Origin of the sequence: Sphingopyxis sp. C-1, assembly GCF_001047015.1 — a bacterium.
Taxonomy (GTDB): Bacteria; Pseudomonadota; Alphaproteobacteria; order Sphingomonadales; family Sphingomonadaceae; genus Sphingopyxis.
Map to the genome: position 1 here is coordinate 848,268 of NZ_BBRO01000002.1, position 114,584 is coordinate 962,851.

Annotated in this window: 105 protein-coding genes and 1 pseudogene (2 of these 106 cut by a window edge); 43 read left to right on the forward strand and 63 right to left on the reverse strand. The window is 64.4% G+C overall.

Annotated features, from left to right (window positions below):
• A protein-coding gene (locus SC1_RS18660) for a ThuA domain-containing protein (RefSeq protein WP_193749225.1) crosses the window boundary here: on the forward strand, window positions 1–183 show its 3' end. The gene continues 660 nt to the left of window position 1, outside the view; the window shows 183 of its 843 coding nt (coding positions 661–843); its start codon lies beyond the left edge, outside the window; the stop codon is at window positions 181–183.
• 92 nt (window positions 184–275) lie between these two features.
• On the forward strand, window positions 276–815 hold the full coding sequence (locus SC1_RS18665) for a 2'-5' RNA ligase family protein (RefSeq protein WP_083435997.1): 540 nt from the start codon (window positions 276–278) through the stop codon (window positions 813–815).
• Window positions 816–882: 67 nt separating this feature from the next.
• On the opposite strand, the gene SC1_RS18670 is transcribed toward SC1_RS18665, so the two are convergent.
• The 4 genes from SC1_RS18670 to SC1_RS18685 form a co-directional block, all read right to left on the reverse strand.
• Window positions 883–1,278 carry a DUF1801 domain-containing protein gene (locus tag SC1_RS18670; protein ID WP_062185894.1) on the reverse strand — a complete coding sequence of 132 codons (396 nt, stop codon included), beginning with the start codon at window positions 1,276–1,278 and terminating at the stop codon, window positions 883–885.
• Between the two features lie 9 nt (window positions 1,279–1,287).
• On the reverse strand, window positions 1,288–1,716 hold the full coding sequence (locus SC1_RS18675) for a DUF1801 domain-containing protein (protein ID WP_062185896.1): 429 nt from the start codon (window positions 1,714–1,716) through the stop codon (window positions 1,288–1,290).
• Between the two features lie 7 nt (window positions 1,717–1,723).
• Complete coding sequence (locus SC1_RS18680; protein WP_062185898.1) at window positions 1,724–2,599, reverse strand: TauD/TfdA family dioxygenase; 876 nt, start codon at window positions 2,597–2,599, stop codon at window positions 1,724–1,726.
• 72 nt (window positions 2,600–2,671) lie between these two features.
• Entirely contained in the window at window positions 2,672–3,550 is an 879-nt protein-coding gene (locus SC1_RS18685; RefSeq protein ID WP_083435998.1) for an arylamine N-acetyltransferase, read from the reverse strand.
• Window positions 3,551–3,752: 202 nt separating this feature from the next.
• Between SC1_RS18685 and SC1_RS18690 the strand changes: the two genes are divergently transcribed.
• The 3 genes from SC1_RS18690 (at window position 3,753) to SC1_RS18700 (ending at window position 5,743) form a co-directional block, all read left to right on the forward strand.
• Complete coding sequence (locus tag SC1_RS18690; protein WP_062185900.1) at window positions 3,753–4,607, forward strand: hypothetical protein; 855 nt, start codon at window positions 3,753–3,755, stop codon at window positions 4,605–4,607.
• Between the two features lie 29 nt (window positions 4,608–4,636).
• Complete coding sequence (locus SC1_RS18695; RefSeq protein WP_193749226.1) at window positions 4,637–5,089, forward strand: nuclear transport factor 2 family protein; 453 nt, start codon at window positions 4,637–4,639, stop codon at window positions 5,087–5,089.
• A gap of 69 nt (window positions 5,090–5,158) precedes the next feature.
• Window positions 5,159–5,743, forward strand: a complete 585-nt coding sequence (locus tag SC1_RS18700; protein ID WP_152682496.1) for a 2'-5' RNA ligase family protein — start codon at window positions 5,159–5,161, stop codon at window positions 5,741–5,743.
• Here the strand turns inward: SC1_RS18700 and SC1_RS18705 are convergent.
• From SC1_RS18705 to SC1_RS18720, 4 genes are all read right to left on the reverse strand, one after another.
• On the reverse strand, window positions 5,740–6,168 hold the full coding sequence (locus tag SC1_RS18705; protein ID WP_062185906.1) for an OsmC family protein: 429 nt from the start codon (window positions 6,166–6,168) through the stop codon (window positions 5,740–5,742). The genes SC1_RS18700 and SC1_RS18705 overlap by 4 nt on opposite strands.
• A gap of 98 nt (window positions 6,169–6,266) precedes the next feature.
• Window positions 6,267–6,464: a DUF2061 domain-containing protein gene (locus SC1_RS18710; RefSeq protein ID WP_062185907.1), complete on the reverse strand. Its 198-nt coding sequence runs from the start codon at window positions 6,462–6,464 to the stop codon at window positions 6,267–6,269.
• A 70-nt stretch (window positions 6,465–6,534) separates the two neighbouring features.
• Window positions 6,535–6,882 carry a DUF962 domain-containing protein gene (locus SC1_RS18715; RefSeq protein WP_062185909.1) on the reverse strand — a complete coding sequence of 116 codons (348 nt, stop codon included), beginning with the start codon at window positions 6,880–6,882 and terminating at the stop codon, window positions 6,535–6,537.
• 35 nt (window positions 6,883–6,917) lie between these two features.
• Window positions 6,918–7,607, reverse strand: a complete 690-nt coding sequence (locus SC1_RS18720; RefSeq protein ID WP_062185911.1) for an alpha/beta hydrolase — start codon at window positions 7,605–7,607, stop codon at window positions 6,918–6,920.
• 100 nt (window positions 7,608–7,707) lie between these two features.
• On the opposite strand from SC1_RS18720, the gene SC1_RS18725 reads away from it, so the two are divergent.
• The gene (locus tag SC1_RS18725) at window positions 7,708–7,929 is read left to right on the forward strand and encodes a hypothetical protein (RefSeq protein WP_062185913.1); all 222 of its coding nucleotides are present in this window, start codon (window positions 7,708–7,710) and stop codon (window positions 7,927–7,929) included.
• 29 nt (window positions 7,930–7,958) lie between these two features.
• Here SC1_RS18725 and SC1_RS18730 read toward each other — a convergent pair whose 3' ends face one another.
• The 11 genes from SC1_RS18730 to SC1_RS18775 form a co-directional block, all read right to left on the reverse strand.
• Window positions 7,959–8,411 (reverse strand): hypothetical protein, encoded by a 453-nt coding sequence (locus SC1_RS18730; protein WP_062185915.1) that lies wholly within the window; start codon window positions 8,409–8,411, stop codon window positions 7,959–7,961.
• Between the two features lie 154 nt (window positions 8,412–8,565).
• The gene (locus SC1_RS18735) at window positions 8,566–8,751 is read right to left on the reverse strand and encodes a hypothetical protein (RefSeq protein WP_062185917.1); all 186 of its coding nucleotides are present in this window, start codon (window positions 8,749–8,751) and stop codon (window positions 8,566–8,568) included.
• A 147-nt stretch (window positions 8,752–8,898) separates the two neighbouring features.
• On the reverse strand, window positions 8,899–9,363 hold the full coding sequence (locus SC1_RS18740) for a YaiI/YqxD family protein (RefSeq protein ID WP_062185919.1): 465 nt from the start codon (window positions 9,361–9,363) through the stop codon (window positions 8,899–8,901).
• 10 nt (window positions 9,364–9,373) lie between these two features.
• On the reverse strand, window positions 9,374–9,655 hold the full coding sequence (locus SC1_RS18745; RefSeq protein ID WP_062185921.1) for a DUF427 domain-containing protein: 282 nt from the start codon (window positions 9,653–9,655) through the stop codon (window positions 9,374–9,376).
• A 26-nt stretch (window positions 9,656–9,681) separates the two neighbouring features.
• Entirely contained in the window at window positions 9,682–9,813 is a 132-nt protein-coding gene (locus SC1_RS22600; RefSeq protein ID WP_274520282.1) for a hypothetical protein, read from the reverse strand.
• A gap of 77 nt (window positions 9,814–9,890) precedes the next feature.
• Window positions 9,891–10,649, reverse strand: a complete 759-nt coding sequence (locus tag SC1_RS18750) for a sulfite exporter TauE/SafE family protein (protein ID WP_062185923.1) — start codon at window positions 10,647–10,649, stop codon at window positions 9,891–9,893.
• Window positions 10,646–11,359, reverse strand: coding sequence for a uracil-DNA glycosylase (ung, locus tag SC1_RS18755; protein ID WP_062185925.1), 714 nt, complete (start codon window positions 11,357–11,359; stop codon window positions 10,646–10,648). The genes SC1_RS18750 and ung overlap by 4 nt, the downstream gene beginning before the upstream one ends.
• A 246-nt stretch (window positions 11,360–11,605) precedes the next feature.
• Window positions 11,606–12,799, reverse strand: a complete 1,194-nt coding sequence (locus SC1_RS18760; RefSeq protein WP_238586780.1) for a multidrug effflux MFS transporter — start codon at window positions 12,797–12,799, stop codon at window positions 11,606–11,608.
• A 181-nt stretch (window positions 12,800–12,980) separates the two neighbouring features.
• On the reverse strand, window positions 12,981–13,283 hold the full coding sequence (locus tag SC1_RS18765) for a hypothetical protein (RefSeq protein WP_062185929.1): 303 nt from the start codon (window positions 13,281–13,283) through the stop codon (window positions 12,981–12,983).
• 26 nt (window positions 13,284–13,309) lie between these two features.
• Window positions 13,310–16,189: a pitrilysin family protein gene (locus SC1_RS18770; protein ID WP_062185931.1), complete on the reverse strand. Its 2,880-nt coding sequence runs from the start codon at window positions 16,187–16,189 to the stop codon at window positions 13,310–13,312.
• Between the two features lie 95 nt (window positions 16,190–16,284).
• Window positions 16,285–18,441 (reverse strand): acylase, encoded by a 2,157-nt coding sequence (locus SC1_RS18775; protein ID WP_193749227.1) that lies wholly within the window; start codon window positions 18,439–18,441, stop codon window positions 16,285–16,287.
• A gap of 156 nt (window positions 18,442–18,597) precedes the next feature.
• Between SC1_RS18775 and SC1_RS18780 the strand changes: the two genes are divergently transcribed.
• From SC1_RS18780 to SC1_RS18790, 3 genes are all read left to right on the forward strand, one after another.
• The gene (locus tag SC1_RS18780; RefSeq protein WP_062186995.1) at window positions 18,598–20,166 is read left to right on the forward strand and encodes a leucyl aminopeptidase; all 1,569 of its coding nucleotides are present in this window, start codon (window positions 18,598–18,600) and stop codon (window positions 20,164–20,166) included.
• Between the two features lie 223 nt (window positions 20,167–20,389).
• On the forward strand, window positions 20,390–22,969 hold the full coding sequence (gene clpB, locus SC1_RS18785; RefSeq protein ID WP_062185933.1) for an ATP-dependent chaperone ClpB: 2,580 nt from the start codon (window positions 20,390–20,392) through the stop codon (window positions 22,967–22,969).
• Between the two features lie 11 nt (window positions 22,970–22,980).
• Window positions 22,981–24,459, forward strand: a complete 1,479-nt coding sequence (locus SC1_RS18790) for a sulfotransferase (RefSeq protein WP_062185936.1) — start codon at window positions 22,981–22,983, stop codon at window positions 24,457–24,459.
• A gap of 18 nt (window positions 24,460–24,477) precedes the next feature.
• Here SC1_RS18790 and SC1_RS18795 read toward each other — a convergent pair whose 3' ends face one another.
• Entirely contained in the window at window positions 24,478–25,740 is a 1,263-nt protein-coding gene (locus SC1_RS18795; protein WP_062185938.1) for an aspartyl/asparaginyl beta-hydroxylase domain-containing protein, read from the reverse strand.
• Window positions 25,741–25,857: 117 nt separating this feature from the next.
• On the opposite strand from SC1_RS18795, the gene SC1_RS18800 reads away from it, so the two are divergent.
• Window positions 25,858–26,850: a hypothetical protein gene (locus SC1_RS18800; protein ID WP_238586781.1), complete on the forward strand. Its 993-nt coding sequence runs from the start codon at window positions 25,858–25,860 to the stop codon at window positions 26,848–26,850.
• 91 nt (window positions 26,851–26,941) lie between these two features.
• Here the strand turns inward: SC1_RS18800 and SC1_RS18805 are convergent, their stop codons facing one another.
• From SC1_RS18805 to xseA, 4 genes are all read right to left on the reverse strand, one after another.
• The gene (locus SC1_RS18805) at window positions 26,942–29,872 is read right to left on the reverse strand and encodes a TonB-dependent receptor domain-containing protein (protein WP_062186998.1); all 2,931 of its coding nucleotides are present in this window, start codon (window positions 29,870–29,872) and stop codon (window positions 26,942–26,944) included.
• Window positions 29,873–30,188: 316 nt separating this feature from the next.
• The gene (locus SC1_RS18810; protein ID WP_062185942.1) at window positions 30,189–31,121 is read right to left on the reverse strand and encodes a M23 family metallopeptidase; all 933 of its coding nucleotides are present in this window, start codon (window positions 31,119–31,121) and stop codon (window positions 30,189–30,191) included.
• Entirely contained in the window at window positions 31,118–31,330 is a 213-nt protein-coding gene (locus SC1_RS18815) for a DUF2093 domain-containing protein (RefSeq protein ID WP_039576993.1), read from the reverse strand. Before SC1_RS18815 ends, SC1_RS18810 begins: the two co-directional genes overlap by 4 nt.
• A gap of 75 nt (window positions 31,331–31,405) precedes the next feature.
• Entirely contained in the window at window positions 31,406–32,839 is a 1,434-nt protein-coding gene (gene xseA / locus SC1_RS18820; RefSeq protein WP_062185944.1) for an exodeoxyribonuclease VII large subunit, read from the reverse strand.
• Between xseA and purD the strand changes: the two genes are divergently transcribed.
• From purD to SC1_RS18835, 3 genes are all read left to right on the forward strand, one after another.
• Window positions 32,838–34,115: a phosphoribosylamine--glycine ligase gene (gene purD, locus SC1_RS18825; RefSeq protein ID WP_062185946.1), complete on the forward strand. Its 1,278-nt coding sequence runs from the start codon at window positions 32,838–32,840 to the stop codon at window positions 34,113–34,115. The two genes, xseA and purD, sit on opposite strands and share 2 nt — an antisense overlap.
• 99 nt (window positions 34,116–34,214) lie before the next feature.
• The gene (locus SC1_RS22510; RefSeq protein ID WP_062185948.1) at window positions 34,215–35,060 is read left to right on the forward strand and encodes a hypothetical protein; all 846 of its coding nucleotides are present in this window, start codon (window positions 34,215–34,217) and stop codon (window positions 35,058–35,060) included.
• A gap of 224 nt (window positions 35,061–35,284) precedes the next feature.
• Window positions 35,285–35,722, forward strand: coding sequence for a hypothetical protein (locus SC1_RS18835; RefSeq protein WP_062185950.1), 438 nt, complete (start codon window positions 35,285–35,287; stop codon window positions 35,720–35,722).
• Window positions 35,723–35,772: 50 nt separating this feature from the next.
• Here SC1_RS18835 and SC1_RS18840 read toward each other — a convergent pair whose 3' ends face one another.
• Window positions 35,773–37,095, reverse strand: a complete 1,323-nt coding sequence (locus SC1_RS18840) for a hemolysin family protein (protein WP_062185951.1) — start codon at window positions 37,093–37,095, stop codon at window positions 35,773–35,775.
• Window positions 37,096–37,316: 221 nt separating this feature from the next.
• Here SC1_RS18840 and SC1_RS18845 point away from each other — a divergent pair, with 221 nt between their 5' ends.
• Complete coding sequence (locus SC1_RS18845) at window positions 37,317–38,006, forward strand: OmpA family protein (protein ID WP_062185953.1); 690 nt, start codon at window positions 37,317–37,319, stop codon at window positions 38,004–38,006.
• A gap of 54 nt (window positions 38,007–38,060) precedes the next feature.
• Here SC1_RS18845 and SC1_RS18850 read toward each other — a convergent pair whose 3' ends face one another.
• The 6 genes from SC1_RS18850 to SC1_RS18875 are packed head-to-tail and all read right to left on the reverse strand — an operon-like array spanning window position 38,061 to window position 42,147.
• A complete protein-coding gene (locus SC1_RS18850; protein ID WP_056367581.1) occupies window positions 38,061–38,690 on the reverse strand; it encodes a MarC family protein in 630 nt (209 codons plus the stop codon).
• Window positions 38,687–39,355 (reverse strand): hypothetical protein, encoded by a 669-nt coding sequence (locus SC1_RS18855; RefSeq protein WP_062185955.1) that lies wholly within the window; start codon window positions 39,353–39,355, stop codon window positions 38,687–38,689. Before SC1_RS18855 ends, SC1_RS18850 begins: the two co-directional genes overlap by 4 nt.
• The gene (folD, locus tag SC1_RS18860; protein ID WP_062185957.1) at window positions 39,355–40,251 is read right to left on the reverse strand and encodes a bifunctional methylenetetrahydrofolate dehydrogenase/methenyltetrahydrofolate cyclohydrolase FolD; all 897 of its coding nucleotides are present in this window, start codon (window positions 40,249–40,251) and stop codon (window positions 39,355–39,357) included. Before folD ends, SC1_RS18855 begins: the two co-directional genes overlap by 1 nt.
• Window positions 40,251–40,550 carry a YggT family protein gene (locus SC1_RS18865; RefSeq protein ID WP_062185958.1) on the reverse strand — a complete coding sequence of 100 codons (300 nt, stop codon included), beginning with the start codon at window positions 40,548–40,550 and terminating at the stop codon, window positions 40,251–40,253. Before SC1_RS18865 ends, folD begins: the two co-directional genes overlap by 1 nt.
• 44 nt (window positions 40,551–40,594) lie before the next feature.
• On the reverse strand, window positions 40,595–41,503 hold the full coding sequence (gene argB / locus SC1_RS18870; RefSeq protein WP_370568759.1) for an acetylglutamate kinase: 909 nt from the start codon (window positions 41,501–41,503) through the stop codon (window positions 40,595–40,597).
• Entirely contained in the window at window positions 41,500–42,147 is a 648-nt protein-coding gene (locus tag SC1_RS18875) for a queuosine precursor transporter (RefSeq protein ID WP_062185960.1), read from the reverse strand. Before SC1_RS18875 ends, argB begins: the two co-directional genes overlap by 4 nt.
• A 116-nt stretch (window positions 42,148–42,263) precedes the next feature.
• Here SC1_RS18875 and SC1_RS18880 point away from each other — a divergent pair, with 116 nt between their 5' ends.
• The 3 genes from SC1_RS18880 (at window position 42,264) to SC1_RS18890 (ending at window position 44,688) form a co-directional block, all read left to right on the forward strand.
• Window positions 42,264–43,604 carry a NupC/NupG family nucleoside CNT transporter gene (locus SC1_RS18880; RefSeq protein WP_062185962.1) on the forward strand — a complete coding sequence of 447 codons (1,341 nt, stop codon included), beginning with the start codon at window positions 42,264–42,266 and terminating at the stop codon, window positions 43,602–43,604.
• Window positions 43,605–43,726: 122 nt separating this feature from the next.
• Entirely contained in the window at window positions 43,727–44,353 is a 627-nt protein-coding gene (locus SC1_RS18885) for a beta/gamma crystallin-related protein (RefSeq protein WP_062185964.1), read from the forward strand.
• Window positions 44,354–44,367: 14 nt separating this feature from the next.
• On the forward strand, window positions 44,368–44,688 hold the full coding sequence (locus SC1_RS18890; RefSeq protein WP_062185966.1) for an MliC family protein: 321 nt from the start codon (window positions 44,368–44,370) through the stop codon (window positions 44,686–44,688).
• Window positions 44,689–44,706: 18 nt separating this feature from the next.
• Here SC1_RS18890 and SC1_RS18895 read toward each other — a convergent pair whose 3' ends face one another.
• From SC1_RS18895 to gluQRS, 8 genes are all read right to left on the reverse strand, one after another.
• A complete protein-coding gene (locus SC1_RS18895; RefSeq protein ID WP_062185968.1) occupies window positions 44,707–45,849 on the reverse strand; it encodes an epoxide hydrolase family protein in 1,143 nt (380 codons plus the stop codon).
• Between the two features lie 27 nt (window positions 45,850–45,876).
• Window positions 45,877–46,365 carry a hypothetical protein gene (locus SC1_RS18900; protein WP_238586782.1) on the reverse strand — a complete coding sequence of 163 codons (489 nt, stop codon included), beginning with the start codon at window positions 46,363–46,365 and terminating at the stop codon, window positions 45,877–45,879.
• 117 nt (window positions 46,366–46,482) lie between these two features.
• Window positions 46,483–47,349: a 3-hydroxyacyl-CoA dehydrogenase NAD-binding domain-containing protein gene (locus SC1_RS18905; protein WP_062185972.1), complete on the reverse strand. Its 867-nt coding sequence runs from the start codon at window positions 47,347–47,349 to the stop codon at window positions 46,483–46,485.
• Window positions 47,350–47,417: 68 nt separating this feature from the next.
• Window positions 47,418–48,404: an L-histidine N(alpha)-methyltransferase gene (gene egtD / locus SC1_RS18910; protein ID WP_062185974.1), complete on the reverse strand. Its 987-nt coding sequence runs from the start codon at window positions 48,402–48,404 to the stop codon at window positions 47,418–47,420.
• A 1-nt stretch (window position 48,405) separates the two neighbouring features.
• Window positions 48,406–49,671 (reverse strand): ergothioneine biosynthesis protein EgtB, encoded by a 1,266-nt coding sequence (gene egtB / locus SC1_RS18915; RefSeq protein WP_083436001.1) that lies wholly within the window; start codon window positions 49,669–49,671, stop codon window positions 48,406–48,408.
• A gap of 182 nt (window positions 49,672–49,853) precedes the next feature.
• Window positions 49,854–50,435, reverse strand: coding sequence for a cob(I)yrinic acid a,c-diamide adenosyltransferase (locus SC1_RS18920; protein ID WP_062185976.1), 582 nt, complete (start codon window positions 50,433–50,435; stop codon window positions 49,854–49,856).
• A 35-nt stretch (window positions 50,436–50,470) separates the two neighbouring features.
• The gene (locus tag SC1_RS18925) at window positions 50,471–50,695 is read right to left on the reverse strand and encodes an HIG1 domain-containing protein (protein ID WP_062185978.1); all 225 of its coding nucleotides are present in this window, start codon (window positions 50,693–50,695) and stop codon (window positions 50,471–50,473) included.
• 9 nt (window positions 50,696–50,704) lie between these two features.
• Window positions 50,705–51,556 carry a tRNA glutamyl-Q(34) synthetase GluQRS gene (gene gluQRS / locus SC1_RS18930; RefSeq protein ID WP_062185980.1) on the reverse strand — a complete coding sequence of 284 codons (852 nt, stop codon included), beginning with the start codon at window positions 51,554–51,556 and terminating at the stop codon, window positions 50,705–50,707.
• 171 nt (window positions 51,557–51,727) lie between these two features.
• Between gluQRS and SC1_RS18935 the strand changes: the two genes are divergently transcribed.
• The 3 genes from SC1_RS18935 to ppc all read left to right on the forward strand — a co-directional run bounded on the left by SC1_RS18935 (window position 51,728) and on the right by ppc (window position 55,669).
• Window positions 51,728–52,294, forward strand: a complete 567-nt coding sequence (locus SC1_RS18935; RefSeq protein ID WP_062185982.1) for an HNH endonuclease — start codon at window positions 51,728–51,730, stop codon at window positions 52,292–52,294.
• A gap of 82 nt (window positions 52,295–52,376) precedes the next feature.
• Window positions 52,377–52,802, forward strand: coding sequence for a YbaY family lipoprotein (locus SC1_RS18940; RefSeq protein ID WP_062185983.1), 426 nt, complete (start codon window positions 52,377–52,379; stop codon window positions 52,800–52,802).
• Window positions 52,803–52,990: 188 nt separating this feature from the next.
• Window positions 52,991–55,669 (forward strand): phosphoenolpyruvate carboxylase, encoded by a 2,679-nt coding sequence (gene ppc / locus SC1_RS18945; protein WP_062185985.1) that lies wholly within the window; start codon window positions 52,991–52,993, stop codon window positions 55,667–55,669.
• A 108-nt stretch (window positions 55,670–55,777) separates the two neighbouring features.
• On the opposite strand, the gene SC1_RS18950 is transcribed toward ppc, so the two are convergent.
• The 4 genes from SC1_RS18950 to SC1_RS18965 form a co-directional block, all read right to left on the reverse strand.
• Window positions 55,778–56,296, reverse strand: a complete 519-nt coding sequence (locus SC1_RS18950) for a hypothetical protein (RefSeq protein WP_062185987.1) — start codon at window positions 56,294–56,296, stop codon at window positions 55,778–55,780.
• A gap of 156 nt (window positions 56,297–56,452) precedes the next feature.
• Complete coding sequence (locus SC1_RS18955) at window positions 56,453–57,256, reverse strand: SDR family oxidoreductase (protein WP_062185989.1); 804 nt, start codon at window positions 57,254–57,256, stop codon at window positions 56,453–56,455.
• Window positions 57,257–57,272: 16 nt separating this feature from the next.
• A complete protein-coding gene (locus SC1_RS18960; protein WP_062185991.1) occupies window positions 57,273–58,391 on the reverse strand; it encodes an acyl-CoA dehydrogenase family protein in 1,119 nt (372 codons plus the stop codon).
• Between the two features lie 3 nt (window positions 58,392–58,394).
• On the reverse strand, window positions 58,395–59,576 hold the full coding sequence (locus tag SC1_RS18965; protein WP_062185993.1) for an acyl-CoA dehydrogenase family protein: 1,182 nt from the start codon (window positions 59,574–59,576) through the stop codon (window positions 58,395–58,397).
• A gap of 172 nt (window positions 59,577–59,748) precedes the next feature.
• Here SC1_RS18965 and SC1_RS18970 point away from each other — a divergent pair, with 172 nt between their 5' ends.
• The 11 genes from SC1_RS18970 (at window position 59,749) to SC1_RS19020 (ending at window position 71,849) form a co-directional block, all read left to right on the forward strand.
• Window positions 59,749–60,606, forward strand: a complete 858-nt coding sequence (locus tag SC1_RS18970; RefSeq protein ID WP_062185995.1) for an SDR family NAD(P)-dependent oxidoreductase — start codon at window positions 59,749–59,751, stop codon at window positions 60,604–60,606.
• Window positions 60,603–62,063, forward strand: a complete 1,461-nt coding sequence (locus SC1_RS18975) for an MFS transporter (RefSeq protein ID WP_062185997.1) — start codon at window positions 60,603–60,605, stop codon at window positions 62,061–62,063. Before SC1_RS18970 ends, SC1_RS18975 begins: the two co-directional genes overlap by 4 nt.
• 111 nt (window positions 62,064–62,174) lie before the next feature.
• A complete protein-coding gene (locus tag SC1_RS18980; protein ID WP_062185999.1) occupies window positions 62,175–63,464 on the forward strand; it encodes an acyl-CoA dehydrogenase family protein in 1,290 nt (429 codons plus the stop codon).
• Between the two features lie 21 nt (window positions 63,465–63,485).
• Window positions 63,486–64,577: a Zn-dependent alcohol dehydrogenase gene (locus SC1_RS18985; RefSeq protein ID WP_062186002.1), complete on the forward strand. Its 1,092-nt coding sequence runs from the start codon at window positions 63,486–63,488 to the stop codon at window positions 64,575–64,577.
• Window positions 64,574–65,641, forward strand: a complete 1,068-nt coding sequence (locus tag SC1_RS18990) for a phosphotransferase family protein (protein ID WP_062186004.1) — start codon at window positions 64,574–64,576, stop codon at window positions 65,639–65,641. The genes SC1_RS18985 and SC1_RS18990 overlap by 4 nt, the downstream gene beginning before the upstream one ends.
• Window positions 65,638–66,414, forward strand: coding sequence for an SDR family NAD(P)-dependent oxidoreductase (locus tag SC1_RS18995; RefSeq protein ID WP_062186006.1), 777 nt, complete (start codon window positions 65,638–65,640; stop codon window positions 66,412–66,414). The genes SC1_RS18990 and SC1_RS18995 overlap by 4 nt, the downstream gene beginning before the upstream one ends.
• Window positions 66,414–67,217, forward strand: a complete 804-nt coding sequence (locus SC1_RS19000; protein WP_062187004.1) for an SDR family NAD(P)-dependent oxidoreductase — start codon at window positions 66,414–66,416, stop codon at window positions 67,215–67,217. Before SC1_RS18995 ends, SC1_RS19000 begins: the two co-directional genes overlap by 1 nt.
• A gap of 12 nt (window positions 67,218–67,229) precedes the next feature.
• Window positions 67,230–68,177: an aldo/keto reductase family protein gene (locus SC1_RS19005; protein WP_062186009.1), complete on the forward strand. Its 948-nt coding sequence runs from the start codon at window positions 67,230–67,232 to the stop codon at window positions 68,175–68,177.
• Window positions 68,171–69,376, forward strand: coding sequence for a serine hydrolase (locus SC1_RS19010; RefSeq protein ID WP_062186011.1), 1,206 nt, complete (start codon window positions 68,171–68,173; stop codon window positions 69,374–69,376). The genes SC1_RS19005 and SC1_RS19010 overlap by 7 nt, the downstream gene beginning before the upstream one ends.
• Before the next feature lie 61 nt (window positions 69,377–69,437).
• Window positions 69,438–71,471, forward strand: a complete 2,034-nt coding sequence (locus tag SC1_RS19015) for a 3-hydroxyacyl-CoA dehydrogenase NAD-binding domain-containing protein (RefSeq protein ID WP_062186013.1) — start codon at window positions 69,438–69,440, stop codon at window positions 71,469–71,471.
• A gap of 153 nt (window positions 71,472–71,624) precedes the next feature.
• Entirely contained in the window at window positions 71,625–71,849 is a 225-nt protein-coding gene (locus tag SC1_RS19020; protein ID WP_238586783.1) for a hypothetical protein, read from the forward strand.
• Between the two features lie 155 nt (window positions 71,850–72,004).
• On the opposite strand, the pseudogene mmsB reads toward SC1_RS19020, so the two are convergent.
• The 8 genes and pseudogenes from mmsB to SC1_RS19060 form a co-directional block, all read right to left on the reverse strand.
• A pseudogene (mmsB, locus tag SC1_RS19025) lies at window positions 72,005–72,886 on the reverse strand (3-hydroxyisobutyrate dehydrogenase); the annotation flags it as partial.
• Window positions 72,882–73,664, reverse strand: coding sequence for an enoyl-CoA hydratase-related protein (locus tag SC1_RS19030; protein WP_062186019.1), 783 nt, complete (start codon window positions 73,662–73,664; stop codon window positions 72,882–72,884). The pseudogene mmsB and the gene SC1_RS19030, both read right to left, overlap by 5 nt.
• 114 nt (window positions 73,665–73,778) lie before the next feature.
• Window positions 73,779–74,837 (reverse strand): enoyl-CoA hydratase/isomerase family protein, encoded by a 1,059-nt coding sequence (locus tag SC1_RS19035; RefSeq protein ID WP_062186021.1) that lies wholly within the window; start codon window positions 74,835–74,837, stop codon window positions 73,779–73,781.
• Window positions 74,834–75,979 carry an acyl-CoA dehydrogenase family protein gene (locus SC1_RS19040; protein WP_062186023.1) on the reverse strand — a complete coding sequence of 382 codons (1,146 nt, stop codon included), beginning with the start codon at window positions 75,977–75,979 and terminating at the stop codon, window positions 74,834–74,836. The genes SC1_RS19035 and SC1_RS19040 overlap by 4 nt, the downstream gene beginning before the upstream one ends.
• Before the next feature lie 2 nt (window positions 75,980–75,981).
• Window positions 75,982–76,377, reverse strand: a complete 396-nt coding sequence (locus SC1_RS19045) for a RidA family protein (protein ID WP_062186026.1) — start codon at window positions 76,375–76,377, stop codon at window positions 75,982–75,984.
• Window positions 76,370–76,675, reverse strand: a complete 306-nt coding sequence (locus tag SC1_RS19050; RefSeq protein WP_062186028.1) for an I78 family peptidase inhibitor — start codon at window positions 76,673–76,675, stop codon at window positions 76,370–76,372. Before SC1_RS19050 ends, SC1_RS19045 begins: the two co-directional genes overlap by 8 nt.
• A gap of 26 nt (window positions 76,676–76,701) precedes the next feature.
• Entirely contained in the window at window positions 76,702–77,241 is a 540-nt protein-coding gene (locus SC1_RS19055; protein ID WP_062186030.1) for a hypothetical protein, read from the reverse strand.
• 88 nt (window positions 77,242–77,329) lie between these two features.
• Window positions 77,330–78,823, reverse strand: a complete 1,494-nt coding sequence (locus SC1_RS19060) for a CoA-acylating methylmalonate-semialdehyde dehydrogenase (protein WP_062186032.1) — start codon at window positions 78,821–78,823, stop codon at window positions 77,330–77,332.
• Window positions 78,824–78,920: 97 nt separating this feature from the next.
• Between SC1_RS19060 and SC1_RS19065 the strand changes: the two genes are divergently transcribed.
• Entirely contained in the window at window positions 78,921–79,808 is an 888-nt protein-coding gene (locus SC1_RS19065) for a LysR family transcriptional regulator (protein ID WP_062186034.1), read from the forward strand.
• Here the strand turns inward: SC1_RS19065 and SC1_RS19070 are convergent.
• From SC1_RS19070 to SC1_RS19085, 4 genes are read right to left on the reverse strand one after another with little or no spacing between them, the layout of a single operon-like run.
• Complete coding sequence (locus SC1_RS19070; protein WP_062186036.1) at window positions 79,805–81,124, reverse strand: mannitol dehydrogenase family protein; 1,320 nt, start codon at window positions 81,122–81,124, stop codon at window positions 79,805–79,807. The genes SC1_RS19065 and SC1_RS19070 overlap by 4 nt on opposite strands.
• Window positions 81,121–82,533, reverse strand: coding sequence for a glucuronate isomerase (gene uxaC / locus SC1_RS19075; protein ID WP_062186038.1), 1,413 nt, complete (start codon window positions 82,531–82,533; stop codon window positions 81,121–81,123). The genes SC1_RS19070 and uxaC overlap by 4 nt, the downstream gene beginning before the upstream one ends.
• Before the next feature lie 3 nt (window positions 82,534–82,536).
• On the reverse strand, window positions 82,537–83,844 hold the full coding sequence (locus SC1_RS19080) for an MFS transporter (protein ID WP_062186040.1): 1,308 nt from the start codon (window positions 83,842–83,844) through the stop codon (window positions 82,537–82,539).
• Window positions 83,845–83,866: 22 nt separating this feature from the next.
• Window positions 83,867–84,658, reverse strand: coding sequence for a 2-keto-4-pentenoate hydratase (locus SC1_RS19085; RefSeq protein ID WP_238586784.1), 792 nt, complete (start codon window positions 84,656–84,658; stop codon window positions 83,867–83,869).
• Window positions 84,659–84,757: 99 nt separating this feature from the next.
• Here SC1_RS19085 and SC1_RS19090 point away from each other — a divergent pair, with 99 nt between their 5' ends.
• On the forward strand, window positions 84,758–86,254 hold the full coding sequence (locus SC1_RS19090) for a UxaA family hydrolase (RefSeq protein WP_062186044.1): 1,497 nt from the start codon (window positions 84,758–84,760) through the stop codon (window positions 86,252–86,254).
• Here SC1_RS19090 and SC1_RS19095 read toward each other — a convergent pair.
• Together SC1_RS19095 and SC1_RS19100 are read right to left on the reverse strand one after the other, a co-directional pair.
• Entirely contained in the window at window positions 86,251–87,846 is a 1,596-nt protein-coding gene (locus tag SC1_RS19095) for a family 43 glycosylhydrolase (protein ID WP_062187006.1), read from the reverse strand. The two genes, SC1_RS19090 and SC1_RS19095, sit on opposite strands and share 4 nt — an antisense overlap.
• Before the next feature lie 96 nt (window positions 87,847–87,942).
• A complete protein-coding gene (locus SC1_RS19100) occupies window positions 87,943–90,768 on the reverse strand; it encodes a TonB-dependent receptor (protein ID WP_370568760.1) in 2,826 nt (941 codons plus the stop codon).
• Window positions 90,769–91,027: 259 nt separating this feature from the next.
• Here SC1_RS19100 and SC1_RS19105 point away from each other — a divergent pair, with 259 nt between their 5' ends.
• From SC1_RS19105 to SC1_RS19115, 3 genes are read left to right on the forward strand one after another with little or no spacing between them, the layout of a single operon-like run.
• On the forward strand, window positions 91,028–92,401 hold the full coding sequence (locus tag SC1_RS19105) for a polysaccharide lyase family 1 protein (RefSeq protein WP_062186048.1): 1,374 nt from the start codon (window positions 91,028–91,030) through the stop codon (window positions 92,399–92,401).
• 2 nt (window positions 92,402–92,403) lie between these two features.
• On the forward strand, window positions 92,404–92,805 hold the full coding sequence (locus SC1_RS19110; RefSeq protein ID WP_062186050.1) for a cupin domain-containing protein: 402 nt from the start codon (window positions 92,404–92,406) through the stop codon (window positions 92,803–92,805).
• On the forward strand, window positions 92,802–93,776 hold the full coding sequence (locus SC1_RS19115) for an alpha/beta hydrolase (protein ID WP_062186051.1): 975 nt from the start codon (window positions 92,802–92,804) through the stop codon (window positions 93,774–93,776). Before SC1_RS19110 ends, SC1_RS19115 begins: the two co-directional genes overlap by 4 nt.
• On the opposite strand, the gene SC1_RS19120 is transcribed toward SC1_RS19115, so the two are convergent.
• The 4 genes from SC1_RS19120 to kduI are packed head-to-tail and all read right to left on the reverse strand — an operon-like array spanning window position 93,773 to window position 97,970.
• Window positions 93,773–95,326, reverse strand: coding sequence for a carboxylesterase/lipase family protein (locus SC1_RS19120; protein WP_062186053.1), 1,554 nt, complete (start codon window positions 95,324–95,326; stop codon window positions 93,773–93,775). The genes SC1_RS19115 and SC1_RS19120 overlap by 4 nt on opposite strands.
• Complete coding sequence (locus SC1_RS19125) at window positions 95,313–96,326, reverse strand: sugar kinase (protein WP_062186055.1); 1,014 nt, start codon at window positions 96,324–96,326, stop codon at window positions 95,313–95,315. The genes SC1_RS19120 and SC1_RS19125 overlap by 14 nt, the downstream gene beginning before the upstream one ends.
• Window positions 96,327–96,372: 46 nt before the next feature.
• A complete protein-coding gene (gene kduD, locus SC1_RS19130; RefSeq protein ID WP_062186057.1) occupies window positions 96,373–97,128 on the reverse strand; it encodes a 2-dehydro-3-deoxy-D-gluconate 5-dehydrogenase KduD in 756 nt (251 codons plus the stop codon).
• Window positions 97,128–97,970: a 5-dehydro-4-deoxy-D-glucuronate isomerase gene (gene kduI, locus SC1_RS19135; RefSeq protein ID WP_062186060.1), complete on the reverse strand. Its 843-nt coding sequence runs from the start codon at window positions 97,968–97,970 to the stop codon at window positions 97,128–97,130. Before kduI ends, kduD begins: the two co-directional genes overlap by 1 nt.
• 170 nt (window positions 97,971–98,140) lie before the next feature.
• On the opposite strand from kduI, the gene SC1_RS19140 reads away from it, so the two are divergent.
• The gene (locus SC1_RS19140; RefSeq protein WP_062186062.1) at window positions 98,141–99,196 is read left to right on the forward strand and encodes a LacI family DNA-binding transcriptional regulator; all 1,056 of its coding nucleotides are present in this window, start codon (window positions 98,141–98,143) and stop codon (window positions 99,194–99,196) included.
• A gap of 3 nt (window positions 99,197–99,199) precedes the next feature.
• Here SC1_RS19140 and SC1_RS19145 read toward each other — a convergent pair whose 3' ends face one another.
• Together SC1_RS19145 and SC1_RS19150 are read right to left on the reverse strand one after the other, a co-directional pair.
• Entirely contained in the window at window positions 99,200–100,879 is a 1,680-nt protein-coding gene (locus tag SC1_RS19145; protein ID WP_062186064.1) for a hypothetical protein, read from the reverse strand.
• Window positions 100,880–100,962: 83 nt separating this feature from the next.
• Window positions 100,963–103,572, reverse strand: coding sequence for a TonB-dependent receptor (locus tag SC1_RS19150; RefSeq protein ID WP_193749228.1), 2,610 nt, complete (start codon window positions 103,570–103,572; stop codon window positions 100,963–100,965).
• A 365-nt stretch (window positions 103,573–103,937) separates the two neighbouring features.
• Between SC1_RS19150 and SC1_RS19155 the strand changes: the two genes are divergently transcribed.
• The 6 genes from SC1_RS19155 to SC1_RS19180 form a co-directional block, all read left to right on the forward strand.
• Window positions 103,938–105,119 carry an efflux RND transporter periplasmic adaptor subunit gene (locus SC1_RS19155; RefSeq protein WP_062186067.1) on the forward strand — a complete coding sequence of 394 codons (1,182 nt, stop codon included), beginning with the start codon at window positions 103,938–103,940 and terminating at the stop codon, window positions 105,117–105,119.
• Window positions 105,120–105,125: 6 nt separating this feature from the next.
• Complete coding sequence (locus SC1_RS19160; RefSeq protein ID WP_062186069.1) at window positions 105,126–108,326, forward strand: efflux RND transporter permease subunit; 3,201 nt, start codon at window positions 105,126–105,128, stop codon at window positions 108,324–108,326.
• Window positions 108,323–109,726, forward strand: coding sequence for an efflux transporter outer membrane subunit (locus SC1_RS19165; protein WP_062186071.1), 1,404 nt, complete (start codon window positions 108,323–108,325; stop codon window positions 109,724–109,726). The genes SC1_RS19160 and SC1_RS19165 overlap by 4 nt, the downstream gene beginning before the upstream one ends.
• A gap of 82 nt (window positions 109,727–109,808) precedes the next feature.
• Window positions 109,809–110,597, forward strand: coding sequence for an ImuA family protein (locus tag SC1_RS19170; RefSeq protein ID WP_062187008.1), 789 nt, complete (start codon window positions 109,809–109,811; stop codon window positions 110,595–110,597).
• Window positions 110,500–112,038 carry a DNA polymerase Y family protein gene (locus SC1_RS19175; protein WP_062186073.1) on the forward strand — a complete coding sequence of 513 codons (1,539 nt, stop codon included), beginning with the start codon at window positions 110,500–110,502 and terminating at the stop codon, window positions 112,036–112,038. The genes SC1_RS19170 and SC1_RS19175 overlap by 98 nt, the downstream gene beginning before the upstream one ends.
• Window positions 112,035–114,584, forward strand: partial view of an error-prone DNA polymerase gene (locus tag SC1_RS19180; protein ID WP_062186075.1) — the 5' portion only. The gene runs 729 nt beyond the window's last position; the window shows 2,550 of its 3,279 coding nt (coding positions 1–2,550); it begins with the start codon at window positions 112,035–112,037; its stop codon lies off the right edge, out of view. The genes SC1_RS19175 and SC1_RS19180 overlap by 4 nt, the downstream gene beginning before the upstream one ends.

The window sequence follows — 114,584 nt, forward strand, 5'->3', positions numbered from 1 at the left end:
CTCGAACCTGGGCTGCGGATGGGTGACCACGCGCTCATCTGGTGGCGCTGCGAAGGCCGCGCGCGCATCTTCTACTCGGCGCTCGGGCACCAGGCCGAGGCATGGGGCGATCCCGCACATCTCAAAATGGTCGACGGCGCGATCGGCTGGGCAGCGCGCAAGGAAGGCACGGGCTGCGACTGATTCACGATCTGCGCACTGGAATTTGTTCGCTATTTGTTCTAATAGAATGATCGTTCTCACCCCCGCCGATTCGCCATCAGGAGGAACCGATCATGCCGCGCAGGATTTTCGCACGACGCCCCCTCTATCTGATGGTCAAGCCGCCGGCCGAAATCGCAGCGCGCATCGACGCCCTGTCTCGAAACGACCGGCGCCGCGGGGTCGATCTGTTGCATATGACGCTCGCGGCGTTCGGCGATCTGGCCGAAGCCCCTGCCGGCTTTCTCGAACTTGTGATCCGCGGGCTTGACGACTTCGACGCCGGCGCTTTTGCCGTGCGGTTCGACCGGATCGAATGCCGCAAGGCGACGACGCTGCGCAGTTCGGCGCCGCTTTCCGCCGCATGGGAATTCCAGCGGCAGCTTGCCGAATATTTTCACCGGCATGGCTTCAAGGAATTCAACCTGCCGCCCGAGCTTCACGTCACGATCAACTATCGCGGCGATGATCTCGGCGCCGAAGCGATCGATCCGATCGAATGGACCGCGACGGAGATGCTCCTTGTCGAAAGCGTAACCAGCCAGGCACGCCATATCGTGCACGGCCGCTGGCCATTGCCCGGCGGCGAACGCGGATTCTGCCGGGCCGCCTAGCCGGTGACTTCCAGCGGGCCGCCGGCCGTGCGCGACGGGGCACGCTCCCTGCCACCACTGCTTCGCGCTACTTTTTCGCTTTCGCCGGCTTTTCGAGGTTCGCCTCGACCGCCGCGCGGATCAGCGCCTTGAACGCCGCCTCGTCTACCTCGTCGCCCTCGAACAGATCGATCGCGCGCCGCGCGTTGCCGTCGAGGCTCGAATTGAACAGCTGTTTCGGGTCGGCGAGCGCCGCGCCCTTGGCAAAGGTCAGCTTGACCTTGTCCTTATAGGTTTCACCCGTGCAGAGGATGCCCGCATGTTCCCACACCGGCACGCCAGCGGGGTTGGACGGCTTCTGCCATTTGACCGTCTCCTCAACCTCTGCGTCGGCGGCATGAATCAGCGCGCGCAGCTTCGCGAGTGTCGCCCCGCGCCAGTCGCCGAGCCCTGCAATCTTCGCGTCGATCAGATCCGCCGCCATGTCGTCCCCTTACATCTTCTCGCCGGGCAGCGCCGCGGCCTGTTTCACCCAGTCGGCGAACGCCGCCTCATCGACCTTGTCGTCTTCATGGATATGGAAATAGCGCGTGTCGCCGCTTTTCGACGCCACCGGCGGCACGGGGTTCAGCGCCCCGCCGCGAAAGAAGGCGACCTTGATATAGCGGTCGAAGCAATGAATGCTGAGGAACCATTGCGTCGGCTCGCTCGACTGTCCCGGGGGACCATAGAGCGGCGAGTTCCATTTGACGGCCTTCGCGACCCCCGGAACCGTCTTTTCGATCAGCGTGTCGAGCCGCTTCCAGACCGCTGACTTCCACCCCGGCATCGCCGCGATATAGGCCTGGACCGGCGCATCACCATAGCCTTTCGGGATTTGCGGATTGCCGCCCGACAGCAGCACGGGCTTGGGTTCGGCCACGCAGCCCTCAACGTTCGTCGCGATAAAAGGGGCGGTCGCCTGCGATGGTTACCCGCTCCATCCGCCGCACGGCGGGGAAATAGTCCGACGCCGCATAATGCTGGCCCGCGCGATTGTCCCAAAAGGCGATCGAACCCGCGCGCCAGCGAAAACGGCACTGGATTTCGGGCACCGCGGCCTGGGCGTAAAGATGCGCGAGCAGCCACTCGCTCTCCTTTGCCGACACGCCTTCGATATGGCTGGTGAAGGCGGTGTTGACGTACAGCGCCTGCTCACCGGTCTCGGGGTGCGTGCGCACGACGGGATGCAGCTGCGGCGGATATTGTTCGTGCAATTCCTCGATGCTCTTGCCCAGCCTCTTGGCAAAGACGCGCGCGATATCGTGCACCGCGCTCAGCGATCGGCACCAGTCCTGCATCGCGGGCGACAGCCCGCGGAACGCCGCCGCCATATCTGCGAACAGCGTGTCGCCGCCGACTTCGGGCACCTCGATCGCGCGCAGGATCGACCCCAGCGACGGCTCGGCACGCCAGGTAACGTCCGAATGCCATTCATTCTCGCGCCCGCGCGAATCGGGTCCATGCGCGATATGCAGCACTTCGGGATTGGGCTGACCCTTCGGCGTCGCGGGGTGGATTTCGAGCGGCCCGAAACGGCGCGCAAAGGCGATATGCTGCTCGGGCGTGATGAACTGGTCGCGAAAGAAGATCACCTTGTACGCAAGCAAGGCGGCGCGGACTTCAGCGATCGTGGCGTCATCCTGCGCTTGCGCCAGATCGATTCCGGAAATTTCGGCGCCGATCGACGGCGTCAGCGGCGCGACCGTCAGACGTTCGAAAACCCGCTGCGATGCGGTCGATTCGACCGATGCGACAAAGGCCATGGCTTTCCGCTCCTGCTGTTATTTTGGAAGCATGAGAAAGCCATGGCGGCGGCGAGTCAAGCCGCGGTGCGACTAGCCGATTATCTCAGCGGTCGCCGCCCGCTCGATCGCCGCGCGCCAGTGACGCCGCACCGGCAGCAGGAAAATCTCGGACAGCGTGCGCTCGATCTCGTCGGCGGTCAGATAGCGCCGGTCGGTCCGCCCGTCAGCCAGCCGCACCGTCAGCCGGTTGTCGCGCAGGCCATAGCGCGCGTCGGCGGTCGTACGCGCGGCAATGAGCTGATGCCGGAAATGCGAGCCCGGATGCGCCGATGTGTACCAGTTGCCAAGCTCATAATCGATCGCGGGCGGCGATATGTTTTCGATACGGTAGAGCGTCCGCCATTCGCCCTCGATCGAAGCTGCCACCTGCCATTCGCTCCCCTGCCGTATAATATGATAGCGTTCGTGGCGCGTCGGCTGCGGTTCCTCGCTGTCCATCGCAAGTGGCTGCGGCGGCACCGCCGAGCCGAAGCCGACGTCAGCAAGCCAAGGCCGGCCGTCGAGCTTCACCCGCACGACCATATGCGTGCGCGGCGTCGGCGGCGCATCGTCGGGAAGCAGCCAGCGCACACGACCGAGCAACCCCTCTGCGTCGAAGCCGATCGCCTGCAACACACGCAGGAACAGGCCATTCTGCTCGAAACAATAGCCGCCGCGCCGCTGCCCGATCAGCTTGGCGTCGATGGCGTCGGCGCCGATGTCGATCCCGGCGCCGGTCAGCGCGTCGATCGCCTCGAACGGGATCGCCGCGATATGCGCCGCCTGTAACGCGGTCAGCACGTCGAGCGTCGGCGCGACCGGTCCTCTATAGCCGATACGCGCCAGATAGCGCGTCAGGAAGGACGCGGCAGGCGCGTCGACGTTGGTATCGTCGAGGTCGGCAGGGGAGGCAGCGGGATAGTGCAGCATGGACAGGGCTCCGTTCGCGAATCAATTGCCCTCGCCTTATGAAATCTCAAGCCCGGTTGAGGTCAAGCGCCGATCGGCGAAGCGTCCGCGTCCCGCAAAGCGCCATCATCTTGGTAACTTAGCCATTGCGGAGGACCACCGGCTGCGGCAGACCGCCAAGATAACATAAGGTCGCAGACCATATAATGATCCAGGAGCCCCCATGCACATCACCCCTCGTTCCCGCCTCGCCGCCGCGCTTGCGCCGGCCGCCCTGCTTTTTGTCGCCGGCACCGCCAACGCCGCGACCTGCGAAGAAGCCTTTGTCAAAAAGGGCAATCCGATCACCGGGCTGCGCTTTACCGGCGCGGTGACCGTCGCCGACCTGCCGCCCGCGGTCGCGATCGGCCAGATGCGCGGTATCGTCGCCGCAAAGGGCTATGACATCATGGCCGACGAGGCCGAATATGGCTCGATGCTGATCGAACAGCCGATGACCGGCACCGTGCGCGCCTTTCCGATCCAGATCACCGCGACGCAAACCGGCGGGATCGGGACGGTGGTGATGGAGGCCAAGCTGCGCGCTGGCCAGTCGGTCGGCGGCGATGCCGCCAAGGCCGAGATGTGCGGCATCCTCAACCAGATCAAGGGCGGCAAGGCGGGCGCCGCCGCAGCGAAGAAGGGCGCGACCGCGACCACCGTGGCCGCTGCACCGGTGAAGATGAACTCGCTCAGCTTCTCGCAGCAGGTGTCGAAAGATACCGAGCGCAACGCCGCGGGTATCCTCACCCGCTACAAGGGGAAACAGTTCACGATCGACGGCCTCGTCGATTATGTGACGAAGGACGGCAAGGATTTCCGCGTCGGTTACAAAATCCCCCAGCCGTATGAACAAGCGATCCGCCTGCCGAACCAGGCACCGTTCAAGACCGACATCGTATGTTATATGGCGCCGGGCCAAGCGGCCTATTCGCTCCAGCTCAAGCCGAACAAGAGCATCAAACTGACCGGCACTGTCGAAGATTTCGACGAATATAAGCATGTGATCTGGTTGAAGGACTGCCGTCCCGCCCAATGAGGGGAGGCACAGCGATCGGAGGAGGCGCCATGCGAGGAACGATAGCGATTGCGCTGGTTTTCGGCATGGCGGCTCCCGCGATCGCTGCCGACCCGCCTTCAGGTGACGTGGCGAGCCTCCGCGCCTTTGCCGACGCGTTCGACGTGGCGCAGATCGCGGAGGATCGTGGAGCGCTGGATCGCATGGTCGCTGACGATCTCGTCTTCATCGACGGCAGCGGCAAGCGCTATGACAAGGCCTTTTTCATCGACGGCTGGACCGGGACCGACGACGATTACGACCCGGTGACGTTGACCGACCGCGTCATCCAGCCGCTCGGCAAGGACGCCGGCATTGCGAGCGCCGAGACGGTCTTGTCGGGACGTTCGGCCGGCAAGCCCTTCCGCGTCCGCATCCGCTTCACCGACATCTTTCGCCGTCACGGCGATAGCTGGCAGGCCTCCTATATCCACGTCACCCGCATGGCGCTGGAAGACAAATAGCCGAAGGATTCGACTCTCGCCTGGAACGAGAACATAATAGGAACATTGATCCGATTCGGAGGATGGATGATGAACGCGATGTTCCGTTATTTTCTGGGGTTTCAGGTTGCCGCGGACCGCGCCGGCTGGCTCGCGCGCCAGTTGCCGCCTGTTTCGGGCGACCTGTTCGCGGGCTTGAAGCCGCAGAACTATCATCTCACGCTGTGCACGATCGACGAGACGTCGGCCCAGCACCCCTTTCTGCGTCAGCGGGTCGCCAATGCGTTCGAAGCGGGCCTGCCCGCTGCCAGCCCCATTCCCTTCGGCCGTATCGTCAGCAAGGACGCAGGGGCCGAACTCGTCACGGCCGGCAGCATTGCCGGAATTCGTCAGCTATACGAAACGCTCGTCGCCTTGCTCGCACCGCATGGGATCGAGCCATTGTATCGCCAATCGGGGCTCCGCCCGCACATCACGCTCGGCTATGGCCGACATCCGTTCGATCCGGTTCCGCTCGCGTGGAACTGGACGCCCCGCGACCTCGTCCTCATCGAAAGCCACGTCGGCCACAGCCGGCACCGCGTCCTGCAACGCTGGCAACTGCCCGCGCCCGCACAGGGCGCCTTTGCCTTCATGGAAGACGAACTGCCCCCAGCGCTACGTTACGCCGCCTAGCCTTCAAGGCTGTGCTCAAGCGTGATCTCGCAATCGAGCAGTTTCGACACCGGGCAATTCTTCTCGGCTTCCTCGGCGATCTTGGCGAATTCATCAGCGCTGATCCCCGGCACCTTGCCGGTCAGCGTCAGCGCCGATTTGGTGATCGTGAAACCGCCGTCCTGCTGCTCCAGCGTCACCGCCGCACTCGTCTCGAGCGTATCGCCATTATAGCCCGCGCGCGCGAGCCCGAACGACAGCGCCATCGTGAAGCAGGCCGCATGCGCCGCGGCGATCAGTTCCTCGGGGTTCGTCCCCGGCTGCCCCTCGAAGCGCGTCCCGAAACCATAGGGCTGCTTGTCGAGCACTCCCGATTTGGTCGTAATCGATCCCTTGCCTTCCTTGCCGAAACCTTCGTAGCGGGCGGATGCGCGATTGACGGTCATGCTCTTATCTCCTCTGTGGGGTGAGTCTCGTATCTGTTTCTACATCAAGGGGCCGACAAGGGCATACCGACAAAGGTATGGCCGCACCCATCCTTCGGTCAGACAAGGGCGCGCCGCATGCCAACCCGCTTCCACGCCTTTTCATGGAAGAAGAATGCGACAGCATTGATACATGGTTCAATGATCGCGATCCCGCCCGCCAGCGCGACCGACCCCGTCATCACATAGGCGACGCTGAACCCGATGGTCAGGTGGATCGAGAGGTAAGTAAAGGTCTTGATCAGATCGAGGGGCATGGCGCATCTCCAACGGAACGAGGCACCAACTTAAGAATGATTCGCAAAAAGCGCTAGATGCGGCTTTAGGTCAGTCTGATCGATTTTGTCGCTCGACGCCTGCACGGTCGAGCTCTGAGTTCAGCCGTCCGGTCAGCCACAGTCCCCACATCCTGAAATCGGCGGCGAGGCTCCACAGCGGATAGGTGAAGGTCGCCGGCCGGTTCTTCTCGACCCCGAAATGCGCGACCCACGCAAAGAAATAGCCCGCGAGCGGCAAGGCGATCAGCCACCCCCAGCGGCCCGCCACGACCGCAGCAATCGCGATCAGCACGACAAGGCTCGTCCCCACATAATGCAGCGCGCGCGTCGACGCCTTGCTGTGCTCGCGCAGATAGAAAGGCCAGAATTCGGCAAAGGTCGTATATTGGCGCGCCATCGCCCGATGCTGCCTCCAGCCAGGGCAGAGGTCAACTACAGGCTACGCGCCGCCTCGTCGATCAGCGCCGCGACCTCGACAGGCCGCGAGGCGAGCGAGGCATGCCCGGCCTCGAGCGTGATGATCTTGCGCGCGCCGAGCCGGCCCGACATCGCCGTCTGGTTAGCCGGGTCGATCATCCTGTCCTCGCTCGAAATCTGATACCAGCTTGGCTTCGCGCGCCACGCCGGATCGCTCACCGCCTCGCCGAAGGTCGAAGCAAGCGGCGCCTTTTGCGTCACCGCCATCACCAGCGCCTCGTCGGCGCTCACATCCTGACAGAAGCTTTCGTGGAACTTCTCGGGTTTGATCCAGAGATAGCCGTCGGCGTCGGGTGCAAGGTTCGCGGCGCCCGCGGGCGGGTGCTGCTGCGTCAGCGCGCCCGGGCTCTCGCCCGCATCGGGGGCAAAGGCGGCGATATAGACTAGCCCCGCGACATTCGGCGCGCTCCCCGCTTCGGTGATTACCGCGCCGCCATAGCTATGCCCGACGAGCAGCACCGGCCCATCGACCTGCGCAGCGATCTGCCGCGTTCGCGCCGCGTCGCCCGCAAGCGAAGTCAGCGGCAGCTCGACCGCGCGCATGCCCCTGTGCCCCAGTCTGTCGAGCTCGACGATCGCCTTTGCCCAGTGCGCCGCACCGCCCCAGAAACCGTGAACGAGGATGATCGTAGGAAGCGCCGCCATGGTCCCGACTCCTGTAGAATTTCGCGAGACCCGAAGCTAACATGCCCGGCAATCACCTGACAGCGAAGAAAGCTGGCGGGATTTCGGGGGAGGAATTTTCATGAAAAAATCGACGCGTGCGCTACTCGGGCTGGTCCTGCTCGATCTTATCGTCGTCGCCGGCGCCTGGTGGATGATCGACCGGACGCAAAGCGGCGCGTGGAACTCGAACGATCCGGCGGGCTCTATCACGATGGTGACGACAACCGCCGGCATGCTGGTCGGCGTAATCTCGGTCGTGCTGCTGCTCGCCTTCGTCACGCACCGCCGCGCCGGGAACTGATCGGCGGGCCTTTCGGGCCGCCCGCACGCTCACTCCTTGCTGTTGACGATCACGTCCCAATGCTCCTCGACCAGCGCGAAGCGCTTGGCCTCTTCGGCCTTGAACTTAGCGAGGTCGGGGAACAGGCGCGCACCGACAGCTTCTGCTGCGGCATCATATCCGGTGCCATCGCCGACCGCGTCCTCGGCGCCGCGATAGGTGATCGTCACGCGCAGGTCCCATCGCGTTCCGCCCGCCATATGGGTGAAAGGGGTGGTCGTCTCGATCCGGGTGATAAAACCCAGCCGCTTCATCTCGTCGAGGATCGGCTGGTGGTTCTTTGCATAGAGCGCGCGGAACTCATCCATGCCGCCCCAGCGGATGCGATAATAATATTCGATCGTCACAGGGGTCGCCCTTGGGACAGCCGACGCCGCGGCGGTGGCGGACGGCGGCGCTTCGGGCGCGCTTGCGATCAACAGCAAAGGCAGAATGGAAAGCATCGTCGGCCACACCCTTCGCGTCGAAGTCTATGCGCGATGCACCGGGGGTTCAAGGTGCCGGAATCAAGACAGCCCTCCCGCCTGGGTCGCAGGGGCGGGAGGGCTGTGTTCCGGACCGGCGTGGTGGGCCGGGCCGGAGACGAAAATCTGTCGATCAGCGTGCCGCGGCTTCGCGGACCTTCTGCACCGCGGGGAGCAACAGGCCGATCAGGATCTGCACCGGGTTGGATGTCACCGTCATGCTGCCCTGTGCGGGCTGCGCCGACTGCGCCATTGCCGGGGTCGCCGACAGCGCGATGGAGAGCGCAAGCACAGGGGCGAAAAACATCTTCTTGGTCATCGTCTCTTCCTTTTCTCATCCGTCGATCTGAATTTGGTTCGGGTCGGTCCCGATGCCCCGCTTATGCCGCGCAGCCGGACGGGCGGCCGTGATCGCCATCACTCGGCCGGAGAAATTTCATATACCGCTGAAAAGAAACGAGAGAATCTACGCTTGGCGCTTAACCCGGACCAATGCGCTATCGAGCGCCTGCAGAAATTGCGAACGGTCGGCCTTCGAAAAGGGCGGCGGACCACCCATCCCCTCACCCATTCCCGAACGCAGGTCGGCCATGATCGCGCGCGTCGCGATCGCGGGGCCGATCGACGCGAGGGTGAAGGGCTTTCCGTTCGGACCGAGCACGGTTGCCCCTGCCTTCAGCGCGCGGTCGGCAAGCAGTATGTCGGCAGTGACGACGATGCTGTGCGCATCGGCGGCTTCCGCTATCCAGTCGTCGGCTGCATCGAAGCCATCGGACACGACAACGCGCTCGATCAGCGGGTGCTCGGGAACACGCAGCCGGCTGTTGCTCACGACCTTCACCGCCACCTCATGCCGCCAGGCGACGCGGTAGATTTCATCCTTCACCGGGCAGGCGTCGGCATCGACAAGAATCTGGATGGCGTTGGTCATGGGAAAAGATTCAGCCGACCTCAACGCCCTTCCAGAAGGCGATGCGATCCTTGATCGCGGCCGCCGCTTCCTTCGGATCGGGATAATACCAGGCGGCGTCCCGGTTCACCTGCCCGCCCACAGTGACATGATGATAATGCGCCAGCCCCTTCCAGGGACAAACGCTCGTCGTCGCGCTGTCGGACAATAGTGCGGCATCGACCGCATCCAACGGGAAATAATGATTGCCTTCAACGACAACCGTATCGTCGCTGTCGGCGATCACCGCACCGTTCCACCGTGCCTGCACCATCTCGACCCCGCTTCCGCCGCGCGCGGCTATTTCTTCATATTATCGAGCCCTGCGACGACGCCCACCTTGGTCGATGGATTGCTCGCATTGGGCTTCTTGGGCTTTTCCGCCTTGGGCTTGCGGGCTTCGCGGCTCGATTTCTTCTGGCTCTTGGCCATGGTCAATACCTTGAAATGTGGCGGACGCCTATGCCCGCCTCGGCCAGTCTACGCCCTTTGCCTGCCCGCGTCGCCTCTTATCCCGCCAGCCCGTCCCAGACCAGCTTCGCGCCGAGCGGGACCATCAGCAGATAGATGATGACATAGAAACGCGCGCCGTCGATCCGCTTCAACCAACGCACAGTGAGCAACGTCGAGACGATCGCGAGCGGCATCAGCAGCAGCGCGGCGACAAGAACCTCATGCGGGAAGGCGCCGAGCGCGATATAGGCGGGCACCTTCATCCAGTTGATCGCGGCAAACAGGATCGAACTCGTGCCCACGAAGACAAGGTGCGGCAGGCGGCGCGGCGTTACCCACATCTGGAACGGTGGGCCGCCCGCGTGCGCAATCTGGCTGGTGAAACCCGTCGCGACCCCGAACAGGCTGCCGACCCAGCCCGGGGAGGTCGATGCGGCAACGACGCGCCCACCGCGCTCGACCCACAGCCGATAGAGGCCGAACGCCAGCGTGATCGCGCCCAGAGCCGCCATCAGCTTCGCTTCGTCGACGCGTTCGGCATAGGCATAGCCCGCCGCGATACCCACGGCGGCGCCAGGCAGCATCCACGCGATAACCCAGCCGTCCCACGTCTTGCGGAACGACCAGACGCTGACGACGTCCTGCACGATCAATATCGGCAGCAGCAGCGCAGCGGCGATCGTCGGCGGCAGCACCAGCGCGACCAGCGGCGTCGCGAGCGCCCCGACGCCCGACAGTCCGCCCTTGGCCAGCCCGATCAGGATCACCGCAATGGCAAGCACCAGCAGCGTCAGCGGATCGGAAAGCAGGCTCATGTTTTGGCGACGTCCGGAGTTTCGGGTAACCGCCAGTCGATCGCGCCGCGACCCTGCGCTTCGAGGAAGGCATTAGCCTGGCTGAACGGCCGCGACCCGAAAAAACCGTTGTACGCCGACAAAGGCGAGGGATGCGGCGCGCGCAGGATCAGGTGCGGGCTGCCCGCTCCCAGCCCCGCGACATTAGCCGCCTTCTTCTGCGCATGGCTGCCCCACAGGATGAAGACCTTGGGCGCCGGATCGGCCGCAACGGTGGCGACGACCGCGTCGGTGAACTTCTCCCACCCCTTGCCCTGATGCGATGCGGCCATCCCGCTCTCGACCGTCAGGCAATTGTTGAGCAGCAGCACGCCCTGCTGCGCCCAATGGTCAAGATAACCATGCGCTGCAGGCTCAATCCCCAGGTCGCTGCGCATTTCCTTATAGATGTTGACGAGGCTCGGCGGCGTCCGCACGCCGGGCTGGACCGAAAAGCAAAGGCCATGCGCCTGCCCCGGGCCGTGATAGGGATCCTGCCCAAGAATGACGACGCGCACATCCTGCGGCGGCGTTGCGTCGAGCGCTGCGAACCAGTCGCGCGGGCGCGGAAAGATTGCCTTCCCCTTCGCGCGCTCGTCAGCCAGGAATTGCTTCAGCGCCGCCATATAGGGCTGCTCGAACTCGCCGCCGATGCGTGCAAGCCAGTCGGGATGCAGTTTAACCTCAGACATGCCCGCGCTTCACCAGAGGAGCGCGGCCTTGTCCAGTACCGTTGCCCGCAAACGGCCGGCCTCGACGAATTGCGAACCTCTTCATCATCGCCACCCCGGACTTGATCCGGGATCCCGCTTGAAGTCGAAGCCAGTGAATGCATCAAAAAGCGGGATCCCGGGTCAAGCCCGGGATGACGGAAGCGGGCGATGGAACGTCCGCTCACCCCCCTAAGCTGCCTCGGGATCGCAAACCGGTGCGGCGGCCTAATAGGGACTTTTCGGCGCCGTTCCCGGCCGTGTGAACAGCTTGCCACGTTCGGCCCAAAAGACGAGAGCAAGGCCGACCACCGCGCTGATCAGAAAGGCATAAGCGAGCGGCAGCGTCGTGCCGTCATATTGCTGCCCGATCGCCGCGCCCACCGTCGCCGCAAGCAAGGTCTTGGCAAAGCTCTGATACGACGACGCAACGCCCGCCATATGCCCGAAATCCTCCATTGCGATGGATCCGAAGTTGCTGCCGATAAATCCGACGAGGCCGACGTTGACCATCATCAGCGCGGTGAACATCCACAGCGTCTCGACACCGCTCAGCGCCGCGACGATCTGCAGGATCGAGGTCGCCATGAAGGCGAAAACTGCCGACTGCGACACACGCCGCGCACCAAACCGTTCGACGATCGCCGCATTGGAGAAGTTGGCGATCGCGATGCCCACCGCGACGCACGCAAAGATCAGCGGGAACATCGCCTGCGCCCCGAACACCTCGGCGATGATCTGTTCGCTGCTGTTGAGATAGCCGTAGAGCGCGCCCTGCATCATCCCCGACGCGATCATATAGCCCGCGGCGCGGCGGTGCCGCGTCACTGTCGCCCAGCCCGCAATCATCGTGCGCAGGTCGAGCGGACGCACATCGGCGGGAGCGAGCGTTTCCGGCAGCCGGCGCAGCCAGAACAGCATGACGATCGACATCACCGCGAGCACGATGAAGATCGCGCGCCAGCCCGCGACTGCGGCGATCCCGGCGCCGATCGTCGGCGCGATGATCGGCACGATCATGAAGACAAGGAAGATCAGCGATAGGCGCTTTGCCATCGCATCGCCGGCAAAAAGGTCGCGGATCACCGCGACGACGATGACGCCGAGCGCTGCGCTGATCAGCCCGTGGATGAAGCGCAGCACGAGCAGCATCGCAAAGCTCGTCGCGAGGCCGCAGCCGATCGCGAGCGCGAGATAGGCGAAAAGCGCCGGAACGAGCACGCCCTTGCGCCCGAAGCGGTCCGACAGAGGGCCGTAAAGCAGCGAGCCAAAGCCGATGCCGAGCAAATAGATCGAGATGACATGCTGGCGATCGTTCGCGACAGTAACGCCCAGCGCTTCGCCGATCGCGGGAAGCGCAGGCAGCATCGAATCGATGGCGAGCGCATTGAGCGCCATGACCATCGCCATCATGACCACCATTTCACGGTCGCCCGGCAGGCTCCGTTGGGGGGATTGGGCCGGCTTGTGCATGGCAGCAGCCTATGCGCCCCCGCCGCCGCTTTGGATAGTCCCGAATAGCCCGCGAACCCAAAGGGCATTGCTATGCAAAGAAAAAGGGCCGCCCTTTAAGGACGGCCCTTCGCATTTCCTGGCTTGTGGTTCAGCCCTGGCGGGTGCCGGTCATCGCCATCGAACCAAAGGCGCCGGCCTTGATCGTGCCGGTCAGCGCGTCACCGTCGATCGTCGCTTCGCATTCGAGCGTCATCGGCATCGGCACCTTCATGTTCATGGTCCAGGTCAGCTTGTTGCCGTCGACCTTGCCATTTTCGACATCGAGCGAACCCATCGCGCCGGCATTCTGGCCGGTGAAGCCGTCGCCGCTGCTGTTGACGGTGAAAACCGACTTCTGGTCGCCCATCGGCGACTTGGTGACGCAATCATAGCTGCCATCGACTTGGGACATTGGGGCTCTCCTTACTGAAACTGATGTTAGTTATCGAGGGACACCGTTTCCACCGGCAAACCCAATCCGTCAAGCTGCGGTTTCACGACCGCGGCATCGCCCACGACGACATAGACAAGATCGTCGGTGCTCAGCGCTTTGCGCGCCGCCGCATCGATCGCGGGCGCAGTCATCGCCTCATAGGTTGCGGGCAACGTCTCGTAATAATTGTCGGGGCGAGCGAACTTCACGATCTGCCGCAGGCCGCCCAGTACGTCGCCCGACGTTTCGAAGCTGCCGGGCAGCTCGCGAACGTTGCCGTTGATCGTGCGTTCGAGCTCTTCCTTCGTCACGCCCTTGTCGCCGAGGAAGCTTTTCAGGTCGCTTTGCAATTCTTTGATCGAATCGCCGGTGCGATCGGCCTGCACCGGCGCTGCGGCGACCCAGGTCAACCGGTCCTGTTCGCCCGAAATGCGGCTGCGCACGCCATAGGACCAGCCTTTGGTTTCGCGCAAATTCGTGTTGAAGCGCGACAGGAAATTGCCGCCGAAAATATCGTTCGCCGATCGCAACACTTCGAGCTCGTCACCACCCTTGGCGGCAAGCACTTTGCCCGCAAGGATCACCGACTGCGGCGATTTCGGCCGGTCGAACAGCAGGATGCGCGGCTTCGGCGTCGGAATCGCAACCTCGAAATGCTTCACCGGCTTGGCCGTCGCGGGTGCCTGCCACTGGCCCAGCGTCGCATCGAGCTGCTTCTTCACTTCGGCCAGCGTCGTGTCGCCGACGACAAAGATACGCGCATTGTCAGGACGGATCCACGCCGAGTGGAAGGCCGCAAGCTGGTCCTGCGTCGCCGCCGCCACCGATTTCGCATTGCCCAGGCCCGACGGCGGGATGCCATAGGGATGGTCGGCGCCGTACAGCACCGGCGTCAATATGCGCGAGGCGATCGCACTCGGATTGTTGAGTTCGGCCTTGAGCCGGTTGAGCTGCTGCGCACGCACGCGCTCCAGTTCCTTGCCGTCGAATGCCGGGTTGCGGATATAGTCGGCAAGCAGGCTCAGCGAGGCGCCGAGATTGGGTTTCAACGCGAACAGGCTGAACACCGTTTCATCGGCATTGGCAGTCGCATCAATCTGTGCGCCCAGTCGCTCCTTCGCTTCGGCGAAGGCGATCGAATCGAGGCTCTTCGTGCCCTCGTCCATCAGGCTGAGCATCAGCGATTGGGTACCCAGCGCGCTATGCGGGTCAGCGGCATAGCCAGCGTCGAAGCTGACCGCGACATTGACCGTCGGCACCGTCGTGCGGCGCGCGAAGACGACTTCGACCCCGTTCTTGAGTTTCGCGCGTTCGATCGCCGGGAAGTCGAGAGCCTTGAGATCGGCGACAGCAGGCAGTTGCGAGCGATCGGCAAACGACGCGGCTCCGCTCGTATCGGGGCCGACATCGCCGAGCGCCTCGTTCCAATAGCGGTCGGGCTGGACGGGTGCGGTCACCTTGCCAGCCGTCACCGCGCCGCCGCGATTTTCGCCGCCCTCGGTGCGTTCGCCGGGCGTATAGGTCAGCGAGAACGCCGGGCGCGACATCCATTTCTGTGCGACCGCCTTCACCTGCTCGGGCGTTGCCTTTGCCATCCGGTCGAGCTCGACCTTGTAATAAGCGGGATTGTTGGAATAGAGCGCGCCCTCGGCCAGCGTCACTGCCTTGCCGCCGAAGCCGCCGACCGATTCCAGCCCGGCGATCGTCCCCGCTAGATAGCTGGCGGCGGTGCGCTGCAGTTCGTCGGCCGTCGGCCCGCTGGCAAGGAAGCTCGCGATTTCGTCATCGAGGCGTTTGCCGACGACCGCCGGATCGACGCCCGGTTTGACATCGGCCTGCACGATCAGGAATCCGGCGTCTTCGAACGGCTGGGCCCCCGCCGACACGCTGACCGCGATCGGATCCTTGCGCACCATCGCATTGTCGAGCCGCGACGACGACAGCCCGCCGAGCACGGTCGCTGCCATCTGCAGCGGCACCGCTTCGGCGTCGTTGAGACCGGGGATCGTCCACATGCGATAGATTCGCGTTGTGGGGACCAGATCCTTCACTTCTTTCGCCAGCGGCGCGGGCAGCGACGGGACCGACGTTGCCGGGGCCTTCACTTCGGGGCCGCGGGGGATGTCGCCGAACCATTCCTGGACCTTGGCCTTTGCTGTGGCGACATCGACGTCGCCCGCGAGCACCAGCACCGCGTTATTCGGGCCGTAATTGTCGCTGAACCACTTTTTCACATCATCGAGGCTCGCCGAATTCAGATCGCCCATCGAACCGATCGTGCTGTGGTGATAGGGATGGCCGGTCGGGAAGAGATTTTCGAAAATCTCGTAACGCAGCAGGCCATAGGGGTTATTGTCGCCCTGGCGCTTTTCGTTCTGGACGACCCCGCGCTGGTTATCGAGCTTTTCCTGCGTCACCGCGCCGAGCAGATGGCCCATGCGGTCGCTTTCGAGGAACAGCGCGCGGTCGAGCGCGCCCGTCGGCACCGTTTCGAAATAGTTGGTGCGGTCGACGTTCGTCGTCCCGTTGCTATCCGTCGCACCGACCTGTTGCAGCGGCTCGAAGAAATCGCCGGGCGCATTTTCCGAGCCGTTGAACATCAGATGTTCGAACAGATGCGCAAAACCCGTCTTGCCCTTCGGTTCATGCTTCGACCCGACGCGATACCACACCGATACCGCGACGACCGGCGCCTTGCGATCCTCGTGCACGATCACGCGCAGGCCGTTGTCGAGCGTAAAGGCCTGGTAGGGAATATCGACCGCCTTCACGAGATCAGCGATCGGTGCCGGGTTCGCGGCCTTCGCCTTGGCCAGCGCCGGCCCCGCGGCAACGAGCGAAGTGGAGACCGCCAGAGCGAGGGCAAAACGATGGAAACGGGGCATGAGAATCCTCTTGTACGGGCGCAGGCCTGATGCCCGCGTGCGACCGGGTGCCGGACGGCACTGTATCAATGGTTTAGGACAGCGGTTCGCGGCTTTCAAGGCCGATAGAATCGGGCCCCGCTCGCCTTCAGCGCCGCCGGATCGAACAGCACCGGCTTCAGCTTGTGCGCCACGAACAGCGGTGCCTGATCATTGTAATGCGGACTATCAGGGCGCGTCGTCGCCGACCCGAATGGCTGGATCGATTCCGACTGGACCTTGCCATCCTTGTCCCAGGTCACGAACATGATGAAGCTGTCGCCATGGCGCACCTTCAACCGCCCGTCGGGTTCGGCATCCCACAACGTCGACGCCCGCACCGTGTCGTTGCCGCCATCGAGCGGCAGGTCGACACGGTTCGCCCCCTCGCCGTGCCGCAGCCGCAATACGGTCCCGAGCTTGGGATCGAGCCCGTCGAAATGATCCTGCAGATGCGCGACGGCCTCTTTCAGCACTGTCCGCGGATCGGGTGCCGCACGGCGCTGGTAATGGCTGCCGTTGGCGGGGCGCAGCACCATCAGCGCCAGCGCATCGCCCTTCCCCCGGCCATCGAGATTCCAGTCCCATTCGCTGAGCAGTTTCTGCGCCTGCGCCAACGCAGGATCGCCCTTTGTATCGAGCGCAAGCAGCCGGGCCATCCACGCCTTTGCATAGCCCGTCTTTGAATAGGCGGTGTCATATTTGATCGTCTTCAGCCGCGCCGCGTCGATCTGCCCCGATGCCTCGAACAGTTCGATCAGCCGCGTCGCGCGATTGGTCATATCATCCTCGATGCCGAGCAGCGGTGAAAAAGCTGCGGCATCAAGTTCGTCGCCAGGGCCCGCCGCGACCCAAGGCGTGTTATTCGCGTTCATCACATAGCCCGAGCGCGGATTGACCAGCGCGGGCACACGGTCGAACGGCAGCGTCTTCGTCCACAAATCCGCCGACGTGTCGCCGGGCAGCACGCCGCGCCAGTTGAATCCGGCGGGCCGGTCGGGGAACATCGCATTATAGAAAAGCCCGATATTGCCCTTCGCATCGGCGTAGATGAAATTGGTCGCGGGCACACCCTGCCCGGCCATCGCCGCGCGCCATTCGGCGAAATTCTTCGCCTTGTTCAGGCGGTAATATTGGGTGACCATATTTGCCTGGTCGATCCCTGCATAGCGGATCGCAAAAGCGCCCTTTTCATTTTTTACCACCGGCCCGTGGACGGAGCGATATATGGTCCGCGGCACGGGCAGCACGAAGGGGCCGACCTTGACCTTCAACCAGATGCGCTTTTCCTCGAGCGGGCGCCACTGGCCGTCGAAGCGGTAATTCTTGCCGCTGTCGTCGAGAGCAAGCTTGTACACGTCGATCAAATCGGGCCGGTTCACGGTGTTGGTCCAACCGAGATATTTATTGTGCCCGAGGAAGGGATAGGGCGAGCCGGGGAAGTTCGCGCCCGCAAAATCCCAGCCCTCTTCCGAATGGACGACAAGTTCGTACCAGGCGACGCCGCCCGTCCACGGCTGGTGCGAGTTCGACACGAGCCGCGTTGCGCCGTCGGTCGAGCGCGCGGGCGCCACCGCCATGCCATTCGATCCATTGTCGGCCGGATCGCGGCCGACCGGGGTCAATTCACGCGGAACGAGCTTGCCCGTCGCGTCGAGCGCCGGGCCGCCCTCACGCGCCAGAGCCTTGTCCTCGACGAGCGAGCCAAGCACCGAATCGAGCCCGAAGAAGAAGGGCGAACGCAGCACGAAGCCCGCAACGACATCCTCGCCGGTCACCGGGAACAACCCCGACAGGCGCACCTCACCCGGATGCTTGTCGGCATAATGGTTGAGCCCTGCGGCATAAGCGGTGAACAATGCCCGCACATCGGCGGGAAGGCGGGGCCAGTCGCGCGCGGTGGTTGCCCGCACGCCCAGCAGCGCCTCCGCATAGTCGATCTTCGCGCCATCCTCGCCCAGCATCGCGCCGGCACGGCCGCGCGTCATCGCCAGCACTTCCTGCAAGGTCGAGAAATCGTCCTCGGCATGGGCATAGGCGACGCCATAGGCCACATCGGCGTCGGTCTTGCCGAAGATATGCGGCACGCCGAATTTATCGCGCGCGATACGGACGTCGCTGGGCTTGAAGGCAGGCGCTGCGGGCGCCTCGGCAGTCAGCGGTTCCCAGAAAGCGAGCGATACGGCGGCAACCGCCAGCAGCAACAGGAACCCCAGAAAAATCCGTCGCAGCATTGTTGGTCCTCTTACGGTTTGGCCCGCAGGGCTATGTGACCGCCATGTCGTCCGATGGCAAGCGACTGTCGTTCGTCGAGCCGGATTTGCGGGCGCGCGCTCCCCCGCTATGCAGGGTGCAGGTCATTGAACAACGGGGAATATCGAACCATGCGCATGAAACATCTGCTCCTTTCCGCTTGCCTGTCGCTCACCATCGCGCCGGCCGCGATGGCACAGGACATCGCCGGATCGGGCGTCGTTCCCGCAACTGTCGGCAACAGTGCCGAGCGCGCGATCGGCTTTGCCGCGAATGCGCCCGCAGGCGCTGCCCTCGTTGTCGTGATGACCGACGCAACCTTGCCGCCGCTCGACGGCGTATCGCTGAACGCCGCCGAACGGCAGGCAATCACCACGGCGATCGCCGCAGCCAGCTTCGACGGCAAGCCGGGATCGACCCTGTCGCTTCGCGGCATCGGCGCGCATCCCCGCATCCTGCTGGTCGGCGCAGGGCCCACGCCCTCGTCGCTTGCGCTCGCCGAGGCCGGCGGCAAGGCGGCGCAGGAACTCAAGAGCGAAGCGCAGCCGGTGGCGATCGCGGGCGCCTTTGGCGACGCCTCCGCCGCCGATGTCGCTTATGGCTTCACGCTCGGCCAATATCGGTTCGACCGCTATCAGACAGTCGGCAAAAAGGTCCCGGCAACCGGCGCCGTAACCTTCGTCGGCGCCAATCCGTCGGGCGCCGAAGCCGCCTTCACCAATCGCTGGAAACCGCTCGCCGACGGCGTGCGCCTGTCGCGCGACCTCGCGAACGAACCGGCGAACGTCATCTATCCCGAGACGTTCGTCGCCGAGGCGCGCAAGGCATTTGCGGGCGTCGCGGGCGTCAGCATCGAAGTGCTGGACGAAGCGGCGATGCGCAAGCTCGGCATGGGCACGCTCGTCGGCGTCGGTCAGGGCAGCCCGCGCGGGTCGCGGCTGCTGCTGGTCCGCTATCGCGGCGCGAACGCGCCCGACGCACCGACAGCCTTCGTCGGCAAGGGCATTACTTTCGATTCGGGCGGCCTGTCCCTCAAACCCGGCGCCGGGATGGGCAATATGAAGGGCGATATGTCGGGCGCCGCGTCGGCAATCGGCGCGGTCGTGTCGCTCGCCAAATCGCGCGCGCCGGTACATGTCGTCGGTGTCGCGGCGCTTGCCGAGAATATGCCCGACGGGAATGCGCAGCGTCCGGGCGACGTCACCCGCACCATGTCGGGCAAGACGATCGAAATGGTCAACGCCGACGCCGAGGGGCGCCTGGTCCTCGCCGACGCCAATGAATATGTCGCAAAGACCTACAAACCCAAGGCGATCGTGAATATCGCGACGCTGACCGGTGCGGTCGTCGGCGCGCTCGACAACAGCTATGCGGGTCTCTTCGCACGCGACGAAGCACTCGCGGCGCGGCTTACCGCCGCAGGCACGGCAAGCGGCGAAGAATTATGGCGCCTGCCGCTCCATAAGGATTATGCCGAGCGGATGAAGTCCGACATCGCCGACATCCGCAACTCCGCGACGGGCCAAGGTCCCGGCGCCAGCTTGGGCGCACATTTCATCGGCTTCTTCGTCGACGAGGCGACCCCGTGGGCGCATCTCGATATCGCCGGGGTCAACCGCTCGGAGAAGGCGACCTCGCTCGTCCCCAAGGGCATGACGGGCTTCGGCGTACGCCTGCTCGACCGGTTCGCGCGGTCGAGCGAGTAAAAAATTCTCGCAGAGGCGCGGAGCGCGCGGAGAAAAAGAGATCGGCGGCTACGCCGCCCACTATTTCTTCTCTGCGTCCTTTGCGCCTCTGCGAGAAATTTCCGCTCCGCGTCTCCGCGTCTCCGCGTGAACCTTTTCTGTCCCAGCATCTTTAGCCACCTCAACAACCCTTGTGTTGCCAAATGGCAACACTATCTTGCTGGGCAAGAAAGGGGCTTTCTGAATGAACCTCGAAAAATTTACCGACCGCGCCAAGGGCTTTTTGCAAGCGGCGCAGACGATCGCGATCCGCATGAACCATCAGCGGATTTCGCCCGAGCATATCGCCAAGGCGCTGCTCGAAGACAATGAAGGCATGGCCGCGGGCCTGATCGCCAAGAGCGGCGGCGACGCCGCGCGCGCGGTTGCCGGCATCGACGCGCTGCTCGCCAAGGTTCCCGCCGTGTCGGGTTCGGGCGCGCAGCAGACGCCGGGCCTGGACAATGACGCCGTGCGCCTGCTCGATCAGGCCGAACAGGTCGCGTCGAAGGCGGGCGACGGCTATGTTACCGTCGAACGGCTGCTGCTCGCGATGGTAGTTTCGGCGGGCACCCCGGTCGGCAAAGCCTTTGCCGATGCCGGCGTGAAGGCCGATGCGCTGAATACCGCGATCAACGATCTGCGCGGCGGCCGCACCGCCGACACGGCCTCGGCCGAAGACCGCTATGAAGCGCTCAAGAAATTTGCCCGCGACCTCACCGAAGTCGCCCGCGAAGGCAAGCTCGATCCGGTCATCGGCCGCGACGAGGAAATCCGCCGCACGATCCAGATCCTTGCGCGCCGGACCAAGAATAATCCGGTGCTGATCGGCGAGCCCGGCGTCGGCAAGACCGCGATCGCCGAGGGCCTAGCCCTGCGCATAACCAATGGCGACGTCCCCGACAGCCTGAAGGACCGCCGCCTGCTGTCGCTCGACATGGGCGCGCTGATCGCGGGCGCCAAATATCGCGGCGAGTTCGAGGAGCGGCTGAAGGGCGTGCTCGACGATGTGAAGGCCGCCGAGGGCGAGATCATCCTGTTCATCGACGAGATGCACACGCTCGTCGGCGCGGGCAAGGGCGAGGGCGCGATGGATGCCTCGAACCTGTTGAAGCCCGCGCTCGCGCGCGGCGAACTCCACTGTATCGGCGCGACCACGCTCGACGAATATCGCAAGCATGTCGAAAAAGACCCCGCGCTTCAGCGGCGCTTCCAGCCGGTGTTCGTCGGCGAGCCGACGGTCGAGGATTCGATCTCGATCCTGCGCGGGCTCAAGGAGAAATATGAGCTGCACCATGGCGTGCGGATCACCGACGGCGCGATCGTTGCCGCCGCGACGCTGTCGAACCGCTATATCTCCGATCGCTTCCTGCCCGACAAGGCGATCGACCTGATGGACGAGGCGGCGAGCCGCATCCGTATGGAAGTGGAATCGAAGCCCGAGGAAATCGAAACGCTCGACCGCCGCATCATCCAGATGAAGATCGAGGAATCGGCGCTCGGCAAGGAAAGCGACGCCGCGTCGAAGGACCGGCTGGCGAGTTTGCAGGCCGAGCTTGCAAACCTTGAGCAGCAGTCGGCGGGGCTCACCCAGAAATGGCAGGCCGAAAAGGACAAGATCCACGCCGAGGCGAAGATCAAGGAAGAGCTCGACGCCGCGCGTTCGGCGCTCGATCAGGCGCAGCGCGCCGGCGATCTCGCGAAGGCGGGCGAGCTATCTTATGGCACCATCCCCGGCCTCGAAAAACGGCTGGAGGAAGCGCAGGCGGCCGCGGGCAATGCGATGCTGCGCGAGGAAGTGACCGCCGACGATATCGCCGCGGTCGTGAGCAAATGGACCGGCATCCCCGTCGACCGCATGATGGAAGGCGAGCGCGAGAAGTTGCTCGGCATGGAGAGCACGCTCGAGCAGCGCGTCATCGGCCAGGACGAAGCCGTCCGCGCCGTCTCGACCGCGGTCCGCCGCGCCCGCGCGGGGCTTCAGGACCCGAACCGCCCACTCGGCAGCTTCCTCTTCCTCGGCCCCACGGGCGTCGGCAAGACCGAACTCACCAAGGCGCTCGCGCGCTTCCTGTTCGACGACGACAATGCGATGGTCCGCATCGACATGTCCGAATTCATGGAAAAGCACAGCGTCGCGCGCCTCGTCGGCGCGCCTCCGGGCTATGTCGGTTATGAGGAGGGCGGTACGCTCACCGAGGCGGTGCGCCGCCGCCCCTATCAGGTCGTGCTGTTCGACGAGGTCGAAAAGGCCCACGCCGACGTGTTCAACATCCTGTTGCAGGTGCTCGACGACGGGCGCCTTACCGACGGGCAGGGACGCACGGTCGACTTCACCAACACGCTGATCATCCTGACCTCGAACCTTGGCAGCCAGGCGATCGCCGCGCTTCCCGACGACGCCCCGGTCGAACAGGCCGAGCCTGCGGTCATGGAAGTCGTTCGCGCGCATTTCCGGCCCGAGTTCCTGAACAGGCTCGACGAGATCGTACTCTTCAATCGCCTCGCGCAGCAGCATATGGGCGGCATCGTCGACATCCAGGTCGCGCGTGTCCAAAAGCTGCTCGCCGACCGCAAGGTGACGCTCGACCTGACCGACGCCGCGCGCGCCTGGCTTGGGCGTGTCGGTTATGATCCGGTCTATGGCGCGCGGCCGCTGAAACGCGCGGTGCAGAAATATCTGCAGGATCCGCTTGCCGATCTGATCCTGAAAGGCGAAGTGAAGGACGGATCGACGATCAAGGTCGACGAAGGCGACGGCGCGCTGAAACTCGCGCCAGCATAGGAGCGGTTTGCGTGAACGATGAGTGGGCGCGGCTTGATGCCGCCGCAGGGCGAAGCATTGCAACGGGGCGCCATGCGGAGGCTGCCGCGCTGCTCCGGCAGACGACCGTGCTCCGGCCCGATCATGCCGATGGCTGGTTCAATCTCGGCTATGTGCTGCGCCAGATGCGCGCCTATCCCGAGGCGCTCGAGGCTTATGCCGAAGCGCTGCGCCGCAATGTTTCAAGGCCCGAGGCGGTACACGTCAACCGCGCCGCGATTTTGTCCGAATATATGGAGCGGACGGCCGAGGCCGAAACCGAACTTCGCACCGCGCTCGATCGGAACCCCAAATTTCTGCCGGCGTGGCTCAACCTTGGCGGCCTGATGGAAGATATCGGTAAGGCCGATGCCGCCGCCGACGCGTACCGCGCGGCGCTGCGCATCGCGCCGGGGAACGGCCATGCGCGCGGCAGGCTCGCAGCAATCCGCGTCCACAAGGGCGAGGTCGAACCCGCGATCCGCGATCTGGAGGAGAGATTGCAAGGCGGCGCCGACAGTCCAAACGATGCCGCCGAGCTTCTCTTTGCGCTCGGCAACGCGCTCGATACGGTCGGCCGTTACGACCGTGCATTCGCGGTGGTCGCCGAGGCGAACCGGATCAATGAATCGATCCGTCCGGCCCCGCGCCGGTACAATCGCGCCGCGCAGGAAATGCTGGTCGACCAGCTCATCGCCGCCTTTCCCGATCGCCCGAACGCCGCCACGGACGCCGACGGCGGCGCCGACGGAGGCGAGCGGATGATCTTCATCTGCGGCATGTTCCGGTCGGGCTCGACCGTGATCGAACAATTGCTCGGCCGCCATCCGCTTGTCCGGATCGGGGGCGAACTCGACCTCATCCCGTCGATGGTCCACGAGCGGTTGATGCCCTATCCGGAAGCGATCGGCGACCTGACCGCCGCCGGGCTGGACGAACTGCGCGGCCAATATCTGCAGACGATCCGCACCAACTTCCCCGATGCCGCCTATGTCACCGATAAGCGGCCCGACAATTTCCTGCATATCGGCCTGATCAAGACGCTGTTCCCGGCGGCACACATCGTTCACACGCGGCGCGAGACGCTCGACAATATCCTGTCGATCTTCTTCCTGAACTTTGCCGAAACGATCAATTACAGCGACCGGCTCGACGATGCGCTCCACTATGTCGGTCAATATCGCCGGCTGATGGCGCATTGGGAGCAGATTTTTGGGGCCGACATCATCACGGTCGAATATGACAGGCTCGTCCACGCACCCGATGCGGTGATCGCCGATGCGTTTCGCGACCTGGGCCTGCCCCCGATCGATCCGGCGGCTGCGGATACGGGAGCAGCTCCCGTCATTCGCACCCCGAGCAACTGGAAAGCACGCTCGGCGATCCACAGCCAGTCGTCGGGACGCTGGAAAAATTACGCCACCGAACTCGCATCCATCCGGGAAGCGCTGGCGGCCATGGATGGCGGATGAAGGTCCGGCAAGGGAAGCCTAGCGATCGCGCGAGGTAATGTCGAAAAAGCGTGCGAGCAGATCCTGCTCCGCCGACGACAAATAGGGATTCCAGACGTCGAGGATCAGCACGACGCGCGGCTCGGCGCTGCGATTCCACGCCTCATGCTCGATCGTGTCGTCGAAGGCGAACGCCTCGCCGACACGCCATTCGCGCGTCTCGCCGCCCACGCGAAAGCTACAATCGGACGGAACCACCAGCGGCAAATGGACGATCGCGCGCGTATTGGTGACGCCAGTGTGCGGCGGAATATGCGCGCCCGGTTTCAGGATTGAGAAAAAGGCCGACGGCGCCTTGCCCGGAACGCGGTTCTGCGGGATCGCGTCGAGCGCGGCCGCCGTTTCGGGGCAAAGTGCGCAGACACTCTCATTCTTCTCGCCATATTCCCATAGGAAGCAGGCGCTCCAGTTCAGCGAATTGTCGAGCGTCGACCATTTATTCTCGGGCGTGCCGGGCTCCTGCCGAACATAGGGCCGGATCGCGTCATTGCCGTTTGCGAGCAGCGCCAGCGCCTCGCCGCGAATGGCGTCGGTGCGCGCCTCGATTTCGGCGAACCATGGAAAATGCGACCGGTCGAAAAATTCGTCGGCGGGCAGGAACGGATAGAAAAGACCCGCGCATTCGTTCTGATAGATGCGGCGGCGGCCGAGGCTGTTGTCGACACAGGCGGTGAAGCGGCGCCCCGCCGCGCCCATGGCGGCCAGCTCGGCACCCAGTTCGCGGTCGACGGCGTCGGCGATCGCGCCATTGTGGCGTTCGAGGAAGGCGCGTCCATGCTGCAGCGCCTCTTCGACGCGCGGCGGCCGCTCGGTCATCGCGCTCGCCATCTGCACGATATTGCTCCACCGCTGTGCCGCCTCGGCTTCCTCGCCCAGCCGCTCGTGCAGTTCGGCGATGCGGAGCAGCGCGATGAAATGCCGGCGATCGATATCGAGCGCGCTTTGCAGCGCCCGCCGCTCACCCTCGTCATCGCCGGCCGCACGGCACGCGGTCGCAAGGTTCAGCCACAGCGCCGGCTCTTTCGGATCGGCGGCGGCGGCGGCGGCGAAACTCGCCTGCGCCTGTCCGGAATCGCCGTCGGCGAGCGCGCGCATTCCGCGTGCGTTGTGCAGCCGCGGATCCGTGGAATATTGCGCCAGGGCGTCGTCGAGAATCTGACGTTCGGCTGCCGCATCGCCGCGTTGCCGCGCCTGTATGGCGGTCGCCAGCACCTGTTCGATCGCTTGGATATCGATGGTCATAGGACCGGCTAATCCACTAGCCGCGCGGGCGCAAGCGAAGGCGACTGTTGAAGCAGGGGCGATATCGTTGCAGACGGAACCCAAGGCATTGGGTGCCGGCGAAAGGGACAAATGAAGATGACGCCGGAATGGCTTGCCCACCGTTATGACGAAGGGAATGACGCCGTCCATTTTGTGAGCGCGCCGCGCGCGCTGCGCCGTTCGGTGCCGTTCCTGACCGACGAATATCTGGAAGCGACCGACGCCCCGACGATATGGAAGCGCGGCGATGCGCTGGCGGCAGCGCGCGGCGCGTCGCAAACGCATTTCATCTTTCATTCGGCCTATTGCTGTTCGACCCTGCTCGCACAGGCTTTTGACATTCCCGGTGCCGCCCATTCGCTAAGCGAGCCGCAGATATTGAACGACATGGTCGGCTGGCGACATCGCGGCGGCAACCCGGCAGAGATCGGCATGGTCACCGACAGCGCGCTCCAACTGCTTGCGCGTCCGTTCGTCGAGGGCGAAGCGACCGTCATCAAGCCATCGAATGTCGTCAACGGCCTTGCCACGGCACTCCTGTCGATCCGCCCCGAGGCAAAGGCCGTGCTGCTCCACGCGCCGCTGCGGCTCTTTCTCGGATCGATCGCCCGAAAGGGCATGTGGGGGCGGCTGTGGGTTCGCGAACTACTCTCGCGCCAACTCGCCGAGGGCATGGTCGACCTGGGTTTCGAACCGCGCGACTATCTGTTGCACACCGATCTTCAGGCTGCAGCCGTCGGCTGGCTGGCGCAGCATCGCCTGTTCAGCGACATGGCGCGGAAATGGCCCGACCGGATCCGGACACTCGACAGCGAGACGCTGGTCGCTCGGCCCGGCGAAGCATTTGCGGCGCTGGCCAGCCTGTTCGGGATTGCGCTGACCGAGGCGCAAATTGCGTCGACCGTCGCCGACGTCTTCGCGCGCGATTCAAAGAGCGGAAAGGCCTTTGCGAGCGGCCAGCGCGCCGCGGACCAGACCGCCGCCGAGGCGCTTCATGCCGACGAGATCGAGAAGGTCAGCAGTTGGGCCGAGGCCGTCGCGGCATCGGCGGGCATCGACATGGCATTGCCCGCGCCGTTGCTCGGCTAATCCTCCACCACAGCCTTCGATAAAATAGTCGGCACAAAAAAATGGGGCGGTCCGAAGACCGCCCCATCCTTTTTCGTCCGATCGGTGCGGATCAGAACTTGAAGTGCACCGAAGCAGCGTAGCGGCGACCGATCGTGTCGTACGTCGACGGATAGGTGTTGCCGCCGTTGAACGAGGTCGAACCGGCACTCGAACCGACGATCGGGGGCTGCTTGTCGAACAGGTTGAACGCCGACAGGGTCAGGTCAACATTGTCCGAGAAAGCGAAGCGCGCCGTCAGGTCGAAATAATCGTACGACTTGATGCGGTTGAAGTTGACCTGGCGACCAACCAGTTCGCCACGGCCCGTGATGGTGCCGCTGAACAGGTTGCGCGAGGCGTCGGTGAAGCCGCGATCGAGATAATCGCTGGCCTGACCTTCATACTTCATGCCGTCGATATGGCGCCACAGGAGCGAGATATCGATCTTGTCGAACGAGAGGGTCGTACGCTGGGTCCACGACAATTCGGGCTGCAGCGAACCGACGGTCAGACCGTTCGAGATACCGCAGTTCGTGCTGTAGTAGCCCGTGCACTCGCGTGCGAACGAACCCGGCGACGCCTGGAACTTCGAGCTCATGGTATAGTTACCAGCGAAGTTCAGCTGCAGTTCGGCAAAGCCAAGGTCGGTGCGGTAGTTGACCGTAAGGTCGATACCGTCGGTCCAGAGGCGGCCGTTGTTGGTGAGCGGCGTCGGCAGACCCGGGATCGGGTTCGCCGCCGTCGAGGTACCGCTGAGGCGACCGTTGATCGCGTTACGACGGATACCCGTACAGGCCGGATCGGTAGCCGAAGCAGCCGTGATGTTGCCGAAGCATGCCCCGATAACGTCACCCGGCGTTGCGGCCGTGATCGCGTCCTTCACCTTGATGTTGTAGTAATCCAAGGTGACGGTGAGACCGCTGATCAGATCCTGCGGGCGAAGCACGACACCGAACGAGTAGGAGTCCGACTTTTCCGGACGCAGGGTCGGGTTGCCGCCGCCCGTTGCGTTTGCCTGTCCCGCGCTGGGGTTCTGGATCGAACCGATCGAGGCCAGCGGCGCACCCTGGGCAATGCAGACCGCTGCCAGGTTGGCATTGGTGGTCGGAGCCGCGCCGGCGCAAGGATCGACCAGCAGGTTGGTCAGGCCCGTTGCCACCGGTGCGAAGAGTTCGCCGATGTTCGGGGCGCGAACCGCGCGCTGGAAGTTACCGCGGAACTTGATCGCATCAGCCGGCGACCAGTTCAAACCGAACTTGTAAGTGGTCGCGTTGAACTTCGGATCGCCCGCTGCGTCGATCTTGTACTTCGAATAACGGATACCCGCTTCGAAGGTCAGTTCGTCGAAGAAGGGCTTATCCGAAACGAGCGGAACGATAAGTTCGCCGAACGCTTCCTTGACGTCGAAGCCGCCGTCGAGCGGAAGGATCGCGCCGCCGGCACCGCCGAGTTCACCCGGGATCGAGGCCAGGTTATCGGGCGCGCGCTGTGCGGTGTAGTTGCGATATTCGCCGCCAACTGCGAACGAAACCGGTTCCGATGCCCATGGCACGGTCGCGCCGCCGAAGTCGCCCGACAGAACGCCATGGACCTGCGCCAGCGAGGTGCGGTTGACGATCGTGCTGGTGATGCCGCCGATGAACGCGCCCATTTCCGGCGTGATGCTGCCCTGCGGACCGAACAGGTTGAGCGGAACGCAGCCGTTCGACGTGTTCTGGCAGGTCGTGGTGTTGGTCGCGTTCAGCGCCTGCTGGACGCGCGAGTTCGCCACATAGCCCGTGCGGGTTTCGGCGTTTTCGCTTTCACCGTACGAACCATAGACGTCGAGCTTCAGCGAGTCGTTGAACGAATATTTCAGGCCAGCCGAATAGTCGAAGAAGGTCGTGACATATTCGCTGATGCGCGGCCCGAGTTCCACCGAGCGGCGATACACCGTCTGCAGCGGAATGGCGGGATTGTTGTCGCACGTCGGACCCAGGGCGATGCCGGCGAAGCCGCAAAGCTGGTTACGGATCGTCGAGTTCAGATAGGGGTTCTGGCCCGGAACGGTCAGACCGGCGGTGCCGAAGATACCCGAAGCTGCGATGATCGAGCTGACGCGGTTCTTCGAGAAGAGGCCGCGGGCATAAACTTCCAGCTTGTCCGAAACTTCGTAACGCGCCTTACCGTAGAAGCTGAAACGCTCGAACGGCGTCGTGTAGACGTTGAACGGGTTGAAGTTGAACGCGTTGTAGAAGGGCACGAGGCTCGAGCCATCGGGCGCAATCTGGAAATCGTCGGTCGCAGTCGAAATACCGGTCGGCGACGAGGTGAACGAGTCACCCGAAGCCACGCCGGTTGCCGACGAGAGGGTGAATTCACCGAAGGGACGCGCACCGAAATAGAGCGGGTCGGCTTCCTGATAGCTGAGCGCCAGCACGGCGTTACCGCGACCATCGTCGAAGTTCGCGCCAAGGACGAGGTCGGCGCGGAACACGTTGGTGTCGCCACGTTCGCTGATCTGTTCGCTGATGACGGCGTCAAGGCCGGCGAAATCTTGCTTCGTGACGAAGTTCACAACACCCGAGACAGCGTCCGCACCATAGCTGGTCGAAGCGCCGCCGGTCAGGACGTCGACGCGTTCGATCAGCGCGACGGGGATGTTGTTAAGGTCGACGATGCCCGAGAAGCTCGACGGCGCGAGGCGCTGCGAGTCAAGAAGGACGATGTTACGGTTCGCGCCAAGGCCGCGAAGGTCGACGCGTGCGCTGCCGACGGTGCCGTTGTTGACGTTGCCGCCAAGGTTCGGCGTCACGCCCGGCAGTTCGCGGAGGAGCTGTTCGGCGTTGTTGGTCTGGCGAAGCGCGACTTCGTCCGCGCCGATCACGGCGACGGGCGACGAGCTTTCGAGATTCGGGTTACGAATCAGCGTGCCGGTGACGACGATTTCGCCGGTGGTGGCGGTGTCTTCCGCCGGCGCGTTCTGCGCGAAGGCAGGAGCCGAAACCAGCGCCACGCTCATAACGAGCGGCGCGGCGCCGAGCTTCAGCTTTGAATATTGAGTTTTCTTCACAGTGCAGTCCCTTGCTACTGATGGATGAACTACCTGGACCCCCGACGCGACGACAAAAGTCGCCACGTAAATGCCCCGATAGCGTGCGGGATGACTGTTCGTTCATCGTGAGTAAAGGGAATTCCCGCCGCTTTCCGTCGTTTCAAAGGCCATTGTGACGTATTTGCAACAAGCGAGGCAGACGGCGAAACACAATGCGCGAAAAGGGCCGCTTTCGCGACATTTTGTTTCATCGGTTACGAATTCGGCGGCAACCTTGCCAGTATCAAGTGCCGATGGGACCCGCGAGTTTTCCGGGATCGAGGCGGGTATCGCGCCACTTCAACCCCCAGTGCATATGTGGCCCCGTCGCGCGCCCCGTCCGCCCGACCGTACCGAGTTGCTGCCCCTGAACAACCCGGTCGCCGACTTTCACGTCGAGCCGCTGGCAATGGAGGAAAGCGCTCGACAACCCCATGCCATGGTCGACGATCAGCAAATTGCCCTCAAGGGTGAATGGGGCGGTGGCAGCGAGCACGACAACCCCGTCGGCGGGTGCGACGAACGGTGTTCCGGCCGGGACCGCAACGTCGGTGCCGCTGTGATAGGTGCCGGGCTTGCCCTGATAAATACGTTGCGCGCCGAAGAAGCCCGACAGGCGGCCGGTGACTGGCCAGCGGAACGTCTGACGCCAGCCGTCGGATACGACCTCCATGTTGCGCGCCGCGGCGATCTGGGCGAGCTCGGCCGGCCGGCGCCGTTCGAAATCGGCGTCGCTCGCCGCGCTGCCCCGATAAGGCGCGTTGATATGCTCCAACCGCCAGCTTCCGGGCGCAACCACGATGGGGCGTTCGACCGTGCGCCCGTCGCCCAGCGTCGCAACGAGCCGCGCGCTGGTCGGAGCGTCGCGGTCGAAAGCGATCAGGAAGCCGCCATCGGCCGCGACGGGAATTGCCTTGCCGTCGAGCGTGAGCGCGCGCGTGTCGCTCGGCACCTTTCCGACCATCACTGCGCCCTGTTCGGCAAGACCGGCCAATGCGAAATCTGCACGAACCGGCGCGCGGGACGGCGCGGGCGGAGAGGATGGCGGCGTTACGGGCTGGGCCGCGGGGCGCGGCGCGGGCCGGGCGTCCGTTTCGGCGGCCGGAACGCATCCGGCAGCAACGACCATCAGCGTCAGCGCCGCCCCATGCCGTCGCCAGTCCCTCACAAAGCTCATGCCTTGCGCGCGGCGTCCAGTTCGGCCTGCACCGAAATCTCGGCAGTGGCATAAGGCTCCTGCCGCGCGACCGACCAATAGCGCAGCTCGTCGAGCCCGATCGGCGCGCCACTCACCGCGCACAACACATGGTCGCCGGGCGCGAGGACGCGAAAACCGTTCGGTCCGTACTGCAGACGGGCAAGGCGGTTGCGGCTGGCGATCAACATGATTCTCTATCCATTCGGCGTTACGTCTTTCCCGCGACTATAACAGCATCGCGCCGCGCAGCCACCCCCGGAAGCTCAGAAGAGCTCGCCCTGCCCCCGTTTGGGCTCCGCCGGCGAAGGCTTGCGCACCGGCTTGGGCGTGGGCGTGGGCGGCGGCGCGCCATCGCCCGCACCGACAGCGACCGGCACCTCGCCGTCAGCGAATTGGAGCTGCAAATGCCCGGCGCCGCGCGCCTTGGCCGCGGTGGTCACGATCGCACCGCCCGCATCGCGCACCATCGCATAGCCGCGCGACAGCAACGCGCGGGGGTCAAGGCTGTCGAGCAGCCGCCCCAGCCCTTCGAGCAGCGCCCGGTCACGATCCCAACGCCGCGCCAGCAGCGCGGGCCGCATCGCGGCACCGCGCGTCGCGAGCCGTTCCGAAATCACCGTCAGCCGGTGGCGCTGGCTGCGGTCGAGCCGGTCGCCCGCATCGTCGAGCCGCTGGCGCTGCGGCGCATAAAGCGCGTCGCGCTTCGGCAAATGCCGCGCCAGCGCCGTGAGCCGCTCGCCCGCCAGCGCCTGATGCCGGTTCGCCGCGCCGATAATCCGCCCGTTCCAGGTCGCGAGCTGCGAGATGAGTTCGGCGCGCACCGGGACCGCCATCTCGGCCGCCGCGGTCGGGGTCGGCGCGCGGACGTCGGCGGCATAGTCGGCGAGCGTCACGTCGGTCTCGTGCCCCACCGCGCTGATCGTCGGAATGCGGCAATCGGCGATCGCGCGCACGACGACCTCTTCATTGAACGCCCACAGATCCTCGATCGACCCGCCGCCGCGCGCAACGATGACGAGGTCGGGGCGCGGCACTCGCCCGCCCGGGTCAATCGCATCGAAGCCGCGGATCGCATTTGCGACCTGGGCCGCCGCGCCGTCGCCCTGCACCAACACCGGCCAGACGATGACATGCGTGGGGCAACGGTCGGCGAGCCGGTGAAGGATATCGCGGATCACCGCCCCGGTCGGTGAGGTCACGACCCCGATCGTTCGCGGCAGATAGGGCAGCCGATCATATTTTCGCTCGCGGTCGAACAGCCCCTCGGCGCCAAGCCGCGCCTTCAATTTCTCGAAGAGCAGCATCAGCGCGCCTTCGCCCGCAACCTCGAGCGTATCGACGACAAGCTGATATTTGGAGCGGCCCGGATAGGTCGTGAGCTTGCCTGTGGCGATCACCTCGATCCCGTCCTCGGGCCGAAAGGCGAGGCGACCCGCCTGCCCCTTCCACATCACCATGTCGATCAGCGCATTATCGTCTTTCAGCGCCGCGTAGAAATGCCCCGATGCCGCACGCTTGGTCCCCGACAACTCACCCCGCACGCGCACGCGCGCAAAGCCATCCTCGACCGTCCGCTTGATCGCCGCCGATAATTGGCTGACCGACAGGGCTGGTGCATTGTCCCCCGGCGAAGCCTCGGCTAACAGCCGCGCTTCGGTGCCATCGTCGGACGCCGTATCGGGAAAAGGGACTGACATGAATATCCTGCTGGTCGGATCGGGGGGCCGCGAACATGCGCTCAGCTGGCAGTTGGCACAATCGCCAAGCTGCGCCAAGCTCTATGCCGCTCCGGGCAACCCGGGGATCGAGGCGCACGCCGAATGTGTCGCGATCGCCGCCGATGACATCGATGGCCTGATCGCCTTCGTAAAGGCGCACGCGATCGATTTCGTCGTCGTCGGACCCGAAGCCCCGCTGGTCGCCGGCCTTGCCGACCGCCTCCGCGAAATCGGCATTCCCGCCTTCGGCCCGTCGGCCGCCGCCGCGCGGCTCGAAGGTTCGAAGGGCTTTACCAAGGATCTCTGCGCGCGCGCATCGATCCCGACCGCCGCCTATGTCCGCTGCACGTCGGCAGAGGAAGCGCTTGCGGTTCTCGAAGGCTTTTCGATCCCCGTCGTGATCAAGGCCGACGGCCTCGCCGCAGGCAAGGGCGTGATTATCGCCGAAACGCGCGAAGAGGCAGAGGCCGCGATCGACGACATGTTCGATGGCGCCTTCGGCAGCGCGGGCGCCGAAGTGGTGATCGAGGAATTCATGACCGGCGAGGAAGCGAGCTTCTTTGCGCTTTCCGACGGCACTGATGTGATCGCCTTCGGCAGCGCGCAGGACCACAAGCGCGTTGGCGACGGCGATGTCGGCCCGAACACCGGCGGCATGGGCGCCTATAGCCCCGCCCCCGTGCTCACCGCCGATCTCGAAGCCGCGGTGATGGACCGTATCATCCGCCCGACGGTGGCGACGCTCGCCGCGGAGGGCACGCCATATGTGGGCGTGCTGTTCGCGGGACTGATGCTCACCGACGAGGGGCCGAAGCTGATCGAATATAATTGCCGCTTCGGCGATCCCGAATGCCAGGTGCTGATGATGCGCTTCAGGGGCGATTTTGCCGCGCTCCTATACGCCGCCGCGAGCGAAACCATCGCCGCGGCCGAGGCGCCGGCCTTTTCGCACGACTATGCGCTCACCGTCGTGATGGCCGCAAAGGGCTATCCGGGCACACCTGAAAAGGGCGGCGCAATCCACCGCATCGCCGATGCCGAGGCGGGAGGCGTGCGCGTTTTCCACGCCGGCACCGCACGCGAGGATCGTGTGATCGTCGCCGCCGGCGGCCGCGTGCTCAACGTCACCGCGACGGGCAAGAGCGTGACCGAAGCACAGGCACGCGCCTATGCCGCGGTCGACAAGCTCGATTTCCCGAGCGGTTTCTGCCGCCGCGACATCGGGTGGCGCGAAGTCGCGCGAGAGGCGGAGTAAAAATTCCGCCGCAAGGAAATTAATGGTGGCCCGTTCGTTAAGGTAGACCCGACAAACAAGCCCGCATAGGCTGGCCGAAAATCACAAGCGGAGAAGATCATGACCTGGCTTCAGGAAAACTGGATTATCGCGGTTGTCGGACTCGTCGTGGCCGTCGTGCTGCTCTGGTGGCTGTTCGGTCGCTCGAAGCCCGCGGACATCGCAGAGCCGACCGTCGAACCGGCGAAACCCGCCAAGCCGCTCGAACCGGCAAAGCCCGAAATCATTGCGGCTGAACCGGCACGCTTCAAACCGCTGGAACCAAAAGCCCCGGTCGCCGCGCCCGTCACGCCCGCAGCACCGCCGCCCGAACCGGCCGCCAAGGCGCCGCCGCCCGCACCCACCCCCGCCCCGGAACCGGCACCCGTGGTCGAAGCGGCTGCCAAGACCCCGGCCCCCAAACCCGCGGCGCCGAAGCCCGCGTCAAAGCCCAAAGCCGCCGCAAAGCCTGCCGCGAAAAAGACCGTGGCCAAGGAACCGGTGGCGAAAGCCGCGACAAAGCCCGCCACAAAGGCTGCACCGAAGGCGGCAGCCAAACCCGCGGCGAAAAAGGCCCCCGCCAAGCCGGCACCGGTCGAAAAGGTGGCCATCCCCGCGGAACCGACCGTTCCTCCGCCGCCCGCGGCAAAGCCCGCCGCCAAACCGGCAGCGGCGAAGGCCGACAATCTGCAATTGCTGAAAGGCGTGGGGCCCAAGCTTGCCGTCCTGTTGGGAGGCCTTGGCGTAACCAGCTTCCAACAGATCGCCGATTGGACCGACGCCGACATCGCGCGGATCGACCCGCAGCTCGGTACCTTCCAGGGCCGTATCGCACGCGACAATATCGTCGATCAGGCGGGCTATCTCGCCCGCGGCGACAAGGCCGGTTTCGAAGCGAAATATGGAGCACTCGGCGGGGAGCTCTGAGGGAACTCCAAAGCGACCGGTTGCTGCCCCGCTTCTGACCTCGTCACCCCGGACTTGATCCGGGGTCCCGCTATCTTGTGAAGCGGGCGGGTAAATTCGAAAAGCGGGATCCCGGGTCAAGCCCGGGATGACGGAAGTGGGCGGCTGAACGGCAGCCCCACCCAAAAAGAACGCCGTTCGAATAATGCTTTCCTACATTATCGCGCCATGCTCCACACTGGCGGATGGAACATAGCACCGCCCCCACCCGCCTCCTCGCCGACACCTGCCTCGCCTTCACCGCTGTCGAACAGCAGCGTCTCCGCGCCGACGGGTGGACGCCCGAAACACAGGCGAATTTCATCCGCGCGCTCGAAGCGATGGGTTCGGTCGGCAAGGCGGCACGCGCCGTCGGAATGGGCCGCGCGTCCGCGTACCGGCTGCGCGAACGGGCCGGGGCGTCGAGCTTTGCCGCGGCGTGGGACCGCGCGATTTCGGCGGGGCGCATTCACCAATATAGCGTCGCGATGGACCGCGCGCTCAACGGGGTGACAATCGTCCGCGTCCTGAAGGGCGGCGCCATCGATGTCAGCGGCGGCCCCGACATGGCGGTCGTCCATGCCGCGCTGCGCGACGACGCCATGCCACCGCACCGGCTTAACGCGGCAAAGGAGACAGAATGACGGCGAACGTCCGTATCTTTTGTCGCCTCAAGACCGGAAACGGCCGGGCGTCACTCGCCCTCGTCGTCTTTCGGCTTCGACAGCTCGGTGACGAGCAGCTTGTCGATCTTGCGCCCGTCCATGTCGACAATCTCGAAACGCCAACCCTTGTCGGTGAAACGTTCGCCTTCCTTGGGCAGATGCTTCAGGATCGCGAGCGCATGGCCGGCCGCGGTGGCATAGTCACGGTCGTCGCCGAGTTCGATCCCCAGCCGTTCGGCCATCTGGTCGGCGGGCATCGAGCCCGCGATCAGCAGGCTGCCGTCTTCGCGCTCGACAACGAACGGCTCGCTGCCGATATCCTGATCCGACGCGAATTCGCCGGCGATTGCTGCGAGCAGGTCGGCAGGAGTCACCAGCCCTTCGAAATGGCCATATTCGTCGTGAACGAACAGCATCGGCACATCGGCGGCGCGCAGCGCTTCGAGTGCGTCCATCGCGTCGATCTGGTCGTGGATGACCTTTGCCGGGCGCATCAATTGCTCCAGGTCGAGTACCTCGCCCTGAAACAGCGCCGCGGCGATATCGCGCGCCTGCACAACCCCGACGATGTCGTCGACCGAACCGCGCGCGACCGGCAAACGGCTGTGCGGCGTTTCAAGCAATTTGTCGCGCACACCGCGCGTGTCGAGCGAGACATCGACCCAGTCGACATCCTTACGCGGCGTCATCACCTCGCGCACCGGCCGGTCGGCCAGACGCACGACGCCCGAGATGATCGCGCGTTCGCTTTCCTCGATCACCCCCGACTTCGACGCTTCGGCGACGATCAGGTGCAATTCCTCGGCGGTGACCCGGTCCTCCGATTCGCGGTTGAGGCCGAGCAGGCGAAAGACGAGCGCGGAACTATTGTCGAGCAGCCAGACAAGCGGCGCGGCGATGCGCGACAGCCAATACATCATCGGCGCGACGATAATCGCGATCCGCTCGGGCGCGCGCAGCGCGAATTGTTTCGGCACAAGCTCGCCCGCGATCAACGAGGCATAGGTGGTGAGCGCGATGACCGTCGCAAAGCCCGCTGCCTCGGCGGTTTCGGGATCGAGACCAAGCCAGGCCGAAAGCCGGTCAGCGACCGGCTGGCCCAGGCTCGCGCCCGAATAAGCGCCAGTCAGCACGCCGATCAGCGTGATGCCGACCTGCACAGTCGACAGGAAGCGCCCGGGGTCGGAGGCGAGCAGGCGCGCAATCTTGGCGCCACGGCTCCCGCGCTTCTCGGCCGCCTGCAGCCGCGGGTCGCGCGACGAGACAATGGCGAGTTCGGACATGGCGAAAACGCCGTTGAGCAGGATGAGGATCAGGATGATCACAACATCCGACCAGGGAAAAGGGGTCATTGGGCGGTCGTACGGCGCATCGGCGCCCGGCCCCTGTCAGTGTCGGTCATGTCCACCCTATAAGCGAAAGGCGCGGCATTGCACAATGGCACTCACCTGAATGCTCTGCTCAGTCGGCGTTCAGGCGATTTTTGGAACCAGATCGCCGGCCATATGTTATCGGCAAGGAAGGGCGGCGTGCGAGGATCAGACGCATCCGCCGGATAAAGGGAGCGAAAAAGATGAACAGCAAGACGATCAAGCTCACCATTTTGACCAGCATCGGCGCCATCGCGCTGACGGGCTGCGTTACCGACCCGGTGACCGGCGAACGCAAGATTTCGAAGGCCGCGATCGGCGGCGTCGGCGGCGCCCTCGGCGGTTATCTGCTCGGCGACCTCATCGGCGGGCGTAACAGCCGCACCGAGGAAATCGTCGGCGCGGGCATCGGCGCGGTCGCGGGCGCGGGCGTCGGCTATTATATGGATCAGCAGGAAAAGAAGCTTCGCGAACGCACCGCAGGCACCGGCATCGACGTCGAGCGACAGGGCGATCAGCTTGTGCTCAACATGCCCGGCGACGTGACCTTCGACCTCAACAGCGCGATGGTGAAATCGCAGTTCCGCAGCGCGCTCGACAATGTCGCCTCGACGCTCGCCGAATATCCGAGCACCTATATCGACGTGTACGGCCACACCGATTCGACGGGCAGCGACACCTATAACCAGGGCCTGTCCGAACGCCGCGCCGCGTCGGTCGCCGACTATCTCGCCGGCCGCGGCATCCAGCGCGCGCGCATGGCGACGCTCGGCTATGGCGAATCGCAGCTCAAATGCTCGCCCGAACGCAGCGAGGCCGACTATCAGTGCAACCGCCGCGTCGAAATCCGTATCGCGCCGGTCACGCAGGCCGACGTCAACGCGGCGCGCTAAGAGGTTCCATTCCCATGGAAAAGAGAGGGCGTCGCCGAAAGGCGGCGCCCCTTTTTATCCCAGGCTCGGGAAGCTCGCCTTCAGCCCGTCGATAACGAACTGCGCCGCGAGCGCCGCGAGCAGCACGCCCAGCAGCCGCGTGATAACGGCCTCGCCTTTGTTTCCGATCAGCCGCATCAACGGTCCAGCCGAAAGCAGCGCAGCGAGCGTCAACAGCAGCACGAGCAGCAGCGCGCCAAAGATCACAAAGGCGCGGTCGAGCCCATTGTTCTGCGACACGAGCAGCATCACCGATGCGATCGACCCCGGCCCCGCAAGCATCGGCATCGCCATCGGGAACACCGACACATCTTCGATCTCGGGGGTCGCCATCACCTTTTCGGCGCGCTGTTCGCGCCGTTCGGTGCGTTTTTCAAACACCATATCGATCGCGATGATGAACAGCATGATCCCGCCCGCAATGCGGAAACTGTCGAGGTCGATGTGGAGGAAGCTTAGCAAAGCCTCGCCGAACATCGCAAAGAAAACGAGGATCAGCCCCGCGATCACCGTCGCTCGGATCGCCATCGAGCGGCGCTGCGCGGCACTCGCTCCCGTCGTCAGGCTCGCATAGATCGGTGCGCAGCCTGGCGGATCGATGACCACGAACAGCGTGACAAAGGCGGAAATGAAAAGATCGATCATGGCTGCTTCGGCGCCGCGACCTGATCGTCGATGACGGTCGTCATCTCCTTGCCGTCCCACAGGCGGATCGTCACCCGGCGCGACTTGTCGGCGCGGACGGTGGACGTCCAGCTCAGCGTCTGGTCGGGCGACAGGCCGACCGCCATATCGTCACCCTCGCCGCCCGCCGTAATCGGCACCGCAGGACGCGAGCCGCACACCGCCTGCTTCGACGCAATGAAATCGGGAGCTTCGCGCGGCGTCGCCAGCGCATCGCCATGGTCGAGGGTCCAGGTGAGCTTGCCCTTCTTGGGATCGCGCAGCCAGACCGTCGTAAAATATCCGTTCGCCGGCCCCTTCTGCCAGGCACCAGTGGTGACCCCTACATTGCCGTTGCAACTGGTATAGACCGCATGCGGCTGCCACTTCACCGCCTCGGCGGGGTCTTTTTGCGATTTCAGCCAGTCGCGCGCCTTGACGCGCTGCGGCACGAACATCACCGCTTCGGGCGCCGCGGTTTCGCGAAACGCCGTCCATTGGCCCTTTTCCTGAGCAAGCCGCGAAAAACCGATCTCGGCAGCGATGAAGGCGCTGGGGTTCGCTGCGAGCGGATCGCGCTGGCGTGCCGCCGCAGCGCCGCCTGCGATCACCGCAAGGGAAATAGCCGCGACGGCCAGACGGCGCATCAAAAACCCTCCGGATCGGCGAGCCCGGCGCGGCGGTGCGCGGCCACGAGCGTGTTGCGGAGCAGGCAGGCGATCGTCATCGGGCCGACGCCGCCGGGCACGGGCGTGATCGCCTCGGCAACCTCGGCCGCCTCGCCATAGTCGACGTCACCGACCAGCCGCCCCTTCGCCGCGCCCTCGGCCGGCGGCAGGCGGTTGATGCCGACGTCGATCACGATCGCGCCGGGCTTGATCCAATCGCCCTTCACCATTTCGGGCCGTCCGACCGCAGCGACGACGATATCGGCACGGCGTACCAGATCGGGCAGATCCTTCGTCCGGCTGTGCGCCATGGTGACGGTGGCATTCGCGCCGAGCAGCAGCGCCGCCATCGGCTTACCGACCAGGATCGAGCGTCCGAGGACGATCGCGTCCTTGCCCGACAGATCGCCAAGCCGGTCCTGCAATAGCAACAGGCAGCCATAGGGCGTGCAAGGCACCATGCCCGCGATGCCCAGCGCAAGGCGCCCGGCACTGACAGGGGTCAGCCCATCGACATCCTTGTCGGGATCGATCGTCGCAACCGCCGCCTGCTCGTCGAGGTGGCCGGGGAGCGGTAATTGCAGCAGGATGCCGTCAACCGCCTCGTCGGCGTTAAGCCGCGCCAGCAACGCCTCTACCTCGGCCTGCGTCGCCGTTGCGGGCAGATGATGCTCAAAGCTTTCCATCCCTGCCGCGACTGTCGCCTTGCCTTTCGACCCGACATAGACCGCGCTCGCCGGATCATCGCCGACGAGCACGACCGCAAGACCGGGCGCGCGGCCGGCCGCAGCCTTGAAAGCCGGAACGGCATCGGCAATCCGCGCCCGCAGGCCGGCGGCGAAAGCCTTGCCGTCGATGACCTGCGCGGCGGTCATCACGCCATTCCGTTGGCGTAGGCAAGCCGTGCGAGATAGCTCAGTACCGGCCCGTCGATGATGATGATCAGAATCAGTACCAGCATCGGGGTCAGGTCGAGCCCGCCGAAATCGGGCATGATGCGGCGAAACGGGCGGTAGAGTGGCTCGGTAATCCGGTCGAGAACGGTCCAGAGCTGGCCGACGAACTGGTTGTGCGTGTTGATGACGTTGAACGCGATCAGCCACGACATCACCGCCTGCGCGATGATGAACCACCACAGGACCGTCAGGATGATATGCACGATCTGGAGGAGCATGAGAAGCAAGGCGATTTCTCCGAAAAAGGGTATTGCCGCGTCTCTTAGCGGTGAATGAGCGTCCCCGCACCCCTCGCGGTGAAAATTTCAAGCAGCATCGCGTGCGGGATACGCCCGTCGAGGATGACCGCCGCCTCGACCCCGGCATCGACCGCGGCGACGCAGGTTTCGACCTTGGGGATCATGCCGCCGGTGATCGTCCCGTCGCGCTTCAGTTCATCGATCGCCGGGCGGTCGAGATCGGTGAGCAATGCCCCCGATTTGTCGAGCACCCCGGCAACGTCGGTGAGCAGGAAGAAGCGCTTGGCGCCTAGCGCACCCGCAATCGCGCCCGCCATCGTGTCGGCGTTGATGTTATAGGTAGCGCCATCGGCGCCCAGGGCCACGGGGGCGACGATCGGGATAAAATTGTCGTTGGTCAGATTGACGAGGATCGTCGGGTCGACCGCGACGGGTTCGCCAACGAAGCCCAAGTCGACGTGGCGCTCGATCCCCGAATTGGGGTCGGGCTCGGTACGACTGACCTTCTCGGCGAGGACGAGATTGGCGTCCTTGCCCGAAATGCCGACCGCGCGGCCACCAAGCGCCGCGATCCAGCTTACGATCTCCTTGTTGATCTTGCCCGCCAATACCATTTCGGCGACCTCGGCGGTCGCGGCATCGGTGACGCGCAGCCCTCCGACAAAGGTCGATTCGATGCCAAGCTGCTTCAGCATGGCGCCGATCTGCGGCCCGCCGCCATGGACCACGACGGGGTTGATCCCGACCGCCTTCAACAGCACGACATCTTCGGCGAAATCGCGCTGCGCCTCTGGGTCACCCATCGCGTGACCGCCATATTTGATCACGAAGGTCTCGCCAGCGTAGCGCTGCAGATAGGGTAGCGCCTCGACAAGCGTTTCGGCCTTGGCAAGCAGATCGGGCATTTTCGAAGGATCGGTCATCGACATCATCCGGCGTTCTTCGCATCCAGGTGGCGGCCGAGCGCGACCACCGCCATCACCAGCAGCGGCACCATCACCGCCGACAAAACGACCTTGGCGATCATCTGGCCAAGCATCAGGTCGCCGATCGGGCGGACCCCATAGAAGCTGACGGTGATGAAGATCAACGTATCGATGATCTGGCTGAGCGCCGCGGCGACAAAACCGCGCACCGGCAGCAGCCGGCCGTTGTTCGCGGTCATCCGCGAAAAAAGCCAGACGTTGAGGCTGACGGACACGCCATATGCCAGGATTCCCGCCGCCATCATGCGCCACCCCTGTCCCACGATGATCGGGAAAGCTTCCTTGGCGGGCTCATACATCCCCTCGTCGGTCGGCAGTTGCAGCACGAATATGGTCAGGATGATCGCCAGGATAAGCGGAATGAATCCCAGCCGCACAAGCTTGTCGGCAACGACGCGCCCGTGAAGTTCGGCGATGCCGCTAGAGATCGCAATCAGTGTCAGGAAAGGGAAAATACCAGCCTCGACCGCTAGCGGACCAAGCGCGACCTGTTTCGCACCCAGGAAACCGCCAAGCGGAACCATGCCGCCGTAGAGGATTGCGAACAGCAGCAACGAAGGCGCGATCACGCGCGAAGGGCTATTTTCCATCGAGGCCGCTTAATCGCTTTTGCGGCGGGTGGAAAGGTACCGCATCGGCACAGACTTGCTCCACCGCCAAAGCCCGCTAGACACGGGTATCAATTTGCGGGGGACGCACAGAAATTATGGAACGCCTGATCGGTCTGCTCGGCATTGTCGCATTGCTCGCGATTGCCGTGCTTTTTTCGTCTAACCGTCGCTGGATTCGCCCGCGTATCGTCATCCCCGCCTTTCTGTTGCAGGCGGGCTTTGCAGTGCTCGTCATCGGTACGCCGTGGGGGCGCGCGGTGATCCAGGCGATGTCGAACGGTGTGTCAAACCTTCTGAGCTATGCGGACGAGGGCACGAAGTTCCTGTTCGGCGAAGTGTTGACGCAGGCCCCCTATGGCAAGGCCGTTTTCGCAATCGGCGCGCTGCCCGTGATCATCTTCTTCGCGTCGCTGATTTCGGTCCTCTATTATCTCGGGGTCATGCAGTTGATCATCAAATGGGTCGGCGGCGCGATCCAGAAGGTTACTGGAATTACAAAGGTCGAAAGCCTCGGCGCGGCGGCGAACATCTTCGTCGGCCAGTCCGAATCGCCGCTTGTCATCCGACCCTATCTCGCGGGCCTGACCCCGCCGCAGCTCTTTACCGTAATGACTGTCGGCATGGCGGGTGTCGCGGGAACGATCCTCGGCGCCTATGCGGGGATGATCGGCCCGCACCTCCTTCCCTATCTTCTCGCCGCCAGCTTCATGTCGGCGCCCGGCGGCATCCTTATGGCCAAGATCATGATGCCCGACGATCCGAAGGATATCGGCATCGAACCGATCGTGATGCCGGAGGCAAGCCACGACGAGGAAAAGCCTGCAAACATCATCATGGCCGCGGCGCAGGGCGCGCAGACCGGGGTCAAGCTGGCGGTCGCGGTCGGTGCGATGGTGATGGCGTTCGTCGCGCTCGTCGCGCTCGCCAACGGCATCCTCGCAGGGATCGGCGGCTGGTTCGGGTTCGAGGGCCTGTCGTTCCAGGCGATCATCGGCACGATCTTCCGTCCGGTCATGTGGCTGATGGGCGTGCCTTGGGAAGAAAGCGCGACGGTCGGCGGGCTGTTCGGCAGCAAGGTGGTGCTCAACGAATTCGTCGCCTTCATCGATCTTGGCCGGGCACAGGGCGACATGTCGGCGGCAGCGGTCGCGATCGCGACCTTCGCACTCTGTGGTTTCGCCAATTTCAGCTCGATCGCGATCCAGATGGCGGTGACCGGTGGGCTTGCCCCGAACCAACGCCCGATGATCGCGAAGCTCGGCCTGAAGGCGCTTCTCGCGGGCAGCCTCTCGAACCTGATGTCGGCGGCGCTCGCCGGCCTGATGCTCGGCGTCGCACCGCCGCTCGCCGCACCGCCGCCGGCCGCTCCAGCCGTCGCAGCGCCCGCACCCGCACCCGCAACCGCACCGACGGCGGAACCCGCCAAGGCGCCCTGATTGATGATCTTGTCCGGCCTAAGCTCAACGGGCGATTGGGAGAATTTGCAAGCCGCCTGCGAATGACGTAAACTTCGGGATATAACAAATCCCGGGTCGCGTTCGCAAAATGGGAGGCTGTCATGAAAACCGCATATCGTTTGTCGATCCTAGCTGCGGCCGCAGCGTCGATAGGGGCGGGTTTCCTCGCCACTTCATATGCCCAGACCGTCGAGACCGAACGCTACCGCCCTGATCGCCCGCCAGAAGCGACGATCTATCGCGACGCCGGTTATCGCGGACCCGCGGTGTTCGTCGGCGAGGAAAAGCCGAACCTCGGCCTTGCCTGGCCGGTCAATTCGATCCGCGTCCCGAACGGCCGCTGGGAGCTGTGCGAAAAGACGCGTTATCGCGGCAATTGCCGCACCGTCGATCGCGACACACCGATGCTGAATAATGTTCTGCGCGGCCTCACCATCCAGTCGATCCGCCCGGTCGGCGGCGGTGGCGGCGGTGGCTGGAACCCGGCCCCACCCGCCAACGATCAGGTCGCGCGCGGCAATTTCGCCGAATTCCACACCCAACCCGCGGAACGGAACTATCGCGTCCTCGCCTGCACCCGCGGTTCGGCAACGGCCGCCTGCGCAGCGCAGTCCGCAGACACCTGGTGTCGTTCGATCGGTTGGAACGGGTCGGCGCGCGAGCATATGGAAACGATCAGCGGGCGGGTCTACCTCGCCGACGTGTTGTGCGTGCGTTCGGGCTATTGAGGGGGAGAGATGATATGAAAAAGACGACAATTCTTGTCGCGATCGGCACCGCGACCCTCGCGTTGGCCGCCTGTTCGTCGGTGCCGCGCAATACCGGCACGAGCTATGATTGCAGCGGCGGCACAAAGCTAAAGGTCGATTATGTCGGCAGCACCGCGATAGTCCGCGTCAACGGCATGCGCTCGCTGGTGCTGAAGCAGACGCCGTCGACCGGCGGCTCGGTCTACGAGAACAAGAGCGGCGCGCGGCTTCAGCGCAACGGCAATGAGGTGACGTGGAACACCGCGCTGCGCTCGGCGCCCGAAAGCTGCCGTGTCGTCTATAAGCCGATGTAGGCTGGAGTCGAAAGCCCGCTACAACGTCATTTGGGCCAGCGCTGTGCGGACTTCGGCGACGAATAGGTCTGGTTGTTCCCAGGCGGCGAAATGTCCGCCTTTCTCGGGTTCGTTCCAATAGACGATATTCCGGTAGCGCCGCTCGGCCCAGCGCCGTGACAGGCGCATGATCTCGTTCGGGAACAGACTGCATCCGGTCGGCACCGAAATCTCTCCGGCGGAGAAATTGCGGAAGCTGTGCCAATAGAGCCGCGCGGACGAAGCGGCGCTCGCCGTTAGCCAATAGAGGCTAACGGTGTCGAGCATCGCATCGCGCGACAGTATCTTTTCGGGATGGCCGCCGATCGACTGACCGCCTGGCTGATGCCCGCAATCGGTCCAGCCGTGAAATTTCTCAACGATCCACGCCATTTGCCCGACCGGTGAATCGGTAAGCGCATAGCCGATCGTTTGTGGCCGCGTTGCCTGCTGCGTCGAATAACCGCTGTCCTTCGCCTGATACCAGCCGAAGCGTGCGAGATAGAGCTTTTCGCTGTCGGTGAGGTCGGTCATCAAGTCGGGCGGCGGTGCGCCGACCACCATGTTGACGTGGATGCCCGCGCAATGATCGGCATGGTTCATCCCGATCGCGCAGGTGACCGCGCTGCCCCAGTCGCCGCCCTGCGCAAAATAGCGGTCATAGTCGAGCGCTCGCATCAGCGCGTCCCACGCCGCACCGATATGCTCCACGCTCCATTTTGCCTCGGTTGGCTTGCCCGAAAAGCCGTAACCCGGAAGTGACGGGATCACGAGGTGATAATCGGCCGCCAGCGGTTCGATCACGTCGAGGAATTCGAGCACCGACCCCGGCCAACCGTGCGTCAGGACAAGCGGGCGCGCATCGGGATTGGCCGACCGGACATGCAGGAAATGAATGTCGAGCCCGTCGATCGTCGCGAGATAATTGGGGAGCGCGCCTAGCCGCGCTTCGGCCACGCGCCAGTCGTATTTATCACGCCAATAGGCCGCAAGTTCCTGTGCATAGGCAAGCGGGATGCCCTGATCCCAGTCATCCACCGTTTCGCGCTCGGGCCAGCGCGTTCGCGCCAGCCGATCCTTCAGATCGTCAATCGCCGCTTGCGGCACCTCGACGGCGAAAGCCCGGATATTGTCGACCTGCATCTGCCCACCCCTCTCAAGCCGATAATATCAGGGCCGCGCTGGCGCCTTGCAGCCGCGCTCGAGCCCGACACCCTTCAGGAAGCCGCGCCGCACCGTTCCGGCGTAAACCGCCAACGCATAACGCCGCCGTTCGGCATTGGCGCCAGTAACTTCGCCAATCAGGCCCCGAAAAGGAATAATTCCTCCTGCCACCGTTCCGGCGACGCGGCCGGCGGTTTCCTCGCGCTTCTTCGCGCGATCCTTGTCGACCTGTTCATTGACGTCGGGACCCAGCACTTCGTTGAGTTCGTTCAGTTCGTTGATGATCGCCGCACATTTTCCGAGCCCCGCGAGCGAATAGGGCGCACCCTGAATTGCGAGGAGCTTGGGCGGAACCTCCTTGCCGTCGAATGGCTCGGCAACCGTATTGGCGGTATCCTTGATCGTCGATTCTTCGGGCGCGCCCTGTTGTGCCTGGACGGGCATCGCTCCGGCAAGAAGCGAGGCGGCAAGTGCGAATAAGGTCTTGTTACGCATGATCATATCATCCCCTGCATTCCATATACCCAACGCACAGGACACCTTTCGGCTCCATCCGCCACCCTTATAGCGGATGAGGCAAGGCGGTCTGCCCCTTCAGCCGCTGCGCTCGGCTCACCGGGTCGGAACAGGCTCCGGTCCAGTCCAGTCGTAGAAACCACGGCCGGCCTTCTTTCCGACCCACCCGGCATCGACATATTGAACAAGCAACGGCGCGGGACGGAATTTCGGATCGCCGGTGCCGCTGTAGAGCACACGGATGATTTCCAGGCAGGTGTCGAGCCCGATGAAATCGGCGAGCGTGATCGGGCCCATCGGGTGGTTGAGGCCGAGGCGGCAACCCGTATCGATGTCCTGCATCGTCGCAACGCCTTCGCCCAAAGCGAACACCGCTTCGTTGATCATCGGCATCAGCACGCGATTGACGATAAAGCCTGGCGCGTCGTTGGCATGGACGATTTCCTTGCCTAACCCGCGGCCAAAGGCCTCGACCTTCGTCAGCGTGTCGTCGCTCGTCGCAAGGCCGCGGATCAATTCGATCAGGCCCATCACCGGGACGGGGTTAAAGAAATGGACGCCGATGAAGCGCGCGGGATCGGGCGTCGCCTGTGCAAGGCGCGTGATCGGGATCGAGCTGGTGTTGCTGGCGAGGATCGCGGTCGGCGACAGATGCTGGCCGACGCTCGCGAAGATCGCGCGCTTGATCTCCTCGCGCTCGGTCGCCGCCTCGATAACCAGGTCGGCGGGGGCGAAGGCGCTGTGATCACCGACCGGGGTGATGCGGCCAAGCAGCGCGTCGGCGTCGGCCTGCGTTATCTTTTCCTTGGCGACGAGCCGGTCGAGCGCTTTGGCGATGCCCGCCTTGCCCGCTTCGGCGCGGGCGAGGTCGATATCCGAGAGAAGTACGTCATGCCCTGCGCCCGCCGACACCTGCGCGATACCTGCGCCCATCTGTCCCGCACCGATAACGCCGACGATCATATGCTGCCCTTTCGCTGAAAACCTGCCCGTGCCCCTACGGCTTGGGGTTTGTGCGTCAAGAGCGCGCGTCAGGGGGCGGAGCGGAACTCCGTCGCTTCGGCGAGGATCAGGGCGAAGGCGGGATCGGCATCGTCCCATGTCGCGAGCGGGGTCCAGCCCGATGCACGCAGGAGAAGATTGGCGTCGCGCGGGCCGTATTTGTGGCTGTTCTCGCTATGGATCGTCTCGCCTTTCGCCATCGCATAAAGGCGGCCGTCGATCGTGAATTCCATGTCGCACGCCGCGACGAGATGCATCTCGATGCGGGCATGGATGTCATCCCATATCGCGCGATGGCTGAAATTCGCGACCGGGATATCGCCGCCAAGCTCGCGATTGATCCGTTCGAGCAGATTGAGGTTGAACGCCGCGGTCACGCCGGCGGGGTCATCATAGGCGAGTTCGAGAGTCGCCACATCCTTGATCCGGTCGATCCCAATCAGGAGGAGCGATTCTTCGCCGAGCGCACAGCGCCAGTTACGCAGCAGGTCGACCGCAGTGCGCGCGACCATGTTGCCGATCGTGCTGCCCGGAAAAAAGCCGAGCTTAGGCAGATCAGCGATTTCGTCGGGCATGGTCACGCGCTGGGTGAAATCGGCCTCTACCGGATAGATTGCGAGGCCTGGAAAACGTGCCGCAAGAGCCTCTGCGCTGTCGCGCAGGAAGTCACCCGAAATATCGACCGGCACATAGGCCGCGGGTTCGATCGCATCGAGAAGCAAGGGCGTCTTGGTCGAGCTGCCCGAACCGAGCTCGACGACCGCGCGGCCGGGACCGATGGCCCCGGCGATGTCGGCGGCGTGGCGAGTGAGCAGGTCGGTCTCGCTACGCGTCGGATAATATTCGGGGAGCGCGGTGATATCCTCGAACAATGCCGAGCCCGTCGCGTCGTAAAACCAGCGCGCCGGAATCGCTTTTTGCCTTTGCGCGAGGCCCGCGTGGACGTCAGCGCGGAAGGCGATGTCGACGCCGGCGTCATCGGCCGAAACCTGACGAAGGTTGCGCACAACGCCCATGTCAAAGATCCTTTGCGAGCCGCACGCCGGTGAACTGCCAGCGCTGGTGGGGGTAGAAGAAATTGCGGTAGGAGGGACGCAGATGGCCGCGCGGGGTCGCGCAACTGCCGCCGCGCAGCACGAACTGACCGCTCATGAACTTGCCATTATATTCGCCGACCGCGCCGGGCGCGGCGCGGAAGCCGGGATAGGGGCGATAAGCGCTGCCGGTCCATTCCCACACGCTGCCGAACATCTGTTGCAAGCCGGTGTCATCGGCCGACGCCGCTGGCTGAACCGGCCCCGCGACGTCGAGTTGCTGCCCGCCATGCGGATCGAAGAGGGCCGCCGCGGCTTCCCATTCCTGCTCGGTCGGGAGGCGCGCGCCGGCCCAACTCGCAAAGGCGTCGGCCTCGAAAAAGCTGATGTGCGTGACGGGCGCGACGGGGTCGATATCCTGCCAGCCCGACAGGGTGAAGTTTTGCCCATCCTGCCAATAGGCGGGCGCCTCGATATCGCCGGCCTGTACCCACGCCCAACCGTCGCTAAGCCAGAGCGACGGGGTGTGATAGCCGCCGTCGGCGATGAATTCCTGCCACTCGCCATTGCTCACCGGACGGTTGGCGAGCGCGTGCGGGGTCAGCAGCGCATCATGGCGAGGGCCTTCGCAGTCGAAGGCGAAACCGGCGCCGCCATGCCCGAGCGCGGCCACGCCATCGCCGCCCCTGATCCACTTCATCGCGGAAAACTGCGTAACTTCACTCGCGATTCGCGTTTCCCATACGGCGGGTCCGAGCGGGTTTTGCGCGAAGAGGTGCTTGAGATCGGTGAGCAGCAGTTCCTGATGCTGTTGCTCATGATGGATCCCGAGTTCGACGAGCGCCGATACGCTGGCCGGAAGATCAGGCAACGCGGTCTGGACGGCGGCATCGACATGCGCGCGCCAGATGCAGACCTCATCGAGCGACGGGCGCGTCAGCAGGCCGCGATGCGGGCGCGCGTGGCGCGGCCCCTCTGACTCATAATAGCTGTTGAAGAGGAAAGGATAGCGCTCGTCGAAGAGGCGGTAGCCCGGAACATGATCGCGCAGGACGAAGGTTTCGAAGAACCAGGTCGTATGCGCAAGATGCCATTTGGCAGGCGACGCGTCGGGCATCGACTGCGCGCTCGCGTCGGCGTCGGAGAGTGTCGCGGTCAGATCGAGCGACAGCCGCCGCGTCGCGGCGAAGCGCTGCGTCAGGCTATCCAGCATATCGGTCGTCGGCGAAGCATCGGTTCGGCTGGCCATGGTGAGACAATCCCCCAGGGTATGATTCGGTTTCGCTGGTTGCCCGATTATGGTTACGCCGCGATGGAAAGTCTAGAACATTAAGGGAACACCAAAGTATAGGGGGCGCCATATGATCCGGTCGCATCGTCCCTGCGGCGCCGATGTCGTGAACCGGATCAAGTCCGGGCCGTCGAACGGGATCAGCGCGTCGCGCCGGGTTTCCACAATATGTCGCCGCCCGCCGCGGCGTTGAGGTGCCGCGTAAGCACGAAGAGATGATCCGACAGGCGATTGAGATAATTGAGCGCGATCGGGTTGAGGTCGCGCGCCGTACCCGCGGCGACCGCGGCACGCTCGGCGCGGCGCGTCACCGCGCGGGCGAGGTGCAGCCGCGCCGCGGCTTCGGTGCCGCCGGGCAGAATGAAGCTTTTGAGCGCATCCAGCGCATCGTTCATACCGTCGATCTCGTCCTCGAGCCGCGCGATCTGGCTCGGCACGATGCGCAGCGCCATTTCGTGCGGGCCGAAACCGAACTGGATGTCGGGCGGAGTCGCAAGGTCGGCGCCGAGGTCGAACATTTCGTTCTGGATGCGCGCGAGCATCGCGGCTTCGTCGCTTGCCGGGTCGAGCGCCGCAACGGCAATGCCGATCGCGCTGTTCGCTTCATCGACGTCGCCAATCGCCGCCATCAGCGCGTCCGATTTGGCAACGCGCGAACCGTCGACAAGCCCGGTGGTGCCGTCGTCGCCGGTACGCGTGTAGATCTTGTTGAGCTTGACCATATTGCCTGCCTACCGGTGCCGCATACGCAATGCGCTTATTTCCCGGCGGCGAAGAGGCCGATCAGCACGAGCAGGATGATCGTGATCGCCTGCCACTTCACGCGCGACATCATCATCTTGTTCTGCATCACCTGATTCTCGTGCGCCGTGCCGTCCACCTGGGCGCGGTGGCCTTGCGAGAAATAGAAGAGCCCCCGCGCTAGCGAGAAGAGGACGAAGCCGGCGGCAATTACGACGCCAATGATGAGCAGGATTTCCATGCTTCCACTCTAGGGATTTTGCAGCGAATAGCCAGCGGGAAGCCGGTCGGCCGCCAAATCGGCGGCGAGCGCCCGTCCATCGATACCCCCCGCGCGGAGCGAGGCGAGCGAGGCCGCGGCATCGCGTTTCGCCAGCCTTTTGCCATCGGGGCCGCAAACGAGTGCGTGGTGACGATAGAGCGGCGTCGGCAGGCCGAGCAGCGCCTGGAGCAGCCGGTGGACGTCGGTCGAGGCGATGAGGTCGGCGCCGCGGATGATGTGCGTCACGCCCATATCGGCATCGTCGAGCGTGCTCGCGAGATGATAGCTCACCGGTGCATCCTTGCGCGCGAGGACGATATCGCCGTGGGCCGCAGGATCGGCGGTGCGGAGCCCCTGCCCCACCTCTTCCCATATAAGCGCACCGGTTTCGGCCAGCGCGCGCGCCATGTCGAGGCGCCAGCAATGCGGTTCATCGGCGAGGCGGCGTGCCCGCTCGGTTTCGGACAGATTGCGGCAGGTCCCGGGATAGACCGCCCCGGATGGTCCGTGCGGCGCCGACAGACTCGCGGCGATATCGGCTCGGGTGCAGAAGCAGGGATAGACCAACGCACGCGACCGGAGTTCGGCAAGCGTGGCGGCATAATCGTCAAGCCGCGCCGACTGGCGCACCGGATCACCGTCCCGGCCGACCCCGAGCCAGTCGAGATCGGCGAGCGAGGCCGCGACATATTCCTCCCGCGAGCGGCTGCCGTCGATATCGTCGATGCGGATCAGGAAGCGGCCAGCGGCGCCGCGCGCAGCCGTGTATGCAAGCACTGCGCTGTACGCGTGGCCAAGGTGAAGCTCGCCGGTCGGACTCGGGGCAAAACGTGTCAGCATTGGCGCCCTCCTGAATCCATATGCTGTGCCGAGTCAAAGTGAATCATTCCATATCTTGCGGGCAGAAGCCCCCTTGACGTCAGAATCTGATAGGGCATGTAATGATGGTGTCACGCGCGGGAGGCAGTGGCGCGCTATCCCGTGAAGCAATGGGGGCAGCGTTATCTAGCCATGTTCCATCCCGATCTTGCCCGGCATCCCGATAGCTGTCCGGCACTCGTTCTCAACGCCGATTATACGCCGCTGAGCTATTATCCACTGAGCCTCTGGCCATGGCAGACCGCAGTGAAGGCGGTGTTCCTCGACCGCGTTACCATCGTCGAAAATTACGAACGCGAAATCCATTCGCCGACGCGGACGATGCCGATCCCGAGCGTGATCGCGCTGCGCCAATATGTGAAGCCGTCGGAGCATCCGGCCTTTACGCGTTTCAACCTGTTCCTGCGCGACCGCTTTGCGTGCCAATATTGCGGGTCGGGCAAGGAGCTGACCTTCGATCATGTCGTCCCGCGCCGGCTGGGCGGGCGCACGACGTGGGAGAATGTCGCGACCGCCTGTGCCCCGTGCAACCTCAAGAAGGGCGGCCGGACGCCGCAACAGGCGCATATGCCGCTCTATCGCCAGCCCTGGCGCCCGACGAGTTGGCAGCTACAGGACAATGGCCGAGCCTTTCCGCCGAATTATCTGCACACGAGCTGGATCGACTGGCTTTATTGGGATGTTGAACTGGAGGGCTGAAGGGCGCACAACGGCGACGACAGCATGGGTTCACCTCGATGGGACTAGGCGCCCGCCAACCATCGAAAAAAGGAGAAACATCATGGTTCGCATTACCCGTATGCTGGCCGTCGGCATCGTTGCCGCACCGCTGCTCGCCGCTTGCGCGACGATTCCGCCCGCCGAACAACCCGTGTCGGTCACCGGCAGCATCACCTATCGCGAGCGCATGGCGCTGCCGCCGACCGCGCAGGTCGAAGTGACACTCGCCGACGTCAGCCTGATGGACGCACCGTCAAAGACGATCGCGCAGCAGTCATTCACTGCCGACGGACGGCAGGTGCCCTTCGCCTTCACGCTGACGGTCGACCAGCGCCAGCTCGATCCGCGCCACAGCTATGCGGTGTCGGCGCGCATCACCGACGCGTCGGGCAGGCTGATGTTCATCACCGACACGCGCAATAGCGTTACGTTCGATGGCCGCCGCGCAATCGATCTGGGAACGTTGATGCTGGTCGAGACGCGCTGACATCGAACCGAGCGAAGTGGGTGATTGCCGAAAGTTGGCGTGAAGGAACATGCGCAACTCTGTTACGTTCGACGTACATCGGACAATCGATTTGGGGTCACTCCACGTCGTCGAGACGAACTGATCTTATAGAAGCATAGCTATGCGCGCCTTGACGCTGTGCCTTCGCAGGTGCAGCAATCCGCCGCATGGGCCCGCCTATCCAGATCTCGCAAAATCCCGACATCCGCTATTTGGGGCGGATCCTCGGCGACGTCATCCGCACCTATGGCGGCGACAAATTGTTCCGCCAGACCGAATATATCCGCTCGTCGAGCGTCGACCGCCATCGCGGGATCGCGGGTGCCGAGGCGATCGATCCGGGGCTCGATGCGCTGAGCCTCGACGACACGATCGCGTTCGTGCGCGGGTTCATGCTCTTCTCGATGCTCGCGAACCTTGCCGAAGACCGGCAGGGGGTTGCCGCCGAGCCCGAGGCCACGGTCGCCGCGGCGATCGAAAAGCTGCGCGCGGACGGGATCGACGGCAATGCGATCACGGCGCTTCTCAGCGCCTCGCTCGTCGCGCCGGTGCTGACCGCGCACCCGACCGAGGTGCGGCGCAAGTCGGTGCTCGATCACAAGAACCGCATCGCCGAACTGATGCTGCTGCGCGATGCCGGCGCCGAAGAGACGCCCGAGGGCGATGTCGTCGAGGATGCGATCCGGCGGCAGATCGTGCTGCTGTGGCAGACGCGCCCGCTGCGCACCGAGAAATTGTTCGTTGCCGACGAAATCGACAATGCGCTGACCTATTTGCGCGACGTCTTCCTGCCCGTCGTGCCGAAGCTTTATGCGCGCTGGGAAGCCGAACTGGGCCAGCGCCCCGCGAGCTTTCTGCGCGTCGGCAGCTGGATCGGCGGCGACCGCGACGGCAATCCCTTCGTCACGGCCGAGACGATGCACATGGCGACGGGGCGCAACGCCGCTGCGGTTCTCGGCCATTATATCGACGCGGTTCATGGGCTGGGCGCCGAGCTGTCGGTGTCGGCAAGCCTCGCCGCGGTTCCAGAAGCGGTCGAAGCGCTGGCCGAAGCGAGCGGCGATGCCGCGCCGAGCCGCCGCGACGAGCCCTATCGCCGCGCCTTGTCAGGTATTTATGCCCGGCTTTGTGCGACTTATGCGCAGATCGTCGGCCGCGCACCGCCGCGGCCCTCGGCGCTGACCGGCGCGCCCTACGCCACCCCCGCCGACTTCCGCCGCGACCTCGTCACGATCGCCAACGGCCTGTCGGCGAACAGCCAGGGCCAGTTCGGCGGCATCGGGGCATTGGGGCGGCTGATCCGCGCGGTCGAAGTGTTCGGATTCCATCTCGCGACGCTTGACATGCGGCAGAATAGCGCCGTGCACGAACGCGTCCTCGCCGAATTGCTGTCGGTATCGGGCGTGTGCGCCGATTATCTGGCGCTAGGCGAAGAAGAGCGCGTCGCGTTGCTGACGGCGGAGCTGCAAAGCGACCGGCCGCTCGCGGCGCCGTGGCATCAGTGGAGCGACGAGACTGCCGGCGAACTCGCGATCGTCCACGCCGCCGCCGATGTCCGCGCGCGGCTGGGGCAGGACGCGATCTGCCAGTGGATCATCAGCATGGCGCAGGAATTGTCCGACCTGCTCGAAGTCCATATCCTCGCGCGTGAAGCGGGGCTGTGGCGGAGCGGCGACGCGGCAGGACAATCGAACCTGATGGTCGTGCCCTTGTTCGAGACGATCGCCGACCTCGATCGCGCGCCCGCAATCATGGCGCGTTATTTCGCGATGCCCGAAATCGGCCCGCAGATCGGCCAGCGCGGGCATCAGGAAGTGATGATCGGCTATTCGGATTCGAACAAGGATGGCGGGTATCTGACCTCGACCTGGGGATTGCACCAAGCGTCGCAGGCGCTGACCCCGGTGTTCGAGGATGCCGACACCGCGATGCAATTGTTCCATGGCCGCGGCGGCGCGGTCGGGCGCGGCGGGGGCAGCGCCTTTGCCGCGATCCGCGCGCAGCCCGCGGGGACGGTGCAGGGACGCATCCGCATCACCGAACAGGGCGAAGTGATCGCGGCGAAATATGGCACGGCGGCGAGCGCGGCGACGAACCTTGAGGCGATGGTGTCGGCCAGCCTGCTCGCGAGCCTCGAGCCCGAGGCGCTGAGCGATACCGATGCGGTCCGCTTTACCGCGGCGATGGACCAGCTGTCGGACGGCGCCTTCGCTGCCTATCGCGGGCTGGTCTATGACACGCCGACCTTCAAGGATTTCTTCCGCGCGATGACGCCGATCGCGGAAATTGCGACGCTGAAAATCGGGTCGCGGCCGTCGAGCCGCACCAAATCGAGCGCGATCGAGGATCTGCGCGCCATTCCCTGGGTGTTCAGCTGGGCGCAGTCGCGCGCGATGCTGCCGGGCTGGTACGGCACCGGCGAAGGCTTTGCGGCGTTCGAGGACAAGGCGCTGCTCGCCGACATGGCGGCGGGCTGGCCCTTCTTTGCCGCGCTGCTCGGCAATATGGAGATGGTGCTCGCGAAATCCGACATGGGGATTGCGGCGCGCTATGCCGAACTTGCCGGGCATATCGACGGGCATGATGCGATTTTCGGCCGCATCCGCGACGGGTGGAATCGCGCGCATGACGGCTTGCTCGACATCACCGGCCAGACGCGGCTGCTCGACAAGAATCCCGCGCTCGAAGCGTCGATCCGGCTGCGCCTGCCCTATATCGAGCCGCTGAACCTGCTCCAGATCGAGCTGATGAAGCGCCACCGCGCCGGGGAAACCGATCCGCGCATCGCCGAGGGTATCCAGCTGACGATCAACGCGATCGCGACGGCGCTGCGGAATAGCGGCTAGACCAACTCAACCCGTCATTGCGAGCGAAGCGAAGCAATCCAGAGTGTGCGTAAACCGCTCTGGATTGCTTCGCTTCGCTCGCAATGACGATGGGGTTTGAGGGGCGCCTCAGCTCTTGGTGATCACAACCTCGCCCTTGGCGTTCGCGCCATCGGGGCCGAATTTGATCGTGAAGTCGGCGCCGTCCTTGTCCTTGCCCGCGAGCGTGTCGCCGCTGCGCGTGACCTTGACGTCCTTTTTGGCGAACTCGCCCGCCATCCAGTCGGCCGCCTTCGTCGGTGCGGCGGGCGAGGTGAAGCCCAGTTTGACGACCGCCTTGTCGGTGCCATTCTTGTCGTTGGCGTCGACGTTGACCGTCGTGACCTTGCTGCCCGGATAGAGTTTCACGCCGTCGATGTCGAAATCGCTCTCGATATCGAGGTCGACGAAATCGGGAATATCGATGTCGATCGCGGCGCCATCGCCCCCGATCTTGATATTGCCGCCGTCCTTGCCGGTCTTGATCTGGACTCCGCCATGCTCGTCGCCGGCGTTGATCGAGACCTGGGTGCCGCTCTCGGAATTTTTCTCCTCCGAGCCGCAGGCGGCGAGGAGCATCATCGGCGGAATGAGGAAGGCGAGACGCATGAACTATCTCCTTGGTGCGTTAGTTATATAATACACCTTGGGAATTAGCGAGTCAATCTATCCGCTTTCGTCATGCCGGACTTGATCCGGCATCCCGCTTTTTCGACGTTTCACAGCGGGACCCCGGATCAAGTCCGGGGTGACGAGGAAATAGATTTACGCGTCGATGCTGGTGCGCAAATCGCCGTGGACCAGACCGCCGTCGACGGTGATCGTGTCACCGACGACATAGTCGCCCGCCTTCGATGCGAGGAAGATCGCGGCGCCCGCCATATCTTCGGGCACGCCGATGCGCTTGACCGGGATGCTCTTGGCGACCGCATCGCCATGGTCGCGCGCCGCCTTGTTCATGTCCGACTGGAAGGCGCCGGGGGCGATCGCGGTAACGAGGATGTGATCGGTGACGAGCCGCGCGGCGAGGCGCTTGGTGAGATAGAGGATCGCCGCCTTCGACGCGTGATAGCTGTAGGTTTCCCACGGGTTCAGCCGCTGGCCGTCGATCGAGCCGATGTTGATGACCTTTGCCGGACGGTCGGCGGTGCCACCCGCTTTCAACAATCCGTGCAGCGCCTGCGTCAGGAAGAAGGGCGATTTGACGTTGATGTCCATCACCTTGTCCCAGCCCGCCTCGGGGAAGCCCTCGAACGGTTCGCCCCACGCCGCGCCCGCATTGTTGACGAGAATGTCGAGCCGTTCCTCGCGCGCTTCGAGCTCCTTGGCGAGCGCGCGGCATCCCTCGACGGTCGACAGGTCGACCGGCAGGCCGATGACCTTGCCCGGATAGCGCGTTTCGAAATCGGCGACGGCTTCCTCGATCTGCGCGGTCTTGCGCGCCGAGATATAGACGCGCGCAGCGCCCGCGGCGAGATAGCCCTCGACGATCATCTTGCCGATCCCGCGCGAGCCGCCGGTGACGAGTGCGATGCGGCCGTCGAGGCCGAACATGTCCTGAAGATTCATTGTCTTTCTCCCCGGCTCAATAGCCGTTCATCCGCGCGACCTGGTCGATGTGATAATGCACATCGCCCATAAATTCGGCGAGCGCGCGGTCGCGTTTCATATAGAGGCCGATGTCATATTCGTCGGTCATGCCGATGCCGCCGTGCATCTGCACGCCTTCGCGCACCGCGAGGTTGGCGGCGCGACCGGCTTTGGCTTTCGCGACCGAGACCATCAGCTTCGCGCCTTCGCTGCCTTCATCGAGCAGTTGCTGCGCCTTCATCACCGTGGCGCGCGCGACTTCCATTTCGCCGTAAAGATGCGCGGCGCGGTGCTGGAGCCCCTGGAACTCGCCGATCAGCTTGCCGAACTGCTTGCGTTCCTTGAGGTAATTGACCGTCATGTCCATCGCGCCCTGCCCGACGCCGACCAACTCGGCGGCCGAACCGGTTCGCGTTGCAGCGAGCAGCGCGTCGAGGATCTGCTGACCCGCATCGACTTCGCCGATCACTGCATCGGCATCGACTTCGACGCCATCGAGCGTGACATGGCTGGCGAGGCTCGAATCGACGAGCCGCCGCGGATCGGCGGTCACGCCCTTCGCGTCCTTCGGCACCGCGAACAGCGTGATGCCGCCGTCGGTCTTTGCCGCGACGATGCTGACGTCGGCAACATGGCCGTGGAGAACGAAGCTTTTCTTGCCGTCCAACCGGAATCCGTTGCCCGCACGCGTCGCGGTCGTCGCGATACGGTCAGGGCGATGCTTGGCGCCTTCATCGATCGCGAGCGCGACAATCGCTTCTCCGCTGGCAATGGCGGGGAGCCACCGGCCCGCCTGCGTGCCACCCGCCTTGGCAAGCGCCGCAACCGCACCGACGCTGGTCGACAGGAAGGGTGACGGAGTCAGGTTGCGGCCAATTTCCTCGAGCACGATGCCCGCCTCCATATGCCCCATGCCGAGCCCGCCATGTTCCTCGGGAACGAGCATGCCCGGCAGGCCCATTTCGGTGAACTGCGCCCAAAGGTCGCGCGAAAAGCCTGTGGCATCGGCGCTGTCGCGGAGCCCACGCAGGTGCGACACCGGCGCCTGTTCGGCCACGAAGGGTGCGACGCTGTCCTTGAGCATCGCCTGATCGTCATTGTGATAGAGAGGCATGGGTCAGGCTCCGGGCAGGTCGAGAATACGCTTGGCGATAACGTTGAGCATGACTTCGCTCGTCCCGCCTTCGATCGAATTGGCCTTGGTGCGCAGCCAGCCGCGCGCCCGCGCCCCGCCCTTCGTCTCTTCGCTATCCCATTCGAGCGCCTCGCTGCCGCCGCCCGACATCACCAGTTCATGGCGGCGCTTGTTGAGTTCGGTGCCGACATATTTCATCATGTTCGAGCTGGCGGGATGCGCGCGGCCGGTCTTCCACATGTCCATGAAACGCTCGCCCATCGCGCGATAGGCAAATACGTCGACGTCGAACGCCGCCATTTCTGCGCGCAGGATCGGATCGTCGAGTTCGCCCGCCGCATTCTTGCCGATCGCCTTGGCGAATGCGCCGCCGATGCTGACCATGTCGCCGCCAGCGCCGCCGCCCGAGATCATCTCGCGTTCGTGGCCCAGCAGATATTTGGCGACGTCCCAGCCGCGGTTGATCTCGCCGATATATTGCGTCTTCGGCACTTCGACATCGTCGAAGAAGGTTTCGCAGAACGGGCTGTTACCGCTGATCAGCAGGATCGGCTTGGTCGTGACGCCCTTGCTCGCCATGTCGAAGAGCATGAAGGTGATGCCCTGATATTTGTTCGCCTTGTCGGTGCGGACGAGGCAGAAAATCCAGTCGGCCTTGTCGGCATAGCTCGTCCAGATCTTCGACCCGTTGACGACCCAATGATCGCCCTTGTCCTCACCGAAGGTCTGCAAGCTGACGAGATCGCTGCCCGATCCGGGCTCCGAATATCCCTGGCACCAGCGGATTTCGCCGCGCGCGATCGGGTTCAGATATTGAACCTTCTGCTCCTCGGTGCCGAATTGCAGCAGCGCGGGGCCGAGCATCCAGATGCCGAAGCTATCAAGCGGCGAGCGCGCGTTGATGCGCTTCATTTCCTGTTTGAGGACCTTGGTCTGCTCGGGAGTCAGCCCGGCGCCGCCATAGGGCTTCGGCCAATCGGGCACGGTATAACCCTTTGCCACACAGGCCTCGAGCCATTGCTTCTGGGCCTGATTCTTGAAGGTCCAATTGCGTCCGCCCCAGCAGACATCGCCTTCTTCGCGGATGGGCTCGCGCATTTCGGCAGGGCAGTTCGCCTCCAGCCAGCTGCGCACTTCGGCGCGAAAAGCGTCCAGATCGCTCATGTTTCAGGCTCCTCTTCCTGACCCAAATCTAGGAGCAGTCGCCTGCTTTACGCAAGCGTCAACTTGGGTCGACCCACCTGCCGTTACGGCGCCGTAGCGTCGGTTCGACCAGCGTTGACGCGGGTCCTTTGGCCCCTAAGCTAAGTGGCAAAAGAAAACGGGAGAATGGGTCATGCGATTCGCAGGCAAGGTAGCCGTCGTCACCGGCGCAGCGTCGGGCATCGGCAAAGCATCGGTCTTGAAACTGGCCAGCGAGGGCGCGCATGTCTTTGCCGCCGACATCGATGAAGCGGGCGGTCGCGCACTCGCCGAGCAGTCGAACGGCAAGATCGATTTCGTCCGCTGCGACGTTACCAAGCCCGGCGATATCGAGGCGTTGATGAACGAAGCGGCGGCGAAAGCCGGCGGCATCGATATCGTCTTCAACAATGCCGCCGCGGGCGGCGACCGCGCGCCGATCGACGAGATCAGCCCCGAAGGCTGGGACCGGACGATGGACCTGGTGCTGAAGTCGGTCGCGATGGGCATCCGTTATGCCGCGCCGCATATGAAGGGCCGCAAGGGCGCGAGCATTGTTAATACGGCGAGTGTCGCGGCGCTCGGCGCGGGCTATTCGCCGATCGCCTATGCGGTCGCCAAGGCGGGCGTGCTGCATCTCAGCAAGGTCGCGGCGACTGATCTGGCGCAATATGGTATCCGCGTGAACGCCATCTGCCCCGGATTCATCAATACGAACATCTTCACCGCCTCGCTCGAAGTGCCGGGCGAACTCAAGACGCAGGCGAATGAAGTGATCGCGCAGATGAGCGCGAATGCGCAGCCCGTCGCGCGCGGCGGTCAGCCCGAGGATATCGCCAACGCCGTCGCCTATCTGGCGAGCGAGGAATCGAGCTTCATGACCGGCACGCATCTTCTCGTCGACGGCGGGCTCACGATCGGCCAGCGCCATGCTTGGGACAAGGAAACGCCGGGCATGTTCGACGCTCTGCTCGCGATGGAGGAAGCGGCAAAGGCCGGGGCCGCCGCGTGAGCGCTGCAAGCGTCGCGGCGCCGAAAGCCGAGCGCCTGCCCGTCTGGCTGAAGGTCACCCACGGGCTCGGCAGCATCGCTTACGGCGTCAAGGACAACGGCTTTTCGACCTTTCTGCTGCTCTTCTACAATCAGGTGATCGGGCTCGACGCCGGTATCGTCGGCGCCGCGATCATGGTCGCGCTGATCGCCGACGCTTTCGTCGATCCCGTGATCGGCGAGCTCACCGACCGGACGCGCAGCCGCTGGGGCCGCCGCCTGCCCTGGCTTTACGGCGCGCCGATCCCGCTCGCGATCGCGTGGATGCTGCTGTGGAGCCCGCCCGAGATGAGCGACACGATGACCGTCGCCTGGCTGATCGGCCTTGCGATCGTCGTCCGCTCGCTGGTGTCGATGTGCGAAGTCCCCTCGGTCGCGATCGTGCCCGAACTCACCGCCGACTATGACGAGCGAACCGCGGTGATGCGCTTTCGCTTCCTGTTCGGCTGGGGCGGCGGGCTCGTCATCCTGCTGCTCGCCTATGGCGTCTTTTTCGGTGGCGCGAAGGGGCTCGTCGATCCCGACGGCTATTTCCCCTATGCGCTCGCCGGCGCGCTGATGATGTCGGGCGCGGTGCTGATCTCCGCCGCCGGGCAGCACAAAAGGATCGCCGTGTCGAACCTCGCCGATGTGAAACCGCCGACGACGCTGCGTCATATCGTGCGCGACATGCGCGACACGCTGTCGAACCGCGCCTTCCTTTGGCTCGTCTTCGCGGCGCTGTTCGGATATGTGAATCAAGGCATCACCTTCTCGATGAACAATTATCTGCTCGGCTTTTTCTGGCAGTTCACGCAGGGTGAGATGATCGCCTATGTCTTCCTGCTTTTCGGGACGATGGTCGCGGCCTTTTTGCTGGTCGCGCCGCTCTCGGCAAAGCTCGGGAAGCGCGACGGCGCGATCCTTGCGGGCGCGGTCGCGCTGCTCGTCAACAGCGGCATCTATTTCGCGTGGATCCAGGGTGTCTTCCCCGGCCTGCCCGGCAAGCCGAGCGTCGCGGCGATGTTCGCACTCGTGTTCATATCCAACACCTTCTCGATCATGCTGATGATCCTGTCCTCGTCGATGATGGCCGATGTGGTCGAAGCGTCGCAGAGCGAGACGGGGCGCCGGTCGGAGGGGCTGTTCTTCGCCGGCTTTTTCTTCATGCAGAAATGCGCGACCGGCATCGGCATTTTTGCCGCGGGGCTGATCCTGTCCTTCGCGGCCTTTCCGGCGAATGCGAAGCCGGGCGAGGTCGGCAGCGACGTGCTCGGCAATCTCGCGCTCGGCTATGCGCTCTCGGTGCTCGTCATCGGCACGCTGGGGCTGATCGTGATGCGCAAATTCCCGATCTCGCGCGCCGATCACGAGGCGCGACTCGCGCTGCTGGGCGATGCCGCGCGCGCAGAGCCCGACGCGAGCGGAGCGCACCCGTAAGCGAAAAATGCGCGCTGTGACCAAATGAGGTAATTTTCGGACCGCAGGACTTGGCAAGGCCGGCGAATCGGTCCAAGGGTTTACGTAAACGTAAAGGGAAAGGAAGCGCAGATGGACTTCGATCTCACCGACCGGCAGGTCTATTGGCGCGACCGGGTCCGCGACTTCATCGAGCGCAAGGTTCGCCCTGCGGTCCCGACCTATTACGAGCAGGACAAGGCTGGCGATCGCTGGAAAGTCATTCAGGTGGTCGAGGATCTGAAGGCCGAGGCGAAAGAAGCCGGCATCTGGAACCTGTTCATGCCGCCCAAATCCGCCGCGCACCATCATGTCGACGAGACGTTCGAGTTCGAGGGGCCCGGCCTCTCCAACCTCGAATATGCGCTGTGCGCCGAGGAAATGGGTCGCGTTGGCTTTGCGAGCGAGGTGTTCAACTGCTCGGCGCCCGACACCGGCAATATGGAAGTCTTCCATCGCTACGGAACGCGCGCGCAGAAGGAAAAATATCTCGGCCGGTTGATGAATGGCGAGATCCGTTCGGCCTTTCTGATGACCGAGCCGCGCGTCGCATCGTCCGACGCGACCAATATCGAAACACGCATCGAGCGCGACGGTGACGATTATGTGATCAACGGCACCAAATGGTGGTCGTCGGGCGCCGGCGATCCGCGCTGCGAAATCGCGATCGTGATGGGCAAGACCGACTTTGCCGCCAAGCGCCACGCGCAGCAGTCGATGGTGCTGATGCCGCTCAACGCGCCGGGCGTGAACATCCTGCGCCACCTGCCCGTATTCGGTTATGACGATGCGCCGCACGGCCATATGGAAATCGAGCTGAAGGATGTCCGCGTCAACGCCGAGGAAGCGATGCTGCTCGGCGAAGGCCGCGGCTTCGAGATCGCGCAGGGGCGCCTTGGGCCGGGCCGCATCCACCATTGCATGCGCACGATCGGTGTGGCGGAAGAAGCGATTGCGAAGATGGCGAAGCGGCTGCAGTCGCGCGTCGCCTTTGGCAAGAAGGTCGCCGAATATAGCATCTGGGAACATCGCCTGGCCCGCGCGCGCATCGACATTGAGATGACGCGGTTGCTGTGCCTGAAGGCCGCCGACATGATGGACAAGGTCGGCAACAAGACCGCCGCCGCCGAGATTGCGATGATTAAGGTGCAGGCGCCGAACATGGCGCTGAAGATCATCGACGATGCGATCCAGGCGCATGGCGGCGCGGGCGTGTCGGAAGATTTCGGGCTCGCCAAGGCCTATGCGCATCAGCGCACGCTGCGGCTCGCCGACGGTCCCGACGAAGTGCATGAACGCGCGATCGCCCGGATCGAATTCGCCAAGCATAGCGAAGCGAGCCAGCCCGGCTTCTCGTCGGGCGACATCGGCGTTTCGCGTTAAAACCAGAACCGGAGAGATATTGTGACCAAAGCCGCGATTCTGATCGAGCCGGGCAAGCCGCTGTCGATCGAGGATGTCGTCGTCGCCGACTGCGGTCCGCATGAGGTGCGCATCCGCACCGCCGCATGCGGGCTCTGCCATTCGGACCTGCATTTCATCGACGGCGCCTATCCGCACCCCCTCCCCGCCATCCCCGGCCATGAAGCCGCGGGCATCGTCGAGGCGGTCGGCAGCGAAGTTCGCACGGTCAAGGTCGGCGACGCGGTCGTCACCTGCCTGTCGGCATTCTGCGGGCATTGCGAGTTTTGCGTCAGCGGGCGGATGTCATTGTGCATGGGCGGCGACACGCGCCGGGCCGCCGGATCGGCACCGCGGATCACGCGTCCCGACGGGTCGCCGGTGAACCAGATGCTCAACCTTTCGGCCTTTTCGGAGACGATGCTCGTCCACGAACATGCCTGCGTCGCGATCGACCCCGAAATGCCGCTCGACCGCGCCGCCGTCATCGGCTGCGCAGTGACGACGGGCGCGGGCACGATCTTCAACGCGTGCAAGGTGACGCCGGGTGAAACCGTCGCCGTCGTCGGTTGCGGCGGCGTGGGGCTCGCGACGATCAACGCCGCGAAGATCGCGGGCGCGGGGCGCATCATCGCCGCCGACCCGGTTCCCGAAAAGCGGGCGCTGGCGGTCAAGCTCGGCGCGACCGACGTCGTCGACGCACTCGCCGACGATGCCGCGAAGCAAATTCTGGAGCTGACCAAGGGCGGCGTCGACCATGCGATCGAAGCCGTCGGGCGGCCTGCGTCGGCAAGCCTAGCGGTCGCTTCGCTGCGCCGCGGCGGCACCGCGACGATCCTTGGCATGATGCCCCTGTCCGAGAAGGTCGGGCTGAGCGCGATGGACCTGCTGTCGGGCAAGAAATTGCAGGGCGCGATCATGGGGGGCAACCGCTTCCCGGTCGACATTCCGCGCCTCGTCGATTTTTATCTCCGCGGCCTGCTCGACCTCGACTCGATCGTCGCCGAGACGATCCCGCTCGCGAAGGTCAACGAAGGGTTCGACAAGATGAGGAAGGGCGACGCCGCACGGTCGGTGATCGTATTCGACCAATGACGCTCGACGCGCAAAAGGCGTTCAGCGGCACCGTCGCGCCCGAGGGCGCCGATGTGCTCGACGAGGCGAAGCTGACCGCGTGGATGGAAGCCAATGTAGAAGGTTTCGAAGGTCCGCTGACCCAGCATAAATTCGCCGGCGGCCAGTCGAACCCGACGTACAAGATCAGCGCGCCGTCGGGCAATTATGTCCTGCGGCGCAAACCCTATGGCCAGTTGCTTCCCTCGGCGCATGCGGTCGACCGCGAATATAAGGTGCAGGCGGGACTGTATAAGGCGGGCTTCCCCGTCGCGCGCCAATATGGGCTTTGCACCGATGACAGCGTCACCGGCAGCTGGTTCTATGTGATGGGGATGGTCGACGGCCATACGATCTGGGACGGCGCGATGCCGGGGTCGACCCCCGAAAACCGCCGCGCGACCTATGAGGCGATGATCGACACTCTCGCCGCGCTACATGCGGTCGATGTCGAAGCGGCGGGGCTGTCCGATTTCGGCAAGCCCGGCAATTATTTCGGTCGTCAAGTCGATCGCTGGACCAAGCAATATCGCCTCGCCGAAACCGAAACGATGGACGAGATGGAGCGGCTGATCGAATGGCTGCCCGCCACCTTGCCTGAACAGACGCGCACCAGCGTCGTCCATGGCGATTATCGCATCGACAATATGATCTTTGCCAAGGACCGGCCCGAAGTGCTCGCGGTGCTCGACTGGGAATTGTCGACGCTGGGCGATCCGCTCGCCGATTTCACCTATGTCGCCATGGCGTGGGTCACCGAGAATGGCGGGCGCTCCGGCGTTTCCGACCTTGATCGCAAGGCGCTCGGCATCCCCGAGCTCGACGAGATGGTCGAACGTTATTGCGCCGCCACCGGCCGCGATGGCGTGCCCGACATGAACTGGTATTTCGCCTATAATTTCTTCCGCCTCGCGGGCATCATCCAGGGCATCAAGAAGCGCGTGATCGAGGGAACCGCCTCGTCGCAGCACGCCAAGGATATGTCCGAACGCGTCCGTCCGCTCGCCGAGAAAGCGTGGGAATTCGCGAAGAAAGCCGGCGCATGAGCCTGTTCGACATGAGCGGCCAGGTGGCTTTGATCACCGGATCGTCGCGCGGTATCGGCAGGGCGACGGCCGAGGCCATGGCCGAACAGGGTGCGAAGGTCGTGATTTCGAGCCGCAAGCAGGATGCGTGCGACCAGGCGGCGGCCGAGATCAATGCGAAGTTCGGCGAAGGCACCGCGATCGCGATTGCCGCGAACATCTCTTCGAAAGACGATCTTCAGAATCTGGTGGACGAGGCGCGCGCAACCTTTGGCAAGATCACCGCGCTGGTCTGCAACGCCGCGTCCAACCCCTATTATGGCCCCGGCCTTGGGATCAGCGACGACCAGTTTCGCAAGATCATGGACAATAATATCCTGTCCAACCACTGGCTGATCACGATGGTCGCGCCCGAAATGCTCGAACGTGGCGAGGGTTCGATCACCATCATCAGCTCGATCGGTGGGCTCAAGGGATCGCCGATCATCGGTGCCTATGGGATTTCGAAGGCCGCCGACATGCAGGTCGCGCGAAATTTCTCGGTCGAGTTCGGACCGCGCGGGGTGCGCGTCAATTGCATCGCGCCCGGCCTGATCCGCACCGACATGGCGCGCGCATTGTGGGAAAATCCGGAGAATCTCAAACGATCGACGGCCGCTTCGACGCTAAAGCGGATCGGCGAACCGCACGAGATCGCGGGCGCTGCGGTCTTCCTCGCCAGCAAGGCGGGAGCATTCACCACCGGCCAGACCATCGTGTGCGATGGCGGAGCCACGATTTCGGGAGGCGCATGATGGGCGCATTGGACGGCAAGGTTGCGATCATTACCGGTGCGGGCAGCGGCATCGGCCGCGCGAGCGCGCTGCGCTTCGCCGCCGAGGGCGCGAAACTCGTCATCGGCGACAAGACGGCAGCGGTGCACGACACGGCGAAGCTGGTGAAGGATGCCGGCGGCGAGGTGATAGCGCTGGAGATCGACGCCGGGATCGAAGCAGACGTAGCTTCGCTCGTCGCGGCCGCAAAAGAGAATTTCGGCGGGCTCGACGTTGCGTTCGCCAATGCCGGGATCATCGGCGACATGGGGGGAATCTTCGATTTCGACCCCGCCGCCTGGGCCGAAACGCTGCGCGTCAACCTGATCGGCCCCGCGCTGATGGTGAAGCACGCCGGCAAGGCGATGGTCGATCAGGGTCGTGGCGGCGCGATCGTGCTGACCGCGAGCGTCGCGGGCCTGAACTCCGGCGCGGGCCCCGGCGCCTACTCGGCGTCGAAGGCGGGCGTTATCAATCTCGCCAAGGTCGCGGCACAGCAATTGTCGACGAGCGGCGTGCGCGTCAACGCGGTGTGCCCCGGCCTCACCGAAACCGGGATGACCAAACCGACCTTCGATTATGCCAAGGCGAAAGAGGTGACGCACAAGCTCGGCCAGCTCAACCCGCTCCGCCGTGCGGCGCAGCCCGAGGAACTCGCCAATGTCGCGCTGTTCCTTGCGAGCGACCAGGCAAGCTATATCAATGGACAGGCTATTGCCGTCGACGGCGGTCTGACAAGTTCGCATCCGGTCACGCGCCAGCTATTGGGGCAGACATCGCACTGACGGAGACGAAACTTGCAATATCGGGAACTCGGAGACAGCGGAATCAAGGTGTCGGCGATCTGCCTTGGCAGTTGGCTGACCTATGGCGTCGGCGTCGATGATAGCGAAGGCCGCGCGTGCGTCGATGCGGCGTTCGATTCGGGCATCAATTTCATCGATACCGCGAATATCTATGGCACCGGTGCCGCCGAGGAATTTCTGGGACGGGCGCTGAAGGATCGTCCGCGCGATTCCTATGTTCTCGCGACCAAGCTGTTCTTTCCGATGACCGAAACCGACCGTGGCCTGTCGGCACCGCAGGTCGCGAAGCAGATCGACGCGAGCCTGAAACGGCTCCGCACCGATTATGTCGACCTGTATCAATGCCACCGCTATGACAATGACACGCCGATCGAGGAAACGATGGAAGCGTTGTCGGAGGTGGTCCGCAGCGGCAAGGCGCGCGCGATCGGCTTTTCCGAATGGACCGCCGAACAGATACAAGGCGCACTCGACCTCGTCCCCCCGAACGTCAAATTCACGTCGAGCCAGCCGCAATATTCGATGCTCTATCGCAAGCACGAACCGAGCGTCTTTCCGCTGTGCATCGAAAACGGCATCGGTCAGATCGTATGGTCGCCGATGGCGCAGGGCGTGCTCAGCGGCAAATATAAGCCCGGCGCCGCGCCGCCCAACGACAGCCGCGCGACGAGCGACGATGCGCATTATATGCGCCATTTCCTGACCGATCCGGTTCTCGAAGCGGTGCAGAAGCTGGCACCCGTCGCGGCGCGTGCGGGATGCAGCATGGCGCAGTTCGCGATCGCGTGGGTGCTCGCCCAGCCAGGGATCACCAGCGCGATCATCGGCGCGCGCAACCCGGCGCAGCTTAAGGAAACGGTCGTCGCGGGCGATCTGACGATCGATCCGGCCTTGCTCGCCGAAGCCGACGCGATCCTGAAAGAGGTCATCATATGGTAGCACATGGGTTCAACACGGCGCGGCTCGATCGCATCCCCGCCTTCCTCGAGGCCAAATATGTGGGTCCCGGTCGCCTGCCGCACGCCGCGACTTTGGTGTCGCGCCGCGGCGAGATCGCGCACCAGTCGGTCATCGGCGAAGCGCGGCCGGGCGAGGCGCTGAAAGAGGATGCGATCTTCCGCATCGCGAGCATGACCAAGCCGATCACCAGCGTCGCCTTCATGATGCTGGTCGAGGAAGGCAAGGTCGCGCTGTCGACCCCGCTCGCGAAATTCTGCCCGGAGTTCAACGATACCGGCGTCTTCGTCGCGGGCGGCGGCAATGTCCCATTTCTGACGCGTCCGCCGACGCAGCCGATCCGCATGGTCGACCTGCTGCGCCATACCGCGGGGCTGACCTATGGCTTTCAGGAACGCACCCCGGTCGATGCGGCATATCGCAAGGCGCGGATCGACGATTTCGACGCCGATTACACGATGGACAGCTTCATTGCCGATCTGGCGAAGATTCCGTTGCAGTTCGACCCCGGCGCGCACTGGAATTATTCGATGGCGACCGACGTGCTCGGCGCGGTGATCGAGCGCATCGAGGGCAAGCCGTTCGCGCAGGTGTTGCAGGAGCGCATCTTTGGCCCGCTCGGCATGGTCGACACCGGCTTCAAGGTGCCCGCCGACCAGCAACACCGACTGGCCGATGCCTATGCCTTCCATCCCAAAGAGGTGAAACAGGATTTCGACAGCGGGGCCAAGAGCCGCTGGGCGAAGGATCGCAGCTTTCATTCGGGCGGCGGCGGGCTCGCCTCGACGCTCCACGATTATCACCGCTTCTGTCTGACGCTGCTCGGCGGCGGCAAGCTTGGCGATACGCGGATCATCAGCCGCAAAACGCTCGACCTGATGACATCGAACCATCTGCCCGGCGGCGGCGACCTGACACAGCACAGCGTCGGCATCTTTTCCGAGGATGAGAATGCCGGAGTGGGTTTCGGGCTCGGATTCGCAGTGACCCTCGACCCGGCCGCCGCCGGCATTCCGGGCTCGACCGGCGATTATTATTGGGGCGGCATGTTCTCGACCGGCTTTTTTGTCGATCCGGTCGAAGAGATTTGCATGGTCTTCATGACCCAGCTCATGCCCTCCTCCACCTATCCCGTGCGGCGCGAGGTCAAGACCCTGGTCCACGCCGCGATCGACGATTGAAATTGCAACACCGTTTTCCGTTCGCCGCGCGCGGACGGGCTCAAGATTGAAGGAGTCTCCCATGTCCGAAGAAACCCCCGTCAGCGTCACGCTGGAAAAGGACGGCAATGTCGCCGTCATCATCGTCAACAATCCGCCCGTCAACGCGCTGAGCTGGCACGTCCGCCAGGGCCTCGAAGATCATTTCGGCGCGGCGCTGGCCGATGACAGCGTCGAGGCGATCGTGCTGCGCTGCGCCGGCGGCACCTTCATCGCGGGCGCCGACATCAGCGAATTCGGCAAGCCGCCGCGCGGCCCCGATTTCAACGCCGTGCTCAACAGCATCGAAGCCGCATCGAAGCCGGTGGTCGCCGCGATTCACGGCACCGCACTGGGCGGCGGGCTGGAGACGGCTCTTGTCTGCCATTACCGCGTCGCGGTGCCCTCGGCGAAGCTCGGCGTCCCCGAAGTGAAGCTCGGCCTGTTGCCCGGTGCAGGCGGCACGCAGCGCCTGCCGCGCGTCGTCGGGGTCGAAGCCGCCGCGACGATGACCTCGACCGGCGATCCGCTGCCCGCCGCGAAGGCGAAGGAACTCGGCCTGGTCGACGAGTTGGCGGGCGAAGACAGCCTTGCCGCCGACGCCATCGCCTTTGCGCGCGCGAAGATCGCCGACGGTCCGCGTCCGACGCGCGAACGCCCGGTGTTCGGCGATGTCGCGGTGATCGAACAGCTCAAGACGGCTAACGCCAAGCGCTGGCGCGGGTTCGAGGCGCCTTACGCCAACCTCGCCTGCGTCGAAGCCGCGACGCGCCTGCCCTTCGAAGAAGGGCTGGCGTTCGAGCGCGAGCAGTTCATGAAGCTGATGTTCGGCAGCCAGTCGGCCGCCCAACGCCACATCTTCTTCGCCGAACGTCAGGCCGCAAAGATCGACGGCCTGCCCAAGGACACGCAGCTGCGCGACATCAAGAAAGTCGGCGTGATCGGCGCCGGCACGATGGGCGGCGGTATTTCGATGAACTTCCTGCAGAAGGGCATCCCCGTCACGATCGTCGAGATGGCACAGGACGCACTCGACCGCGGCGTCGGCGTGATCCGCAAGAATTACGACGCCTCGGCCGCGAAGGGCCGCTTCAAGCCTGAGCAGGTCGACCAGATGATGGGCCTGCTGACGCCAAGCCTCAGCCTTGACGATCTGGCCGATTGCGACCTGATCATCGAGGCGGTCTATGAGAATATGGACGTCAAGAAGGACATCTTCGGCAAGCTCGACAAGATCGCCAAGCCCGGCGCCATCCTTGCGTCGAACACCAGCTATCTCGATGTCGATGAAATCGCGACCGCGACGAGCCGCCCCGGCGACGTGCTCGGCATGCACTTCTTCTCGCCCGCCAATGTGATGAAACTGCTCGAGGTCGTGCGCGGTGAAAAGACCGCACCCGACGCGCTGGCCACCGCGATGGCGATCGGCAAGAAGATCGGCAAGGTCGCCGTGGTCGCGGGCGTTTGCGACGGCTTTATCGGCAACCGCATGCTGAAGCCGCGCCAGTTCGAAGCGATGAAGCTGCTGCTCGAAGGCGCGACGCCGGCACAGGTCGACAAGGTCCATGTCGAATTCGGCATGCCGATGGGCCCGTTCCAGATGAGCGACCTTGCCGGGGTCGACATCGGCTGGCACCGCGACCCGAACCGGATCGAAAGCATCCGCGACGCGCTCGCCGCCGAGGGCCGCTGGGGCCAGAAGAAGCAGGCAGGCTTCTATGACTATGACGACAAGCGCAATCCGTCGGAAAGCCCGCGCGTCGCCGAGATCATCGAAGAGTTCCGCAAGAAGGCGGGAGTCGAAAAGCGGGAGATCACCGATCAGGAGATCATCGAGCGCACGCTGTATCCGATGGTCAACGAAGGCGCTCTGATCCTCGCCGAAGGCAAGGCGCAGCGCGCGTCGGACATCGATGTCGTCTGGATCTATGGCTATGGCTGGCCGGTGTATCGCGGCGGCCCGATGTTCTGGGCGGGGCTTGAAGGCACCGACAAGATCGTCGCGGCGCTCGAGAAGCATGGATTTACCATCGCGCCGCTGCTGAAGGAAAAGGCAGACGCGAAGTCGGGTTTCTAAACCCAATTTCGCTTACGAAGATATGGCCGCTTGTCCCGACGCGGGGCAGGCGGCCTTTCTTTTGCCTTCGCACCATCGCAGGTGCGACCGGAAACTTGCGATTCAGGGTTAAAGCGCTGGCAAGACCTGCCGTTAGGGCAGAGCATGAACGCCATGTCCGCCCTCGCCGTCCTTCTGCTTGCCGGCACCGCTCCGGCCGCCGCGCCCGTGGCACCGCAGGTCACCGCTGTTGCGGTGGCACGGGCACGCATTTTGGCGCCTGCTGAGATACGGCGCGTCGATGGACGGATCGAAGTCCGCACCGGTCAGCGTGGCGCCCCTACGCAAGTGCATCGCACCGAACGCCGCGATGGCGGCGAAACGGCGGATTTTTACTGATCAAGCGCCCGCTTTCGCATCGGAATCTATTCCTTTGCGAAGCAATATGCTGTTCCCCGGCGAAAGCCGGGGCCCATGCGAGGTCGCGCCGTGCCTTCTGGGCCCCGGCTTTCGCCGGGGAACAGTCTTGAGTTCGAACGGAATTTTACGCCCGGTTAGGCTTGCAGCGTCTGGATGATCGCCGAAAAGTCGCGGCCGTCCTTGTCGGCTTCGACAAAGGCTTCGTACAGTTCGCGCGCTTTCGCCCCCATCGGCACGTCGGCATCGACGCTCGCCGCCGCTTCCATCGCGAGGCGCAGATCCTTGAGCATCAAGGCCGCGGCGAACCCACCCTTGTAACCATTGTCGGCGGGGGTCGTCGGACCGACGCCGGGCAGCGGCGCATAGCTGGTCAGCGACCAGCACTGCCCCGACGACACGCTCGCAATGTCGAAGAATTTCTGCGGGTCGAGCCCGAGCTTCTGCGCCAGCGCCAGCGTCTCGCACGTTGCGACCATCGATGCGCCGAGCAGCATATTGTTGCAGATTTTCGCGCCCTGCCCCGCGCCCGCGTCGCCGGCGTGAATCACCGCCTTGCCCATTTTGGCGAGGATCGGTTCGGCGCGCGCAAAGCCTTCGTCGGTGCCGCCGACCATGAAGGTCAGCGTGCCCGCATTGGCGGCCGCGATGCCGCCCGACACCGGCGCATCGACCGCGACCAGGCCCTTGGCAGTCGCGGCTTCGATATTCGAGCGCGCGGTCGCAACGTCGATCGTCGAGCAGTCGAGGAGCAAGGTGCCCGGCCCGGCATTCGGAAAGACGTCGCTTTCATAGACCGACGCGACATGCTTGCCCGCGGGGAGCATCGTCACCACGGCCTCGGCGCCGGTCACGGCTTCGGCTGTCGACGCGGCACGCGAACAGCCAGCTTCGACGGCGCGCGCGAGCGCTTCTCCGCTGAGGTCGAAGGCGCGCACCTCATGGCCCGCCTTCGCCAGATTTGCGGCCATGCCGCCGCCCATATTGCCGAGCCCGATAAATGCGATTTTCATGTCAGCGACCCTTCCACACGCCTTCGCGCTTTTCGATGAAGGCGGCCATTCCTTCTGCCTTGTCTTCGGTCGCGGCGAGAATCTGGAACAGGCGGCGTTCGTAGATCAGCCCTTGGTCAAGCGTCGTTTCGAACGCGGCGTTGACCATGTCCTTGTTCACCATCGCGGCCATCGGCGGCATTGCGGCAATCGTCGTCGCGGTCTTCACCGCTTCATCGACCAGCGCCGCATGTTCGACGACGCGGGCGACGAGGCCCGAACGCTCGGCCTCGGCGGCATCCATCATTCGGCCCGTGAGGCACATCTCCATTGCCTTCGCCTTGCCGATCGCGCGCGTCAGTCGCTGCGACCCGCCCATGCCCGGCGCGACGCCAAGCTTGATTTCGGGCTGGCCGAACTTCGCCTTGTCCGACGCGATGATGAAGTCGGCCATCATCGCCAGCTCGCAGCCGCCGCCCAGCGCGAAACCGTTCACCGCGGCGATCCACGGCTTGCGGACCTTCTTCACGAAATCGCTCGTCCATTTCGAGAAGAAATCTTCGAGGTAGAAATCGGACGCCGGCTTATCGGCCATTTCCTTGATGTCGGCGCCCGCCGCGAAGGCCTTGTCGCCCGAACCGGTGAGGACGGCGCAGCGCTGGCCGGGGTCGGCTTCAAACGCCGCAAAGGCTGCGATCAGATCGTCAAGCACGCCCGAGTTCAGCGCATTGAGCGCCTGCGGGCGGTTGAGCGTCACCAAGGTGACGGCCCCGCGCGTTTCGACGAGGAGGGTTTCGTAAGTCATTCGGCAATCTCCGGATTTTCGTCATGCCGGACTTGATCCGGCATCCCGCTTTGCGACGTCGAAGAAGCGGGGGCCCGGACCAGGTCCGGGGTGACAAAGGTTGGGGGGCAAGGGTCAGCTAAGCGGCGTCCATTTCTCGGCTTCGGGCAGCGGCGCAAAGATCGCATCGATCCAGTCGTCGGTGACCGCCTCGGCGGTCGGGGGATTCCACTTCGGGCTGTTGTCCTTGTCGACGATCAGCGCACGTACGCCCTCGATGAAATCATGCATCGCGACAACGCGGCTGCCGATCGCATATTCCTGCGTCATCTGCGCTGCGAAGTCGTGCATTTCGCCGCCTTCCTTGAGCTGGCGCAGCGCGACCTTGCACGTCTGCGGCGATTTGCCGTGCAGCGTCGCGAGTTCCTTGATCGCCCATTCGCCGCCATCGGCTTCGAGCGCGCCGAGGATATCCTCATAGGTGTCGCTCGCGAACAGGCGGTTGATCCGTTCGATATGCTGGGTGATCGCCGCAGGCGGCGCGGTAACCGACAGTTCACCCAATATGCCGCCGATGCGGGTCGGGTCGACCGCGATCCGCGCCTTCGCGTCGGCGAGCTTTTCCGAGGGCAGATAATGGGTCGCAAGGCCGAGCGCGAGGCACTCGGCGCCGTCGAGCCGCGCACCGGTGAGTGCGAGATAGGCGCCGACGCGCCCTTCCAGCCGCGGCAGATACCAGCCGCCGCCGACGTCGGGGAACAGGCCGATCCCCGTTTCCGGCATCGCAAAACGTGTGTGCTCGGTCGCGACACGATATTTCGCCGGCTGCGAAATGCCGACTCCGCCGCCCATCGTGATGCCGTCCATGAACGCGACGACGGGCTTGGGATAAGTGAAGAGCAGATGGTTGAGGCGATATTCGGTGTGGAAGAACAGGCGCGCTTCCTTGCCGTCCTTCGCCCCGCTTTCCGCGAGCATGCGGATGTCGCCGCCGGCGCAGAAACCGCGGCCCTCGCTATGGTCGATGATCACCGCCTCGACCGCGTCGTCATCCCGCCATTTCACGAGAGCGTCGATCATCGCGTCGCACATCGGCAGGTTCAGCGCATGGATCGCCTTCGGACGATTGAGCGACAAGCGGCCGACGCGGACGTCGGTCGAGATCAGGACATCGTCAGTTATATTGGTGGTCATTGGCGCAGCAGGTCCCTTCCGACGATCATCCGCATCACCTGATTGGTGCCTTCGAGGATCGAATGGACGCGCAGGTCGCGCCAGAAACGTTCGATCGGATAGTCGCGAAGATAGCCATAGCCGCCGAACAACTGGAGCGCGTCGTTGACGATCTTGCTGCCATTGTCGGTCGCGAGCCGCTTCGCCATCGCCGAGAAGCGCGACTTGTCGGGCGCATTCGCGGTGACCTTTGCGGCCGCGAGATACAGCAAGGCGCGCGACGCTTCGAGATCGGTCGCCATATCGGCGAGGGTGAATTGCGTGTTCTGGAAATCGGCGATCGGCTGCCCGAACTGTTGCCGGTCCTTGCTATAGGCGATCGCCTCGTCGAGGCAGCGCTGTGCGCCGCCCAGGGAGCAGGCGCCGATGTTGAGGCGGCCTCCGTCGAGCCCCGCCATCGCGAAGCGAAAGCCGTCGCCCTCGGCACCGACCAGATTTTCCACCGGCACGCGGCAATCCTCGAAGATCACCTGCGCCGTGGGGGAAGCGTTCCAGCCGAGCTTTTTCTCGGGCGCACCGAAGCTGAGGCCCGGCGTGTCCTTTTCGATGACGAGGCAGCTTATGCCCTTCGACTTTTCTTCCGAGGTACGGACCATGCAGACATAAATGTCGTTATAGCCCGCGCCCGAGATGAACTGTTTGGTGCCGTTCAGGACATAATGGTCGCCGTCCTTCTTGGCGGTCGTCTTGAGCGCGGCGGCATCCGAGCCCGAGCCCGGTTCGGTCAGGCAATAGCTCGCGATTTTTTCCATGCTGACGAGTTCGGGCAAGAAGCGCGCCTTGATCTCGGCCCCGCCGAAGCGGTCGATCATCCAGGTCGCCATATTGTGGATCGAGACATAGGCGCTGGTCGCGGGACAGCCATAGGCCATCGCCTCCATGATCAGCGCCGCCTCGAGCCGGCCAAGGCCGATGCCGCCCGATTCCTCCGCGACGTAAATGGCGCCGAAGCCGAGCTCGCCCGCGGCCTTCCACACCTCGACGGGATAATGGCTTTTCTCGTCCCATTCGGCGGCAAAGGGCGTGATGCGGTCGGCGGTGAATTTGCGCGCCATATCCTGGATGGCAAGCTGGTCGTCGGTAAGCTGGAACTGGTCGGTCATGGTCACTTCTCGATAATAGCTTCGGCTTCGATTTCGACTTTCCATTCGGGACGGATCAGCGCGGGCACAACCAGCATCGTCGATGCCGGACGCACATTTTTGAATGCCGATCCGTGCGCGCGCCCGACAAGGTCGGCGTCCGCGGCGTCGGTGATATACATGCGCGTGCGCACGACATCGGCGAAGCTGCCGCCGAGCGCTTCCAGCGCTTCGCCGATGATCGCGATGCAGCGCGCCGCCTGTGCCCCGGCGTCGCCGGGGGTCGAGCTGCCATCGGGCTCGATCGGCGCGCAGCCCGCGACGTCGATGCGGTTCCCCACCCGAACCGCGCGGCTGTAGCCATAGACGGGTTCGAACGGGGATGCCGAGCTATGGTTGCGACGGCTGGAATCAGCCACAGGTGACCTGCGTGATCTTATAGGCGTCGTCGTACATGACGTTCACGCGATCGACACGATAATCCATCGTCATCGCCGAGCGCGGTGGGCCCCAGCGCAGTGTGCGGGCGCCCGCGGCTTTCAGGATCGCGCCGCCGAGATCGGGGGTCGCGGTCTGACCGACATAGGATTGCGCGGCGTCGGCCTTGCACGTCATTTCGGCTTCGGGCGGCGGTGGGGTCGATTCGACGGGTGTCCGTTCCTGCGTACAAGCCGCAAGCGGCAGAACGGCGGCAATTGCGAGCAAGCGAATGTCCATCGTATGTCTCCCTTTCTAAAAAGCCGTCATCCGGCGCAGCGCGTATAGCGCATCGCGCCCGCCACGGCACCCTCGCCGGAGTCGCGGCGGACGAGCGTCTTGCCGCCGTCGTCAAGGTCGAGCAGCATCCTGCGATCCCATTCGACACCTTCGCCGCTGAACCGAAAATCGGCGACGATACGGACCGCGTCGCTCTGGCGAACACGCGCCAGTTCGCCGTGCGATTCGTAGAAGCGCAGGTTCGTCGCATCAATCGTCAGCGCCGTGAGATCGGTGCCCTTTCTTGCCGTGCAGTCGGCCACCTTGAGCGCCCAGCGGCCGCGGATCGCGGGCGGAATCGTCTTGCCGTCGGCCTTGATCGAAACGTCCGGTTTGGCAGGTGCTTCGTCTGCAGCTTTGGGCAGGTCCGCGTCGACCACCGCGCCGGAGGGTTCGGCGGGCGCCGAGCGTTCGGCCTTTTGCAACGGGCCGATCGTCGCGGTCGCCTCGGGGCCCGATTCCTCGTCCTTGCCGCCGCTGCACGCGCCAAGAAAAAGCGTCGCAGCAAGTATAACCCGGTGCCTCATCGTCAACCTCCTTGCGGCGCCGACCATATGTCGGCGCCGTCAGGAGAAGAATGCCCGATGGCCGAGCCGGGTTTCATGCGTTCGCCCGTCAGCCCATCGTCGGGATGACAAAGGCGTTGCCGCCGTCGGGCGACCCGTCGGGCCAGCGCGCCGTTACGGTCTTGACCTTGGTCCAGAACTTTACGCCTTCCATGCCGTGCTGGTTGGTGTCGCCGAACGCAGAGCGTTTCCAGCCGCCGAACGTATGATAGGCGACCGGCACCGGGATCGGTACGTTGATCCCAACCATGCCGACATTGACGCGCGCGGCGAATTCGCGCGCGGCATGGCCGTTGCGCGTAAAGATGGCGACGCCATTGCCATACTGGTGCTTGCTGGGGAGTTCGAGCGCGGTTTCGAAATCGGGCGCGCGGACGATCTGCAGCACCGGGCCGAAAATCTCTTCCTTGTACGATTCCATATCGGTCGTGACATGGTCGAACAGCGTCGGCCCGACGAAGAAGCCCTTTTCGTGACCCTGCAAGGTAAAGCCGCGGCCGTCGACGACCAGTTCGGCGCCTTCATCGGCGCATTTCGCGATCCAGCCCTCGACCTTTTCCTTGTGCGCCTGCGTCACCACGGGGCCGTAATGCGCCTCGGCATCGGTCGAAACGCCAACGCGCAGCGCCTCGATCGCGGGAATCAGCTTCTCACGCAGACGGTTCGCGGTGTCCTCGCCCACGGGAACCACGACGGGCAGCGCCATGCAGCGTTCGCCCGCCGAACCGAAGGCCGCGCCGGTCAGGTCGTTCACCACCTGGTCGAGGTCGGCGTCGGGCATGACGATGCCGTGGTTCTTCGCGCCGCCCATCGCCTGCACGCGCTTGCCGTTCGAAACACCGCGGTTGTAGACATAATGCGCGATGTCCGACGAGCCGACGAAGCTGACCGCGCCGATGTCGGGATGGTCGAGGATCGCGTCGACCATTTCCTTGTCGCCATGAACGGTCTGGAAAATGCCTTCGGGCATGCCCGCCTCGAGGAACAGTTCCGACAGGCGGACGGGGACTGACGGATCGCGCTCGCTGGGCTTCAGGATGAAGGCGTTGCCGACCGCAGTCGCGACGCCGCCCATCCACAGCGGGATCATCGCGGGGAAGTTGAACGGAGTGATGCCCGCGCCGATACCGATCGGCTGACGCATCGAATAGACGTCGATGCCGGGACCGGCGCCCTGCGTATATTCGCCCTTGAGCACATGCGGTATGCCGCAACAGAATTCGATGACTTCAAGCCCACGCTGAATGTCGCCCTTCGAATCGGCGATGACCTTGCCATGTTCGTTCGACAGCATCTCGGCGAGCTGGTTCATATTCGCTTCGACGAGGCGTTTGAATTCGAACATCACGCGCGCACGGCGCTGCGGGTTGGTCGCGGCCCATGCGGGCTGGGCGGCTTTGGCGGCGGCAACGGCGCGGTCGAGTACGGCGCGGTCGCCGAGCGCAACCTGCGCCTGCACGCCGCCGTTGTTGGGGTCCAGGACGTCGGCGAAGCGGCTGCTGCCGCCGGCGCCGCCGACGATGTGATGGTCGATCTGTCGCATGTTCGAATCTCCCGTAAAATCTTGCCGCTGCCACAGACCAGTTACGGCACGATTGCAAGGGATAGACTTGCAGCATTATCCTGCATATTTGCAGCATATGGACTGGGACAAGCTGCAATATTTCCTGTTCGTCGCGCGCCACGGCACGCTCGCGCGGGCCGGCGCGGCGCTGCATGTCGATGCGACGACGGTCAGCCGTCAGGTCAGCGCGCTCGAAGCGGCGCTTCAACAGACTTTGTTCGAACGCGCGCCGACGGGTTTCGTCCTGACCGCGGCGGGCCGGGCGCTCGTTCCGCACGCCGAAGCGATGGCGGCAGCGGCGGCGCGCATCCATATGGCGCCGGACGGCGGGTCGACGCTGTCGGGGCAATTGCGCGTGAGCGTGTCCGAAGGCTTCGGCAACAGCTTCATCGCACCGCGCCTCGGGGGCTTCGTCGCCGCGCATCCCGAGCTTGAGATCGACCTTGTCGCCTCGTCGGGCTTCCTCAATCCATCGCGGCGCGAGGCCGATATGGCGGTGCTGCTCGCACGGCCGCGCAAGGGTCCGCTGATCACGCGCAAGCTGTCGGACTATAGCCTGGGCCTTTATGCCCCCGCCGACCGGCGCGACTGGCAGGAGGCGGTGGTCGCCGCGCCGCTCTCACGCGCGGGCATTCCTGTCATCGGATATATGCCGGACATACTTTACGCGCCCGAACTCGATTATCTGGGCGAGATCGAACCGGGGCTGCGCGCCAATGTACGCTCGTCGTCCATCCTCGCACAGCGGCGGATGATCGCGGGCGGCGCAGGTGTCGGGGTGCTGCCCTGTTTCCTTGCCGCGGGCGATCCCGCATTGGTGCGCGTTCGGCCCGAGCAGACGGTCGCGCGCGCCTTCTGGCTCGCGCTCCACCGTGACGTTGCGCCGCAGCCGCGCATCCGGGCATTTATCGACTGGCTCGATGCCGAGGTGCGCGAGAGCCGGGGGTTGCTGGTGCCAACCTAGATCGGGCGCCAGTCGGAGGAGAGCAGGCCGCTGTCGCCGAACAGGCGCTCCATCGCATCGGGGCCCGCCGCCGCGTCGCGCAGCTTGTCCGCGAGTGGATCGTCGATCGGATGGTCGCTGCGCAGGAAGGCGATCCAAGCCGCAACCGCGGCTTCGAGCGACGGGCAGCGCTGCCCGCGCGCCTGATGCCACGCCAATGTTTCGAGCCAGCGCTGCGGGATCTTCTGGCTGCCGTCCATCGCGATCTGGATCAGCCGGTGGTGGAGCGCGGGATTGGCGAAACGGTCGATCAGCGCACCGGCATAAGCGGTCAGATCTTGCCCAGGCGCCGCGTCGATCGTCGGCGCGGCCTCGTCCAGCATCAACCGTTCAATGACGGGGCGGATCGCGGGATCGGCGATCGCCTGATGCACGAACTCATGGCCTTGCCCGATCCCGATATAGGCGAGCGCCGAATGCGCACCGTTGAGCATGCGCAACTTTGCAGTCTCATAGGGCGCGACATCGGCAACCAGTTCGGCACCGACATTTTCCCAGCGCGGACGCGGGCCGGCAAAGTCATCCTCGATCACCCATTGGCTGAAGCCTTCGGTAACGACCGCACCCTCGTCGCGCACGCCGAGCGCGGCTTCGACCGCCGCGCGATCGGCGTCGGTCGTCGCGGGGACGATGCGATCGATCATCGTCGCAGGACAAGTGCATTCGCCGTCGAACCATGCCGATAAATCGAGGTGATAGGCGGCAAGATATTCGCGCATCAACCGGCGCAGCACCGCGCCATTGCCGGCGAGGTTGTCACAACTGAGCAACGTAACGCCGCCGAGGCCGGCCGCCTTGCGTGCAGCAAGACCAGCGGCAACGAACCGGTAGAGGCTCGCCCCGCCGACCGCCGCAGCGAGGTCGAGCGACCCGTCGGCACGGCGCAGATAGCCCTTTTCGGTCACGGTGAAGCTGACGATATGCGTCGTCGGCGCCGCGATGGCGTCGATGACGGCCTGCGGATCGTCGGCCGCAACGAGCACCTTCTGCACCGCGCCGATCAGCCGCAACCTGGCCCCTGCCGTGCTGCGCGTGCTGACCGTGTATAGCCCGTCCTGCGGGTTAAGCTGCGCCGCGACGTCGCCCGATCGCAGCGACACCCCGACGATGCCCCAGTCGCGGTCGCCCGCAGCCATCGCATCGTCGGTGTAGACCGCCTGATGCGCGCGGTGGAACGCGCCGATGCCGATATGGACGATCCCGGGCGCCTGCGCGCCGCGGTCATAGCCCGGCGCCTGGACCGACGCCGCGAGCGGCGTTTGCGCTGACAGTCTCACAGCTTGTACGCGGCCTTGGCGAGATTGTAGCTGAGGTCGGTGGCGAGCTCCGCCGCCTCCCACTCTTCCATCCGATGCTCGGCGACAAGCTGCGCGAGGAAGCCGCAATCGATTCGCCGCGCGACATCGTGGCGCGCGGGGATCGACAGGAAGGCACGCGTATCGTCGTTGAAGCCGACTGTATTGTAGAAGCCCGCCGTCTCGGTCATCTGGTTCCGGAAACGACGCATCCCCTCCGGGCTGTCGTGGAACCACCAGGCCGGGCCAAGCTTCAGCGCCGGATAGTGACCCGCGAGCGGCGCGAGTTCGCGCGCATAGCTCGTCTCGTCCAACGTGAAGAGGATGATCGTCAGCGCGGCTTCATTGCCATAACGCCCGAGCAACGGGCGCAGCGCATGGACATAGTCGGTGCCCGTGGGGATATCGGCGCCCTTGTCGCGGCCATAATGCTCGAACAACCAGGGATTATGGTTGCGGAATGCGCCGGGGTGGATCTGCATCACCAGCCCGTCGTCGAGGCTCATTCCCGCCATCACGGTCAGCATATGCGCGCGGAACAACTCGGCGTCGGCGGCGCTGACGTCGGGAGCGGTCACACGCGCGAACAGTGCTTCAGCCTCGGCATTCGACAGGTCGGCGGTTGCGGCGGTCGGATGACCATGGTCGGTCGAGGTCGCGCCCATTTCGGCGAAGAAGGCGCGACGATTGCGGTGCGCGGCGAGATAGCCGGCGTAGCTGAACGCATCCTCGCCCGACAAATCGGAGAAACGTTTCAGATTATCGCGAAAGCCCTCGAACTCGGGATCGACGACGGGATCGGGGCGGTAGGCGGTGATGACGCGGCCGCCCCATTCGCCGCTGGCATTGGCGGCGCGGATCACGCCGTGGTGCTCGAGCGTATCGATCGGGCTCTCGGTCGTCGCGATCACCTCGATCCCGAAACGGTCGAACAGCGCGCGCGGGCGAAAGGCATCGGTCGCGAGCGCTTCGGTGATGCGGTCGTAATAGAGGTCCGAAGTCTCGGCCGAGAATTGCACGTCGAAGCCGAACGCTTCGGCAAACACCCAGTCCATCCACATCCGCGACGGGGTGCCGCGGAATAGATGGTAATTCTGCGCGAAGATCCGCCAGCTTTCGCGCGGGTCGGCGTCGCGGTTCCGGATACCCAGATCATCGAGCGAAACGCCCTGCGAATAGAGCATCCGGAACACATAATGGTCGGGGTGGAGCAAAAGCTCCGCCGCGTTGCCGAAATGGGCATTGCCCGCGAACCAGCTTGGGTCGGTATGTCCGTGCGGGCTGATGATCGGCAGGCCCGCCACTTCCCTATAGAGTCGGCGCGCGATGTCGCGCTGCGCCGGATCGGACGGGAAGAGGCGGTCGGGGGAGAGGACCAGCGGACGAGGCATGGATCAGGCTTTGCTTTCTACGGTGACCGGCGCGAGGCGCGGGCTAAGGATGTGGATCGCCAGCACGGCAAGGAAATAGACGACGGTACAAGCCGCGAAGATGAGCGTGTAATTGCCCCCCGTCGCGTCGAGCACGAGCCCGGTCGACTTCGCCATGATCATGCCGCCGACACCGCCCGCGAAGCCGCCGAGCCCGATCACCGAGCCGACCGCACGTTTCGGGAACATGTCGGGCGGGATCGAGAGGATCGTCGACGAAAAGGCCTGATGCCCCGCGAGCGCGATGCCGATCAGCACGACCGCGAGCCACATATTGTCGAGCCCGGAGACGAACAGCAAAGGCAGCACGCAGCAACCCGCGCCGAGCATCGTCGCCTTGCGCGCGAAATTGACGCTGTGCCCCGTCTGGATCAATTTCGACGATACCCAGCCGCCAAGGATGCTGCCGACGTCGGAGAGCAGATACATGATGATCATCGGCAGCAGCACGACCTTCAGATCGACATTATAGGTGGTGCTGAAATATTTGGGCAGCCAGAAGAGCATCAGGAACCATACCGGGTCGGTGAGGAACTTGCCGGTCGCATAGGCCCAGGCTTCGCGCTTGGTGACGATGGCGCCCCAGCCGAGGCGCTCGATCTTTTCGGGGGGATCGTGCTCGATCCACGCGAGTTCGGCGTCGCTGACCTTCCCGCTTTCGCGTGGGTTGCTGTAGAGCCAGAGCCAGAGCAGCAGCAGAATGATGCCGAAGGCGCCGGTGTAGATGAAGGTCTGACGCCAATCGAAGCCCATCCAGACCATGAAAAGCCAGATTGTCGGCGCGGTCAGGATGACGCCGATCGTCGTCGCGCTGTTGACCCAACCGATCGCGTAGGAGCGTTCCTTTTGCGGAAACCATTCGCTCGACGCGCGGACGACCGACGGAAAATGACCCGCCTCGCCCACGCCGAGAATGACGCGTGCCGCCATGAAAGAGGCGACCGACCCCGCAAAACCATGCGCGATATGACCGATCGTCCAGATTGAAATGGCGATGCTGTACCCGATCTTGGGCCCGAAACGGTCGATCAGCCAGCCCATGAGCAAAAAGCCGAGCGCATAGGCAGCCTGAAATGCGGTGACGATGTTGCCATAGTCATTCTCGCTCCACCCAAGCTCGGTGCCGAGCGTCGGGGCGAGCAGGCCGAGCATGGTGCGGTCGATATAATTGACCGTGGTCGCGGCAAACAGCACCGCGACGATCAGCCAGCGATAGCGGCCGGACCTTGGCACCGGCGCCGCCGTACCTCCGTCCGCGAATGCCTGTGCCATAAACCTCTCCCGTTATGTTGCTTTAGTAGCTTTTGATCGAGCAGCCGACGCGGATTTTTCCGTCGAACAGCGCTTCGGCGCGTTGGCCGGGCGTGATTTCATGAATGCCGGTAATCGCGCCCGCCGACACCCAGGTGCCGGGCGGGATCGCGATGCCGCGTGTGCGCAATATGTCGATCAGGAACAGCGCCGATCCGAACGGACCGTCGAGCATGGCCTCCATCGTCGCCGCGCCGACGGTTTCGCCGTCGATCGCCATTTCGACCGGCATGCGGATGAGGTCGACGTTGCGCCAATCGGCAATCGACGGGCCGAGGATCAGCCCCTTGTTATTGCCATAGTCCGACGCGGTGACCGCGGGGCCGTGGCGATTGATTTCGGGAAAGGGCGAGCTCGCGATCTCGATACCCGTGCGGACGTCGGCAATACATTCGCGCACGGTGTCGATGTCATAGTCGCGCGTACCGACGTCGCCGAAGCAGAGAAGGACCTCGGCCTCCGCCGCGGCGAACCCGTCGGCATAGACCGGCATCACCGGATTGGCGGCGCCATCGAAGATTTCGTTGGTGAAGATCGGTCCGGTCAGGCGGTTGCGGCCGTAGCGGTCGACGAGCTCTGCTGCGATCCGCCCGACTTTCCATCCACCGACGCGGCGCCCATCGATCGCGATCGCGCTATCCTGGATCGCATAAGCCTCGGCCATCGTCTGCGGCATCGTGCCGGGATAGACGGTAAGCGGTGTCTTTCCCGCACGCGCGTCGATTAATGCACGCGCTACATTCTGTTGATCGCTTGTCGCCAGCATCTTTCTCATTTCCCTCTTCCGCGAAGCGGTGTAAGAGACACCGGTGTCAAAGGCAAGCAAATATCATATGTATGACAAATTTCCCAACGTGCCGGGTGCTGAGCGGCGATGACCGGTAACATCGCAACCCGTGCGATCCGCGTCCATGATGCGGACAATGTCGCGACCGCGATCGCCGATATCGCTGCCGGCGAGAGGCTATTCGCCGATTCCCCCGTTCGAGCCTCGGTCGACCTGGGACGTGGGCACAAGGTCGCGATCGAGCCGATCGCGCGCGGCGCGGCGGTGATCAAATATGGCTTTCCAATCGGCACCGCGACCACCGACATCGCCCCCGGCGAGCATGTCCACAGCCACAATCTGGCGACTGCGCTGAGCGGCGATGGCGATTATCTGTACGCGCCGGATGCCGGCGAAGCGGCACAGCCCGGCAAGACAGCGCCGACCTTCCGCGGCTATGTTCGTCCCGACGGACGCGTCGGAACGCGCAACGAGATATGGATATTGCCGACGGTCGGCTGCGTCGGCAACCTTGCCGCACGCGTTGCGCGGATCGCGGGCGAGCGCCATGCGGGACGCGTCGACGGCGTCCATGCGTTCAAACATCCCTTTGGCTGTTCGCAGCTCGGCGACGATCTTGGCCACACGCGCGCGCTGCTTGCCGCGCTTGCGCAGCATCCCAATGCAGGTGGCGTGCTGATCGTCGGACTCGGGTGCGAGAGCAATCAGCTCGGCGCGCTGCTCGACCTCATCCCGGCCGAACGCCGCGCGCATATCCGCACGCTGTCGGCGCAGGCGGTCGAGGATGATGAAGAGGCGTGCCTCGAATCCATCGACGCGCTCGTCGATGGCTGCGCCGATACACCGCGTAGCGATGTGCCGCTGTCGAAGCTGGTGCTCGGCGTCAAGTGCGGCGGTTCCGACGGCCTCTCAGGCCTGACCGCCAATCCGCTCGTCGGGCGCATGGCCGATGCTGTGGCCGGGGCGGGCGGCAAGGTGGTGCTGACCGAGATCCCCGAGATTTTCGGCGCCGAGCAGTTGCTGATGGACCGCGCGGTATCGCAGGAAATCTTTGACGAGACGGTCGCGCTGGTCCGGGATTTCAAGGACTATTTCATTCGCAACGGCGAACCCGTGAGCGAGAATCCCTCACCCGGCAATATCGCGGGCGGGATCACGACGCTCGAGGAAAAGTCGCTCGGCGCGGTGCAGAAGGGCGGCAAGGTACCCGTAGTCGATGTCCGGCGTTATGGCGGCGAAGCAACGCTGCCGGGACTGACGCTGCTGGAGGCGCCGGGCAACGACGCGGTATCGTCGACCGCGCTGACCGCGGCGGGCGCGACGATCATCCTCTTCACCACCGGCCGCGGCACGCCGCTCGGCTTTCCAGCGCCGACGCTGAAGATCGCATCGAACAGCGCACTGGCACAGCGCAAGGCAGGCTGGATCGACTTCGATGCCGGGACAGTACTCGACGCGGGATTCGACAGCGCGGCGGATGCGCTGCTCGGCCTGATCGCCGCGACAGCCTCAGGCGCCGCGACGCGCGCCGAGAAAAACGAGGAACGCGATATCGCGATCTGGAAATCGGGCGTGACGCTTTAATCCAGCGCGCGGAAGGTGAAGTTGCGGAAGCGCGCTTCGCCCTGCCCGGCCGAGTAGAGGCCGGGCCGCAGCATGAGGAAGCCGCCGCGGACATTATGGTGGTAACCCGAGACCTCCATGCCGCGATCGAAGCGCACCCACGTCTTTCCCCCGTCGCCGCTGGTGTCATAGGTGACGATATGACGGTCGTTGGTGACACGCATCCGCATGCGTGTCCCGTGCGGATTGGCGGGGCGCGCGCGTTCGATGCCATATTGGTGGGTGACGAAGCGCTCGCCGTCGAAACCCAGCCCGCAGTAAAGCTTCTCGTCGTAGAAGAGGATCAGCCCCGCGGTTCCGCCCGGCGCGATCTCGATATCGCATTCGAAGCGGTACGCCTGATCGCCCGCGATGAGCAGCAGCGGCGATGAATCGACCGGCGCCTTGCCGCGCGCAGCCAGCACCAGCGCGCCATTTTCAACCCGCGCGCGGCTGCGTTCGTCGGCGGCGGGCTTGAAGAAATTCCATTTCGCGCCCAGCGCGAGCGCGCTGAAATCGTCCGATAGCGCCATGCCGTGCGGCCCAGCGACCGTGCCGCCCGCGGGTTTCGCGATCGGCTGCGACAAATCGCCGCCCTTCATCCGGAACCAGCCGTCGTCGGTCCATTCGATCGGGTCGAGCAAGGCCTGGCGCCCCAACGTCCAATAGCCGTTCTCGAACCCGTGATAGACGCTCCACCAGTCGCCCGCCGGCCCTTCGACCAGCGTCGCATGGCCGCGCGACCACCATTTTTCAGCGGCCGTTTTGGTATGGACGAGCGGGTTCGCGGGGCAATTTTCCCACGGCCCATGGATCGATTTCGACCGCGCCGCGATCACCATATGCCCCGTCGGCGGCCCCGCGGTGCCGCCGACAGCGGTGATCATATAATAATAGCCGCCGCGCCGCGTGATCTTCGGCCCCTCGGGCGCGAAGCCTTCGACGACCCAGTCGGCGGGATAACGCCATGGGTCATAGACATGCTCGGGCTCGCCGACGCGCGACAATCCGTCGTCGGACAGGCGCACGCGGTCGCCCCCCGACAGGAACAACCAGCGCGACCCATCTTCTCCGACCGCATGGCCGGGATCGATATGGTTCGGCAGATTGAGGTCGACCGGCTCGCTCCACGGCCCCTCGATCCGGTCGGCCCAGATCACCCAGCTCGTGTTGGGGCCTTTCGTGGGAATATAGAGATAATAGCGCCCCTTGTGCTTGCAGAGTTCGGGCGCCCACACCGATCCGATATTCTTGTGGAGCGCGGGGCCGATCGGGCGCCAGTTCACCAGGTCGCGCGAATGCCAGATGACCAGACCCGGATAGGAGTCAAAGGTCGAGAAAGTCATATAATAGTCGGATCCGTCCTTCAGGATCGACGGATCGGGATGGTCGCCCGCCATGATCGGGTTGAGAAAGCGCCCGTCGCCAAGATCGGCCTTGCGCTGCCCGTCGAAGCCCTTGGCCCAGGCCGGAACGCGAGCCGCAGATGCAGGCGTCGCCCCGGCCCATGTGGCGGTCGCGCCGATGCCCGACAGGCCGGTCGCAAGCAGACCGGTGCCGGCGAGTTTGAGCATGTCGCGGCGATCGGTCACCTAATCTTCTCCTCAAAAAAGAAAGACCCGGTCCCCTGAAATCGGAAACCGGGCCTCACCGGGACTAACCCATTGGCGTCAGATTTTGACGCGTGCGCCGAACAGGAAGGTGCGGCCGAAGTGGTTGTTCTCGTAATTGCGGTCGGCATCGATATCGGTGAAGCGATAGCGATATTCGTCGGTCAGATTGATGCCCTCGACCGAAATTTCGATATTGTCGGTGATCGCGTAACGGACCGACGCATCGACGTTGATCGTCGAGCCATAGCCTTCGAAGACGTTGCCGGTGCCGCTGTTGGCGTCGGCATAGCGGCTGCGATAGCTGACCGAGGCACGCGCGCTGAACTTGCCGTCGTCATAATAGAGCGTGCCGTTATAGGCGCGCTTCGACAGGTTGAAGAGCGTGCCGTTGCGCACCGCCGACACATTCGCCCCGCCGGGGACGATCGACGGGCCGGCGACCGTATAGTCGGCGTCCGAATCGACGTAGGTCGCGTTCACGATGCCGCCGAAGTTCGACAGGAAGCCCGGCAGGAATTTGAACGGTGCTTGCAACGAGACTTCGATGCCTTTCAGCTTTGCACCTTCGCCGTTGCCGATCGAGGTGATCGTCCACAATTGGCCTTCGGGATTGATCGAGCCCGGGCTGCTCGGCGGGATCACCGACGTCGGCAGACCGGTCGATGCGAAAGTCCCGCTCGTCGTCGTCGCGACCGGGAAGCTCGCGATGTCCTTTTTGAACAGCGCGACCGAGAAGATCGACTGCGGCGCGAAATACCATTCGAACGCGAGATCGTAGGAGGTCGCGCGGAACGGGTCGAGGAACGGGTTGCCGTAGTTGATGCGATAGTTGAACCCGTCGACCGACCCGCCCGGGGTCAGGTTGCCGAGCGTCGGACGCGTCATCACATCGGCGACCGCGGCGCGGATGATGATGTCCTCGTGCGGGAAGAGCGCGAGGTTCACCGAAGGCAGCCAGTCCTCATAGCTGCGCTTCACCGTCACCGCCGCGCCGCTGTTCAGCCCGCTCGAGGTCTGCGCGGTGTGAACATAGCGCACGCCCGCGTTGAGTGCGTAACGCAGCCCGCCGAGTTCGCCCTTGGCATCGAACTGCAGATAGCCGCCGGTGACCTCTTCGCGCACGGCGCGATTGTTGCCGGCGTCGACTGCGGCGACACGGTCATAGAGCTTGGTGAAATCGGTCGTCGCGTCGAGGTTGGCGACCAGCCATTCGGTCGTCGTGCCGGACGGTTGCCCCGCCTTGCCGAGCGTGAACAGCTCGGCGAGTGCCGAGGTGACCGGGAAGCCATAGATGGCGGCGGGCCCGAATGCCGACGACGGCGAACAGGCTAGCGTGCCGAGAACGCGGTCGACGCCCCCGTTGCCGCACACCACCGTGTCGCGCGTGAAGGCGATACTGGCGAAGTCGAAGCGACGATAGACGCCGCCCGCCTTCACCGTGAAATCATCGCTGATGTCCCATTCGGTGCGCAACTGGGCGGTGCGGAACTTATTCTCCACCTCCGACGGACGGTCGCGGATTTCGGCAAGCTGGAAGTTCGCCGGATTGGTGACGCTGGTGCCAAAGGTCAGCAGCGGGCGTGCCATGTCGCTATAGTCGTAGCGATAATCCTGCGCATCGCGGTCGTCGAAGACGATCGTCGTTTCGAGCGGGATCGACGCGGTCGATTTCGACAGGCCGCCCAGCAGAGTGAAGCGGAACGTATCGCTGACGTCCTGGTCCCACGTCGCGCCGACCTGCCAGAATTCGGTCTTTGCCTTGCGCAGATAATGTTCTGTGCGCACCCAGGCGTCGTCGAGCGTCGCCGAGATCAGATTATTGTCGTCGTCGATTTCATAGTCGCTGACGTTGATCGAACGTTCGTTGCTGCGCAGCAGCACTTCGGCCCAACGCTCGCGGCGCTGGTGCTTGAAGCTCGAATAAAGACCGTCGATCGAGATTTTGGTCGCATCGCTCGGCGCGAACTGAATCGTCCCGGTGAGGCCGAGGCGTTTCTTGTCGTGCGCGATTTCGCCGTAACGTGGGATACGCGGGTGAAAGGCGAGCGACACGGCATTGCATGCGGCGCTCGGGATATAGGTGCCGCCCGCATTGGCGGCGGTCCAGCAAGGCGTGCCGTCGACCGAGTCGAAGCGCGCCTGCGCCCAGCGAACGCTATTATTGCCGAGTTCGAGCGTCTTCTGGTCCGAATAGGCAGCGGAAACCGCAAAGCCGAGCGTGCCGGCGTCGTTGACCCAGCTCAGCAGCCCCGCAACGCGCGGCCCGACTTTTTCGGAGAGGTCGTTGTAGCTGCCTTGCGCCGACAGCGCCGCGGTGAAGCCACCCTTGCCGGCGAGCGGATTGCCCGTGTTGAGGTCGACCACCGCCCCCAGCGACCCTTCGTCGAGTTCGGCCGACGCGGTCTTGTGGACGACGATCGAGCTGAACAGCTCGGATGCGAAAACGTTGAAATCGAACGCACGGTCGCGGTTCGCCGACGCGCCGTCGGTCGAGGTTGCGACGGTTTCGAGCCCGTTGACGCGAACGCGGGTAAATTGCGAGCCGAGCCCGCGGACGGTGATCCCGCGGCCTTCGCCGCCGTCGCGCTGGATCGTGATGCCGGGAATGCGCTGCAGCGATTCGGCGAGGTTCTGGTCAGGGAATTTGGCGATATCTTCGGCGACGATCGCATCGACCGCAGCAACCGACTCGCGCTTGACGTTGAGCGCAGCGCCGAGCGACGCACGAAAGCCGGTGACGACGATCTCGTCTGCGCTGGCTACGGGTTCGTCGGCGGCTGTGACGTCCTGCGCCCAGGCCGGCGCGGCCGCGATTACGGCAAGCGATGCACCGCACGCCAGCCGGGTCAAAGTGCGAATGCTCCGCATTGCATGAATTGCCATTATCATCCTCCCTTATCGCCCCGTTGCCCCCGCTCGCGCAAGGAATGACACCGGTTACTTTGTTGGACAAAGCGATTTGGCACACCGCTTCGTCCGTCGATTTTTCAGAGAGTGAGATGGCCCGCCGCGTGTCGCGACGAACCGGATCAGACCCTCTCCCTTGGAAATATTTTCTCGTTGACCGATTGGGGTAACCGGTGTCAGAAAGATTGCGGATTGCGACGAACATGTCAATACCCCAATGATGAGGAGAGATGGGATGGCCAAAAAGCCCTGGATAACTGCGCTTTTTCTAGCCCTTAGCCTGTCATCGGGCTCGGCGATCGCGGCCGATGCGGCGCCGCTGGCCTTTCCGGGCGCGGTCGGTCCTGCGGCACAGACCCCAGGCGGACGCGGCGGACAGATATTGCGCGTGACCACGCTCGCCCCCGATGGTCCGGGGTCGCTGAAGGCCGCGATCGAGACGCCGGGGCCGCGTATCATCGTGTTCGAGGTCGGCGGCGTGATCGACATGGGCCGCACGACAATCGAGATCCAACATCCGTTCCTGACCATCGCCGGCCAGACCGCACCCGGCCCCGGCGTCACGCTGATCCGCACAGGGATCGATGTGAAGACGCACGACGTCGTGATGCGCCATTTGCGCATCTATACCGGCGTCGACGGCCAGCCGAAGCGCAGCGGGTGGGAAGCCGACACGTTTTCGACCGTCGCGGCGCATAATGTCATCGTCGATCATTGCACGCTCATGTGGGGGATCGACGAGAATATGTCGGCCTCCGGCCCGCGTTTCACCGGCAAGAATGTCGATGAGTGGCGGCGGGGCACGAGCCACAACATCACCTTTTCGAACAATCTGGCGGCCGAAGGCCTCGCCGATGCCAGCCATCCGAAGGGCGAGCATAGCAAAGGGTCGCTGATCCACGACAATGCCACGGGCATCGTCTTCTATCGCAATGTCTGGGCGCATAATGTCGAGCGCAACCCGCTGATCAAGGGCGGCGGACAGGCGCTGATGATCAACAATCTGATCTATAATCCACAGCATCGCGCGGTGCATTATAACCTGATGAATCTCGAATGGGTCGGGCACGACTATGTGACCGGACAGATCACCGCGATCGGCAATGTCATGCGCGGCGGCAACGACACCGATCCCGACCTGCCCTTTCTGATGCTCGGCGGCGACGGCGACCTTGAATATTATGGCAAGGACAATCTGGCGGTCGACCGTCACGGCCAGCCGCTGCCCGAGTTCGGCCGTTATGGCGAGACGCAGGCCAAGTTGATCCGTGCCAAGGCGCCGCTCGCGCCGGTCGGAGGCTATAATGTCCTGCCGGTGCGCGACGTCGAAACCTCGGTGCTGTCGACCGCCGGCGCGCGGCCCTGGGCGCGCGACGCCGAAGAGATTCGCGTGCTCTTTTTCGTCGCCGAAGGGCGCGGCGAGGTAATCGACGACGAAAAGGAAGTGAGCGGCTATCCCACGGTCAAGGAGGCGCGCGCGCCTTTTGTCGCAGCCGAGTGGGACCTTGCGACGATGGAACCCAAATCGGGCAGCTATCCCGGCCAGACCGCGCCCATGCCGCAGGAGCATTTGTCGGCACGCGACCGCGCGTCGCGAACGGCTAACTGACGATGAACGCGCTTCTTGCTCTGATACTCGCGAGCGCCGGCGCACCTGCAATGGTCGTGATCGACGAAGCGGCGACGGTCCGCGAAGAGGCGCCGCCGCACGGCGCGATCGGCATGTCGACCGCCTACCGGATCAGCGATTCGGTCCCTGCGCCGCGCAGCTTCGAATTCCGCAAGCGCGCGCTGCATATCGGCGCCGCGATCGGCGTGCATCCGATCGATCATGACGAGATTTATTATGTCGTCTCGGGCACCGGCGTCGTCCATTCGGACGGCGAAGAGAAAGAGCTGAAGGCCGGCATGGCGGCGTGGCTCTACAAGGGCGCCAGGGTCGGCATCCGCCAGACCGGAGGCGCGCCGCTGGTGCTGATCATCGCCTATCCGAACAAGGCCCCCGCACCATGAGCCTCGACCGTCGCGCGCTGCTGACGGCCAGCCTGGCGCTGCCCTTTGCGAGCGCGGCAGCGGGGCAAGCAGTATGGACACGGCCGGCAGGCCTCGCGCCCGATGCAAGCATCGCGCTCTGGCCCGAAGGTCATATCAACCCTCCACCCGGGCTTGTCGAACAGGTCGTACAGCGGAGCCACGATCCGAACGCCAGCGACCGGATGCTGCAAGGCATTACGCGCCCGCGGCTCGACATCTTCCGCCCGGCAAGGCCCAATGGCGCGGCGGTGATCCTCGCGCCCGGCGGCGGCTATCGCTACGTCGTGGTCGACAAGGAAGGTTATGAACTCGCCCGCTGGCTGAGAGCGCGCGGCGTGACCGTCTATGTGCTCTTCTACCGCCTGCCCGGCGACGGCTGGACGAACGGCGCCGACGTGCCGCTCGCCGATGCGCAGCGTGCGGTACGGCTGGTGCGCAGCCGCGCAAAGGCCGACGGGATCGACCCGGCGCGCGTCGCCTTCGGCGGCTTCTCGGCGGGCGGGCAGGTCGCGACGAGCCTGCTTACGCGCTTCGACGCAAAGATTTACGATCCGGTCGATGCCGCCGACGCCTTGCCGGCGCGTCCCGATGCCCTCGGGGCCATCTATCCCGTGGTATCGATGGACCCGGCGATCGCGCATGCGGTGAGCCGCGAGAAACTGATCGGCGCCAACGCCGACGCGGCGCGCGAGAAACTTTACTCGCCCGAACGCAATGTCCGCGCCGACCAGCCGCCGCTGTGGCTGCTCCACGCCGAGGACGACAGCGTCGTGAAGGTCGAGAACAGCGTTCGGCTACGGGAAGCGACGCGCGCCGTTGGAGCATCGGTGGAAGCGCATTTCTTCGAGCGCGGCGAACATGGCTTCGGACTGATGAAGACGGCGGGACTACCCGTTGCAATCTGGCCCGAGCTGCTGTGGAACTGGCTCGGCGGGCACAGGATCGTCTAGCTGCCCGGCTGGATATAGGGCACGCGCGCGAACAGCTCGCGCTCCCATTTTCTCGGATCATTCTCTACGCGGCTCGACGTATCGAAGATCATCGTCCGCCGTTTATCGAGATCATAGGCCGGCCAACCCGGATCACCCGTGCGGGCAAAGCGGACGAAAGCGTCCATGACGCGATCGCTCATCGCCTGCTGCGCGGGGGTCGGATCGGGGATCGTGCCGAAGCTGAGCGCGATATCGTCGGCATGTTTCGCGCCCTCGAAATCGAGCTGGTAGACGAAGCCCGGATGACCCGCGCGTGCGCGCGCTTCGGCCTCCTCGACCTGCCCGCGCCAACTGCGCGCGGCAGTGACGATGCGGTGGAACAGCTCGAGCGGCGCGGCCTGCGGATATCGGCTGCGAAACTGGCCGACCACCCACGATGGTTCGATATCGATGCGCATCTCCGGCGCGATCCGCACCGCGAGATTCCCGAAACTCAGGCCCGACAATTGTTTGCCTTCGGGCGCATAGAAGGCGCGCGTTTCCATCACCGTGTTGCCAAGCATCATCGGGATGCCGAGCGACTGCGGCGCGGCGTCGGGCCAGAAGGGGTGGCGCGTCAGATGTTTCATGTCGAGCACCGGGCCCATATAGACGCCGCCGCCAAGGATCGGGTCGGTCGCCGACAGCGCGGCAACGAGCTGCTCGACCGGAGCGGTCGCGGGATCGAAGCCCGTGCCCAGCTTGGCCAGAAACGCCTGCGCCCGCTTTGTCGCGTTGAGCGGGCCCGAGGCAGTGACCTGTTGCCCGCTCATCGTGATCGCCTTGTGAAAAAGCCCCTTGGCTTCAGGCATCGCCATCAGCGTTGCGATCTTCGCACCGCCGCCCGACTGGCCGAAAACGGTGACATTGCCCGGATCGCCGCCGAACGCCGCGATATTTCGCTGCACCCATTTGAGCGCGACGATCAGGTCGAGTTGCCCGGCATTGCCGCTATCGGGGAAACGCGGATCTAGCCCGGCGAGATACAGATAGCCGAGCGCGTTGAGGCGGTGGTTCACGGTGACGACGACGACATCGCCGCGCGCCGCGAGGCTTGCGCCGTCGTTGACCGGGTCGGTGACGCTGCCGGTCGAATAGGCACCGCCGTGGAAATAGACCATGACCGGGCGACGCCCCTCGCCCTCTAGCGACGGTGTCCAGACGTTGAGAAAAAGGCAGTCCTCGGATTGCGGATGATATCGGTCGCCCTGCTGCGGGCACGCCGGGCCGAAGACCATATCCCGGCCCTTCCGCCCGTCAGGCCGCAACGGGGCTTGCGGGTCCGGACCGAATTGCTCGGCCCTGAGCACGGCGACCGGCGCCGCGAAGCGCGCAGCACGCGCATAGCGGATGCCGGCGAAACGATAGGGAAGCCCGCCGCCGCCATTGACGTTTGCATACAGACCATCGGGTGTCTCGATCATCGAAGCCCGATCGTGGCGGGCCTTCGCCGGAAAGGCAGTCGCGACGCCAAGCGCAAGGCCGCCGCCGATCAAAGTACGGCGGCTGACCCGTTCAGCGCCGGACATCGAGCCCGCCGCCGTGGAAGGCGTCGATATCGGCCTGACCAAAGCGGCTCGCGTCGCCCGGCAGCGAATGTTTGAGACAGGTCAGCGCGAGACCGCTTTCAGCCATTGCACGCGCATCGCTGCCCGACAGATGCGCATGGAGGACGCCTGCAGCAAAGGCATCGCCCGCGCCGATGCGGTCGACGATGCCGGTGACGTCGATCTCGGGGGTCTGGTAACCACCATCGCGCAGGTCGACGCGCGCCGCGATGCGGTGATGGTCGGCCGTGGCCGTATGGCGCGCGGTCGAGGCGATCAGTTTGAGGCCCGGGAAGGCTGAGAAACCAGCCTCGGCGGCTTCGCGCCGCCGGTCTTCGCCTTCACCGCTGAAGGCCTTGCCCAGCACAAGCGACAGGTCGCGGTGATTGCCGAACAATATGTCCGCCGAGCCGATCAGTTCCGACAGGATCGTGCGCGGATCGCTGTCCCATGCCTCCCACAGCATCGCACGATAATTGCCGTCGAAGCTGACAGGCACGCCGAGCCGTTTCGCTGCACGTGCCGCCGCGAGCGCGGCTTCGGCAGAGCGCGGCCCGAGCGCGGGGGTGATCCCCGACAGGTGGAGCAGACCCGCGCCCGTAAGCAGCCGGTCGAAATCATAATCCTCGGCACCCGTCGCCGCAAAGCTCGACCCGGCGCGGTCATAGACGATCTCCGACGCGCGCAGCCCCGCCCCGACGCTGAGGAAATAGAGCCCCATTCGTCCCGGCGCATCGGAGACGTCGGAACAATCGACGCCCGCACCCCGCACCGCGGCGACGGCACCGCGGCCCAGCGCATTCGCAGGGACGCGGCTGACCATCGCGCAATCGTGGCCAAGATGGGCGAGACCTATCGCAACGTTCGCCTCGGCGCCCCCGACATGGAGCGCGAGCGACGGCGATTGCATCAGCAATTCGTTGCCGGGCGCAGTCAGGCGGATCAGCAGTTCGCCGAAAAAGACAAGGCGGCCTTCGGTCATCTCACTCCCCGCTCACCCCGTCCGTGCCGGAGGGTGGCCTATATTGTTATCGCGCGAGCCAGCCGCCGTCGACGGCGAGGATATGGCCCTGCACATAGTCCGACGCCGATGACGCGAGGAAGACCGCAGCGCCGCCGATGTCGCTGGGGTCGCCCCAGCGGCCGGCCGGGATGCGCTCCATGATCTGGCGGTTGCGCGTCTCGTCACCCTGCAATGCGGCGGTGTTGTTCGTCGCGATATAGCCGGGCGCGATCGCGTTGACCTGCACGCCCTTCGCCGCCCACTCATTCGCGAGCAGCTTGGTGAGCCCGCCGACCCCCGATTTCGATGCGGTATAGCTCGGCACGCGAATGCCGCCCTGAAAGGTGAGCATCGAGGCGATGTTGATGATCTTGCCCGAACCGCGCGCGATCATGTGACGGCCGACGCTCTGACAGAGGAAGAAGAGCGTCTTCAAATTGGTGTCCATCACCGCGTCCCAGTCGGCCTCGGTGAAATCGACCGCGTCCGCCCGGCGGATGATGCCGGCATTGTTGACGAGGATGTCGATGCGTCCGAATTCGGCGAGCACCGCATCGACGAGCGGCTGCACGGCGCCGACGCTCGACAGGTCGGCGGCGAAATTCTCGCCCTTGCGGCCGAGCCCGCGCACCTTGCCGACGGTCTCGTCGGCGGGGGAACGGCCGGCGGCAGCAATGTCGGCTCCCGCTTCGGCAAGCGCAAGCGCGATCCCCTGCCCGATGCCCGTGTTGGCACCGGTGACGAGCGCAACCTTGCCCGAAAGATCGAACAGGCCCGCCATTACGAAAGCTGACAGATGTCGAGGACGTTCATGTCGGTATAGTCCTGATTCTCGCCCGCCATCGCCCAGATAAAGGCATAGGCCTTGGTGCCCGCGCCCATGTGGATCGACCAGGGCGGGCTGATCACCGCTTCCTCATTCTGCATCACGATGTGACGCGTCGCCTCGCCTTCGCCCATGAAATGCATCACGCGGTCGGTGTCGACATTGTCGAGTTCGAAATAGAAATAGATCTCGCTGCGGCGCTCGTGAATGTGCGGCGGCATCGTGTTCCAGACGCTTCCTTCCTTGAGCACGGTCAGCCCCATGACGAGTTGCGCGCTGTCGCAGACACCCGGAATGACGAGCTGGAAGATCGTGCGCTCGTTCGATTCTGCCAGGCTGCCGCGATCGAGCGCATTGGCGTCGGCGATGCCCAGCTTGCGCGTCGTGAACGCCTTGTGCGCGGGGCACGACGCCAGATAATAGCGCGCGCCGGCACCCGCGAATTCGACGTCCTTCGCACCCATCGTGACATAGAGGCAGTCCTTGTTGCCGAGCGTGAAGCTCTCGCCGTCGACGGTGACGGTGCCTTCCACCGATGACACGTTGACGATCGCGAGCTCGCGGCGTTCGAGGAACGGATGCCCCGCGGCCGACGGCGGCTCGCTCTGCGCGGGCAGCTTGACCGGCGCCGAGCCGACGGCAACGCCGCCGATCACGAAACGGTCGGCGTGGGTATAGTTGAGGACGCACTCGCCCTCACGGAACAGGTTCTGGATCAGGTAGCGATCGCGCAGTTCGGCGTTCGACACCTCTTCCATCATTACGGGATGGGTGGCGTAATAGGTCTTGGAAAACATGGGATCGCATCCTCGCTCGATATTTCTGGCTTGCTGCCTTGCTAGATTTGATGGTAACCGGTGTCAAGAGGTGTTGGCACCCCCGCCGGGCGGTTGATTTTACGCTTTCGAGCGCCCATCTGCAGGGAAAGCGCGAGCCGGGCCAGAGGCTTGCAGGGGAAAGACAGAATATGGCGGCACAGAATAAGGGGCCGGGGAGCAAGCAACCGACGATCAACGACGTCGCAGCGCTTGCAGGGGTTTCGAAAAAGACCGTGAGCCGGGTGATCAACCGCTCCGAATTCCTGACCGACAAGACGCGCGCGGCTGTCGAAAAGGCGATCGAGCAGCTTGGCTTCGTCCCCAATCCGCAGGCACGCGCGCTCGCCTTTCGCCGGAATTTCCTGATCGCGCTGCTGCACGACAATCCGAATGCGCAGACCGTGCTCAATTTTCAGCGCGGCGTGCTCGACGCGATCAAGGACAGCGATCTTGCGCTGCTCGTCCGTCCGGTCGATCGCGGGTCGGACAAGATGCTCGACGATGTCCGCACTTTCCTGGAAAAACAGCGCCCGATCGGCGCGATGTTGCTGCCGCCGATTTCTGAGAATGACGATCTTGCCGCGCTCTGCGAGGATCTTGGCGTGCGTTACGTGCGCATCGGGTCGGCGCGGATCGACGATGCGAAGCATTGTATCTCGTCGAACGACCGCGAGGTGGTTGCCGAGGCGGTGCGCGGGCTGGTCGCTCTCGGCCATCGCCGGATCGGTTTCGTGCGCGGCCCCGTCGGCTTCCGTTCGGCGGCCGAGCGCGAAGAGGGTTTCCGCGAGGCGCTGGCCGAGGCAGGGCTCGACCTGCCCGCCGAACTTTATGCGCCGGGCAACTACCGCTATACCGCCGGGATCGAGGCCGGTGAGGCGTTGCTTTCGCTGCCCGCGCCGCCGACCGCGGTCTTCTGCTCGAACGACGAGATGGCGGCGGGCGTGATGAGCGTTGCGCACGGAAAGGGAATCAAGGTTCCCGGCGAATTGTCCATTATCGGCTTCGACGACAGTCCGACGGCGACGCATATCTGGCCCGCGCTCAGCACGGTGCGCTGGCCGATCCGCGAGATGGGCATCCGCGCCGCGCAGACGCTCGTCCCCGACTTCCTCAGTCCGGGCACCAAGGGCGGCGACGATGAGAGCAACGTCCTCGCCTCGACCTTCGTCGAGCGGCAGTCGGTCGCGCCGCCGCCGGGGCGCTAATCCTCAGCGCCGCCGGCGCGCGAGCTGATATTCGTAAAGCGACGGCGCCGCATCGACCGCCTGCCCCGTCCCCTCGATATAGGGCGCGGGATCATAGCTGACCGTGATATTGCGGTTCGCATGCAGCCCGACGATCCGCTCGCCCGGACCTTCGAGGCCGCTCGTGATCGCAACCGTGGCATCGGCGGGCACGCTTTCGGGCACCACCAGCTTTGCATTCCACAGCGTGTTGTAGAGCCCATGCCCCGGCTTCCAATAGGGTGCGCCGCCGCCGACCCACAGCTGGTAATGCCAGCCGTCCTTGCCCTGCTTCGGATCGATATGCATCTCGATCGCGTCGAACAGATTCTGATGGTTCGATCCGCTGTGCTGATCGATGATCGCCTCCTTGTCGACGACCGAACGCAGGAAGACCGAACGCGTCGAACGCGTGTTGATGCTCACCGGGTGAACGACCGGATTCTCGACCTTCAGATCCTTGACCAGCACATTGTGCACGGCGCCGACATGCACCGAATAATGCGCGCGGCGGTCGCCCGTCGTCGTGATGTCGGCGATCGTCAGGCTCGCGGCATTGTCGGTCAGGATGCCGCTGTCCGCGCGGTCGATCGTCAGCTTTTTGACCCAGCCGTCGAACACGCCGGTCATATAGATGCCGTTATAGCCCTGCTCGAGATGATGGCCGAACGCTGGCGCCTCGGGGAATTGCAGCCGCAGATTCTGGATGCCGACATTCGAAAGATGCGTCCAGTCGGCGACGACCGCGGGCTGGTCCGCACGGACATCGTGAAGCAATGGATCGCCGAGCGTGACCGTCTTGCCGCGCACCGCCGCGACGCGCGTCGCCTGCGCGACCACCGGCCGGTTCGGGAAGGTCCAATGATGCGAGCCGATCGGCAGGTCGGTATCGCCATAGAGCGATTTCAATATCTGGCTTTTGGGTCCGTCAACCGAGAACCATTGTAGCTGCACGACATCGCCGACCTTAAGCTTCGATGCATCGTTTACCGTCAGCGTTCGCGCGAATTGCTTGCCCGATACACCGTTGGCGAGCACCGGGTCGCGGACATCCTTTGTCCCGTCATAAGAGACCGGCCGGCCGCCCGCCGGCGCGACAAAGATCATCCCGCCCGCCCAGGTATATTCGGTGAACAGATAGTCGATATTATGCTCGGGCTCGACCTGCTGCTTCTTCTCGCGCACCAGATATTCGCGCAGCTCGTCATAATCGTGGCTTTTGTCGATCAGCTTCAGCGGCCGCGGGAACCAGAGTTCGCTGCCGCCCGCGCCATTGCCCGCACCGTCCAGGGTGATGTCGCTGCGCGTGATGCGCAACACTTCGGTGATCTGTATGCGCCCCTTCGGGAAACGCAGCGTCACCTTGCCCTTCACCGCATTTGCTGCGGCGAGCGCGCGCAGCACCGCCTTGCTATCGTCGAGCCCATCGTCGGGGATCGCGCCATGATCGGTCACGTCGATGATCGTGCCCGCATCGGCGGGGATCGGCGCCACCCCGAAGCCATAACCGGCGTAGCTGAAGTCGGGCAGCGGGTTTGCCGCCGCCGTCGCAGGGTCCGACAGGATTTTGGGCATTTTCGCCGGTTGCGCCTGAACTGGTAGAGTGAGCGCCGCGCCGAGCGCCAGAACCGAAACAAGGCGCGCGCGCCGATCACCCGAAACCATAATCCGATACACTCCTTGTGATCCGGTGGACCGGCGGCGCACGACCCGAAAAAAGGTCGGGGCCGCCGGTCCGGGGACCTCTTTTAAAACTTCGCGCGCACGCCGACGGAGAAACGCCGCTCGGACAGGGCATAGCTGTTGAGCGCGGTCGTGTTGAAATTGCTATACTCGGTCGTCGCGGATTTCTTGGGCATCAGATTCTGTGCCTGGAGCGACAGCGCGATATTCTTCGTGATGTCGACCCCGACCTGCGCGTCGAGCTGCGAGCGCGAGCCGACGAAGCTCGGCCGGCCTTCGGAGAATTCGAACACCGCCTCGTCGCGGTAGTTATACGCGATGCGCGCCGAGAAGGGGCCCTTCTCATACAGGCCGACGAGGTTGTAGCTGTTCTTCGACACCGCGACGAGCGGGAAGCCCGCGCTGTCCTCCGAATCCGAATAGGTGTAGTTTGCGATCACGCCGAAACCGTCGAGCGGCGAGGGCAGGAAGTCGAGGAACTGCTGGATGCCGATTTCGAAGCCCTTGATCTTCGCGCTCGACAGATTTTCGGGGCGCGAGAAAGTCAGTTCACGCCCCTGCGGGTCGAGCGTCGTGTCGACGCCGGTGGTCACAAAGCTCGCGATGAAATTTTTGACGTCCTTGTAGAAGACCGCGCCCGAGATCAGCGAACTTTTGCCCGTATAATATTCGAAGCTGATATCGGCCTGCGTCGAGATCGGCGGCTCCAGATTCACATTGCCCCCGGTGACCGAAAGGTTGGTCGCGTTGAAGAAGGTCGAGGGTGCAAGGTCGGCGATCGACGCGCGTTGCATCGTCTGCGATCCCGACACGCGGATCAGGAAGTCGTCGCTGACGTTGAACGCGATATTCGCGCTGGGCAGTATGTTCGTATAGCGATTCTTGTCGGTGCGCAGCGTGCTGACGGTGCCGACATTGACATAGCTGTCGACCGACAGCCGCGTCGATGCGATGCGCACGCCGGCGTTCGCCTTATACGGGATCCCGGCAATCTCGCCCTCGCCCGACACCATCAGGTAACCGGCGAGCGTCTTTTCGCTGAAATCATAATCGCGCTGGAGATTGGGCAGCAGGGTCGAGCGGCCGTTCGCATTCGGATTGGGTTCGGCGGCCTGCGCACGGTTGAACACGTAGTCGAATGTCGGCGCGGTGCTCAGAAAGCTGCGCGGGAAGGTTCCCGGAATATCCGACAGGAAATCGCCCGCATCGACGAGCTTCAGATAGGGCTCGATCTCGGCGCGGGTCGGAGTGACTTGGCTGCGGAAGGCATTCGAGCGCGCATGGAGGTCTGTATAGCGGACCCCCGCGGCAATCGTGACGCCGCCGGTTTCGTAGCTGACGTCGAGCTTCCCCGTATATTCGTCGAGCAGGCCGATAAGGCGATTGCTGCGTACCCCGTTCGTGGCCGGGTTGTACGACGCATAGCTGGTCGGGTTGAACGGCCCGGTCAGCGTCAGCGACGGGATGGTGGTGTCGCGGAAATCGAATGCGCCCGGAACCAGCGCGGTCCCCTGCAAGGTGATGATCTGGATCGTCTGGTCGATCGTACCCTTGCTGTAATAGCCGTCGGCTTCGATCGTCAGCCCGTTGTCGCCCTCATATTTGCCGTTGAGGCCATAGAGGAAGCTTTCGGTCGGCTCGTTGCGGATCTGCCCAGCGGTGGTGACGGTGCCATTGGCGTTGCCCGCGACGACCACGCCGTCCTCGACGATGCGGTTGGTGACGGGGTTGGCACCGGTGGGCAGGCGGAAAGCGAAAAAGTCCTGCCGCCGACCGGTCTTGAGCTTCGAATAAAGCGCATCGGCGGTAATCGTGAATTCCGGCGTCACCTCGAACTGAATCGCGCCGTTGAGGCCGAGGCGCGAACGGTCGACCGTGAATTCCTCATATTGCAGCAGCACCGGGGTCGGGACCACGCCGCCACCGGTGCCGGTGTAGGTGCGGTTGAGGAAATTGTTACGCTCGAACGTCTGTGTCTTCGACGTGCGCTTCTGATATTCGCCCGCGATCATCACGCCGATCCGGTCGTCGGCGAATTTGGTCGTCGCAAAACCCGTGATCGCGGGTTCGAACTTGTCGCTGTTTTCCGAATAGACGCCCTGCGCACGGACCGAGATCGTCGGCTCCTTGAACGACAGCGGCTTCGGCGTGACGAGGTTCACGGTGCCGCCCAGCCCACCCTCGGCGTTGCTCGCGAGCGGCGACTTGCGGACTTCGAGGCGGCCGAACAGGCTGGATGGCACCGAATCGAGGCCCGACGAGCGTCCGAGCTGGTCGTTCTCGGGCGGCGACAGGCGGGCCGACCAGCCGAGCAGCGTGCGGCCGTCGACTTCGACGCGGACCTGCTGAAGACCACGCACCGAGACCGATTGACCCTCGCCGAAGACGCGGGTGATCTGGACGCCGGTCACGCGCTGCAGCGCTTCGGCGACGTTCGCGTCAGGAAGCTTGCCGACATCCTCGGCGGTGATGACGTCCATCACCTGCTCGGCTTCGCGCTTGATATCGGCTGCGCGTTCGAGCGAGGCACGGATGCCGGTGACGACGATCGCGTCGTCGTCCGCCGGGGGCGCCGCATCCTGTGCGTGTGCCGGCGACATCGCCAGCACCGCGAGCGATGCGCCGCCCGCCAATTTCGCCAATGTCCGGATACCCCGCCTTGCCTGAATCGCCATTTTCATCCTCCCACGCCGGCGGCGGACCATGCCCGTTCGCCCATGATTTCCCACGGAGGTGGCGCCTGCCGACCGCGGCTTCGCGGCGCGATCGGTCGCCCTCCCCTTTTCTATTTCGTTGCCCGGAACTGGTAACCGGTGTCACGAATGATGCGGGAACTACCACGCCCCTGTCAAGCGATAATTGTATGACAACTACCCTGGTAGTATGACAACTTTGCCTCATGTCCCGATCGGGCCTGACTGACGGAAAAATTGTCGCAAATTGTCTCATCGCGCCCATTGCACTTGCCAGCAGGGGGGCAATGGGCTGAATAGGCGCAAAACCTCCCTTTCCGCTGCGACCCGAAACGAGATTGACCTTTATGCTGGACAAGAGGCCGCTGCTCCGCGTCGGAGCGCTGTGCGCCATCGCGCTGTCGTTGGCCGCCTGCACTGCGGAAGAAGAAAAGGGCGGCCGCGGCGCGCCCGAGGTCGGCTATGTTACCGTCAAGGTCGAGCCGGTGCCCGTGACCTCGTCGCTCGGCGCGCGCACCGTCGCGTTCGAGACGAGCGAAGTGCGTCCGCAGGTGAACGGCCTGATCCGCCACCGCCTGTTCACCGAAGGCGGCTTCGTCCGCGCGGGTCAGCCGCTTTATCAGATCGACGCGAGCCTCTATCAGGCCGGCGTCGATCAGGCCGCCGCCAATCTGGCGAGCGCGCGCGCCAGCGCGCAGGCCGCCGAGGAACGCGCACGGCGGCTCGAACCGCTCGCAAAGATGCAAGCGGTCGCCGAGCAGGATTATACCGATGCGCTTGCACAGGCGCGCATGGCGCGAGCCGCAATCGCCCAGAATGGCGCCGCACTAGAAACCGCGCGCATCAACTTGCGCTTCGCGACGATTACCGCGCCGATCAGCGGCCGGATCGGGCGCAGCCTTGTCACGCCGGGCGGACTCGTGAGCGCCAGCCAGGCGACCCCGCTCGCGGTGATCCAGCAAACCGACCCGATGTATGTCGACATGCAGCAGTCGAGCGCGGAGCTTACGACGTTGCGGCAGGCGATCGAAAGCGGCGGAGTGACCGCGGGCAGCACCTCGGTCCGGCTGCGCATGGAGGATGGCAGCGCCTATCCCTTTGCCGGCACCGTTCAGTTTTCCGATGTCACGGTGAACGAGGCGACGGGCACGGTCACGCTGCGCGCGCGCTTCCCCAACCCCCGGGGCATATTGCTGCCCGGTATGTTCGTGACCGCCCTGTTCGATCAGGCGGTGAACCCGAAAGCAATCCTGCTGCCGCAGGCCGCGGTGCAGCGCGATTTCGACGGGTCGGCCTTTGTCTATCTGGTCGGCAAGGACAATAAGGCAGCCCGGCGCAAGATCGTCGCCGACCGCACGTCCGGCCCCAACTGGGTCATTACCGACGGGCTGAAGCCCGGCGAGCGGGTGATTACGCAGGGCATCGGCAATCTGCGGCAGGGTGCACCGATCCGCCCGGTCCCGGCGAACAGCGCGCAGCGCGTCGGCGCACCGGCCAAGGGCGGCGACGCCCAGGCAAAGGGCAAGTAACCTCTTATGTCGCGCCTTTTCATCGACCGGCCGATATTCGCCTGGGTGCTGGCGATCATCGTCATGCTCGGCGGCGTGGGCGCGCTATTCACCCTGCCGATCGAGCAATATCCCGACATCGCACCGGCGCAGGTCAATATTCGCGCCAGCTATCCGGGCGCGTCGGCCGAGACGATCGAGAACAGCGTGACGCAGGTGCTTGAACAGCAGCTGACGGGAATCGACGGCCTTCTTTATTTCAGCTCGCAGTCGAGCTCGCGCGGACAGGCGAATATCACCGCGATCTTCGAAAAGGGTACCGACCCCGACATCGCGCAAGTGCAGGTCCAGAACAAGATCCAGTCGGCGCTGTCACGCCTGCCGCAACAGGTGCAGGCGCAGGGCCTCCGCGTTACAAAGTCGAACTCGGACACGCTGCTGCTCGTCGGCGTCTATGATTCGACCGATACGCGCGTGAATCAGGACGTCTCCGACTATATGGCGTCGAATATCCAGGACCCGCTGTCGCGGGTCGAAGGGGTGGGCGAGGTCAATATCTTTGGCGCGCCGCACGCGATGCGCATCTGGCTCAATCCGCAGCGGCTCGCGGCCGTGTCGTTGATGCCGAGCGACGTGATTTCGGCAATCACGGCGCAGAACAGCGAAGTCGCCGCGGGCGACGTCGGCGGCCTCCCCTCGCCGCAGGGGCAGATGCTCAACGCGACCGTCACCGCGCAATCGCGCATGCAGACGGTGCCGGAATTCGAGAATATCGTGCTGAAGACGCTGCCCGATGGCGCGACGGTACGGATCAAGGATGTCGCGCGCGTCGAAATTGGCGCCGAAAGCTATGCCGTCGTCAGCCGCATTAACGGACATCCGGGTGCGGGCATGTCGATCTCGCTCTCGCCGGGGTCCGATGCGCTCGAAACCGCCGACCGGGTCAAGGCGCGCATGAAGGAACTCGCCGCCGATTTCCCTGACGGCCTCACCTACAGCTATGCCAATGATTCGACCGAGTTCATCAAGCTGTCGGTGAGCGAGGTACAGAAATCGCTGTTCGAGGCGATCCTGCTCGTCATCCTCGTGATGTTCGTCTTTCTGCAGAGTTGGCGCGCGGTTCTGATCCCCGCGATCGCGGTGCCCGTCGTGCTGCTCGGCACCTTCGCGATCTTCTATATGCTGGGGTTCAGCATCAACACGCTTACGCTGTTCGGGCTGACGCTCGCGATCGGCCTGCTCGTCGATGACGCGATCGTCGTGGTCGAGAATGTCGAGCGGTTGATGGAAGAAAATCCCGGCATGTCGGCGCGTGACGCGACGATCCAGTCGATGAAGGAACTGCAGGTCGCGCTGATCGCGATCGCGCTCGTGCTGTCGGCGGTGTTTATGCCGATGGCCTTTTTCGGCGGGTCGACCGGCGTCATCTATCGCCAATTCTCCGTCACTATCGTCTCGGCAATGGCGTTGTCGGTGCTCGTCGCACTCATCCTGAGCCCTGCGCTTACCTCTACCCTGCTCAAGCCGAAGAGCCACGGCGATGCCTCCGCAAACGGCGGCCGCTTCCCGCGCGTCCATGCCTTTTTCGAGCGCGCCAAAAATGGCTTCAACACACGCTTCGACCGCACGGTCGAACGTTATGTCGGCAGCGTCACCAAGGTCGTCGACCGCAAATGGCTGTTCCTCGGCATCTATGCGGTGCTGCTCGTGGCGCTCGCCTTCCTCTTCCTGCGGCTGCCGAGCGGCTTTTTGCCCAATGAGGATCAGGGGCGCGTGCAGGTCCAGTTCCGCCTACCCGCGGGCGCGACGCAGGGCCGGACGCTCGAAGTGCGCGACGCGATCGAAAAATATATGCTGACGTCGGAAAAGGCGAACACGCAGGCGCTGTTCCTGATCGCAGGCGGCGGTGGCGGCGCCGCGGCGGGGCAGAATACCGGCCAGGGCTTCGTCAACCTCACCCATTGGGACAACCGTCCGGGCAAGGAAAACACCGCCGACGCGATTGCAGAGCGCGCGCGCAAGGCGCTGAGCGGCCTGCGCGATGCCCAGATCTTCGCGCTCGTCCCCGGCGCGGTCCGCGGCCTCGGAGATTCGTCGGGCTTTACGATGCAATTCCAGAACCGCAGCGGGATGAGCCGCGCCGAATTTGCCGAAGCGCGCGACAAGCTGCTCGCAATGGCGAATGAAAATCCCAAGCTGACTTCGGTGCGCCTGTCAGACTTGCCCGACGTAGCGACGCTCAAGATCGACGTCGATACACAGCGGCTGACCGCCTATGGCATCAACAATGCCGACGTGAACTCGACCCTCTCCACCGCTTGGGGCGGGCGCTATGTCAACGACTTCATCGACAAGGGCCGCGTCAAGCGCGTCTATGTTCAGGGCGACGCCCCCTATCGCGCGCGTCCCGAAGATCTTGGCCAATGGCTTGTCCGTTCGGCCGACGGCGAAATGTCGCCTTTCTCTGCCTTTGCCAAGACGAGCTGGTCGACGACGCCGAGCAGCAGCTCGCGCTTCCAGGGCGTGCCCGCCTTTGAAATCTCGGGCCAGCCCTCGCCGGGCACCAGCTCGGGCGAGGCGATGGACGAGATGGAGCGGATGGCGGGCGAAATCCCCGGCACCAGCGTCGCCTGGTCGGGCTCCTCCTATCAGGAGCGCCTCTCCTCGGGGCAGGCGCCCCTGCTCTATGGCCTGTCGCTGCTCGTCGTCTTCCTCTGCCTCGCCGCGCTTTACGAAAGCTGGTCGATCCCGCTCGCGGTGATCCTGGTCATTCCGCTCGGTCTGATCGGCGCTATCTTTGCCGTCAATCTGCGCGGTCTCGAAAACGACGTCTATCTTCAGATCGGGCTGCTCACCACAATGGGCCTCGCCGCAAAGAATGCGATCCTGATGATCGAGTTCGCTGAACAGGAAGAACGCAAGGGCAAGCGCGTGATCGAGGCCGCTATCGCCGCGGCGCGTATCCGCCTGCGCCCGATTTTGATGACGAGCTTTGCCTTCATCTTCGGCGTGCTGCCGCTCGCCATCGCGACCGGCGCCGGCGCGAACAGCCGCGTCGCGATCGGCACCTCGGTGATCGGCGGCATGCTCACCGCCGCCTTCCTCGCAATCTTCTTCATTCCGCTCTTCTTCGTCCTCGTCCGCCGTGGCGTGCGCGACGGGCTTGCGGCGGCGCGTGCGCGGTTCGGCAAGAATAAGGATGAAGGCTCGGCCGAGGTGCCGGCATGATTGGCACCCGTGCCTTCCTCCTCGCCACTACGCTCGCGCTCGCGGGCTGCTCGCTCGCGCCGAAGACGGTGCTGCCGGCCCTGCCTGTCCCACAAAGCTGGCCTGCCGGCGACGCCTATCTGCTGCAGAGCGAGGCGGCGCTTCCGATCCTCTCGTACAAAAGCGTCTTTACCGATCCGCGGCTACAGGCGCTGACCGATCAGGCGCTAGCCAACAACCGCGACCTGCGCGTCGCCTATGCCAATGTCGCCGCGGCGCGTGCGCAGGTGCGCGTCACGCGGTCGGGGCAATTCCCCGAACTCGGGATCAATGCCGGCGCGGACTATTCGGATAGTGGAACCGGGAACGGCAGCGGCGATTTCTCGCTGCGCGGCGGCATTACCGCCTTCGAACTCGACCTGTTCGGCAAGCTCGCCAATGCGACCGAGGCCGACCGCAATCGCGCACTTGGTACAGAGGCGGCGTCGCGTACCGTACGCCTCGCGCTGATCGCCAATCTCGCCGACGCCTGGGCGACCTATGGCGCCGACCGCGACCTGCTGAAAATCGCCGAAGACACTGCCGCGAATGCCCGCGAAAGCGTGCGGCTGACCAAGGCGCGACTCGACGGCGGCGTCGCGCCGCGCACCGACCTGCGCCAGGCCGAACAGATACTCGCGACCGCCGAGGATTCGATCGCGCAGCAACGGACCGCACTCGCGCAGGACGAGAATCTCATCCGCCTGCTCGTCGGCGGCGATATCGACCGCGCCCTGCTCCCCCTGAGCCTCACCGAAGTAACGCCGTCGATCGTGTCGCTGCCCGCCGGAGTCAGTTCGGAGATTCTGCTCCGCCGTCCCGACGTGATCGAAGCCGAATATGGCCTCCGCGCCGCCAATGCCGACATCGGCGTCGCGCGCGCGCGGCTCTTCCCGTCGATCTCGCTCACCGGTTTGCTTGGTTTTGCGAGCAACGCGCTCTCCGGTTTGTTCGACAGCGGGTCGTTCAACTGGTCGGCGGGCGGCGATGCGACGGCGACGATCTTCGACGCCGGCGGCCGCCGCGCGGGGGTCGCAGTGAGCGAGGCGCAGCGCGATGCCGCGCTCGCGGGCTATGAAGGCGCTATCCAAACCGCATTCCGCGAGGTCGCCGACGCACTCGCGGTGCAGGGCACGATATCCGAGCGGGTCCGCGCCGCCGCTGCGAACACCGAAGCCGCAAGCGACACGGCAACGCTCACCGATGCGCGCTACAAGGGGGGCGTCGACAGCTTCCTCTCCAGTCTCGATGCGCAGCGCAGCCTCTATTCGGCGCGGCGGAGCGAGATCGGAACGCAATTGCTGCTCGTTAGCACGCGAATCACTCTGTTCCGTACGCTGGGCGGCGACAGCAGCGCGGGAATCGCGACAGTCGCTCGCTAACCCTTTCTAGCTGCACCATTTCCCGACCCTTCTTGACAAGCGCCATCCCAAAAGCGCTAATGGAACATATCAGGAACAAATGATGCGCGAGTCGTCCCCCATACTCGCCGGGCTGCGCCAACGCATCGCCCGGCTGGCCGCCGATGGCGGTTTCGAAAGCCGCCGGACCGACGGCTGGCTGGAGAGCGGGCACGCGCGCTTCGACGCCGCGATCGGCGGCGGACTTGCAGTCGGACGTACCCATGAATTTTTCGCCGCCGATGCGCTCGACGCGACGAGCGCCGCTGCCTTTGCGGGGCTCATGGCCTTACGCACCCCGGGCAAAGCGCCGCTGATCTGGCTGCGTACCACCGATGCCGGGAAGCGTACCGGCCATATCTACGCCCCTGGCATCGCCGAGCTGGGTGGCGACCCCGACCGGCTTTTGCTCGTCGAGACCGCCGATCCCAAAATGCTGCTCGCCTGCGCGAACGATGCGATCCGCTGCGCGGGATCGGCGGCGGTGATCGTCGAAAGCTGGGGCAAATTCCCTTTGCTCGATCTGACAGCGGGACGCCGCCTCGCCCTCGGAGCACGCGATGCTGGCACGACCTTACTGATGCTCCGCCTCAATGCGGTGCCGGCACCGAGTGTCGCCGAGACGCGCTGGAGCGTCGCAGCGGCCGCATCACATGCTCTCGAAGCAAACGCCCCCGGCGCACCCGCCTTCGACCTCGAATTGCTGCGCTGGCGCGGCGGCTCTGCACCCGCTCGCTGGCGACTGGACTGGAACCATGACGAAAACCGATTTGGGGACACGGCGCTATCTGGCGCTCTTCTTCCCCTTCCTGCCCGCCGAGCGATGGCTTCGCACGGCGCCGCGGCCGCCTGACGCACCGCTCGTCTTCGCCGAAAAGCAGCGCGGCGCGATGCGAATCGCGAGCGTCGACGCGGCGGCGCTTGCGGTCGGACTGCGCCCCGGCATGCCGCTTGCCGATGCGCGCGCGCAGGTTGGCGAACTCGCCGTCGTGTCGCACGATCCGGGACTCGACCATGAATGGCTCGATCGACTCGCACAGGGCTGCGCACGCTATTCTCCGCTTGTCGCGCTCGACGCCCCCGACGGCCTGATCCTAGACATTGCTGGCACCGGGCATCTCTTCGGCGACGAGGCGGGACTGATCGCCGACCTCGATATGCGCCTTACGCGGCTTGGCGTAACACTCCGCCACGCACTGGGCCCTACCGCCGACGCCGCACGCGCGCTCGCGCGGTATCAGGCACGCCCCGCCCCCGACGAAGGACAAGCGATCCGCCGTCTTCCGGTTGCCGCGCTCGAACTTGAGACCGAGGCGACAACCGCGCTTGTGCGCGCGGGGCTCAAGACGATCGGCGACCTTGCGAGCCGCCCGATGGCGAACCTCGCCGCGCGCTTCGGCGCCGACGCCGCGATGGCGCTGCGCCGGATATTGGGCGACGCGCCGAGCCCGCTTGATCCGCGCGTCGCAGCGCCGCCAGTGATCACCGAACGCCGCTTTGCCGAGCCGCTTGGCAGTACCGCGCACGCCACCAAAATCCTTGCCGAACTTGCTGCCGAAGCGATCGAAGACCTCGCCGAGCGCGGCAAGGGCGGGCGCCATTTCAGGGCGACCTTCTTTCGCAGCGACGGCCTTGCGCGCAGCATCGCGATCGAAACCGGCCACCCGACCCGCGACACCGGACTCGTCATGCGCCTGTTCGCCGAGCGTATGGACAGCCTCGCCGACCCGCTCGACCCCGGCTTCGGCTTCGACATGATCCGCCTTGCGGTGCCGCGGCTCGAGGCGCTCGGCGCAAGCCAACTGAGGCTCGAGGGCGGCGCGGTAAAGGAGGCCGCGATCGACGAGCTCGCCGACCGTCTCGCGACGCGGCTTGGACGCGGTCGTGTGCGACGCCTCCGCCCCGTCGACACGCATATTCCCGAGCAGGCGCAGCTCGAGCTGCCCGCAGTCGACGCACCGTCGCTGCTACCTTGGCAGACGCCCGAGCCCGGCGAGCCGCCGACGCGCCCTTTCCACCTGTTCGATCCGCCGCAACCGATCGAGGTGATCGCCGAAGTGCCTGACGGCCCTCCGCAGCGTTTCCGTTGGCGCCGCGATTTTCATGCCGTGCGCCGCTACGAAGGGCCGGAACGCATTGCCGCCGAATGGTGGCGGCGCCGAGACAATGGCGGACTGACGCGCGACTATTACCGGGTCGAGGATGCGCAGGGCCGGCGCTTCTGGCTCTTCCGCCACGGTCTCTACGATGAAAAGCCCGACCCCCGCTGGTATATCCACGGGGTCTTCGCATGAGCGAGGCGCCCCAGCCCGGCCCCGAAACCGGCTTCGCCGAACTGATCGCGGCGACCAACTACAGCTTCCTGCGCGGCGCCTCGCACCCCGCCGAGATGGTGGCAGAGGCAATCGCCCTCGGCATGACCGGCATCGGCATCGCCGACCGCAACAGCGTCGCGGGGGTGGTCAGGGCGTGGGCATTCCTCAAAGAGGTGCAGGTGAAGCAGCCCGAGATGGTGAAAGACTTTCGGCTGGTGGTCGGCGCAAGGCTCGTCTTCGCCGACGGCACGCCCGACATCGTCGCCTATCCGATCAGCCGACACGGCTGGGGCCGGCTGACGCGGCTCCTTTCGACCGGCAACCTGCGAGCCGAAAAGGGCGACTGCATCCTCCACCTCGAAGATCTGCTTGGCCATTGTGACGATCTGCTGTTGATCGCGATGGATGGTGACGAGGCGCTGCTCCGCACGCTCAAGCGCGCGCGTCCGAAATCGGTGTGGCTGGCGGCGACGATGCCGCAATCGGGTGCCGACGCGCGGCGATTGGCCGAACTTCAGCGGCTGTCGGCAGCAACCAACGTCCCCCTGCTCGCGACCAACGACGCGCTGTATGCGACCGCCGCACAGCGCCCTCTCCATGATATCATCACCTGCATCCGCGAAGGCGTCACCATTCATAAGGCGGGCAAGCGGCTGCGCGCCAATGCCGAACGCTATCTGAAGCCGCCGGCCGAAATGCGACGACTTTTCGCGTTTCATCCCAGGGCAATCGACGCGAGCGCGAAGCTGCTCGGCCGTATCGGCTTTCGCCTCGACGATCTGCGCTACGAATATCCGCACGAGCCGGTGCCGCCAGGCTGGAAGCCCTTCAACTATCTCCACCATCTGGTGAAGACGGCGGCGGAAAAACGCTATGGCGCACCGCTGAAGCCGAAGATCCGCAAGATGATCGGCAACGAACTCCGCCTGATCCGACGACGGAACTATGTCTATTATTTCCTGACCGTCTACGATCTCGTCCGTTTCGCACGGGCGCAGGAGCCGCCGATCCTGTGCCAGGGCCGTGGGTCGGCGGCCAATTCGATCGTCTGCTTTCTGCTTGGGGTCACCTCGGTCGATCCGGACGAACACAAGCTGCTCTTTTCGCGCTTCGTATCGGCCGAGCGCGACGAGCCCCCCGACATCGACGTAGATTTCGAGCATGAGCGACGCGAAGAGGTGATCCAATATATCTACGACCGCTATACGCGCGACCGTGCGGCGATCGCTGCAACCGTCATCCATTATCGTCCGCGCAGTACGATCCGCGAGGTCGGCAAGGCGCTGGGATTCAGCGAGGACGTCACGGCGCGGCTCGCGGACACGAGTTGGGGCAGTTGGGGCGACGAGGTACCCGTCGAGCGGCTCGCCGAAGCCGGACTCAATCCCCACAACGGCGAAATCGAGCGGCTGCACCGCTTCGTCGGCGAACTTCTAAAGGCACCGCGGCATTTATCACAGCATGTCGGGGGCTTCGTCCTCACCGAAGGGCGGCTCGACGAGCTGGTGCCGATCCATAATGCCGCGATGGAGGATCGCACCTTCATCGAATGGGACAAGGACGACATCGACGCGCTTGGGCTGATGAAGGTCGATGTGCTGGCACTCGGCATGCTGACCTGTATCCGCAAATGCTACGATCTGATGCGCGAGCATGGGCTGGGCGACCACACGCTGGAACTCGACATCGATTCCAAGGATCCGGCGGTTTACGACATGCTTTGCAAGGGCGACAGCATCGGGGTCTTTCAGGTCGAGAGCCGCGCGCAGATCAACATGCTGCCGCGCCTGCGGCCCCGAAAGCTCTATGATCTGGTTGTGCAGGTCGCGATCGTTCGTCCCGGGCCGATTGAGGGCGATATGGTGCATCCCTATCTGCGCCGCCGAAATAAGGAGGAGGAGGTCGAATATCCCTCCCCCGCTCCGCCCCATGACCCCAATGAATTGCGCGAAGTTCTGGGCCACACCTTTGGCGTGCCGCTGTTTCAGGAGCAGGCGATGAGCTTGGCGATCACAGCGGCTGGCTTCACGCCCGAGGAAGCCAACGGTCTGCGACGAGCAATGGCAACTTTTCGCAACGTCGGAACGATCGACAATTTCCGTGAGAAAATGGTCGGCGGGATGGTTGCGCGCGGCTACGAAAAAGAATTCGCCGAACGCTGTTTCAAGCAGATCGAAGGCTTCGGCAGTTACGGCTTTCCCGAAAGCCACGCCCAATCCTTCGCGCGGCTTGTCTACGTCTCCTCGTGGATCAAGCATTATCACCCCGCGGTCTTCGCGTGCGGTATCCTTAATTCGCAGCCGATGGGCTTCTATGCCCCGGCCCAGCTCGTCCGCGATGCGCGCGAACATGGGGTCGAGGTGCGCGAGGTCGACGTCAACGCCAGCCATTGGGACAACAGCCTCGAACGGCGCGACGACGGCAGCCTCGCGCTGCGGCTCGGCTTTCGGCAGGTCGACGGGTTTCGTGAGGAATGGGCGAAAGCAATCGCCGATGCGCGCGCTACGCCCTTCGCCTCGGTCGAG

Coding starts and splice junctions, on each gene's coding strand:
- SC1_RS18665 (WP_083435997.1), top strand. CDS start 276: ATGCCGCGCAGGATTTTCGCACGACGCCCCCTCTATCTGATGGTCAAG.
- SC1_RS18670 (WP_062185894.1), bottom strand. CDS start 1,278: ATGGCGGCGGATCTGATCGACGCGAAGATTGCAGGGCTCGGCGACTGG.
- SC1_RS18680 (WP_062185898.1), bottom strand. CDS start 2,599: ATGGCCTTTGTCGCATCGGTCGAATCGACCGCATCGCAGCGGGTTTTC.
- SC1_RS18685 (WP_083435998.1), bottom strand. CDS start 3,550: ATGCTGCACTATCCCGCTGCCTCCCCTGCCGACCTCGACGATACCAAC.
- SC1_RS18690 (WP_062185900.1), top strand. CDS start 3,753: ATGCACATCACCCCTCGTTCCCGCCTCGCCGCCGCGCTTGCGCCGGCC.
- SC1_RS18695 (WP_193749226.1), top strand. CDS start 4,637: ATGCGAGGAACGATAGCGATTGCGCTGGTTTTCGGCATGGCGGCTCCC.
- SC1_RS18700 (WP_152682496.1), top strand. CDS start 5,159: ATGAACGCGATGTTCCGTTATTTTCTGGGGTTTCAGGTTGCCGCGGAC.
- SC1_RS18705 (WP_062185906.1), bottom strand. CDS start 6,168: ATGACCGTCAATCGCGCATCCGCCCGCTACGAAGGTTTCGGCAAGGAA.
- SC1_RS18710 (WP_062185907.1), bottom strand. CDS start 6,464: ATGCCCCTCGATCTGATCAAGACCTTTACTTACCTCTCGATCCACCTG.
- SC1_RS18715 (WP_062185909.1), bottom strand. CDS start 6,882: ATGGCGCGCCAATATACGACCTTTGCCGAATTCTGGCCTTTCTATCTG.
- SC1_RS18720 (WP_062185911.1), bottom strand. CDS start 7,607: ATGGCGGCGCTTCCTACGATCATCCTCGTTCACGGTTTCTGGGGCGGT.
- SC1_RS18725 (WP_062185913.1), top strand. CDS start 7,708: ATGAAAAAATCGACGCGTGCGCTACTCGGGCTGGTCCTGCTCGATCTT.
- SC1_RS18730 (WP_062185915.1), bottom strand. CDS start 8,411: ATGCTTTCCATTCTGCCTTTGCTGTTGATCGCAAGCGCGCCCGAAGCG.
- SC1_RS18735 (WP_062185917.1), bottom strand. CDS start 8,751: ATGACCAAGAAGATGTTTTTCGCCCCTGTGCTTGCGCTCTCCATCGCG.
- SC1_RS18740 (WP_062185919.1), bottom strand. CDS start 9,363: ATGACCAACGCCATCCAGATTCTTGTCGATGCCGACGCCTGCCCGGTG.
- SC1_RS18745 (WP_062185921.1), bottom strand. CDS start 9,655: ATGGTGCAGGCACGGTGGAACGGTGCGGTGATCGCCGACAGCGACGAT.
- SC1_RS22600 (WP_274520282.1), bottom strand. CDS start 9,813: ATGGCCAAGAGCCAGAAGAAATCGAGCCGCGAAGCCCGCAAGCCCAAG.
- SC1_RS18750 (WP_062185923.1), bottom strand. CDS start 10,649: ATGAGCCTGCTTTCCGATCCGCTGACGCTGCTGGTGCTTGCCATTGCG.
- ung (WP_062185925.1), bottom strand. CDS start 11,359: ATGTCTGAGGTTAAACTGCATCCCGACTGGCTTGCACGCATCGGCGGC.
- SC1_RS18760 (WP_238586780.1), bottom strand. CDS start 12,799: ATGGTGGTCATGATGGCGATGGTCATGGCGCTCAATGCGCTCGCCATC.
- SC1_RS18765 (WP_062185929.1), bottom strand. CDS start 13,283: ATGTCCCAAGTCGATGGCAGCTATGATTGCGTCACCAAGTCGCCGATG.
- SC1_RS18770 (WP_062185931.1), bottom strand. CDS start 16,189: ATGCCCCGTTTCCATCGTTTTGCCCTCGCTCTGGCGGTCTCCACTTCG.
- SC1_RS18775 (WP_193749227.1), bottom strand. CDS start 18,441: ATGCTGCGACGGATTTTTCTGGGGTTCCTGTTGCTGCTGGCGGTTGCC.
- SC1_RS18780 (WP_062186995.1), top strand. CDS start 18,598: ATGAAACATCTGCTCCTTTCCGCTTGCCTGTCGCTCACCATCGCGCCG.
- clpB (WP_062185933.1), top strand. CDS start 20,390: ATGAACCTCGAAAAATTTACCGACCGCGCCAAGGGCTTTTTGCAAGCG.
- SC1_RS18795 (WP_062185938.1), bottom strand. CDS start 25,740: ATGACCATCGATATCCAAGCGATCGAACAGGTGCTGGCGACCGCCATA.
- SC1_RS18800 (WP_238586781.1), top strand. CDS start 25,858: ATGACGCCGGAATGGCTTGCCCACCGTTATGACGAAGGGAATGACGCC.
- SC1_RS18805 (WP_062186998.1), bottom strand. CDS start 29,872: ATGAGCGTGGCGCTGGTTTCGGCTCCTGCCTTCGCGCAGAACGCGCCG.
- SC1_RS18810 (WP_062185942.1), bottom strand. CDS start 31,121: ATGAGCTTTGTGAGGGACTGGCGACGGCATGGGGCGGCGCTGACGCTG.
- SC1_RS18815 (WP_039576993.1), bottom strand. CDS start 31,330: ATGTTGATCGCCAGCCGCAACCGCCTTGCCCGTCTGCAGTACGGACCG.
- purD (WP_062185946.1), top strand. CDS start 32,838: ATGAATATCCTGCTGGTCGGATCGGGGGGCCGCGAACATGCGCTCAGC.
- xseA (WP_062185944.1), bottom strand. CDS start 32,839: ATGTCAGTCCCTTTTCCCGATACGGCGTCCGACGATGGCACCGAAGCG.
- SC1_RS22510 (WP_062185948.1), top strand. CDS start 34,215: ATGACCTGGCTTCAGGAAAACTGGATTATCGCGGTTGTCGGACTCGTC.
- SC1_RS18835 (WP_062185950.1), top strand. CDS start 35,285: ATGGAACATAGCACCGCCCCCACCCGCCTCCTCGCCGACACCTGCCTC.
- SC1_RS18840 (WP_062185951.1), bottom strand. CDS start 37,095: ATGACCCCTTTTCCCTGGTCGGATGTTGTGATCATCCTGATCCTCATC.
- SC1_RS18845 (WP_062185953.1), top strand. CDS start 37,317: ATGAACAGCAAGACGATCAAGCTCACCATTTTGACCAGCATCGGCGCC.
- SC1_RS18850 (WP_056367581.1), bottom strand. CDS start 38,690: ATGATCGATCTTTTCATTTCCGCCTTTGTCACGCTGTTCGTGGTCATC.
- SC1_RS18855 (WP_062185955.1), bottom strand. CDS start 39,355: ATGCGCCGTCTGGCCGTCGCGGCTATTTCCCTTGCGGTGATCGCAGGC.
- folD (WP_062185957.1), bottom strand. CDS start 40,251: ATGACCGCCGCGCAGGTCATCGACGGCAAGGCTTTCGCCGCCGGCCTG.
- SC1_RS18865 (WP_062185958.1), bottom strand. CDS start 40,550: ATGCTCCTCCAGATCGTGCATATCATCCTGACGGTCCTGTGGTGGTTC.
- argB (WP_370568759.1), bottom strand. CDS start 41,503: ATGATGTCGATGACCGATCCTTCGAAAATGCCCGATCTGCTTGCCAAG.
- SC1_RS18875 (WP_062185960.1), bottom strand. CDS start 42,147: ATGGAAAATAGCCCTTCGCGCGTGATCGCGCCTTCGTTGCTGCTGTTC.
- SC1_RS18880 (WP_062185962.1), top strand. CDS start 42,264: ATGGAACGCCTGATCGGTCTGCTCGGCATTGTCGCATTGCTCGCGATT.
- SC1_RS18885 (WP_062185964.1), top strand. CDS start 43,727: ATGAAAACCGCATATCGTTTGTCGATCCTAGCTGCGGCCGCAGCGTCG.
- SC1_RS18890 (WP_062185966.1), top strand. CDS start 44,368: ATGAAAAAGACGACAATTCTTGTCGCGATCGGCACCGCGACCCTCGCG.
- SC1_RS18895 (WP_062185968.1), bottom strand. CDS start 45,849: ATGCAGGTCGACAATATCCGGGCTTTCGCCGTCGAGGTGCCGCAAGCG.
- SC1_RS18900 (WP_238586782.1), bottom strand. CDS start 46,365: ATGCGTAACAAGACCTTATTCGCACTTGCCGCCTCGCTTCTTGCCGGA.
- SC1_RS18905 (WP_062185972.1), bottom strand. CDS start 47,349: ATGATCGTCGGCGTTATCGGTGCGGGACAGATGGGCGCAGGTATCGCG.
- egtD (WP_062185974.1), bottom strand. CDS start 48,404: ATGGGCGTTGTGCGCAACCTTCGTCAGGTTTCGGCCGATGACGCCGGC.
- egtB (WP_083436001.1), bottom strand. CDS start 49,671: ATGGCCAGCCGAACCGATGCTTCGCCGACGACCGATATGCTGGATAGC.
- SC1_RS18920 (WP_062185976.1), bottom strand. CDS start 50,435: ATGGTCAAGCTCAACAAGATCTACACGCGTACCGGCGACGACGGCACC.
- SC1_RS18925 (WP_062185978.1), bottom strand. CDS start 50,695: ATGGAAATCCTGCTCATCATTGGCGTCGTAATTGCCGCCGGCTTCGTC.
- gluQRS (WP_062185980.1), bottom strand. CDS start 51,556: ATGCTGACACGTTTTGCCCCGAGTCCGACCGGCGAGCTTCACCTTGGC.
- SC1_RS18935 (WP_062185982.1), top strand. CDS start 51,728: ATGTTCCATCCCGATCTTGCCCGGCATCCCGATAGCTGTCCGGCACTC.
- SC1_RS18940 (WP_062185983.1), top strand. CDS start 52,377: ATGGTTCGCATTACCCGTATGCTGGCCGTCGGCATCGTTGCCGCACCG.
- ppc (WP_062185985.1), top strand. CDS start 52,991: ATGGGCCCGCCTATCCAGATCTCGCAAAATCCCGACATCCGCTATTTG.
- SC1_RS18950 (WP_062185987.1), bottom strand. CDS start 56,296: ATGCGTCTCGCCTTCCTCATTCCGCCGATGATGCTCCTCGCCGCCTGC.
- SC1_RS18955 (WP_062185989.1), bottom strand. CDS start 57,256: ATGAATCTTCAGGACATGTTCGGCCTCGACGGCCGCATCGCACTCGTC.
- SC1_RS18960 (WP_062185991.1), bottom strand. CDS start 58,391: ATGCCTCTCTATCACAATGACGATCAGGCGATGCTCAAGGACAGCGTC.
- SC1_RS18965 (WP_062185993.1), bottom strand. CDS start 59,576: ATGAGCGATCTGGACGCTTTTCGCGCCGAAGTGCGCAGCTGGCTGGAG.
- SC1_RS18970 (WP_062185995.1), top strand. CDS start 59,749: ATGCGATTCGCAGGCAAGGTAGCCGTCGTCACCGGCGCAGCGTCGGGC.
- SC1_RS18980 (WP_062185999.1), top strand. CDS start 62,175: ATGGACTTCGATCTCACCGACCGGCAGGTCTATTGGCGCGACCGGGTC.
- SC1_RS18990 (WP_062186004.1), top strand. CDS start 64,574: ATGACGCTCGACGCGCAAAAGGCGTTCAGCGGCACCGTCGCGCCCGAG.
- SC1_RS18995 (WP_062186006.1), top strand. CDS start 65,638: ATGAGCCTGTTCGACATGAGCGGCCAGGTGGCTTTGATCACCGGATCG.
- SC1_RS19000 (WP_062187004.1), top strand. CDS start 66,414: ATGGGCGCATTGGACGGCAAGGTTGCGATCATTACCGGTGCGGGCAGC.
- SC1_RS19010 (WP_062186011.1), top strand. CDS start 68,171: ATGGTAGCACATGGGTTCAACACGGCGCGGCTCGATCGCATCCCCGCC.
- SC1_RS19015 (WP_062186013.1), top strand. CDS start 69,438: ATGTCCGAAGAAACCCCCGTCAGCGTCACGCTGGAAAAGGACGGCAAT.
- SC1_RS19020 (WP_238586783.1), top strand. CDS start 71,625: ATGTCCGCCCTCGCCGTCCTTCTGCTTGCCGGCACCGCTCCGGCCGCC.
- SC1_RS19030 (WP_062186019.1), bottom strand. CDS start 73,664: ATGACTTACGAAACCCTCCTCGTCGAAACGCGCGGGGCCGTCACCTTG.
- SC1_RS19035 (WP_062186021.1), bottom strand. CDS start 74,837: ATGACCACCAATATAACTGACGATGTCCTGATCTCGACCGACGTCCGC.
- SC1_RS19040 (WP_062186023.1), bottom strand. CDS start 75,979: ATGACCGACCAGTTCCAGCTTACCGACGACCAGCTTGCCATCCAGGAT.
- SC1_RS19050 (WP_062186028.1), bottom strand. CDS start 76,675: ATGGACATTCGCTTGCTCGCAATTGCCGCCGTTCTGCCGCTTGCGGCT.
- SC1_RS19055 (WP_062186030.1), bottom strand. CDS start 77,241: ATGAGGCACCGGGTTATACTTGCTGCGACGCTTTTTCTTGGCGCGTGC.
- SC1_RS19060 (WP_062186032.1), bottom strand. CDS start 78,823: ATGCGACAGATCGACCATCACATCGTCGGCGGCGCCGGCGGCAGCAGC.
- SC1_RS19065 (WP_062186034.1), top strand. CDS start 78,921: ATGGACTGGGACAAGCTGCAATATTTCCTGTTCGTCGCGCGCCACGGC.
- uxaC (WP_062186038.1), bottom strand. CDS start 82,533: ATGCCTCGTCCGCTGGTCCTCTCCCCCGACCGCCTCTTCCCGTCCGAT.
- SC1_RS19080 (WP_062186040.1), bottom strand. CDS start 83,844: ATGGCACAGGCATTCGCGGACGGAGGTACGGCGGCGCCGGTGCCAAGG.
- SC1_RS19085 (WP_238586784.1), bottom strand. CDS start 84,658: ATGAGAAAGATGCTGGCGACAAGCGATCAACAGAATGTAGCGCGTGCA.
- SC1_RS19090 (WP_062186044.1), top strand. CDS start 84,758: ATGACCGGTAACATCGCAACCCGTGCGATCCGCGTCCATGATGCGGAC.
- SC1_RS19095 (WP_062187006.1), bottom strand. CDS start 87,846: ATGCTCAAACTCGCCGGCACCGGTCTGCTTGCGACCGGCCTGTCGGGC.
- SC1_RS19100 (WP_370568760.1), bottom strand. CDS start 90,768: ATGGCAATTCATGCAATGCGGAGCATTCGCACTTTGACCCGGCTGGCG.
- SC1_RS19105 (WP_062186048.1), top strand. CDS start 91,028: ATGGCCAAAAAGCCCTGGATAACTGCGCTTTTTCTAGCCCTTAGCCTG.
- SC1_RS19110 (WP_062186050.1), top strand. CDS start 92,404: ATGAACGCGCTTCTTGCTCTGATACTCGCGAGCGCCGGCGCACCTGCA.
- SC1_RS19115 (WP_062186051.1), top strand. CDS start 92,802: ATGAGCCTCGACCGTCGCGCGCTGCTGACGGCCAGCCTGGCGCTGCCC.
- SC1_RS19120 (WP_062186053.1), bottom strand. CDS start 95,326: ATGTCCGGCGCTGAACGGGTCAGCCGCCGTACTTTGATCGGCGGCGGC.
- SC1_RS19125 (WP_062186055.1), bottom strand. CDS start 96,326: ATGACCGAAGGCCGCCTTGTCTTTTTCGGCGAACTGCTGATCCGCCTG.
- kduD (WP_062186057.1), bottom strand. CDS start 97,128: ATGGCGGGCCTGTTCGATCTTTCGGGCAAGGTTGCGCTCGTCACCGGT.
- kduI (WP_062186060.1), bottom strand. CDS start 97,970: ATGTTTTCCAAGACCTATTACGCCACCCATCCCGTAATGATGGAAGAG.
- SC1_RS19140 (WP_062186062.1), top strand. CDS start 98,141: ATGGCGGCACAGAATAAGGGGCCGGGGAGCAAGCAACCGACGATCAAC.
- SC1_RS19145 (WP_062186064.1), bottom strand. CDS start 100,879: ATGGTTTCGGGTGATCGGCGCGCGCGCCTTGTTTCGGTTCTGGCGCTC.
- SC1_RS19150 (WP_193749228.1), bottom strand. CDS start 103,572: ATGGCGATTCAGGCAAGGCGGGGTATCCGGACATTGGCGAAATTGGCG.
- SC1_RS19155 (WP_062186067.1), top strand. CDS start 103,938: ATGCTGGACAAGAGGCCGCTGCTCCGCGTCGGAGCGCTGTGCGCCATC.
- SC1_RS19160 (WP_062186069.1), top strand. CDS start 105,126: ATGTCGCGCCTTTTCATCGACCGGCCGATATTCGCCTGGGTGCTGGCG.
- SC1_RS19165 (WP_062186071.1), top strand. CDS start 108,323: ATGATTGGCACCCGTGCCTTCCTCCTCGCCACTACGCTCGCGCTCGCG.
- SC1_RS19170 (WP_062187008.1), top strand. CDS start 109,809: ATGCGCGAGTCGTCCCCCATACTCGCCGGGCTGCGCCAACGCATCGCC.
- SC1_RS19175 (WP_062186073.1), top strand. CDS start 110,500: ATGACGAAAACCGATTTGGGGACACGGCGCTATCTGGCGCTCTTCTTC.